Here is an 85,613-nt window from a genome sequence, read left to right as displayed (position 1 = left end):
GACCACGTGCTGAGGTGCTACCGGGCCGTCGGCTTCGACTACCGGGCGCTCGCGGGCTTCGGCCCTGCCGTGGGCAGCCTGCGCCCCGACTCGCTGGCCGCCGAGCTCGCGTTCATGGCGTTTTTGGCTCGCGCGGCCGCCGAAGCGGCGGGGGAGGACCCGGCGGCGTCCGAGCGCGCGTCGGAGCTGCTGCGCCAGTTCGCCCGCGAGCATGCGAACGCGTGGCTGCCGAGGGCCGCCCGCCTGCTGGCTGCCGGCGACGACGACCTCTACGCCCGCACGGCCGCTTTGGCCGCGGATGCGGTGGGGTCGATCGCCGAGTAGGCTGCCCCTCGCGAAAGGATCCCTGCCGGCGGCTCGCCGCGTGATGGCAGGTAGCCAAGAGGAAGGGAGCTCAGTCCTCGTTGGCGCTGCGGGCATTGCGCGCGAGCACCATGAGCTCCTGCTGGGAATGCACGCCGCACTTCGCGAAGATGCTGCGCACGTGCGTGCTCACCGTGTTGATGGATACCACGAGCTCGTCGCGGATGAACGGCCTGCTGCGGCCTTCCAGCAGCAGCACGGCTACGTCCGTCTCGCGATTCGTGAGTCCGTAGGCCGCCTGCAGCGTCCGGGCTTCTTGCAGGCAGGGCGGCGCGTCCGGCCTGCCTGCGCCGGATGTGCCCTCAAGGGGGTCTGAACCCTGCGTCGCATGCCCCTCGCTCGGGCGGCTGAACACCCAAGTGGGATTGAACCCAGTGACCATAGCAGCGAATATGACGGCGGCCATGAGCCCGATGGACACCTGCATCATGCCGTGCTCGTCCATCGATCCCATCACGTACAGCCCGATGATGCAGCCGGCAAAGATGCCGATCCCCTCGGCCAGCGCATAGGTGCCGAACAGCCGCAGCGCGCCGCCGTTCGAGCGGTGCAGGTGCTTGCAGATGCCTATCCAGCAGCCGAACTGCACGCCGAACATGCCCAGGAAGTTGATGGCGTAGGCCAGCATGCGCAGCTCGGGATTGCCGTAGTCGGCGAACAGGGGCAGATAGCTCAGCATGAACAACGGCAGACTCCAGCGGTAAGCCAGCGAGATGTTCAGGTAACGCGACATCCTCAGGCACAGCAGGAACATGACGAGCGAGAGCACGCAGGCGAACGAGAAGGGCAGCAGGTAGTGTGTGAAGCGGTCGCCGGTGAGCTCGGGCGTGGAGATGATGCGGAAGAAGGCCACCTGCACCCACGACACCACCACGAGCACTGCGAACGAGAGCAGCCCCTGCCGCCCGTCCGTCCACGGAGCATCCCGCCGCGCCGTGCAGGCCGGCGCGGCCGAGTCCGCGCGCCCGCGCACCGCGAAGAATGCCGAGGCGGCTATCATGACGGCAAGCGCTATGAAGAAGGGCTCGTGCCCCTGTTTCGTCAGCAGCAGCACGAAGTACAGCGCGAAGGCGAGCGTGAACGAAAGCGGCACGGCGAACTCCGTGTACGCCTCGTCGTAGGAACCGAGCCGTGCGCCCCACAGCGCCACGAACAGTGCGATGGCGAGGCCGGTGAGCGCACCTCCCACAGGGTAGAGCTGCCAGAATAGGCCGGGAAAGTCGGCCCAGGCCACCATGGTAACGTAGTTGCCCGCCACGGCGCACAGGAGCGCCAGCACCCCGACCGTGCGGCCGTGCAGCAGCCGGTCGGGCGCCGGGTGGAACCGAGCTGCCACGATCCCCGCCAGGCCTCCGAGCGCCTCGAACAGTCCGCTGACCATCCACACGTGCTCCAGATTGTACACGGTTGTCACGCCGACGGGCGAATTCTCGTAGCTCGCCAGGCCGCAGCCGAACAGGCTGCAGAACACCCAAGCGAGAAAGAGCGCGAAACCGAGGGTCTCACGCAAGTAGAGCGATTTGTAGCGGACGCAGTATTCTCTCATGTTTCCTCCCGGCGAAGATTATAGGGCACCGGTCCCGGTGCCCTGACGGGAACCATTGTCTGACAATGAAGGTAATGATTATGTGAACAGGCGCGATGCAAAATATCACTCGATCAGGTGAGGTGAAAAACACGGCTTGTTCGCAACAAAATCCCTCGACTAGGTGATGTGCCCGTCTTCCTGCTCTCCTAGACTCTGCGTTCGGAAGACCCCGAATGTCTTAGGAGGAAGAAGAATGGGGGAAACGAACATTGATCGACGCACGTTCGTCGGAGCGATGGGTGCGCTTGGCGCGCTCTCGCTCGCGGGCGCAGGCCTGGGAGTGCAGCCTCGGGTGGCAATTGCGGCAGACACGGCGTTCCCGGAGCCGACAACCGGCAAGCCTATCGAGGCGAAGGTGGATCCGAAGACCGGCGAGGTGAGCGTCAACGAGGACGTCATCGTGCGCTACTCGGGTTGCGTGGGCTGCTACAGCTCGTGCGGCAACCGCGTGAAGCTCGACCGTGCCACCGGGCGCGTGCTGGGCGTGGGCGGCAACCCGTACAACCCTGCGTGCGCGTATCCGTACCTGAATCACGAGGAGCCGCTCGAGGAAGCGTACCGCTCGATGAGCTACGCACACGGCAAGGGCAATCAACTCCATGGCACCGTGTGCGGCCGCGGCAACGGCACGCTCGACGCCGTGAGCCAGCCCGACCGCATCACCGTGCCGCTCAAGCGCGCCGGTGCCCGCGGCGAGGGCAAATGGAAGGCCATCGGCTGGGACCAGCTTATTAAGGAAGTTACGGAGGGCGGCAAGCTGTTCGCCGAGATCGGCGAGGATCGCGACATCGAGGGCTTCAAGGCGCTCTGCGATACCAAGACGCCCATGAACCCCGAACAGCCCGACCTCGGCCCCGTGTCGAACCAGCTTGTCATGCTCGGCGGTCGCGCCGACGGCCGCGGTGCGTTCAGCAGCCGCTTCGCCGCGACGTTCGGCACGCTCAACCAGTACGGCCACGTGTCGAGCTGCGCCGGCGCCAACGGGGCCGGATCGCTTCTGCAAGAAGCCGTGAACACTATGATGCCCGACCCGGAAGAGGCCGAGTACGCGCTGTGGTTCGGTGGCTTCCCTGGTGCGAGTGGCATCAACTTCCAGAGCTCGGCCAAGCGCACTACGAAAAACCTTGCTGCCGGCAAGCTCAAGATCGACGTTATCGATCCCACGCTTGCAAACGGTGCGGTCACGCCCACCATTCCCGGCATCAACTGGGTGCCCATCAAGCCGGCCACGAACGGCGCGTTCGCCTCGGCCCTCACGCGCAGCATTATCGACAACAAGCGCCACAACGCGCAGTTCCTCGCGTTCCCGAACCAGGAGGCGGCGGTGGCGGGTGGCTACGCGTCGCACACGAACGCCAGCTACTTGGTTATCGTGGACGAGTCCCATCCGAACTTCCGCAAGCTCATGCGCGCGGCGGACGCCGGCATTGAGGTGCCGGACGTCAAGGATAAGACCGGCAAGCCTGTCGAGCAGTACGTGGTCATCGACGCAGCCACGAACGCGCCCAGCGCGCATTCGCAGAGCGCCGCGGGCGTGCTCGAGTACGAGGGCGAGGTCAACGGCGTGAAGGTGCGCACGGGCTTCCTCATGCTCAAAGACACGGTGAGCGCCTACACCATGGACGAGTACGCCGAGATCACGGGCATCCCGGTAGATGAGCTTGAGCGCATCGCGTACGAGTACACCGACCATGGCGTGAAGACGAGCATCTGGGCCAACGGCGGCTCCTGCATCGCGGTCAACGGTTTGGACGCCTCCATGGGCACGGTGGCACTGCGCGCCCTCATCGGATCGAACCAGATGACCGGCGGCAACGTGCCGTACAGCATGACGCCCGTGGCCATGGGCAACGGCGCCCGCTACAAGCTGGGCGACATTGCGGGCAAGCCCGACGTGTCGGCCAAGAACGCCGCCGCCATCTCCCGTACCGGTAAGGCGTGGGAGACCACGGCCGAGTACAAGAATCGCGTGGCGGCCGGCGAGAAGGATCCCACCCCTGCGCTGCCTTGGTATCCCAACGCGCCGCTTTCCGACGCACAGACGCTCATGTCTATCGTCAACCGCTATCCCTATCAGGCGAAGATCCTCACCACGTGGATGAACAACGTGCTGCAGGCCACGCCGGGTGCCATGCGCGACGAAGTGATCGAGCGCTTCAAGGACCCGGAGTACGTGCCGCTGCACATCGCATGCGACCTGGTGGTGGGCGAGGGCACTCAGTACGCCGACTACATCGTGCCCGATGTGAGCCAGTACGAGAGCTTCGGCGTGCCTCAGGTGGGCACCGCCTTCACCGGGTACGGCTCCACGGTGCGCTGGCAGGTGAAGGTGCCCGAGAGCATCGAGCTGGCCGACGGACGCCATGCCAGCTGGGAGGCATTCCTCACAGATGTGGCCAAGGCATGCGAGCTGCCCGGTTGGGGAGAGGGCGCTATCAAGGATGTCGACGGCAACGCCTGGCCGCTCAACGACGCGTGTGACTACTACTTGAAAGCAGTGGCGAACCTTGCCTATGGCGAGACGCCGGTGGAGGACCTCTCCGCCGAGGAAGCGCACCTGCAGGGCCTCGATGAGCTGCCCGAGGCGTTTGCAGCCGCGGTGTCGGAGGCGGAGTGGCCGAAGGTGCAGAGCGTGCTCTCGCGCGGCGGGCGCTACTGGCCTATGTCCTACATCTACGGCGATGACGGCCGCAGCAAGTGGTACAAGGACAACTACCGTGCCTTCGTGTACAGCGAGAAGCGCGCGCTAACGAAGAACTGCTATTCTGGTGAGCGCCTGCCCGGCACGCTGCACTATCGTCCCCAAACGTTCAGCGATCTGTCGCGCATGACCGACCGGTTCTCGACCGAGGAATTCCCCTTCACAGCCTCCGAGCACAAGCCCCGCTTCCGCTCGGTGTCGATGCTGGCGAACAGTCCCATCATGCGCGATTTGTGCGATCACAACTACGTTGAGATCAACGAGGAGGACGCCGCCGCCCTCGGCATTGCCGACGGCGACACGGTGAAGATCACGAACCCCTTGGGAGATGTGAGCACGGGCGAGGCCATGGTGCGCGCTGGTCAGGTGAAGGGCGCGTTCAGCTCGTCGTTTGGCTACGGGCACCGAGCCTACGGCGCCCAGGATGTCGAGGTGGATGGCACGCTGGTGAAGGGCAATCCCGCCATCGCCACCGGCACCTTCGTCACCACGATGCTTGACCCCACCGTCACGGTGGACGGCGTGATGGGCATCATCGCCGACAACGACGCCTCGTGCCCCGGGCGCTCCGGCGGCATGTTCAAGATCGAGAAAGCGTAAGGAGGACCTACCATGAGCAAACAGAGATTGGGCATGGTCGTTGACCTCGCGCTCTGCATCGGCTGCAATGCGTGCGCGGTGGCCTGCAAGCAGGAGAACGACGTACCCCTCACCAAATTCAACACGTGGGTGGAGAGCTGGGATGTTGACGACGGCGGACGCATCAGCCGCGCCAATTTGCCCAAGCTGTGCAACCACTGCGAGAACCCGGCGTGCGTGAGCGTGTGCCCGACCGGCGCCAGCTACGTTGCCGACGACGGCACGGTGCAGATCGACGTGAGCAAGTGCATCGGCTGCAAATACTGCATGGCCGCCTGTCCCTTCGGCGTGCGCTACACCAACGACGAGACGGGCGATGTGCACAAGTGCACGTTCTGCCACCACCGCACGGCAAACGGCCTGCTGCCCGCTTGCGCAGGAACGTGCGTCACCCACGCGCGCCTGTTCGGCGACTTGAACGATCCGGAGAGCGACGTATCCAAACGGCTTGCCGAGGCGGACGACGCCCAGGTGCTCTTCGCCGATATGGGCATGAACCCGTCGGTACACTACCTGGGCTTGGACAAGATGATGGGCATGGAGCGCGTGAGCGCCGTGCATAAGGGCGGCAACGTGAAGACGCCCTACGAGGGGAGGCAGTAAATGGTTTGGGACGGCATAGTCGCCTGCGACTTGTTCTTCGCTGGCATGGGTGCGTGGACGTTCGTGTTCGCGGTGCTGGCTGCGGGCAGGGATGACGCGTCGAGGAAGGCAAAGCTAGCGGGCGTGGCGGTGGCGTTCGTCGCCGTGGCGCTCGGCGCGCTCATCTTGGCGGTCGACGCGCGCGGGGGTCTGTTGAACCCGCTGCGCTACTTCAACCTGCTGGGCAACTTCGGATCGGTCATGACCTGGGGTGTGGTGCTCATCAGCCTGTTTTTGGTGGGTGCGTTCGTCTGTGGCGTGTTGCTGGTGCTGAAGCGCAACGTGCCGCGCGCGTTGGAGGTGGTGACGGCCGTGTTGGGCGTGGGCGTGTCGTTGTACACGGGCGTGCTCCTGAGCACCGCGCCGGCGTTCCCGCTGTGGAATCTGGCTGTGCTGCCGGTGGCGTTCGTGGTATCGGCAGCCTACACGGGCTACGCCGCCTACGCGCTGGCAGCTCGCTTTACGCTGCCGAGCGGCACGGCGCTGCCTGCTTGGACGGGCAAGGTGGCGCTCGTGCTGCCCGTGCTCGAGGTAGTGGCGCTCGTGGCACTTCTGGTGGTGGTGTCCGCTACGACGGGCAGCGCGGCTCCGTTCGCAACCCAGTCGGTAGCGAACCTGCTCACCGGCAGCAACGCCGTTGTGTTCTGGGGCGGGGTTGTGGCTGTGGGCCTCGTGGCGCCGTTTGCCCTAGCCCTCGTGCGCACCCGCAAGGGTGAGGCGGCTCCCAGCTGGTTTGGCGTCGCCGAGGCCGCGTGCATCCTGGTGGGTGGCTTCGCGTTCCGCTACGCCGTCATCATGGCCGCCGTGCCGATGTTCGCCTAAGGCGACTGGAGTATGGCTGACCCGATGCCGAGCATGAAGGATGCGCTGAAGGCGTGCTCGCCCGAAGAGCTGCGAGGCTTCGCCGTCGTCGCCGAGGCCTGCGCCGAGGCGTTCCTGAACGAGCCCTCCGCGCAGATCGTGGACGACGTGGCCCGCGTGGCGCGGGCGCTCGGCGACGGCCGCCTCGACGGCGTCGTTGCCGACGAGGCGCTGCGGCAGCGCTACAGCGAGCGCTTCTTCGTGCCGACGGGCCCGCTCTACGTGCCGCTCTCCGAGTGCAGCGTGCGCGGCGCGGCCGAGGAGGAGGGCCGCGTGCGGTACGCGCCCGTCTCGGGCGCCCGGGCCGACCACGTGCTGAGGTGCTACCGGGCCGTCGGCTTCGACTACCGGGCGCTCGCGGGCTTCGGCCCTGCCGTGGGCAGCCTGCGCCCCGACTCGCTGGCCGCCGAGCTCGCGTTCATGGCGTCCCTCGCCCGCGCGGCCGCCGAAGCGGCCGGGGAGGACCCGGCGGCGTCCGAGCGCGCGGCGGGGCTGCTGCGCCAGTTCGCCCGCGAGCATGCGAACGCGTGGCTTCCGAGGGCCGCCCGCCTGCTGGCTGCCGGCGACGACGACCTCTACGCATCCGCGGCCGCTTTGGCCGCGGATGCGACAGGGGCACTCGCTCGATAATGCGAGCGCCCCTGCGGGCGCCGGCAAGCGCACTATCCAAGGGGCCGCCGTGGCGGTCGCTGCTGCTGGGGAGGGTGCTCGGATATCGGCATCGAGCGCCGACAGTTAAAAGGGCGTGCAGATACGCGGTTTCCAGGCGCTCTGCCGTATTGTTGCCGTCATCCCCCATTCGCGCACATCCCTGTTGCTCTTTTGTTGCATATGATTTCTTAGAATAACTGCATGGTATGCATATGGGCGAAGGAGTATAGATGAAGAGGTTTGGAAGAGCTGCGCTGGGAGCGCTGCTGGCATGTTCGCTTGTGCCGATATCGGCTGGTGCAGCAGTGGCTGACGAGGCTGCTGATTCCCCGAATGCGTCTTTCGCGCCGGGAACGTATGTCGAGCACGAGGCTATTGCCTATGTGATCGACAATGGGGTGCGGATGTTTTCTCTCGGCAACGATCTGATCGATAACGCTGAAGGCCTCATGGACATCGATGCGGATACGGCCACCGAGGCGCTGGGGGACGACCTAGGCGGAGACGGCGCTCGCGCGGCTAGATCGCGCTCGGCAGACAATGCACGGCAAACCGCCGCAGGACGGTTGGTGCTGGTTAGAGACGAGAGCAAGACCGCCGAGCAGCTCATCGCCGAGTTGGAAGCCGATGAGCGCGTGGTGTTTGCAGAGCCAAACGCAATCGTGGAATCCGGCGACGTCGATACTAAGGCAGCCGCAAGCGGCACCGCCGTCGAGTCGGCAGAAGAGGTCGAGTATAGCGCGCAACAAACTACACCCAATACTATTGCCGAGCCCACGGTAGAGGCTGCGGACGGCGAAGAGGGAAATGCAATCGATGGAAGCGACGCGCTTGCAGCCGAAGGCGGCGAAAGCGATAAGCAAAGCGCAGCTCCTTCCGGGATCGTTCTTGGTCAGGACAAAAGCGATCCCGCCACCGATATCAACAGCTTCGTTTGGGGTTTCGATAACGATGGCCGTATGGGCGGCATATCGCAGGACAAGGCTGTCGATATGTCCTACGGCAATTGGAATAACCGAAAGGCGGCCGAGCAGTTAAGAGAAGTCGTCGTGGCTGTTATTGACGGGGGCGTGGATGCGACGAACCCTGATTTAGGGCCGGTCATGTGGGACGAAGGGCTAACTTCTGGGATTGTGCAAACAGGCAAAGAAGACGAGCACGGCTTTGCCGTCGTCGCTGATGCGAGCACCTCCTCGACAAAAGGCCTTGATGGCTATCATGGCACGCATGTGGCGGGCACTATAGGAGCTGCATGGGATGGCGCAGGCATCTCGGGTCTTGCAGGGAACGTGAAGCTTATGGCAGTCCGCCATAACGATACTCTTTCGGGAATGTTGGAGTGTTTCGATTATGTAAGCCGTGCTTGCGATGCCGGTGTCGAGGTACGGGTGGCGAACAATTCATGGGGATTCGGCCAGGCTCAACTGCGCTCGATCAATCTTGCTGTGACGGAAATCGGGCAGCAGGGCGTGGTGAGCATATTCGCGTCGGGTAACTCGGCGTTCGATAATGACGCAGCGGCTAGTACGGCGGGGGTTTTGGCTGATAATCCGTATGCGGTGGTCGTCGATGCCATCGAGGCGACGGGAAAGCCAACTCAATTCACCCAGTTCGGCGAGACGACGACCGATGTGATGGCGCCTGGTGGAACCATTCTGTCCACCTATGCAACCGGCGGTCCGGATGCTACGGCGAGTCCGCAATATCTGGGCGAAGAGGATAACGAAGCGGCTCTATATGAAAGCTTCGATGAAGAAAGCCATTGTTCCAGTGGGGTTGATATGAGCGGTTTTTCTTCGTTCGCCACTGGTTCTGCTGCGGTCGGCACGTGCGAAATTGTCGGCGACAGCTATCGCTTCGATGGTGCAAGGGCCCTAGCTCTCTCCTACAGTCCCGAGTCTGCGGAAGCGGGCAATCTCGCCGTTGCCGAAAGCGGTGCGGTCGATCTTTCAGGACTTGCCGAAAAGCCTACGCATTTAAGCATTCGCTATGCGGGCACCGCTGAAGTCGATTCGGTTGCGACGCGGCTTGTGGTTGGCGTGAAAACGGTCGTTGACGGTGACGGTGATGACGGGTGGGCGGAATTACCCGTAACGGGAGATGCCTTCGGTATGGGAGGCGATGCGTGGGCAGGCTTATCGGGACAGCTTCCGGAAGATGTCGATTGGGAGCATTTTCAAATAAAGATAGGCTTCGCCATAGTCGAGTTCTCTATGGTCGGCGGCGTGACGAGCCTGGGATCGTATGTACCGGGCACTGTTCTCGTTGACAGCATAGGCCTAGGCAGCGACCTGGTTCCCTATACGTATATGCAGGGTACTTCCATGGCTTGCCCGGCGGTAGCGGGCGCTGCGGCAGTGATTGCCGGACAGGGCTTGGACGGCGTAGGCTCAGCCGATATGGCAAAATCTGCCGAGAAGCTGGCAGCGTTGGTGAAAGGCGCCGCCGAACCCGATGAGCGCTACGATGGCATGTGCTCGACGGGCGGGTATGCGACGGTTGACGGCGCGGCGAACCCCGGTCCGGCCATCACCGAAGTCGTGGACAACGGAAGCTCGGTGGTTGTGCGCGGGTACTTCATGCCGCAAGGAGGTACCGAGGTCTGGCTGGGCGATGCGGCAGCATCGGTGTCTGGGCGCATCGACTTGGGCGACGGTAAAGCCGAGCTGACCGTGCAAAAGCCCGAGGGGTTTGCGGGCGGTCAGACGGTCGTGCAGGTGAAAGCGAACGGCAAGCAAGCCAATCAACGGGCAGATCTGGGAAAACGTGCCGATACGGCGTATTACGACCAGACGAGCCTGCCTGTTCCCGACGAGTTGAGCACGTGGGGCTCCTGGCAGCTGGTAGGCTTCAACGGGGACGTGTACTGTCTGCCGCGCACGTCCTTGTTTGACTTTGATCAGACCCACGACCATCTGTTGCGCTACGATCCTGATGCGAAGACGTGGGAGAGGATTTCGCTTCCAGCCTCCACGGCTGACGGCGTTGCCGTACCGAGTGACGTTGTTGACATGTCGGGGGCAACGCTTGACGGTGCGCTTGTGCTGCAGTTGTCCAACGAGCAAAGCGCGGCGTTTGTTCGCTACACCGCCGATGGAGCATGGGAGTCCCTTGGCTTCAAATTCGAAAGCTTGGATGCTGCTCCACTCGCCCCCACTTTGGGAAGCGACGGCGAGCATCTGTATGTGTTCGGCGGTATGCATGGCGGCGACGACAGTGCAAAGGTGTTCCGCGCCGACCCCGCGTCGCGTATCTTTGAAGAAGCGGGAAAGCTTTCTATGGGACGTATTCGCCCCCAAGTGACGTACGGCAACGGTTCGTTCATGGTGTCGGGCGGCATTTCTGCAAGAATTCAGATGGGCGGCTTGCCTGGCGCGGAGCTGTTGAAGCCGCAGCAGGCCGATCTTGACTCCTCGGCAGAGAAGGGCGCTGCTGCAGGGTGGCTCGTGGGGACGCCGGTTGATTTTTCCTCGCTGGTAACCGAGACGGGTCAATTGGCCTATGCGTCAGGGGCTGTCGAGGACGGGTTCGCACTTGCTGGCCCGGTAAGCAAAGACGGCAAGGCCGACACGTATCTGCTTTCCGAAGGCGAGGCGCCTTCGGTGACGGCGTACGAAAAGAAGGCTTCCCAACAGGCGTTGCTCGCTCCGGCAGCCACGGCATATCGTGACCGTTTCTATGTGCTGGCGGGATCGCAGGACAATCCGTATCGCGTGTTCTGCGCAACGGCCATGAAGACGGTTTCCCAGCCGGGCGATGCGGCGGTTCCTCCGAAACCTGGTCCGGATCCAACGCCGACCCCTGATCCGATTCCTGTACCTGACGTTCCCGGCGATGCTTCGCACGGCGCCAAGCCCGAGCAGCTTGTGCGAACGGGCGATCAGCTCGAGACGGCTCCGCTCGCCCTTGCCGCGCTTGCCGCCGCGGTGGTGCTTGGCGGTTTGGCGGTTCGCCGTTGGGGCCGTAAGGAACAATAGAGTTCGTGGGGCGAAGCGGGTCGAAAGGTCGAGGGCCCGCTTCGCCCCTTTTCGGTGTGTCGCGAACGGCATTGGGGCGTTCCGGTCGATTGCTCCTTCGGGGGCTCGGAGGCTGGCATAACTGCATATTTCTTGCCGAAACACCGAAAATACTGCAAACTGCACTCCTAATCATCGAAAAAGTCGTATACTAGCTTTTAACCTTTAAGGCGGTACGGAGAGACCGACAAGGTGCGCAGCATAGCTTTCCCAGGATAACGTGCGCCTTTGTCCCCGACGAAGGCGTTTTTTCGTATATGCTGCCCGAGCGGAAGGATGATTTTGAGCGAGATAGCGAACAAGCTCTTGGAGGGAACGTCGAAGCCCGCGCCCCGGCCGGCGGCGCTCGTGCTGGAGGACGGCGCGGCGTTCCGCGGCACGGCGTGCGGCGCGCCCGGAGAGGTGTACGGCGAGATCTGCTTCAACACGTCGCTCGAGGGCTACCTCGAGGTGATAACAGACCCGTCCTACGCCGGACAGATAATCACCATGACGTATCCGCAGATCGGCAACTACGGCGTGAACCCCGATGACGCCCAGGCGGGAGAGCCCGCGCTGCGCGGCCTCGTGGTGCGCGACATGTGCGCGGCGCCGTCGAACTGGCGCAGCGCGCAGAGCCTGCCCGACTACCTGCGCGAGCACGACGTCGTGGCCGTGGAGGGCGTGGACACCCGCGCGCTCGTACGCCACGTGCGCGACTGCGGCGCGCAGCGCGCGGTGCTCTCCACCGTCGACGTGGACGAGGCGAGCCTCTTGGCGAAGGTGCGAGCGAGCGAGCCCCTCGTGGGGCAGAACCTCGCCGCCACGGTGTCGTGCGAGAAGCCGTACGCCGTGGGCGCAGGCGACCTGCCTGCGAGCCATGCATTCGCCGTCGCGCCGGCCGCGTCCGTGCGCCACCGCGTGGTCGCCTACGACTGCGGCGCGAAGCGCTCCATCCTCCAGAACCTCGTGCGCTCGGGCTGCGAGCTCGCGGTCGTGCCGTGGGACACGCCGGCGGAAGAGGTGCTGGCCATGGAACCCGACGGCGTGTTCCTGTCGAACGGCCCCGGCGACCCCGAGGCCGTGGAGGGCACGTACTCCCAGGTGGAGAAGTTGCTGGGACAGGTGCCCGTGTTCGGCATCTGCCTTGGGCACCAGATGATCGCGAAGGCCGCCGGCGCCGGGATCGAGAAGCTCAAGTTCGGCCACCGCGGCGGCAACCATCCCGTGATGAACCTGCTCACGGGCCGCGTGGAGATCACGGCGCAGAACCACGGCTTCGGCCTTCTGTTCCCCAGCCTGGGCGCGCTCGTGCCGGAGCTCTCGGGCGGCTTCAAGGGCCACGAGGACGACCTGCGCTTCTGGGCGCGCTCCGGCATCGCGCCGGTCGTGGACAACGAGCGCTTCGGCCGTATCCGCCTCACGCACGTGAACCTCAACGACGGCACGGCCGAGGGCATCGCCTTCCTCGACATCCCCGCGTTCAGCGTGCAGTACCATCCCGAGGCCTCGCCCGGGCCCACCGACGCACACTACCTGTTCACCGCCTTCGGCCGCCTGATGGACGGCCGCGAGGACTACCTGGACATCGATATCGCCGCCGACCGCCTGGCCGGCTGGACGTTCGGCGAGCAGGCTGCCACCGTGGCGGGGGCCTCAACAAAGGAGCAGGGTTTCTGTGGTGGAGCAGATTGCCTTGAAGGTTCTGCGGCTGACGAGCTAAGCGGCCTTCGCGCCGCGTGCGAGCAGCCGCAGGTTCTGAAAGACAAGATGCCCGCCACAGGAAGCCGTCAGGCAGGAGGGGAGGACTAATGCCTAAGCGCACCGACATCGACACTATCCTCGTTATCGGCAGCGGCCCCATCGTCATCGGGCAGGCGTGCGAGTTCGACTACTCGGGCGCGCAGGCCTGCAAGGTGCTGAAGGCCGACGGCTACCGCGTGGTGCTCGTGAACAGCAACCCCGCCACCATCATGACCGACCCGGGCCTGGCCGACCGCACCTACGTGGAGCCCATCACGCCCGAGTTCGTGGAGCAGGTCATCGCCAAGGAGCGGCCCGACGCGCTTTTGCCCACGCTCGGCGGCCAGACCGGCCTCAACACGGCCGTCGACCTCGCGCGCGCCGGCGTCCTCGACAAGTACGGCGTGGAGATGATCGGCTGCGACCTGGCCGCCATCGAGCGCGGCGAGGACCGCAAGCTCTTCAACGAGTGCATGGCGGAGCTCGGCATCGAGACGTCGCGAAGCGGCTACGCCTACTCCCTGGCCGACGCCGAGGCCATCGTGGCCGAGCTCGGCTATCCCGTGGTGCTGCGCCCCTCGTTCACGCTCGGCGGCGCGGGCGGCGGCATCGCGCACGACCCGGCCGAGCTGCACGAGATCGTGGGCCAGGGCCTGGAGCTGTCGCCGGCCGGCGAGGTGCTCGTGGAGGAGAGCATCGAGGGCTGGAAGGAATACGAGATGGAGGTCATGCGCGACCATGCCGGCAACGGCATCATCGTGTGCTCCATCGAGAACTTCGACGCCATGGGCGTGCACACGGGCGACTCCATCACGGTGGCCCCCGCGCAGACGCTCTCCGACGTGGAGTACCAGCGCATGCGCGCCGCGTCGCTCGCCATCCTGGAGAAGATCGGCGTGGAGACCGGCGGCTCCAACGTGCAGTTCGCCGTCAACCCCGACAACGGGCGCATGATCGTGATCGAGATGAATCCCCGCGTGTCGCGCTCCTCGGCGCTCGCGTCGAAGGCCACCGGGTTCCCCATCGCGAAGGCGGCGGCGAAGCTGGCCGTGGGCTACACGCTCGACGAGATCGTGAACGACATCACGAAGGCCACCCCGGCGTGCTTCGAGCCGTCAATCGACTACTGCGTGGTGAAGGTTCCGCGCTTCGCGTTCGAGAAGTTCCAGGGCACCGATGACACGCTGTCCACGCGCATGAAGGCCGTGGGCGAGGTCATGGCCATCGGCCGCACGTTCGAGGAGGCGCTCGGCAAGGCCATGCGCTCGCTCGAGAACGGCCGTGCGGGCCTGGGCGCGGACGGGAAGGACGCCGGCCTGCCGGACGGCGAGGCGTTCGACGACCTCGTGGCGCGCCCCACGGCCGACCGCGTGTTCTACCTGGCCGAGGCGCTGCGCCGCGGCTGGACGGTGGAGCGCGTGTGCGCGGCCACCGGCATCGACCCCTTCTTCATCGCGCGCATGGCCGACATCGTGCGCGTGCAGGAGAACCTGCGCGGCATGCACCTCGACGAGCTGGATGCCGACGCGTTCCGCCTGCTCAAGCGCATGGGCCTCTCTGACGCGCAGATCGCGCACCTCACGGGCTCCGACGAGCTCACCGTGCGCACGTGCCGGAAGCTTCTGGGCGTGAGGCCGGCGTTCAAGACCGTCGACACCTGCGCGGCCGAGTTCCCCAGCTCCACGGCCTACCACTACAAGACCTACGACGCCGACGAGACCGAGGTTGCGCCGAAGACGCGCAAGCGCGCGATGATCCTGGGAGCCGGCCCGAACCGCATCGGCCAGGGCATCGAGTTCGACTACTGCTGCGTGCATGCGAGCTACGCGCTTGCCGAGGCCGGCTTCGAGACCATCATGGTGAACTGCAACCCCGAGACCGTGTCCACCGACTACGACACGTCCGACAAGCTCTACTTCGAGCCGCTCACGTTCGAGGACGTCATGGACATCGTGGACGTCGAGCGCCCGGACGGCGTGGTGGTCACGCTCGGCGGCCAGACGCCGCTCAAGCTGGCGAACGCGCTCGCGGAGGCGGGGGTGCCCATCATGGGGACCTCGCCGGAGGCGATCGACCTTGCCGAGGACCGTGACCGCTTCAGCGCCATCCTCGACGAGATGGCCATCACCTACCCGGCCGCCGGCATGGCCTCCACCTACCAGGAGGCCTGCGTCGTGGCCGACCAGATAGGGTTCCCCCTGCTCGTGCGCCCCAGCTACGTGCTGGGCGGGCGCGGCATGGGCATCGTTTACGACGGCGCGCAGCTGGAGAAGTACATGGCCGAGGCCGCGAAGATATCGCCCGACCATCCGGTGTACCTCGACCGCTTCCTCGAGGGGGCGGTGGAGGTGGACCTCGACGCGCTCTGCGACGGCGAGGCGGTGTACGTGGGCGGCGTGCTCGAGCACATCGAGATGGCCGGCATCCACTCGGGCGACTCGGCCTGCTGCACGCCGCCGTTCGCGCTGTCCGAGGCGCTGGTGTCGCAGCTGCGAAGCGTCGCGCGCGACCTGGCGCTGCGCCTGGGCGTGGTGGGCCTCATCAACATCCAGTTCGCCATCAAGGACCAGGTCATCTACATCATCGAGGCCAACCCGCGCGCCAGCCGCACCGTGCCGTTCGTGTCCAAGGCCACCGGCGTGCCGCTGGCGAAGATGGCCGCGCGCATCATGGCGGGCGAGAGGATCGCCGACCTGGGCCTGCCTCCCGACGACCGGCGCCTCGAGCACTACAGCGTGAAGGAAGCCGTCATGCCCTTCGGCCGCTTCCCCGGCGCGGACACGGTGCTCGGCCCCGAGATGAAGTCCACCGGCGAGGTCATGGGCATCGCCGGCAACTTCCCGGCCGCGTTCGCGAAGACGCAGCTGGCCATCAGCTACGCGCTGCCCGAAGGCGGCACCGTGTTCATCAGCGTGTGCGACCGCGACAAGCGCGCCATCGTGTCCATCGCGCGCGACATCGTGCGCCTGGGCTTCAAGGTGGTGGCCACGGGAGGCACGGCCCGCGCCCTGCGCGCGGCGGGCGTGGACTGCGAGGAAGTGAAGAAGGTGCACGAGGGCGCCCCCAACGTGCTCGACCGCATCGCCGCCGGCGAGATAGCGCTCATGATCAACACGCCGTTCGGCCATGCCACGCGCGCCGACGGCTACGAGCTGCGCCTCGAGGCCGTGAAGCACGGCGTGACCCACGTCACGAACCTGGCCGGCGCCCAGGCCATGGTTGCCGGCATGGAGATGGCCCGCGCGAACGGCCTGTCCGTCGTGGCCCTGCAAGACCTGCCCCAGTGGGGGTAGGGAGACGCGGATGACCTATTGCCGGCAGCTTCGCTCGTCAGCAGCTGCCGGCACCACGCATGGAGCTTGCCATACGGCACGATCGGTGGCAAGATATCTATAAAGATATCTTTAGGGAGGTGCGTGGATGTCAAGGATCGCCGACAAGGTAACGCAGCTTTGCGCCTGGGGCACGTCGCGTGCCGTCCGCATTCCCAAGGACATGTGCGAGCGCATGGGGATCGATGTGGGCGCGCGCTTGACGATGAGCCTCGGGCATGACGAGCGCGGCTCGTTCATGCTCGTTCGTCCCGAGGAAGCCGAGCATCGCGCCTATCGAGATATCCCCTATGTTTCCATGGACGAGCTTTTTGCGGGATACACGGGGGACTACCAACCAGGGGAATGCGATTGGGGCAAGGACGTGGGCGCCGAGGTGATTCCGTGATCCTCGAGCAAGGCGATGTCATCATGGTCGATTTCAACCCGTCGATCGGCCATGAGCCGGCAAAGATCCGTCCAGCTGTTGTGGTGAGCGGTTACGGTTTCAATTCGCGTGCGAACCTGGTTGCCGTCGTGCCGACAACCACCAAGGACAACGGGTACCCGCTTCATTTGCCTGTGAAGTGCTCAGGGCGCTCAATAGGCTTCGCTTGCGTGGAGTTGTTGCGGACCATAGACGTGGGGCGACGTGGGTACGAGTACCTCGGATGTGCGGACGATGAAACCGTGCGCACTATCCTCGCTTCCATTCGGGGAATGCTGGAGCTGCGTTGATCCTTAGCCCTCCAGGAACTCCGCGAGCAGGCGGTCGGGGTCTTCCAGGAAGCGGTGGAGGGCGTCCCATTCCATGGTCTGCTCGAGGCTTACGCGGCGCACCTCGTCCTCGAACTGGTAGATGACCGCTCCCGGCGCCGAGAGCAGGATGGGGGAGTGCGTGGCCACGACCAGCTGCGACCCCGCGTTGGCCAGCCGCACGATCTCGGCCAAAAGCGCCACCTGCCCCAGTTGCGAGAGCCCCGTCTCGGGCTCATCGAGCATGTAGAATCCCTCGCCGCCGAAGCGGCGCGACACGAGCGCGAGGATGCCCTCGCCGTGCGAGCGGGCGTGCAGCGACCGTCCGCCGAAGTAGCGTTGGTCGTCCTCGAGCGCGTCCATCTCCGATATGAGGTTGAACAGCGTGTCGGAGCGCACGAGGAAGCTGTCGCGCGGCCGGCAGATGCCCTTGAGCAGGCGCACGTGGTCGCAGAGCTCCGAATGGCCGTCGTACACGGAGAACGTGTAGTTGCGTGAGCCGCCCTCGGGGTTGAGGCCGTAGGCGATGCCCATCGCCTCGAGCAGCGTCGACTTGCCCGTGCCGTTCTCGCCGCAGAAGAATGTGATGCGTTGGCACAGGTCGAGATCATGCAGGCCCGCGATGGCCGGCACGTCGAACGGGTACACGTCCCGGCGGGGAACGCCTGCCCAGTCGATGGCGAGCGAGGTGACGAAGACGTCGTCGCGCATGGCCCGCTCCTTTCGCTCGTTTTCTCCCTCCTGCATGCTACCATAGCTTGGAAACGCCGATTTCAGGCCATGTGTGTGGTAGGCAGGAGGAGCGGGGATGGATGGCGTCGCCCCGCCCGTGTCGGGGCGTTCGCCGGATGGGGCGAGATCGTGTCGCTTTACGTCCTGCCGGAGCGTGCTGGGCGCGGCATCGGCTCGAAACTGCTCGATGTGGCCCTCGACGCGCTCGCAGCCGAGGGCTTCGAGCGCGCCTACCTCTGGGTGCTCGCCGATAACGTGCCGGCTCCTGCCTTCTACGAGCGGCGGGGGCTCCAGCTGCTCGAGCGCGAGAACGTCGACGAGATCGCGGGCGAGCTGTTGCGCGAGGCCTGCTATGCGAAGTCGCTCGGCTGAGCCATTGCTCCCACTCAAAGGGAACACCTGTTAGTAAAACCTATGAACTCGGATGCTGAAATGCCTAGTGCGCGATGAGGTTTGCTACACTGAACCAGTCTCATCGTTTCGCATGATTCCCTGACGAGGGCAGCCGTACCAGGATCGCAAAGACGGCGCGTTGCTTCACGGAAGGGAGTCTTCTCATGGCATGGATCGTTCTGGTGACTTCGGGCGTCTTGGAGGCGGTGTGGGCCACCGCGCTCGGACGGGCGGAGGGGTTCACCAAGCTCGTCCCGTCCCTCGTGTTCCTCGTCGCGCTCGTCATGAGCATGGCGGGGCTGTCGTACGCGGTCAAGTCGCTGCCGACGGGCACGGCGTACGCCGTCTGGGTGGGCATCGGCGCCTCGCTTACGGTCATCTACGGCATGCTCTCGGGAACCGAGCCCGTCTCGGTGGCGAAGGTTCTGCTCGTCGCAGGTCTCATCGCGTGCATCGTCGGCTTGAAGCTCGTCCACGACGCGGGGTGACGTCGGGCGATCCCTCGCATTCCCATCCTCGCGAGCGCATCCTCCTTTATACTGAGGTCGCAGGGCGCGCCGCGCCACGACGAGCCGAGGAGGTTTGCCTTATGGAAAACGAGCTGGCGTTTTCAACCCGCGACGAGTTCAGGGCATGGCTGTGCGACAACGGCGAGGCGGGCGGCGGCGTGTGGCTCGTGTTCGGCAAGCCCGGCGGCCCGAAGACGCTCAAGGCGTCCGAGGCGCTGGAGGAGGCGCTCTGCTTCGGGTGGATCGACGGGCGCATGCAACGCATCGACGATGCGTCCTACCGCAAGTACTTCGCGCCGCGCCGCGCGAAGAGCGTCTGGTCCGACAAGAACAAGGCGCTTGCGGTCGAGCTCGAGGAGCGGGGCCTCATGACCGATGCGGGCCGGCGCGCCATGGAGGCCGCCAAGCGAAACGGCTGCTGGGATGCCAAGAAGGCCCCGGACGTCACCGAGGACGACACCGCCGCCCTCGAAGCGCTCATCGCCGGCCACGAGCCGGCGGCCTCGAACTTCCAGGCCATGTCGCCCTCGGTGCGGCGCACCTACACGCGCGCGTACTTCGACGCCAAGACCGACGCCGGCCGCGAGAAGCGCCTCGCCTGGATGCTCGATCGCCTCGACCGCAACCTCAAGCCCATGTAGCAGGGGCCGCGCTCGCCGTGTCTTCGGCGTGCTTGGGGGGGGGCTTCGGCGATCAATCCTTCTTCGCTCTCGGCGGGCGGACGGACCCGCGCTTGATCCCGATGTCGAGCGCGGCCAGCGCGTCCAGCGCCTCATGGGCGGCGGCGTCCGCCTGCGCAGCGTCGAGGCCCCGTTCGTCGACGACCTCGCGCACGGCCGCCGCATAGTCGCGCCTGTGCCGCTCGTTCAGTTCGGTCCAGTTCACGTGCGCGAATTCGTCGGCCATCGCACGGTCGAAGGGCAGCCGCCCCTGCGCCATGAGCACGGTGATCACGGGGTAGCCCGCGTAGCCCTGCCAGTACGTGGCGCTGTCGTTCGACGAGTACACGGTGCCGTCCTCGCTCCACGCAACCGTGTACGCCTTCGCACCGTTCGACGAGGCCACCGACGCGCGCCGCTCCTCGGCGTCGAGCGCCACACGTCCGTCCGCCAGCGCGCTCCACGCCTCGAACACCTTCGCCAAAGGCGGCAGCTTCTCCATCATCGCTCCTTTCCTCGCTCCTGCTCGACGTATCCTGCCGAGGCAGTATACCCCGGCTCCCGAGGTATAACGCCGAAACAGGGTCGGCATGTCGAAAACGGGTTGGTTTGGCAATGGTTAACTTTGGATAACTTCGAAGGAAAAGAAGATCACCAGGGGTTTTGCTGGAGCTTGGGCTGTGAAACAGGATTCGAACCATGCCGAATTTGCCAAACCGCGCGTTTCCTGACATCTGGGCAAGAATTCGCGTCTGCCATTCCGAGCGGAGTCGGGGAGGGGTGGGAAGCAAGGCTCGTCGTTCTTCGACGGGCGCTCTACAGCATCCTTCGACTCTATGCTTTACAGTTCCGCCTAGGTTGAGAAGCTCGAATGCGAAGCCGCCTGACCGCGCTCATGGTAGAATGGCGAACCGAACCGCGGGCGGTCGAGCGTAAAGGGCCTCATATCCCTTTACGATGCTCGTGTGACCCTTATAGTACTGTACGCGCTCTTCGCGGCGGTGGGAGTCGCATCGAAGCTGGAAGCGGCAGGCTATCCAGTAGGAGGGGCTCCTCGTCGATGTGACGAGAGCGCCCTTTGATGATACGGATTCCTGATGGATGTTGTGACGCGCAGGCTCTTCGACCTGCGAAGATGCTCGATGACACGGATCGTGTCTTGTTGTTGCGCGCCGTGTCGTCCAAGCTGGGCATGAAAGGAGGCGCACCCTCATGGAACTTGGGGAGAAGCTCAAGACGCTGCGCGCCGAGCGCGGCCTGACTCAGGAGCAGCTGGCGGCCAAGCTCTACGTATCGCGCACGGCAGTGTCGAAGTGGGAGACGGGCGGCGGCTCGCCCAACCTCGACTCGCTGCAGGCGATAGCGCGCCTGTTCGATGTGTCGGTGGATGACCTCCTGTCCACTGATGATCTCATTGTGCTCGCGCGCGACGAGCGCCGCTCTTCGGCGCGCAGTAACGGCATGCTGTCGTTCGGCCTGCTCGATGTACTGATCGTTGCGTTCGCATTCCTGCCTCTGTATGGCGTTGACGATGGCTCGTTCGTGCGTATGGCAAGTTTGGCCGAGTACGGCGCGCCCGTGGGTTTCGGCATCTCGTTCGCCATCATGGCGGCGGGAATCATCGCACTCGCGCTCGTGGGGGCGGCAGAGATCGCGCTGGCTCTCGTGGCCGCGTGTAGGGTCTCGCGCGCTGTCGCCCTCACCGGGTTTGCGGTGCAGGCGGTGGCCATCCTTGGCTTCACGGCCGCCATGCAGCCCTACGCCGTCACGCTCATGTTCGTGCTCTTCTTGGCGAAAGTCATCCTCGGCTACCGGATCTTACGCACGTAGCGCCTGGTCGGGCGGTTGTGACACGCACCGCGTCGCCTTTGCAACGCATCGTGGCTTGCTGGCGGGCACCAGCAGTCGTTTCATGGGCACCAGCGAGGCCTGAAACAGGTTTCGCGTACTCTTGAGACGAAAGGACCCCTATGGAACCAACCGCTTTGGTGATGTGGCTGAACGCCGCGTTCGCCCTGTTCGACGCGACCGTCCTCGGCGCGCTCCACGCGCTCGCGGAGGCGGCGGGCTTCGCGCTCACGCCGCTGTTCGGGCTCGTGAGCCTTCTCGGCGAGAAGGGCGCATGCTTCTTCGCGCTGGCCCTCGCGCTCATGGCGTTCAGGCGCACGCGGCGCGTCGGCACGGTCATGCTCGTCGCCATCTGCCTAGGCGCGATCGCCTCGAACGTCGTGCTGAAGGATCTGATCGCCCGCCCGCGCCCTTTCGAGTCGTCCGGCCTCTACCTCGAATGGTGGCGATTCGCCGGCGCCGCGCCCGAAGACGGCTTTTCGTTCCCATCGGGCCACATGACGGCGGCTGCGGCGGCCATGTTCGCTCTCATGTTGGCGCGTCCGAGCTGGAAGACGGCGCTCGCAGGCTCGCTCGTCATGCTGCTCATGGGAGCCGCGCGCTGCTATCTCGTGGCGCACTATCCCTCCGACGTGCTGGCTGCGCTCGTCGTGGGAGCGCTCGCCGCCCTCGTCGCCCAGATCGTCGTCACGCGCGCCTTCTCGGCGTTCGACGCACGGGCACGTCGTTCCGCATCGAACGCGAAGGCCTGATCGTCGCGCGCCTGGCATCGTGGCATGTCCCGACGAGCGCGGACGCGCCCTCTGCAGGTTGTGCACGATCTGGATGGTGCGCGTAGCCGGAAACCACGCACCTGCTCGACGCTCGCATCGTCCACGAAAGGTCGTTTCTCTGCCGAAGGGTTTCGCTCACAATTCTGCTTATTGCAGTATAATGCGCTTGGTTCGCAGGGTGCGGCAGGGGGAAGCGGGAAGGAGGCCGAGCACGTGAAGGTTGCCGTCATCGGATACGCCAGTTCGGGGAAATCAACCTTCGCGCGCAGGCTGGGCGATGCGCTCTGCATTCCGGTGCAGCATCTCGACCAGGTGTTCTACACCTCGAATTGGCAGGAGCGTGATAAGGGAGAGGCGCGGGACCTTGCGGAGGCGTTCCTCGACGTCAACGATGCTTGGGTTGTCGACGGGACTTACCATAGGCTCGCCCTCGCGCGCCGGCTGGAGGCGGCGGACGTCATCGTGATCTTCGCTTTCCCGCGTCGCACCTGCTTGGTTCAAGCGTGGCGCCGCTCCCGCCGCTATGCGCATCGCGTTCGCCCCGATATGGCTGACGGCTGCATTGAGCGGCTCGACGCGGAGTTCGTTCTTTGGCTGGTTTGGAAAGGTCGCACGCGATCGCGTCGAAAGCGTTTAGAGGAGATCTGCCGCGATTATGCGGAAAAAGCGGTCGTCGTGAGGAGCCGCGACGAGGTGGAACAGCTTTTCTGCCGCCTCGCCGCATCGCCGACTTCGAACTGAGGCTGCGAAACGGGCTGGGCTCCCGTGGTCTTTTCCTTGGCATTTCGGCCTGTCAGATGCGTGCCCGGCCGCGCAGATGCTACAATCGGCCATCGGGAGACGAAGAACGCGCCGTCGGGCACAACCGCGGCGGCGCACAACCGAAAGGACGAACGTGGCACTCGTCAACGAGCGGGCGCGCATCCTCGCCAACGGGGAAGTCGGCCCCAACCTCTACCTCATGGAGCTCGCCTCCCCGCACATCGCGGCCAGCATCGAGCCGGGGCAGTTCGTGCACATGAAGGTGCCGAACATGGAGGCGCATATCCTGCGCCGCCCGTTCTCGGTGTACGCGCGCGACGCGGCCGCGGGAACGCTCGAGATCCTCTACCAGGCCGTGGGCTTCGGCACCGACCACATGACCCGCATCGAGCCTGAGCGCGCCGAGCACCTCTCGGGCGCGGAGCTTATCGGCCCGGTCGGGCGCGCCTGGGAGCCGCCCGCTGGCGCGCGCCGGGCGCTCCTCGTGGGCGGAGGCGTGGGTGCGGCCCCGCTCTTCATGCTGTGCGAGCAGCTGGTCGGCGCGGGCGTTCGCACCGACGTCGTGCTGGGCGCGCAGACCGAGGCCGCGCTCACCTGCCGCGCGCGCTACGAGGCGCTGCTCGACGCGCCCCCGCGCTGCGCCACCGACGATGGCAGCTTCGGCCGGGAGGGCTTCTGCACCTCGCTCGTGGAGGAGGCGCTGGTGGAAGCCGCGGCCGCAGGGGAGCCCTACGGCTACCTGGCCGTGTGCGGCCCCGAGCCCCTCATGAAGATCGTGGCCGGCATGGCCGCGGAGGCCGGCGTGCCCTGCGAGGCGTCGATGGAGAAGCGCATGGCGTGCGGCGTCGGAGCCTGCCTGTCGTGCGTGGTGGACACGGTGGACGGCAAGAAGCGGGCCTGCGTCGACGGCCCGGTGTTCGATGCGCGGAAGGTGGTGTGGTAGATGGCGACGATGGGCGCGGGTCCGCGCACGACGGCCCCCACAAGCGTGCGCATGGCCGTGAACCTGGGCGGCCTAGAGATGAAGAACCCGGTCACGGTGGCGTCGGGCACGTTCGCCGCCGGGCGCGAGTACGGCGACTTCGTGGACGTGGCCAGCCTGGGCGCGGTCACCACGAAGGGCGTGTCCCTGAACGGCTGGGAGGGCAACGCGACGCCGCGCATCGCCGAGACGCCCTCGGGCATGCTCAACTCCATCGGCCTGCAGAACCCCGGCGTCGCGCACCTGAAAGCGCACGACCTGCCGTGGCTCGCCGAGCGCGGCGCGACGACGATCGTGAACGTGTCGGGCCACAGCTTCGACGAGTACGTGCAGGTGATAGAGGCGCTCGAGGACGTGCCGGTGGACGCCTACGAGGTGAACATCTCGTGCCCGAACGTGGACGCGGGCGGCATGACCATCGGCTGCCAGACGGGCAGCGTCGAGGCCGTCGTGTCCCGCTGCCGCGCCGCCACGAAGCGGCCTCTCATCGTGAAGCTCACGCCCAACGTCACCGACGTGACCGAGATCGCCCGCGCGGCCGTGTCCGCCGGGGCCGACGCGCTCTCGCTCATCAACACGCTGCTCGGCATGGCCGTCGACGCGGAGCGCCGCCGCCCGGTGCTCGCGCGCGGCGTGGGCGGGCTCTCCGGCCCGGCTGTCAAGCCCGTGGCGCTGCGCATGGTGTGGGAGGTGCACAAGGCCGTGGACGTGCCGCTGCTCGGCATGGGCGGCATCTCGTGCGCGACCGACGCCGTGGAGTTCATGCTGGCCGGGGCCACGGCGGTGGCCGTCGGCACCGCGAATTTCGTGAATCCGCACGCCACGGTTGAAATCATCGACGGAATGGCGCAGTATTGCGAGAGGCACGGAGTGGAAGACGTGCAGGAGCTGATAGGAGCGTTGGAATGGTGAATTCGTTCGAGGATATCCCCGCGCGCGACCGCGTGATCGTGGCGCTCGACTGCGGCATCGAGGAGGCCTTCGACCTCGCCGACCAGCTGCAGGGCAAGGCTACGTGGATGAAGGTGGGCATGACGCTGTTCTACGCGAACGGCCCGGCCATCGTCTATGCCCTCAAGGAGCGCGGCTTCAAAGTGTTCCTCGACCTCAAGTTCCACGACATCCCGCACCAGGTGGAGGGCGCCGCGTACGCTGCCGCCGGCAGCGGGGCCGACATGCTCACCATGCACACGGTGGGCGGCGTCGACATGATGGCGGCCGCCCAGAAGGGCGCCGAGCGCGCGGCCGCCGAGTACGGCCACGAGGTTCCGGCAACGCTCGGCATCACGGTGCTCACCAGCATGAACGACGCGGCGCTCGCCGAGACGGGCGTGAGCCGCGCCATGGCCGACCAGGTGGTGGTGCTGGCCGAGCAGGCCAAGCGCGCCGGCATCTCCGGCGTGGTGGCCTCGCCGCAGGAGGCTGCGCGCCTGCGCGAGATCCTGGGGCCGGACGCATACATCGTCACGCCGGGCGTGCGCCCCGCCGGTGCCGCCAAGGGCGACCAGAGCCGCGTGGCAACGCCTGCCGAGGCGTTCGCCAACGGCGCCTCGCACATCGTGGTGGGCCGTCCCATCACGCAGGCCGACGACCCTGCCGCCGCGTTCGAGGCCATCGCGGCGGAGCTGTAGAACCGTTCGCGCACGGTGGCGGGGGAGCGTTTCCCCCGTTCGACCTCGGCGAGCGACCGTTCGTAACGGTTGTGCGACGAAACGGGTCCGGCGCGCGGGCCTGCTCCTACAATGTGTGGCATCGCGCGGGAATTTTTTGGAATTACGGCGATTGACAAGGCAAGACGGACGAAGGCGTGATAGTATCACGGAATCGCTTTTGAACAAGAAGGAGAGATACACGATGGCTATTCCTCAACTCAGCCCGGAAGAACGTCAGGCGGCTCTGGAGAAGGCGAAGGCGGCCCGCATCAAGCGCGCCGAGGTTCGTGACGAGCTGAAAAGCGGCAAGCTCACCTTGGCGAAGGTTCTCGAGATGAAGAACGATCCCGTGGTCGGCCGCATGAAGGTTTCCACGCTCATCGAGACCATGCCGGGCTACGGCAAGGCCAAAGCCGAGAAGATCATGAAGGAGCTGCAGATCGCCGAGAGCCGCCGCCTGCGCGGTTTGGGCGAGCGCCAGCAGACCGCCTTGCTGGAGCGTTTGGGCTAAACGCTGCATGCGACACGGTAATCTGTTCGTTATCTCTGGGCCATCAGGTGCCGGCAAGGGCACGCTGGTGGCCCGTCTGTTGCGCGAGGTGCCCGACGCCTGGGTGTCGCGCTCCGTCACGACGCGCGCCCCGCGCGAGGGCGAGGTGGACGGCGTCCATTACCAGTTCGCGTCGGCCGAGGAGTTCCAAGACCTCGTGGACACCGACGGGCTCTTGGAGTGGGCGACCTATGCGGGCAACCGCTACGGCACGCCCCGCGCGACCGTCGAGGACCACATGGCCTGCGGCGAGCAGGTCATCCTCGAGATCGACGTCCAAGGCGCCTTCCAGGTGCGCGACAAGATGCCCGCCGCCCGCCTCGTGTTCATCGAGCCGCCGTCGCTCCAGGTGCTCGAGGAGCGCCTGCGCGGACGCGGCACCGAGGGCGACGAGGTGATCGAGGCGCGCATGAAAGCGGCCGAGGTGGAGCTTTCGCGCAAAATGGAGTATGATATGCGGCTGGTAAACGACAACCTTGACGAGGCGACCGATGCCCTGGTGCGCTACGTCAACGAGCAAGCCGAGAAAGCACGAGGTTAAACGCTCTATGAGTATCATCGAACCCAAGATCGACGTACTGCTGGACAGGACCGACAACGACCGCTTCCTGCTGTGCGCCCTCGCTTCGAAGCGCGCGCACGACATCAACGACATGATGCGCGGCCAGCGCGACCGCGCCATTCAGCTGCAGACGGCGGTCGAGATCGCCCGCGCGGCCGACAAGAAGCCGCTGTCGCTCGCCTTCAACGAGATCGCCCGCGGCGAAGTGTCGTACGACCCGAACTCCATCGACATCAAGAACCATTAAGGTTCCGCCGTTCTCCGAACGGCGGAACCTGTCGACGCTGCGAAGCCCCGAAGCGCCCGATCTTGCCGCTCCAAGCATTCCTCGCGTACCGCGAAGTACGCTTTGGAATGCTTTCGCGGCAATCTTGAGCGCTTCGGGGCTTCTCGCTGACTTACTACGCCAACCGGCACGCTTGTTTTCGCGCTTTGCGCGAATTGCGCGACCTGCTAGGTTGGCGACCGCGCCCGCGCGGACCGTTCGAACCTGCGAACCCGGGGGACTCCCATGACTGACTTCCAACGCATCATCCTCGTCCATTACCATGAGATCGGCCTCAAGGGCCACAACCGCGCCTCGTTCGAGACACGGCTTCTGAAGAACCTCGAGGCGCTGCTCGCGCCGTTCCCCGTGGTCACGATCCATCGCATCTCGGGGAGGCTGTGCGTGTTTTTGCGCGAGGGCACGGATTGGGACACGGCCGTCGAGGCGTCCGAGGTCGCAGGGCGCGTGCCGGGCGTGGCGCGCGTGTCGAGCGGCTTCAAGTGCGAGCGCGACCTGGACGAGATGGCCCGCGCGGCCGTGCTCGCGCTCTCGGAGGCGGGCGAGTTCTCCACGTTCAAGGTGGCGGCGCGGCGCAACCACACCGACTTCGCCACCGGGTCGATGGAGATGAACCAGATCATCGGCGGCGCGCTCTGCGAGGCATGCCCCGACAAGGGCGTGCGCATGAAGAACCCCGACGTCACGGTGGGGGTCGAGGTCGTGCAGAACGCGTCGTACGTCTACGCGCGCTCCGTGCCGGGCGTCGGGGGCTTGCCGGTGGGCAGCTCGGGCAAGGTGGTGTGCCTGCTGTCGAGCGGCATCGACTCGCCGGTGGCCACGTGGAAGCTGGCGCGCCGCGGCGCGGTGTGCATCGGCGTGCACTTCTCCGGTCGCCCGCAGACCTCGGACGCGAGCGAGTACCTGGTGGACGACATCGCGCGCGTGCTGGAGCGCACGGGCTGCATCGCGCGCGTGTACACGGTGCCGTTCGGCGACTACCAGCGCGAGATCGCGCTCACGGTGCCGCCCGAGCTGCGCGTCATCATGTACCGCCGCCTCATGTTCAAGGTGGCCGAGGCGCTGGCTGCGCGCGAGCGCGCCGGGGCGCTCGTGACGGGGGAGAGCCTGGGGCAGGTGGCCTCGCAGACGCTCGACAACATCCGCGCCACGGACGACGCGGTGGACCTGCCCGTGTTTCGGCCGCTCATCGGCACGGACAAGCTGGAGATCATCCGCGAGGCCGAGCGCCTGGGCTCCTACGAGATATCGTCGCAGGACGCGCCCGACTGCTGCACGCTGTTCATGCCCCGCAGCCCCGAGACCCATGCGAAGCTCCCGGTTGTGCGCGAGGCCGAGGCCGCGCTGCCCGTGGAGCGCTGGGTGGCCGAGCTGGTGGAAGCCGCCGAGGTGCGCGACTACGCCTGTCCCGCCTACAAGCCGAGGGCCCGTCGAGACGCGGCCGGCGCGAGGCAAGGGGGCACCGGGGATTCTGCGCGCGCCTGACGCAGAGGGCGGGTATCGAGGAGGAGGCTGTGGCTTTTCGGTGACGGCTTTCCGTCGGTTCCTTCCGGAATCCCCTTTCCGCGCATTCTGAACGGTCGGGCGCCGGGCGCCCCGCTTTGCCATGTCCGGACGACGCCCTAAGGCGATCGATTTCACCCCTTCCGAATTTATCCCTCCTTTTTGCTGCATCTGCGTTGGAAACGTGCAAGCTTCTGCCGGTTGCCGTGCTGGATCGGCATAAGATCCGCGTCAACTCCGCATGGTGCTTCCGACGGTTCCCGTGCAAGGTCGCGGCGCTATGATCGAAAGGCGGGCGAAGGGCGCCGCCGTCTAACTCGGGCGGCCCCTTCCTGCTCGCATCCGGTCGAGGAAGGGAGGGGCCATGTCGTTCCAGCGGAGCGCGCAGTCGTGGCGGGCGCGGCTGCACCTGTCAGGCGCGCGCCTGCCCGTGCTTGTGGGCGTGACGGCCGTGGCCATCGTCGTCATGGTTTGCGCGGGCAGGTTGCTGCTCGACGCCGCGTCGTCGGAGGGCTTCGCGGTCGTGCAGCCGGGCGATGCGGAGCAGGCGGCCGGCGACGGGGATGCCGATGCTGCGGCCGATGCGGGCGCTTCGCAGGCCGCCCCCGCGCCGCTGCGCGTGCACGTGGGAGGCGCGGTGGCCGCACCCGGCGTGTACGACCTGGCCGAGGGCGCGCGGGTGCTCGATGCCGTGGAGGCGGCGGGCGGCTTCGCCGAGGGGGCCGCGCGCGACGCGCTCAACCTGGCGCGGGCCGTGTCCGACGGCGAGCAGGTGGTCGTGCCGAGCGAGGCGGACATCGCCGCGCAGGAGGCGGTGTCGGCGGGCGCAGGCGGTGCTGCAGCGGGCGCAGGCGCCTCCGCTGCTGCGGGCGGGGCGGGCGGGAAGGTCAACATCAACACGGCCTCGGCCGCGCAGCTGGACACGCTCCCCGGCGTGGGCGCCTCCACGGCCGAGAAGATCGTCGCCGACCGCGAGGCCAACGGTCCCTTCAAGACGGTCGAGGACCTGAAACGCGTCTCCGGCATAGGCGACAAGAAGTTCGCGGCGCTCGCGGACGCGATCTGCGTCGGCTGACCCGTGTCGCCGCGCCCCGCGCCCCCGCTGCCCCCGCGCCCGGCCCTGCCGCCGGTGCTTGCGTGCGGCCTGGGCCTTTGGGCGTCCTGCGCCGCCGTGTGCGCCGCCGCGCAGTTCTGGGAGGCGGGGGCGTGCGTCGCCGTGGGCGCAGCGGCGCTCGCGGCTGCGGTGCTTGCCGCCGTCGCGCTGCTGCGCTGCGGGCGCGGCACGCTCGCACGATGCGCCCTGCTGGGCATCCTCGTCGGCGCCGCGTGCGGCTGCGGTGCCGGGGCGTCCCTGCATGTCGCCTGGCAGGAGGCTGCCGGCGAGGCGCCGGGGCGGCTGCGCTTCGAGGCGGTGGAGGATGCGGATGCGGGCCTCTACGGCGCCCAGTGCGTCGCGCGCACGCGCCTGGCATCGGGGCGCGCGGTGGACGTGCGGCTGCGCTTCGCCGACGGTGCAGACGTGCCGCGCTACGGCGACGTGTTCGAGGCGGAGGCGTCGCTGGCCGCCCCCGCCGAGCGCTCGGCGGCCTGGTGCTGGCAGCGGGGCGTCGCGGCCGTCGCAACCGTCCGGCAGGCGGCGCCGGTCGCGCGCCACGATGCGCTCGGGGTGCTGCTGGGCGTGCGCGCACGCGCCCTGGAGGTTCTCGGCCGCCTGGACGGCGACGGCGGCGCCGTGCTGCAGGCGCTCGTCTGCGGTGCGCGCGGCGCGCTGGACGAAGGGGACGTCTACGCCGCCTTCAAAGCCTCCGGGCTCGCGCACCTTGTGGCGGTGTCGGGCGCCCACCTCGTCATGGTGTGCGCGTTCGCCGGTGCCGCGCTCAGGGCGCTGCGAGCGCCGCGCGCCGTGGCCGTGGGCGTGCAGGCGGCGCTGCTCGCGTGCTACCTCGTGCTGTCGGCCATGCCGATATCGGCCGTTCGCGCGGCGCTCATGACGCTCGCGGGCACGACGTCGTTCCTCGCGCGGCGGCGCCCGTCCAGCCTGAACGCCGTGGGCCTGTGCATCGCCGGCGTCGTTGCCGCCTCTCCCGCGGCGGCGCTCTCGGCGTCGTTCGCGCTCTCGGTGCTCTCCACGCTGGGCATCGTGCTGTTCGCGGGCCTCGCCGCGGCCTGGATCGGCCGCCTGGCGCCGCGCCTGCCGCGCTTCGCCGCCGAGGCGCTTGCGCTCACGGCCGCCTCGAGCGTGCTCGCCCAGCCGCTGTCGGCCGCCCTGTTCTCGCAGGTGCCGCTCGTCTCCCCGTTGGCGAACGTGCTGGCGGCGCCCCTCTTCCCGCTCGCCTGCGCCGGAGGGCTCGTCGGCGCTGTCGCGGCCCTGGCCGTGCCGGCCGCCGGATCGCCCCTGCTGGCAGGCGCCGCGCTCGCGTCCGAGGCGCTTTGCGCCGCCGCCCGCGCCTGCGCGTCGCTGCCCTGCGCGGGCGTGCCCGTCGACCTGCCCGTCGTGCCCGCGCTTGCCGGCGCGGCCGTCCTGGCCGCTGCGCTCTGGGCGCTCTGGCCCCCGCCGAGCCCGCGCACGGCCGCGCTGGTCGCAGGGGCCTCGGCGGCGGCCGCCCTCGCGGTCGTGCTCGTCGCCCCGCGGCTCGCGGGCGACGAGATCGTCATGCTCGACGTGGGCCAGGGCGACGCGTTCGTCGTCCGCAGCGAGGGGGCGGCCGTGCTCGTGGACACCGGCAATCAGGAGCGCCTCCTGCGCGAGGGCCTCGCGCGCCACGCCGTGCTCCGCCTGGACGCCGTGGTGGTGACCCACGGCGACGACGACCACATGGGCGCGCTCGCCTCGCTCAAGGGCGTGGTGCAGGTCGACCGCGTGCTCGTGGCGGCCGATGCGCTCGCCTGCCCCTGCGAGGCCTGCGCGCGCCTGCGCGGCGACGCGGCGGCGCTCGTGGGGGAGGGGGCCGTCCAGGGGCTCGCGCAGGGCGACCGGCTGCACGTGGGCGCCTTCGACCTGGAAGCGGTGTGGCCCGCCCGCTTCGCCGACGGGGGCGGCAACGCCGACAGCCTGTGTCTGCTGGCGCGCGCCGACGCCGACGGCGACGGGGCGGCCGACTGGACGGCGCTCCTCGCCGGCGACGCGGAGCACGAGCAGCTGGCCGCCATGGAGGAGCAGGGCCTCGTGGGCCGCGTTGACGTGCTCAAGGTGGGCCATCACGGCTCGAAGAACGCGCTCACGCCGGAGCTCGCGGCCGCGCTCTCCCCGCGCATCGCGCTCGTGAGCGCGGGCGCGGGCAACCGCTACGGGCACCCGGCCGACAAGACGCTGCGGGAGCTGGCCGACGCGGGGGCGCAGATATGGCGTACCGACGAGGCGGGGGATGTTTCGTGCAAATCCACCGCGCAGGGCATCGCGGTCGCGTCGCTGCGGTAGAATGCGGGGCATGCCGACTAACAAGAAACAAGAAGCACCGCTCCTCCCCGTCTACCTCATCGTGGGGGAGGACGCGCTCAAGCGCGACGCCGTGATGAAGCGCCTGCGCGCCCGCCTTTCCGCGCTGGGCGACCTGTCGTTCAACGCCGACGAGTTCAACGGCGAGACCGCCCTCGGCGGCGACGTCGTGGCGGCCTGCAACACCGTGCCGTTCGCCAGCCCCGTGCGCCTCGTGGAGGTGCGCGCAGCCGACAAGCTCAAGAAGGCCGATGCCGAGGCACTCGTGTCGTACCTGTCCTCGCCGAGCGGGTCCACCGTGCTCGCGCTGGTGGCCGAGAAGCTGGCGAAGAACACGCGCCTGTACAAGGCCGTGGCCGCCCATGGCAAGACGGCCGTCATCGACTGCGCCCCGCTCAAGCGCAACGAGCTGCCGAAGACGGTGCGGGCCATGGCCGCGGGCCACGGCGTCACGCTCACGGAGGGGGCAGCGCGCGCACTGGTGGACCTGGTGGGCGAGAACACCGTCCACCTGGACAGCGAGCTCAAGAAGATCGCGCTGGCGCACCGCGGCACCGATGCCGTGAACGAGCACGAGATCATGGGGCTGGTGGCGCGTACGGCCGAGGTGAAGCCCTGGGAGTTCGTGGACGCCCTCGCCGCCCGCGACGCCCGCAAGTGCCTGCTTTTGCTGGGTCGCATGGAGTCCGTGTCGCCCCACGCCCTGCTGGCCATGTGCACGACGCGCCTGCGCGAGCTGGTGTGCGCCCGCGCCCTGGCCGACCGCGGCAACCCGCGCGGCGTGGCCGCCGCCCTCAAGATGCCCGACTGGCGCTGCAAGAGCCACGCCGCCTGGGCCCGCGGCTTCACCGCCGCCGAGCTGCGCCATGCCATCGTCTCGGCCCGCGACACCGAGCGCGCCATGAAGAGCGGCGCGGATGCGCAGGCCGCCTTCCTCGACTGGGTGCTGGAGGTAACGGCGGGGAGGTAGGGAAGGCGCGCGGCATCCCTCAAGAGCGCGGAAGGCGTGCGTGACTCGCGATGCGCGCCCGTGCCGGTTCGCGACGCATGCGGCGCGCGAATCGCGCCATCCGACGTCCAGCCCTCTGCTTCGCCGCGCCATGGAAAAGGCCGCCGTCCGTTCCGCCCCGCATCCGCGAACGCACCGGGGATTTCGATCCCCAAATACCGAGGAAGCCCCCGTTTCACCGGGAGCTTCCTCTTCCTTGATATGCGGACGGATCGCGGGCGATCCTGGTGCATCGAGCCTATTCGGCGGCCTCTTCGGCAGCGGCGGCCTCGGCCTCGGCCTTGGCGGCCTCCTCGGCTTCCTTGGCCTTGCGCTTCTGGGCGGCGGCCTCTTCCTTCAGCGTCTTCTCGCGGCGCTTCGCCTTCTCGTCGGAGGCGGCCTTCATGGCTGCCAGGCGCTCGGCCTTCGCTGCGGCCTTCTTGGAGCCGGTCTTCTGCTGCTCCTTCTTGGCCGGCTTCACGTAGGCGGCGCGGTCGGCGTCGGTCACGACATCCTTGATGAGCAGCATGATGCCGCTCTTGCGGTTCGCGGCCTGGTTCTTGTGGATGACGCCCTTCGAGGCGGCACGGTCCATGAGACGGCAGGCAGCGAGCGCGGCGGCGTAGGCCTCGGCGCCGTTGCCGGCGGCCACGGCGTCCTTCACGCGGCGGGTCGCGGTCTTGAGCTCGCTCTTCACCGCGCGGTTGCGCATGCGGGACTTCTCGTTGGTGATGATGCGCTTCTTCTGGCTTTTGATGTTCGCCATGTGGTTCGTTCCTCCAAAAAATCGTTTGCCTTGTCTTGCGATACGAATCGCGCTGCGCCTCCAGCGATACGGGCGGGCGATGCCCTCCGCGTGGCCGCAAGGTGGCCGATTGCCTCGCAACAAGGCCCCGGAGGAGCCTCCCGCGCCAGGCGCGGGCGTTGGCGATGCGATGGAAACAGGCGGGATTTCTCTGTTTCGCAGACCAATCGGTCACCAGCGAGGACGAATCCGTAATGCAGCCACGTCTGCAGATTTGGCGATAAGATCATCGCACGCACGTATCGCTGGATACACAATGCGATAGAATACCAAACGTTGACCCTGTTTTCATGGGGAAATTCCCGAAAACACGTTTTTCGCCCGTGCACCGCCCGAAGAAGAAAGCTACTATGACCACCGATCCGAACCTCATCCGCAACTTCTCCATCATCGCGCACATCGACCACGGCAAGTCCACGCTCTCGGACCGCATCCTGGAGCTCACGGGCACCGTGGCGCAGCGCGACATGCAGGAGCAGCTGCTCGACACCATGGACATCGAGCGCGAGCGCGGCATCACCATCAAGAGCCAGGCCGTGCGCGTGGACTACACGGCCGACGACGGCCAGACCTACCAGTTCAACCTCATCGACACGCCGGGCCACGTGGACTTCACCTACGAGGTGAGCCGCAGCCTGGCCGCATGCGAGGGCGCCGTGCTCGTGGTGGACGCCACGCAGGGCGTCGAGGCGCAGACGGTGGCCAACGCCATGATGGCCATGAATGCGAACCTGGAGATCATCCCGCTCATCAACAAGATCGACCTGCCGGCCGCCGAGCCCGACCGCGTGCGCGAGGAGATAGAGGAGGGCCTCGCCATCCCCGCCGACGACGCGGTGCTCGCCTCCGGCAAGACCGGCGCGGGCGTGCACGATCTGCTCGAGGCCGTGGTGTACAACATCCCCGCGCCCGAGGGCGACGCGGACGGCCCCCTGCGCGCGCTCATCTTCGACTCGTACTTCGACCCCTACCGCGGCGTGGTGGCGCTCATCCGCGTGGTGGACGGCTCGCTCAAGAAGGGCGATAAGGTGCTTATGATGGCCACCGGCACCGAGGTGCTCGTGGAGGAGGTGGGCGCGCGCCGCCCGGCGGAGACGGCCATGCCCGAGCTCTCGGTGGGCGAGGTGGGCTACCTGGTCACGGGCCTCAAGGACGTGCGCCAGGTGAAGGTGGGCGACACGATCACGGCCGTGCGCGGCGGCGTGGAGGAGCCTCTGCCCGGCTACCGCGACGCCAAGCCCATGGTGTTCACCGGCCTGTTCCCCATCGACGGCGACCAGTACGAGCCGCTCAAGGAGGCGCTGGAGAAGCTCTCGCTCAACGACCCGGCGCTCGCCTGGGAGCCGGAGAAGTCCCATGCGCTCGGCTTCGGCTTCCGCGTGGGCTTTCTGGGGCTGCTCCACATGGAGGTCATCAAGGAGCGCCTCGAGCGCGAGTTCGGCCTGGACCTGCTGGCCACCGCGCCCTCCGTGGAGTATCACGTGTACCGCGCCGGCGGCGAGATGATCAGCCTGCACTCGCCGCAGGAGATGCCCGACCCCGGCGAGATCGAGCGCATCGAGGAGCCCTACCTCAAGGCGAAGATCCTCATCCCGCCCGACTACGTGGGCGCGGTCATGGAGCTCACCACGGCGCGGCGCGGCACGTTCGTCACCATGAACTACCTGTCGCCCACCACGGTGGAGATGATCTGGGAGATCCCGCTGTCGGAGCTCATCATGGACTACTTCGACAAGCTGAAGTCCAACACGAAGGGCTACGCGAGCCTCGACTACGACTTCGACGGCTACAAGCCCTCCAAGCTGGTGAAGCTGGACATCCTGCTGTCGGGCAAGCCGGTGGACGCGCTGTCGTTCATCATCCACAAGGACAAGGCCTACGACCGCGGGCGCGTGCTCACGGAGAAGCTGCGCGGCATCATCCCGCGCCAGATGTTCGAGGTGCCCATCCAGGCCGCCATCGGCGGGCGCGTGCTGGCCCGCGAGACGGTGAAGGCGAAGCGCAAGGACGTGCTGGCGAAGTGCTACGGCGGCGACATCAGCCGCAAGCGCAAGCTGCTGGAGAAGCAGAAGGCCGGCAAGAAGCGCATGAAGAACATCGGCAACGTGGAAGTGCCGCAGGAGGCGTTCATGGCCATTTTGAAGGTGGACGATTAGCCTATGGACCGAGCTGTTCTCGCAATCTGCATTATCGCCATCGCAGTCCTTTCTGCGCTTGCGGTGCATCTGTTTTACAGGCAGCGGGGCAAGGCGCTCCCCAACGACCTGGGCAGTTTGGACGATGAGGGCTGGGGCTTGCTGAAGCGCCGTGTAGTCGGCTCGGTGGCTTTGGCGGCCGTTGCTGTGCTGGTAGGCTTCGTGTTGGCAAGGGTTCTCTGAGCAACGGCATTGGTGGTTCGGGGCGGCGTCCCCGCTTTGCGACTGATAGGTGCGAGAACATGGGCAAGAACGAAGAGTTCGACTGGTTGGACGATCCGTTCGACGAGAAGAAGGCCGCGCGCGAGCAGGTGCGGGCCTCCACGTCGGGCGGCACGAAAATGGCGCTCGGCTGCGGCTGCCTGCTGGCCGTGGCGGGCGTCGTGGTGCTGCTGGTATTCGCAGGCGTCAGCATGATCGACCTGCTGGCTGCCTAGCGCCGGGACGTGCATGCGCCCGGCCGTCCTCGAACCGACATGAGAAGGAGGAACCCGGTGAGAACGAACCCGGTTATAGAGAACATCCTGTCCCGCCGTTCCGTGCGCGCGTTTCGGGACGAGCCCGTCGCGCGCGAGGACCTGGAGGCCATCGTCGCGTGCGGGCAGTGGGCGCCCTCGGCGATGAACCGCCAGGAGTGGACGTTCGTGGTGGTTGACGACCGCGAACGCGTCGCGCGCCTGGCCGAGGTAATCCGCGTCGCGCTCGCTCGCGACGCCTACGACATGTACGGCCCCGCGGCCATCGTGATCGTGGCGCACGAGAAGGGCGCCCCGTTCGGCCGCGAGGATGACGGCTGCGCGATGCAGGGCATGATGCTGGCCGCCCACAGCCTGGGCCTGGGCAGCGTGTGGATCAACCAGCTGCAGGGCATCTGCGACGAGCCCGCCGTGCGCGCGGAGCTCGACGCGCTCGGCGTGCCGGCTACGGCCGAGGTGCACGGCGTGTGCGCCCTCGGCCACGCCGCCGCCGAGGGAACGGCGCACGACCGCAAGAGCCGCGTGGTGTGGGCGTAGCGCGCCGGCTGCCATCCCGGCCCGGGGCGGGCGCGACGGCGAAGCCGGAAGGCTGCACGCAGCGCTTTCTCGCGACGCCTGCGCGCGTCCAACGTGGGCGCTCGGGCCGCGGCGACGAAGCCGGGAGCATGCCGCGCCCGAACGCCCTTCCTGCCAAAAAACGCGCGGTTTGGCAATCGGAAAGCGCGTTTCGGAGCGTGCTCGCCACGGGTTGCCGCTATAATCCCAGGTCGGCGTTTTTCACCGCTCGACCGTAATTGCCAAACCGCGCGTTTTTTGACCTGTCGTGACGAAAACGCGTGCAAAGGAAGCAGGATATGCACGAGTTCTTCCAAAACCACCGCCTCCTCCTCGCGCCCATGGCGGGCGTGAGCGACGAGGCGTTCCGGGCGCTCTGCCGCGAGCAGGGGGCCGACCTCGCCTTCACCGAGATGGTCTCGGCGAAGGGGCTCTCCTACGCCAACGAGAAGACGCGCCATCTGCTTGCCCTCGCGCCCGGCGAGGACCAGGTGGCCGTCCAGCTGTTCGGCCACGAGCCCGACACCATGGCCGCGCAAGCCGCCTGGATCGAGCAGGAGATGGGTGAGTCGCTGGCGTACCTGGACGTCAACATGGGATGCCCCGCGCGCAAGATCGTGTCGAAGGGCGACGGCTCGGCGCTCATGAGGGAGCCGGGGCTCGCGGCCTCCATCGTGCGGGCGATCCGCGCGGCGGTCGCGCATCCCGTGACCGTGAAGTTCCGCCGCGGCTGGGCCCAGGGCGAGGAGACGGCGCCGGACTTCGCGCGCCGCATGGAGGATGCGGGCGCGTGCGCCGTCGCGGTGCACGGCCGCTTCGCCGAGCAGCTCTACCGCGGCAGCGCCGACTGGGGCGTCGTCGCGCGCGTGAAGGAGGCCGTGGACGTGCCCGTCATCGGCAACGGCGACGTGCGCACGGGCGCCGACGCCGTGGCGCTCACGGTGCGCACCGGCTGCGACGCGGTGATGATCGCCCGCGGCGCCGAGGGCAACCCCTGGGTGTTCGCCCAGGCCAAGGCCGCGCTTGAGGGCGTGCCCGAGCCGCCGGCCCCCGGCGCCCGCGAGCGCATCGCCATGGCCCGCCGCCACGCGCGGCTGCTCTCGCGGCGCGAGGGGAAGAACATCGTGCGCATGCGCAAGCACGCCATGTGGTACCTGGCCGGCCTGCCGGGCGCTGCCGCGGCGCGCGCGAAGATCAACGCCTGCGTGTCCGTGGAGGACTTCGACCGCGTGTTCGACGAGCTGCTCGCCTTGCTGGGCGAGCATGAACAGGAGGGCTAGACCATGCCGCACGACCCTTATCGCGCCCTGTACCTCCACCTGCCGTTCTGCGTGAGGCGGTGCGGGTACTGCGACTTCGCCACGTCTGCGGTGCCGGGCGACGCGCCGGAGATCGACGCGTACGTGGAGGACCTCTGCCTGCAGCTACGCCGCAAGGCGAAGGAGGGCGAGCTCGGCGCGCTCGAGACGGTGTACGTGGGCGGCGGGACGCCGAGCCACATCGGCCTGGCGCGGCTGTCCATGCTGCTGTACACGCTGTCGCTGTCGATGCACCTCACGCCCGAGGTGGAGTGCACGATGGAGGCGAACCCCGAGAGCCTGACGGAGCGCATGGTGCGCGACGTGTGGGCGCTCGGGGTGAACCGCCTGTCCATAGGCGTGCAGAGCTTCGACGACGAGGTGCTGGCCGTGCTCGGGCGCGCCCATTCGGCCGACGACGCGCGCCGCGCCATCGAGGCGGCGCATACGCGCTTCGAGAACGTGAGCGTGGACCTCATGTGCGGCATTCCCGGCCAGAGCGCCGGGAGCTTCGAGGCGAGCGTGCACGAGGCGGCGGCGCTCGGCGCGGCGCACGTGAGCGTGTACCCGCTGGCCATCGAGGCGCACACGCCCTTCGATGCCGCCGTCCTTGCCGGCGAGCTGGAAGAGCCCGACGACGACGTGGAGGCCGCGCACATGGAGATCGCCGCGCGCGTGCTGGCCGAGGCCGGCTACGAGCGCTACGAGGTGGCGAGCTACGCCCGCCCCGGCTTCGCGTGCCGCCACAACATCGCGTACTGGACGGGCGTGCCGTACCTGGGGCTCGGCCGCTCGGCGGCCACGATGACCCAGAACGCGGAGCGCCGCATGCGCGTGCAGGACGGGCAGGTGACCGACGACCTGGACGCGCGCGGCATGGCCGCCGAGGACCTCATGCTGGGCATGCGCATGACCTGCGGCGTGTCCGACGAGCAGGTGGAGGCCGCCGCCGTCCTGCTGCCCGACGCCCCCGCCGCGCTCGCGGAACTGGAAGGGGAGGGCCTCGTGGAGCATGCGGGCGGGCGCTGGCGCCCCACCGACCGCGGCTGGCTCTGCGGCAACGAGCTCTACGGGAGGCTGTTCGACTTGGCATAGGGAACCGGCGCACGCGCTTCTCCTATGCAGTAACCGTCAAGTTTCTCCATAATTTCTCGCTGTTGTTAGCACTCTCGGCTTTCGGCTGCTAATATGATGCGTTACTATGGTTCGGGTTCGGGGAATGCCGACGGGCGAGAGAGAGGAAGGTGGAAGGCGTGCTATCCGATCGCAGGCAGCGGGTGCTGGCCGCGCTCATCGAGGAATACGTCGCGCGCGCCCTGCCGGTGGGCTCGCGCACGCTCACGGAGCGCTACCAGCTGGGCGTGAGCCCGGCTACCGTGCGCAACGAGCTTTCGGTGCTCGAGGACGGCGGCTACATCACGCAGCCCCACACCTCGGCCGGACGCATCCCCACCGACCACGGCTACCGCGCGTTCGTGGACAACCTGCTGGCCGCCGACTTCACGGGCGAGGACGAGCGCTACCGCCCCGTCGTGGACGAGCTGCGCCGCAGCGCGAGCGAGCTCGACGCGCTCTTGGAGCAGACGTCGTCGGCCCTCACGCGCCTCACCGACTGCCTCTCCATCGTGCTGGCGCCGTCGGTGCTGAACCTGCACATCAAGCAGCTCTCGCTCATCTCGCTCAACGCGTACCGCGCGCTGGTGGTGCTCGTCACCGAGGACGGCCAGGTGTTCAACCGCCAGATGGAGTTCGCCGAGGAGGTGTCCTCGGACGACCTGGCGCGCGTGCAGGCGTTTCTGGGCGACGTGTTCACGGGCAAGTCGCTCCAGCAGATCGAGGACGGCCTGGGCCAGGGCATGGCCGAGGCGTTCCGCGACCCGCTCGTGCGCATGGCGCTCGACGAGGTGCTGTCGTGCCTGCAGGAGAGCGAGCTGTCGCGCGCGCACCGGCTGGGCGTGAGCTCGCTTCTGACGAAGCCCGAGTTCAGCCAGTCGCAGGCGCTGCTGCCCGTCATGCAGGTGCTCGAGGACGACACGGTCATGCTGCATATCCTGGACGACGCCGTGCGGCAGGGCGACGGCACGCCCAGCGTGCGCATCGGGCGCGAGAACGACGCGGCGGAGCTGGCGGGCGTGTCCGTGGTGGCCAGCCGCTACGGGCGCGGGGAGTCGGCCGGCGTCGTGGCCGTCATCGGGCCCACGCGCATGGACTATTCCAAGGTATTGCGGGCGGTGCGCATCGCGAGCGCGGCGCTTCAGGACGTATAGGGCTTGCACGGCGCCCGCACGAGGGGGCGCCGTCAAACGAGGAAGGTACTGCAAGAGCAATGGCCAAGGATCTGTACGAGGTTCTGGGCGTTTCCAAGAACGCCACGGAGAACGAGATCAAGAAGGCGTTCCGACGCCGCGCGCGCGAGCTTCACCCCGACGTGAACAAGGCGCCCGACGCCGAGGACCAGTTCAAGGAGCTGAACGAGGCGTACGACGTGCTGAGCGACCCCGGCAAGCGCGCCCAATACGACCGCTTCGGCACCATACCGGGCGCGGCCGGCGGCGGCAGCCCCTACGGGGGCGGCGGCTACGTGGACTTCGAGGACCTGTTCGGCGGCGGCTTCGGCATGGGCGACATCTTCAGCTCGTTCTTCGGCGGGGCCGCGGGCGGGCGCCAGCAGCAGCGACGCGAGGGCCGCGACATGGGCGTGGGCCTGCGCGTCACGCTGGAGGAGGTGGCCGCAGGCGCCAAGAAGGAGATCGTCTACGACCGCCTGGCGCCGTGCCCCGACTGCGACGGCACGGGCCTCGGACCCGACGGGCGCGAGGTCACCTGCCCGGACTGCGGCGGCCAGGGCCGCGTGGTCTCGGTTCAGCACACGTTCCTCGGCGACATGCAGACGGCCACCACGTGCAAGACCTGCAACGGCACGGGCCGCTCGGTGGAGAACCCGTGTCCGGAATGCGAGGGCCAGGGCCGCGTGCCCGACCGCCAGCGCGTGACCGTGGAGGTGCCGGTGGGCATCCGCGACTCGCAGCAGCTGCGCCTGTCCGGGTTCGGCGAGGCGGGCATGCAGGGCGCGGCGCCCGGCGACCTCATCGTCACGGTGCGCATCCAGCCGCACGAGTTCTTCGAGCGCGACGGCGATCACCTGCACGCGCGGGCGAACGTGTCCATCGTGCAGGCCTCCCTCGGAGCCGAGATCGAGATCGACGGCATCTTCGAGGGCGAGAAGGTGCAGGTGCGCATACCCGAGGGCTGCCAGAACGAGCAGGTGGTGCGCGTGAAGGGCTTCGGCATGCCGAAGTTCCGCAGCGACGCGCGCGGCGACATGTTCGTGCACGTGAACGTGGTGGTGCCCAAGAAGCTCACGAAGAGGCAGCGCGAGCTGTTGGAGCAGCTGGCCGAGGAGCTGGGCGAGGACGTCTCCGACGAGCGCACGCCCCTGCAGAAGCTGCGCGACGCCTTCAACTAGCGGGCGAGCGATGTCCCTTCAACATTTCTACCTCGACGAGCAGGTGCTCGCCGACGAGGTTGGCGAGTCGTTCCCGCTGCGCCTCGCGGCGGACGACGCGAAGCATGCGCGCGTGCTTCGGCTGGCTCCGGGCGAGCGCATCGCGGTGGTGGATGCCGCGCACGACTACTTCGCCTGCGAGATCGTGTCCTTCGACGGCGAGGTGCCCCTCGTGCGCATCGCACAGCGCTTCGAGCGCGCGGACGCGGGCCCGTCGGTGACGCTCGTGCAGGGCCTGGCCAAGGGCGACAAGATGGAGACGGTGATCCGCCACGCCACCGAGCTGGGCGTGGCGGCCTTCGCGCCCCTGGCATGCGAGCGCTCCATCGTGCGGCTCGACGCCCGCAAGGGCGCGGCGAAGGCCGAGCGCTGGCGCGCCATCGCGAAGAGCGCGGCCATGCAGTCGGGGCAGCCGGCCGTGCCCGAGGTGCGGGAGCCGGCGGGCCTGGGGGAGACGTGCGCGCTGCTGGAGAGGGCCGCGGCGGTGCTCGTGTGCTGGGAGGAGGCTCCCAGCGCGTCGCGGCTCGACGTCGCCCTCGACCGTGCGCTCGGCGGAGGCCCGGCGGCGCAGGGCGCACGCGTGGCCGTGGTGGTGGGGCCCGAGGGCGGCCTGACCGAGCGCGAGGTGGAGGCGCTTTCGGCCTGCAACCCCCGCGCCTCGCTCGTGTCGCTCGGCCCGTCCATCCTGCGCACGGAGACCGCCGGCATCGTGGCGCCCGCGCTCGTGCTGTACGAGCTGGAGCGTCGCGCGAGGGCGGGCGTGCGATGAACTTCGCCGTCGTCAACCTGGGGTGCAAGGTGAACCGCGTCGAGTCGGACGACGCAGCGGCGCGTCTCGCCGCGTGCGGCGTGGAGACGCCCGAAGCGGAAGCCGACCTCATCGTGGTCAACACGTGCACGGTCACCGGCGAGGCCGAGAAGAAGACCCGCAAGGCCGTGCGCCGCGCCCTGCGCGCGAACGATCGCGCCCGCGTCCTGGTCACCGGCTGCGCCGCCGCCATCGACGCGGCGTTCTACGAGGCTCTCGACCACCGCGTCACCGTGGTGGGGAAGGCCCAGCTCGCCGACGCGATACGGGACTGGTGCGAGGCCTGCTCCTCCCGCAGTGCGGCCGGCGAGCCTGCCGATCCCGCCAACGTCCCTGCCGTGCAAGCCGAGGGGCCCGCAGGCCCTTCCCGCGGCGCGGCGCGCGGGGCTTCCGAAACTGCGTGCGCTCCCATCGAGCAGGGGGACGTTGCCCCCCTGCTCCATATCGGATCCGGGTTCCGCACCCGGGTAGGGGTCAAGGTGCAGGACGGGTGCGACAACGCGTGCACGTACTGCATCGTGCACGTGGCGCGCGGCCGGGCGACGAGCCGCCCCGCCGACGAGGTCGTGCGCGAGTGCGCGGCGTACGCGCGGGCGGGCGCGGGCGAGATCGTGCTCACGGGCATCAACCTGGGCTCGTACTGCGACGGCGAGCGCCGCGACCCATCCGCGACGCGCCTGGCCGGCCTGCTGCGCCGCCTGCTCGACGAGACGGCGGACCTGCGCGGGCCCGGCGCGCTCCCCGTGCGCTTCCGCATCTCGAGCGTCGAGCCGCGCGACGTGGACGACGCGCTCATCGACCTCCTCGCCGCCGCCGACGGGCGCGTCTGCCGCCATCTGCACCTGCCGCTGCAGGCGGGAAGCTCGAAGGTGCTGCGCGAGATGGCGCGCCCCTACGACGCGGAGCGGTTCCGCGCGCTCGTGGAGCGGCTCTACGCCGCCGTGCCCGAGCTGGCGCTGTCCACCGACGTCATCGCGGGCTTCCCGGGCGAGACCGACGCCGAGTTCCAGGAGACGCTCGCCCTCGCGCGCGCCTGTCGCTTCGCGAAGATCCACGCCTTCCCGTACTCGCGCCGCGCCGGCACGCCCGCCGCCGCGCGCGCCGACCAGGTGCCCCCCGAGGTCAAGGCGGCCCGAGCCGCCGCGCTGCGCGCCCTCGGCGACGAGCTGCGCGCGTCCGAGCGCGTCCGCCGCGCGGGAACCGTCGAGCTCGCGCTGGTCGAGGAGGGCGGCGTCGCCATGTCGGAAAGCTACTTCGAGCTGCCCGCTCCCGCCGGGGCCCCGTTGGGCACGCTCGTGAAGGCGACGATGTAGCACGGCGTCTCCCGGCGCAGGCTCGTTCGGGCATCGGCTCGCTGCCTGTGCGCCCGGTGCCCGGATCGACCGGGCCTTTCGCCTCAGATGCGCGCTCGAACGGCATAAAATCACCGAATTCGGAAAACTACGCCCCGTCTCGGTGGCTTCGGGAAGCGCTTTCCGGCATAGTGCCTGGTCGCGATTCCTCCTTTCCGGCTCAACCTCCGTTTCGGCGGCTTCGGGTCGCCCTCAACTTCCGAATTCGGTGATTTCCTACCATTCGCGGTGCTTGCCCTCCCCGAAACGAACGCGGACGGGCCTCTGCGAACCGGCGTGGGCCGACGCCCCGATCCGCTCCATTGCCCGCGCATTCTGCCATATGGCGTGCGTGTGGGGAGCTTCCCCCATAGGATCAGGTGTGATATGGTTTCCCGGATGACCGGGAGAGGACGGGAGGCGCCGATGGCCGATGACGAGGCGCGCGAGCGGGCGCGGAGGAGGCTCGAGGAGCGCCAGGCCCGCATGCGCGGAGGGGCGCCCGCTTCACGCGACGAGAGCGTCGCGCCCGATGCGCCCGACGCGCATGGGCCGATAAGCTCGGGCCGCCTCCGTTCGAGCCGTCCCGGAACGGGCAATCGACGCTCGTCGGAGGCGCACGGCCCGGAGCCCCTCTTCGCCCTCTCCGAGGCTGCGACGAACCTCGTGCGCGCCGTCGGGCCCAAGCGCCTCGCGATCGCGGTCGTCGCGGTCGTGCTCGTCATCGCGCTCGTCGCGGGCGTCCGCGGCTGCATGGCCGCCGGCGAGGCGGCGCCGGTGCCGGACGAGGCCGACCAGGCCCCCGTCCAGCAGCAGGCGCCGCGCGATCCCATCGACGAGGGCGAGCTCAAGGCCGTGCTCGGCGACGAGCTGGCCGCCCGGCTCGTCCAGGCGGCCGAGACGAGCGACGACGCCGCATGGATCGCCGCCCATCCGGACGCCTACGCCGTCGACGGGGCGGCCGTGCAGTACAAGCTGCTCAAGCTGGCGGCCACGGAGCCCGAGGCCCTGCCCTTCGTGCGCACGTTCCCCGATGCCTACCCCGCCGAGAGCGCACTCGGCACGGACGACCCTGCCTCCGGCCAGGTGCCGCGCCTCTACCAGTGGGATGCCCGCTGGGGATCCACCGTCTACAGCTCCACGGCGTTCGCGCTGACAGGCTGCTGCCCCACGTCGCTCGCCATGGTCTACCAGGGCCTCACCGGCAAAGGCGACCTCTCGCCCTACGACATGGGCAGGCGCGCGAGCGAGGGCGGCTACGAGACGCAGTTCGACGGCACCGACGCGACGTTCCTCGTCAGCGAGGCGGCTTCGCTCGGCCTCTCCTGCAAGGAGGTCGCTGCCGACGCGGCCAGCGTGCGCGCCGCGCTTGAGGGCGGGGCCGTGCTCATCTGCAACGTCGGGCCCGGCGACTTCACCGACAACGGGCACTTCTTCGTCGTCACGGGCATCGACGACGCGGGAAACCTTACCGTCAACGACCCGTACTCGGCCGAGCGTTCGAACCGGAGCTGGAACGTGGACGCGGTGCTCGGCCAGACGAAGGCGCTGTGGGCCTACCGGCTCGCGTGACGCGCTCGCCGGCGAACGGCCTGCAAGCGTTTCTCCGCCTCTCCCGCCCGCCTTGCGCTCCGGGCCCTCTCGGCGACGTTTCCATGCCCGCCGCTGCTCATTTGGGCACCTGCACTATATTCCCTTGTCGGTTCGATGACATCGAGGCCGGTCGCAGCCGTACGTGGTACAATGCCCCCATGACAGACCAGACGCAAATCACCCTCACGGCCCCGCAGAGCGTGAACATGGCGCTCATCGTCGGGCCGGCCGACGAGATACTCCATGTCGTGCAGGATGCGTTCGCCTCGCGCATCACCGTGCGCGGCGACACCATCGTGCTCGAGGGCGACCCGCTCGAGGTGCAGTCGCTCACGGCGTTGTTCTCCGACCTCATCAAGCTCGTGGAAGGCGGCGGCGAGCCCACGCTGGAGTACGTGCGCCACGCCATCGACCTGCTGCGCACGGCCGAGTTCAGCCCCGCTGCGCTGCGGGAGGACATCCTGCTCACGTACCGCGGACGGGCCATCCGCCCGAAGACGGCAGGCCAGAAGCGCTACGTGGACGCCATCCGCGAGCACACCATCACCTTCGGCATCGGGCCGGCGGGCACCGGCAAGACCTACCTCGCCATGGCCATGGCCGTGGCAGCGCTCAAGCGCAAGGAGGTCGGCCGCATCATCCTCACGCGCCCCGTGGTGGAGGCGGGGGAGAGCCTGGGCTTTCTGCCCGGCACCCTCACGGAGAAGGTGGACCCCTACATCCGCCCGCTCTACGACGCGCTGTTCGACATGACCGACATGGAGCGCGCCACCCAGCTCATCGAGAGCGGCGTCATCGAGATCGCCCCGCTCGCGTTCATGCGCGGGCGCACCTTGAACGACAGCTTCATCATCCTCGACGAGGCGCAGAACACCACGCCCGAGCAGATGAAGATGTTCCTCACGCGCCTGGGCTTCGGCTCGAAGATGGTGGTGACGGGCGACGTGACCCAGCTCGACCTGCCGCGCGGCATCTCGGGCCTCAAGGGCGTGCGGGGCATCCTCTCGGGCATCGACGACATCGCATTCTGCGACTTTACGGGCAAGGACGTGGTGCGCCACTCGCTCGTGGCGGCTATCGTGTCCGCCTACGACGAGGCCACCAGGAAGGCATAGCAACATGGACATCCAGATCAACTACGACTACCGCAAAGACGAGCTGGAGAAGCTGCCGCTGCACGAGCTGGCGCAGTTCGTGCTCGCTCGCGAGGACAAGCCCTTCAACACGGAGGTGTCCGTGAGCTTCGTCACCGACGAGGCCATCGCCGCGCTCAACGAGAAGTACCGCCACAAGGAAGGCCCCACCGACGTGCTGTCCTTCGAATGCGACGGCGTGGACGACGACCTGTCGGCCATGACCCTGGCCGAGGACCCCGTCTACGAGCTGGGCGACGTGATCATCGCGCCCGACGTGGCCGCCCGCCAGACACGCGAGTTCGGCACGTCGTTCGAGGAGGAGATCAGCCTCTTGCTCGTGCACGGCCTGCTGCACCTCTGCGGCTACGACCACATCGCCGACGACGAGGCCGAGGTCATGGAGAAGCGCGAGGCCGAGATCCTCGAGGCGTGGTCGAAGCGCACGGTGTAGCGGAGAGGCGGGGAGGCGGCGTGGCTGCGGAAACGGCGGTGGAGGACGATCTCGTGGACGTTCCCGACAGGGGCGGGAGCGACGCGCGCGACGAGCCCCCCTGCTGCGGCGAGGGCTTCGTGCGCAACGACGCGGACAAGGGCGCCCGCTCGCGCTTCTCGCTCGTCTGCGCGTTCAAGTGCGCGTGGGACGGCATCGCCTATGCCGTGCGCACGCAGCGCAACATGAAGATACACTTGGGCATAGCCGTGCTGGCCGTGGCGCTGGGCTTCGCACTGCGCATCGACGGGGCCTCGTGGGCCGCGGTGATCCTCTGCATCGCCGCCGTGTTCGCGGCCGAGTGCGTGAACACGGCCATCGAGAGCGTGGTCGACCTCGTGTCGCCCGAGTACCACGAGCTGGCCCGCAGGGCGAAGGACTGCGGGGCGGGAGCCGTGCTCGTGTTCGCCGTCGTGGCCTTGGTCGTGGCCGCGGTGGTGTTCGGCCCGCGCGCGTGGGCTCTCTTCTTCGGCTAGCAAACGGCCGCTTCCCCTTGCTGGAACGGGCGACCGGGGGCGCCCCAAACATCGATCATAAGGATGCACGCTATGGATTTCCAACCGCACGCCGAGGGCTTCAAGTCAGGTTTCGTCACACTCGTGGGCAGGCCGAACGCCGGCAAGTCCACGCTCATCAACGCCATCATGGGCAAGAAGATCGCCATCACGTCCGACACGGCGCAGACGACGCGGCACCGCTTCCGCGCCGTGCTCACGCGCGAGGACTTCCAGCTCATCTTGGTGGACACGCCGGGCCTGCACAAGCCCCACGACGCCCTCGGCGAGGAGCTGAACACCTCGGCGCTCAAGGCGCTCGAGGACGTGGACGTGGTGGCCATGCTCATCGACGCCTCGCAGCCCATCGGCCGCGGCGACGAGTGGGTGGCTGCGCAGCTCTCCCGCGCTCGCTCGAAGAAGATCTGCGTGCTGTCGAAGGTCGACCTGGCGACGGAGAAGCAGATCGCCGCCCAGCGCGAGGCCGCCGAGGCCCTGGGTGCGTGGGACGCCATGGTGGGCCTGTCGTCGGCCACGGGCAAAAACGTGGAGGCCTTCGTGGAGGAGGTCGTGTACCTGCTGCCGGAGGGCCCCGCGTGGTTCCCCGCCGACATGGAGACCGACCAGCCCATCGAGGTGGTGGTGGCCGAGTTCGTCCGCGAGAAGATCCTGCGCTCGTTCCACGACGAGGTGCCCCACGCCATCGGCGTGCGCGTGGACGAGATGGAGTACGACAAGAAGAAGGACCTCCACCGCATCTTCGCCACGGTCTACGTGGAGCGCGACAGCCAGAAGGGCATCATCATCGGCAAGAAGGGCGCCGCCATCAAGCAGATCGGCACCGAGGCGCGCGCCGACCTGGAGCAGCTGCTGGGCACCCGCGTGTACCTGGACCTCTCCGTTAAAGTGAAGAAGAACTGGCGCCGCGACGCGAGCCAGATCCGCCGCTTCGGCTACGGCGAGGGCGCGTAGGGAGGCGAAGCCCGTGCGGGGGGCTGCCTGCAGCTTCGGCGCGGCGCCCTCTTGCAGGTATTGTCGCGAAACCGGCCATCGTCCGGATGCCCTGCCGCGCTCGCTGATTTTCCGTTACAATACGCAACGGAGTTGACTTCGCGAGGGAGACGCATGAGCATGATCTGTCCGAACTGCCGATCAGAGAACAAAGAGGGCGCGAAATTCTGCAACGAGTGCGGGTTTCCGCTGACCGGGCGCATGGCGGCCGTGGCCGCCGCATCGACGAGCGACGACACGCTGCGCTCGATAGCGGCCGAGGGCGGCGCCGCACCCGTTGACGATGCTGCCGCTGTCGACAAGGCGGCGGAGGGGTTGCCCGCGTGCGAGGCGGGCGCGCCCGAGGACGACGGGCCGGGGGCCGCGGAAGGCCCGGACGCCGGTGCCGGAGAAGCGGCCCCTGCGCGGCCGGCCGGCGACCCGGAGCCCCTCGCGTCCCCGGCCGTTCGCACGGCGCAGGGCTCGGGCCCGCTCGATCCCGCGAAGCTGCCGGTCATCGGCCTTGCGGGTGTCGACGTGGACGAGGACGGCAACGAGTTCGACTTCGGCGACATCGACGACGCTCCCGCCGCGGACGGCGGTCAGCAGGCAGCTGTGCCGAGCGCCGCGGTCACGGCGGACCTCTCGGGCTTGGACGAGTGCCTGGTGGATTCCAGCTATACGCCCCCCGCGGCCGCGTGGCGCTCGGGCGACACGATGGAGATGCCCCGCGTCGAGGGCAAGGCCGCGCCGAAGCAGAAGGAGTTCCGCGCACCCGACCCGCGCGAGAAGAAGCACGGCCGCGGCCGCGTGGTCGCCATCGTGATCGTGCTGCTGCTGGCCGCTGCGGCCGCTGCGGCGGGCATCACGTACCAGATGGAGCTCTGGGGCGGCAAGGTGGTCCCCGACGTGGCGGGCATGACGCAGGCCGACGCCACCTACCAGCTGGAGGGCAAGGGCTTCACCGTGCGCGCCACCCAGGTGAAGTCCGACGAGACCGAGGGCCTCGTGCTGCTCACCGACCCCGAGGCCGGCTGGCGCGCCGAGGAGGGCTCCGAGGTGGTCATCCACGTGGCGGTGCCGCGCATCGTCCCCGACGTGGTGGGCAAGACGCGCGACGAGGCGGCGAAGCTGCTCGAGGCCGAGGACTTCGCGCGCGTGACGTTCGCCGAGGAGAAGTCCGACACGGCCGAGGGCACGGTGCTGTCCGTGACCCCGGAGGCCGGCGAGAAGGCGAAGGCCTCCACGGACATCACCGTGACGGTGGCCGTGCCCTTCACGGTGCCCGACGTGGCCAACCAGCCGCTCGATGCCGCGAAGGCCGCCCTGGAGGAGGCCTCCTACGTGCCCGAGGTGGCGTACTACTACACCGAGGACGTGCCCGAGGGCACGGTGGTGGGCACGAACCCCGCCGCGGGCGAGAAGCTGGCATCGGGCTCCTCCGTGACGGTGAACGTGGCCATGTCGCGCGCGAGCGTGCTCGTGCCGGCCGCGAAGGACTACCTTTCCAGCATCGGCACGATCTCCCTGGGCGGCACGACCTACGAGATCGTCTCGGTCGACGACGTGAAGTACACCGGCTACAACCAGACGTCGTTCACCGTGACGGCAGCGGCCGTGACCACGCTCGACGGCGAGACGGTGCGCGGTTCGGCCAAGCAGAAGAGCGGCACCATCGTCTGGGACGACAGCGACAACGTCGTGAGCGTCTCCTAGGCACGATGGCCAGCGCGACGTACACGGCGCGCGCCATCGTGCTGCGCAAGACGAAGCTGGGGGAGAGCGACCTTATCGTCACCCTGCTCGTCCAAGACGGCTCGCAGGCGCGCGCCGTGGCGAAGGGCGCCCGCAAGCCCTCGAGCCCGTTCGCCGCGCGGCTGGAGCTGTACTCCTCGGTCGACCTGCTGTGCTCGGAGGGCCGCAACCTGGACATCGTGAAGGAGGCGCGCATCGCCTCCTCCCATGAGCGCCTGCGCCGCGACTTGGAGCATGCGGCCTGCGCCGCGCCCATGGCCGAGCTTTTGGACCGCGTGACCCAGGAGGGGCTCGCGAACCCCCGCCTGTTCGCGCTCACCGAGGCGGCGCTCGGCGCGCTCGACGCCTCCAAGGCACCGCAGGCCCCGGGCGTGTGCGCGGCGCACCTGCTGAAGGCGCTCGCGCTCTCGGGGCTGCGGCCGAGCCTGTCGTCGTGCGCCGTGTGCGGGGCCGAAGTCCGGGGCGGTGCGGAAGCGGGGACGGTGCCCCTGTCCTTCTGCGAGGGCGGCATCGTGTGTCCCGCCTGCCGTCCGTCAGTGGAAGCCCGGGACGTGCCGGCCGCGACCGTGGCCTGGTGCAGGGCGCTCATGGGCTCGACGTTCGCCGAGATCGCCGAGCTCGACGTCCCCCCGTCCACGTCGTTCGCCGTGCTGCGCTTCTGCCAGCAGTGGGCGCACGAGCACGTGGGCGCGAACCTGAAGTCGCTGAACTTCCTGTTCACCTGCGGCCTGTTCTGAACCGCGAAAGCGTCGTCCGGCAAGGGCCGCCGCCGGGGCGCGCAGCTGCAAGGCGGCGGCCCGCAAAGAAGGAGAAGGAACCATGCATACCTACACCCCGCGCGGCGTCTGCTCGCGCGCCATCAGCGTCGAGCTGGACGGCGACCGCGTGTCCCACGTGGAGTTCGCCGGCGGCTGCGACGGCAACCTCAAGGCCGTGTCGAAGCTCGTCCGCGGCATGGCGGTGGACGAGGTGGCGGCGCTGCTGGAGGGCAATACCTGCGGCCGCCGCACCACGTCGTGCGCCGACCAGCTCGTGCGCGCGCTGCGCTCCGCTCAGGCGGCCGAATAGGCCCAGAGGTTGCGGCACTGCCGTAGCACCGTATCGAAATCCCAGGTCTGCGCCGTGCGCTCGGGGCTGTTCGGGTCGCGGATCTCGAGGCGCCCGTGCTCGTCGATCCCCGCGAGCACGATGAAGTGGCCCGTGCTGGTGAAGTCGCCGGGCCCCATGCTGCATATCACGGGCCGGCCCGCCACGAGCGCGCGACGCACCGACGGCTCGTCGGCGGGCAGCTCTTCTGCGGTAAGCCCCAGCTGGGCGGCGCCCTCGGTCATGAAGTCCCAGGCCGTGCCGTCCGAGGAGGCGCACCCCATCCGCTCGGACAGCGCGCCGGCGTCGGCGGGGGAGAGGTCGCTCCTGCCCGTGAGCGCCACGTATGCCATGGCCAGGCACGTGGGGCCGCAGCCGGTCACCCCGAACGCGTCGCCGCCGTAGAGGGCCTGCGACCAGGCGGGGTCGCGTTGGTAGAGCGCGGGGACCTCGCCGGCGCGCCAGGCGCTGCGGGGCGTGCTCTGCGGGGCGTCCGGCGTGCCCGCGCCAGCGGCCGCCCCGCCGTGAGCGAGGGCCGAGAGCGTGCCGACGGCGTACCAGCCCGCCCCGGCGAGCGCGGCCACGAGCACGACGGCCAGCGCCGCGCGCACCGCGAGAGAGCGGCGCCTGCGCGCCGCGGAGGGGGCCGATGCGCGGTAGGAGGTGCGCGAGTACGCGGGCGCGCCGTTGCGTCCTATGGGCGGCATCGGCGCGGTGGCGGAGGCGCGCGCCGCGCGGCCCGCCGGCCGCCGATGCGCCGCGCGGTACGAGTTCGTGTACGTCATGGGTGCTTCCTTTCCTCGGTTCCTCCTCTCCAGTATCCCCATGCGGCGCCCCCGCGTCCCTTGAGAACCGTCTACGGATCCCTTATGTTTTCCTTAATAATGCCCCTCCTTGCACCGTGGGCGGGGGCGGGGCCGATACAATGGCCGCAAGGAGAAGCGAGGGCCGCGCAGCGGCCCGGCGCCCGGAGGGCGCGGAACGGCGAGGAGCGGGGCGTGGCGGAGACGAAGCTCATAGCGGTGTGCGACGACGAGGCGGCCATCGCCGACCTGTTGGCCCAGCTGCTTGCCCAGGGCGGCTTCGAGGTGCGCACGTTCTACGCGGGCGCCGACCTTTTGGCCGCGGCCGCGCACGAGGCGTTCGACCTCGTCGTCCTGGACGTCATGATGCCGGGCATGGACGGGTTCGCCTGCTGCCGCGAGCTTCGGCGCACGAGCTCGGTGCCCATCATCTTCCTCACCGCCAAGGACGAGGAGATCGACAAGGTGGTGGGCTTCGAGCTGGGGGCGGACGACTACGTGGTCAAGCCCTTCAAGCCGCGCGAGCTCGTGGCCCGCGTGCGCGCCCGCCTGCGCCGCAGCGCTCCGGGCGATGCGGCCGGCCGCGCGGGGACGCAGCTGCTCGAGGCGCGCGGCGTGGCGGTGGACGAGGAGGCGTACGCGGCCACGCTCCACGGAGAGCCGCTCGCGCTCACGCCCAAGGAGTTCGCCATCCTCGCGTGCCTCCTTCGCGCCGCCGGACGGCCGGTGGCGTCGCGCGATCTGTTCGAGGCCGTCTGGGGCGAGGTGGCGAACGCCCAGTCCAACAACACGGTCATGGTGCATATACGCCATCTGCGCAAGAAGCTGGCCGCCATCGACTCCTCCCAGGAGTTCGTCGAGACGGTGTGGGGCGTGGGCTACAAGCTGGGATAGCGGCATCGGCGTCGCACGGACGGCCGGCGGCGGGTGCGGCGGATGCGAGGGAAGGGACGCGCGATGGATGCGAGCGGATTCAGCCAGGCGAAGCAGGACCAGACGAGACGGCTCTCGAACAGCGTCCTGCGGCGCACGCTGGTGAACGTGGTCGTGTTCGCCGTCGTGTACCTGGCGCTGTTCCTCGGCTTCATGAACACGCTGGGATCGAGCCTGTCGAACCTCGCGTACAACCTCGTGGGCCAGAATTACCGGGTGCATACGGCCATCGCGAACCTGTTCCTCGTGTGCGTGGCCGTGGGCTTCATCGCAGGAATCGTGCTGGTGGTGCGCTCGGGCATCAACCGGGCCCTGCGCTACTTCGACCTGCTGCTCGACTCCGTGACCGACGTGCTGGCCAAGCGCGAGGGCCCCGTCGTGCTGCCGAGCGAGCTCGCGCCCACGGCCTTGTTCCTGAACGGCATCAAGGCCGAGGGCGAGCGCAGCGAGCGCGCGGCGAAAGCGGCCGAGGAGCGCAAGAACGAGCTCGTGGTGTACCTGGCCCACGACATCAAGACGCCGCTCACGTCCATCATCGGCTACCTGACTCTCCTGGAGGAGTCGCCCGACCTGCCGGTGGACGTGCGGGCGCGCTACACGGGCATAACGCTGGCGAAGGCGTACCGCCTGGAGGAGCTGCTCGACGAGTTCTTCGAGATCACGCGCTACAACCTGCAGACCATCCCCATCGAGCGCTCGCGCTTCGACGGCGCGCTGTTCGTGAGCCAGGTGATAGAGGAGTTCTACCCGCTGGCCGAGGGGCGCTCCCTCTCGCTCGTGTTCGACGGGCCGGACGAGCTGCCCGTGTTCGCCGACGCGGGGCGGGTGGCGCGCGTGCTGAACAACGTGCTGAAGAACGCCGTGGCCTACGCCGATGCGGGCACCGAGGTACGCGTGCGCACGGGGCTCGTGGTCGCGCCGGACGGCTTCGTGTGGTGGGAGCTCACCGTGACCGACCGCGGCCGCGAGCTGTCGCCCGAGCACCTCGAGCGCATCTTCGAGAAGTTCTTCCGCGCCGACGCCGCACGCGGCTCGGACGGGGGCGGCGCGGGGCTCGGGCTCGCCATCGCGCGCGAGATCGCGCGCGCCCACGGCGGGGACATCTACGCCACGAGCGACGCGGGCCTCACGTCGTTCACCGTATGGATCCCGCAGGGCCCGAGCGTGGGGAAGTGAGGAGGGCGGCCGCCGTATCCGCCGCACGCGGCATCCGGGCGCGGCCCGCAGCGGGCGTTCCCGAAATTCCAGCTTGAAATCGATCGGCAACAAAGGGCCGCTATCATGAAGGCGTTATGCACGTGCCCGCGCCGCCCGCACGGGACGCAACCGACCGAGAGGAGCCCCATGCCCGTCATCGAGCCCTACCGCCCCGACCTCGCCGCGCCCCTGCGCGCCTTCCTCGCGCGCTGCCTGCCCGAGTCGGGGCGCACGTTCGACCCGGAGGGGCGCCATGCTCACCTGCTCGACGTCGAGGCGGCCTACGAGGCCTTCTGGTGCCTTGTAGAGGACGGCGGCGACGTGGCCGGCTGCGTGGGCGTGCGGGCGCTTTCCAAGGACGTGTGCGAGCTCAAGACGCTGTTCGTTTACGAGCGCCTGCAAGGGCACGGCTGGGGTCGGCGCCTGGCCGAGCAGGCCATCGGCCTCGCGCGCTCCCGGGGCTTTCGGGCCATGCGCCTCGACACCATCTCCACTTCCGCGAACGCCATCGGCCTCTACCGCCGCTTAGGCTTCCGCGACATCGACCGCTACGACGACAACCCCCTGGCCGACGTGTTCATGGAGCTGGACCTGGTGCGGTAGCGGCCGAAGCCCTGCCGGCGGCCGCAATGTGGGCAACCTGTGGGTGAGGGCCACGGGCGCTTGCCCGCCCTTCCGGCATCGCCTACAATAGGCAGGCTGCGAAAACGCAGGCACTCTCCGCTTGGTCCGCATGTCTCACCGCATGCCCACCCAGAGGGGAGCGCAACGAGTGCAACCGCCCTGGCCGGGCGGGGGCGATGACGAGGCGGCGCGCGAGCGCGCCCAAGGAAAGGTGGAACCATGGCCGACAAGCTCAGCATCACGAAGGAGCGCACCGCGGAGCTCATCAAGGAGTTCGGCAAGGGCGAGGGCGACTCCGGCAGCCCCGAAGTGCAGATCGCCATCCTCACGGAGCGCATCCGCAACCTCACCGAGCACCTGAAGGTGCACAAGAAGGACAAGCACACGCAGCGTGGCCTCATGATGCTCATCGGCAAGCGCCGCGGCCTCTTGAAGTACGTCAAGAACCGCGACATCGAGGAATACCGTGCCCTTATCAAGAAGCTCGGCATCCGCGACAACATCTAGCACGAACCGGGAGCCCGCACATGCGGGCTCCCGCGCATAGGCGGCGGCGGGGACCTGCCGGACAAGCCGCCCGCCGCCCTCCGCGCGTCGGAGGGGCGCCGTCCTTCGGGGACGGCGGGGAAAGGACAGCCGGAAGCGCGCAGCTTCCTTCTGTATAGAGCGGTCGGAAGCGCAAGGGCGCTTCTGCTCGCGGCCCGCCCGCAGGGAGCGGACGGCGCCGAAGAAGCTTGGCCGCACTAGGGCGTCCAAGGCGAAGAGAAAGAAATGTGCATATGGAGAAAATCGTCGAATCCTTCGAGCTGTACGGCAAGCAGTACCGCTTGGAGACGGGCGAGCTGGCCAAGCAGGCGACCGGTTCCGTGGTCGTCACGCAGGGCGACACCACCGTGCTGGTCACGGCGGTCATCGGGCAGGAGAAGGACTACGACTTCTTCCCGCTCACGGTCGACTTCATCGAGAAGATGTACGCCGTCGGCCGCATCCCGGGCGGCTACCTGAAGCGCGAGGCGCGCCCCTCGGACAAGGGCACGCTCACGGCGCGCATGGTGGACCGTCCCATCCGCCCCGGCTTCGTGGACGGCTTCAAGCGCGAGGTGCACGTGGTGTGCACGACGCTCGTGGTGGACAGCGTGAACCCGCCCGACACCATCTGCGTCATGGGCGCGAGCGCCGCCCTCATGCTGGGCGCGGCCCCCTTCGACGGCCCTGCCGCCTGCGTGCGCATCGGCCGCGACATCGAGACGGGCGAGTTCATCGTGAACCCGACGTTCGAGGAGTCCGAGCACTCCGACCTGGAGCTCACCATCGCCGGCACGGCCGACTACATCTCCATGGTGGAGGCGGGCGCCGACGAGATCTCCGAGCAGGACATGCTGGCCGCCATGGCCTTCGGCCAGGAGGCCATCGCCGCGTTCTGCGAGGTGCAGCAGCGCTTCCTCGACCGTGCGAACATCCAGCCGGTCGAGTGGCCGGTGCACGTGGCCGACCCGGCCATCGCAAGCCGCGTGGCGCCGTTCATGGACGAGATGTCCGCCGCGCTGCACGACGCCGACAAGCTGTCGCGCATGGGCAAGGTCGAGGAGCTCAAGGAGCGCATCAAGGCCGAGCAGTTCTCCGACGAGGAGCGCGCCGCCTGGAAGGGCGACATCGCCGCCGAGCTGAAGAAGCTCGAGAAGAAGGCCATGCGCGCCATGGTCATCGCCACCGGCGAGCGCGCCGACGGCCGCACGCCCGAGGAGATCCGCCCGCTCTACATCGTGCCGGGCTACCTGCCCCGCGTGCACGGCTCGGGCCTGTTCCAGCGCGGCCAGACCCAGGTGCTGTCCGTGGTGACGCTCGGCATGCTGAACGAGTGGCAGCGCCTCGACACCATCGACCCCGCCGAGGGCAAGCGCTACATGCACCAGTACAACTTCCCGCCGTACTGCACGGGCGAGGCGGGCCGCATGGGCGCGCCGAAGCGCCGCGAGATCGGCCACGGGGCGCTGGCGGAGCGCGCGCTTCTGCCGGTGCTGCCGGACGAGGACGAGTTCCCCTACGCCATCCGCGTGGTGTCCGAGGTGCTGGAGTCCAACGGCTCCTCGTCCATGGCCTCCACCTGCGGGTCCACGCTGGCCCTCATGGACGCCGGCGTGCCCATCAAGGCGCCGGTCTCCGGCATCGCCATGGGCCTCATCAAGGAGGGCGACGACGTGGTCATCCTCTCCGACATCCAGGGCATCGAGGACTTCCTCGGCGACATGGACTTCAAGGTGTGCGGCACGGAGAAGGGCATCACGGCCCTGCAGATGGACAATAAGGCCCGCGGCCTGTCCGTCGAGATCCTCGCCCGCGCGCTCGCGCAGGCGAGCGAGGGCCGCGCCCACATCCTGGACGCCATGCTGGAGACCATCGAGGCGCCGCGCGAGGAGCTCTCGCAGTTCGCGCCCCGCATCGAGACGATCCACATCCCGGTGGACAAGATCCGCGACGTCATCGGCAGCGGCGGCAAGGTGGTCCGCGGCATCCAGGAGGAGACGGGCGCCCAGATCAACATCGAGGAGGACGGCACCATCCACATCGCCGCCATCGAGGGCCCGGCCGGCGAGGCCGCGAAGGCCATGATCCTGGGCATCGTGAAGGAGCCCGAGGTGGGCGAGCAGTTCGACGGCGAGGTCGTGGGCATCAAGGACTTCGGCGCGTTCGTCAAGCTGACGCCTGGCAAGGACGGCCTGCTGCACATCTCCCGCGTGGCCAACGGCCGCGTGGCCTCCGTGGAGGACGTGCTCGCGCTGGGCGACGTGGTGAAGGTGGAAGTGCTCGAGGTGGATCCGAAGACGGGCAAGATCTCGCTCGACCGCCTGGACAAGCCGGACGCCCCCGAGGGCGCGAACAACGGCGGGGAGCGCCGCGAGCGCAGCGACCGCCCGCGCCGCGAGGACCGCGGCGAGCGCAGCGAGCGGGACAACCGTCCCGGCCGCAGCAACCGCAGCGGCAACGGCAACGGCCGCACGCCGCGCCGCCGCCACGAGGGCTAGCAAACAACGGGGAGGCCGCGGGGACGCGGCCTCCTTCTTTATTCAGGGGCCGTATCAAAAGCCCCAGAACGCAGGGACAGGGGAGGGGAGACCGGGACAGGGGGACGGTTCTCTGACCGGGACAGGGGGACGGTTCTCTTGTCCCACAGATACTGTGGGACAAGAGAACCGTCCCCCTGTCCCGGTCCCCCTGTCCCGGTCCCCCTGTCCCGGTCCCCCTGTCCCGGTCCCCCTGTCCCGGTCCCCCTGTCCCGGTCCCCCTGTCCCGGTCCCCCTGTCCCGGTCCCCCTGTCCCGCCGCGAGCCCCACGCATCCCGCAGACGATGGCGATGGCTTGCGGCTCCGCCTCGACATCTCCCTCCCTCAAACCAGCCGGCCGGGACCGTGCGTGCAGAGGCGGCCGCCCCGGCGCTCCCTGCCAACCTGCGAGGTTGAATGGATGCGCCTGTCCGGCCGCTCCCGAACGTCCGACAACGGCCGGCTGACAAGACAAAGCCGACAGGAAAAAGCATCCCCTCCTGCCGTCCGCCAAACGGTGCCGCCGGGGTAACGATGCGCCTTTCGGTCGGCTTCGCGTGGTAGGATGTTCCAGACCGTGAACGAAAGGCAGGAATCGCATGATCAGAGTAGCAGTGTCGGGGTGTGCGGGCCGCATGGGCGCCACCGTCGTGGAGGCGGTGGGCGCGGCACCGGACATGGAGGTGGCCTGCGGCATCGACCCGCATGGGCAAAGCGCGGCGTTCCCCGTGTTCGCCAGCGTTGCCGAGGCGCTCGGTGGCGCGGAGTTCGACGTGCTCGTGGACTTCACGCAGCCCTCCGTCGTGGCGGGCAACCTGCGCGCGGCGCTGCCGGCGGGCGTCGATTGCGTCGTGGGCACCACGGGGCTCTCCAACGCCGCGCTCGAGGAGCTGGCCGCGCTCGCGCCTGCGGGCACGTGCCTCTTCTACGCACCGAACTTCACCACGGGGGCCGTGCTCATGATGGAGTTCGCGAAGGCTGCGGCGCCCTACTTCCCGGAGGCCGAGGTCATGGAGTTCCACCACTGCAACAAGAAGGACGCCCCCTCGGGCACCGCGGTGCGCACGGCCGAGATCATCTCCGCGGCGCGCGGCGGGCGCGCGAGCGAGGCGCCCGGGCGCGAGACGGAGATCGAGGGCGCCGAGGGCGCGCGCGGCGCGCTCGTGGCAGGCGTTCCCGTGCACTCCGTGCGCTCCATGGGCTACGTGGCCAGCCAGGAGGTCGTGTTCGGCTCGCTCGGCCAGACGCTCTCCATCCGCCACGACTCGTGGGACCGCGAGTCGTACATGCCGGGCGTGCTGCTGGGCATCCGCAGCGTGGGCGGTCGGTCGGGCCTGATTGTAGGTTTGGAGAACTTCATGGCGTGAGGGCGGTACCAAGCCTCCGCCCATGGCATAATAAACGTTTGTACGATAGGCAAGGTTCGGCGCGGCGGATGCCATCCGCCCGCCGCCGTGCAGTGAGATGAGGAGTCAGCATGTCGCAAGAGCCCCGTTTCGGCCGCATGATACCGGCCATGGTCACCCCGTTCGACGAGAACCGCGAGCTCGACGTGGACAAGGTCCAGGCTCTCGCCGCGCGCCTCGTGGACGGCGGCAGCGACTCGCTCATCATCAACGGCACGACGGGGGAGAGCCCGACCGTGTTCTATCCGCAGAAGATCGACCTGTTCCGCGCCGTGGTGGAGGCGGTGGGCGACCGCGTGCCCGTCATCGCGAACGTGGGCGACAACTGCACGGCCGACACGGTGGACTTCGCGCGCGAGGTGGCGGAGCTTGGCGTCGACGGCTTCATGTGCGTGGTGCCGTACTACAACAAGCCCCCGCAAGAAGGTATCTACCAGCACTTCCGCACCATCGCGAACGCGGTGGAGCTGCCCATCATCCTGTACAACATCCCGGGCCGCTGCGTGGTTAACATGGAGGCCGAGACCACGCTGCGCCTGGCGCACGAGTGCGCCAACGTCGTGGCCGTCAAGGAGGCTTCGGGGAAGCTGGACCAGGTGAAGGCCATCGTCGAAGACGCGCCGGAAGGCTTCGCCGTGTACTCGGGCGACGACGCCGCCACCTACGACATCATGAGGCTGGGAGGCGCCGGCGTCATCTCCACCATCGGCAACGTGGCGCCCGGGCGCATGAAGGAGATCGTGGACTTGTGCGCGGCAGGCGACTGGGAGGCGGCTGCGGCCGCGAACGAGGCGCTCATGCCGCTCATGAAGGGCCTGTTCGAAACGTCGAACCCCATCCTCGTGAAGGAGGCGCTCAAGCTCTTGGGCTTCCCGGTGGGAGGCGTGCGCCTTCCTCTGGTGGACGCCACCCCCGAGCAGTCCGAGCGCCTGGCCGCCATCATGAGGGAAGTCGGCGTGCTGGACGCGTAAGGCGCGTCCGAAACTGACAACGCAAGGTTGCGTCGCCCCGGGGCGACGCTGCAAGACAAACCGCGACGAGCGGGCGCGCCTCCTATCGGAGCGCCCTGCCCGCAGGATCGCCCGAACGGGCGGCTGCGGCGGTAGCGGAGCCGAGGCGAAGCCGGGAATCCCGGCTCTTCGTCTATGCGCACCCGATCGCGCAAGACCGGAAAGACAAGGTACTTATGGAACAGCAGAACAACCAGCGCTCCGAGCGCCGTTCGCAGGAGCAGTCCCGCAACGGCCGCGGCGGGGGCAACGGCAACGGCGCCAAGGGAGCCGCGCGCGGCGCCGAGAAGAAGACGCGCTCCTACAAGCACGTGCAGCTCGAGCATCGCCGTCCCCAGCTTTCTAAGGCGGGGCAGGGCCAGCAGAAGCAGGGCGGCCAGCAGAATGCGCGCCGCGCCAACTTCAACTCGCCGAAGAAGGACCCGAACGCCACGCTCAAGATCATCCCGCTCGGCGGCCTCGACGCCATCGGCAAGAACATGACCGTGTTCGAGTGCAAGGGCGACATGATCCTGGACGACGCGGGCCTCATGTTCCCCGACGACGATCATCCGGGCATCGACCTCATCCTGCCCGACTACACCTACGTGCTGGAGAACGCCGACAAGCTGCGCGGCATCATCATCACGCACGGCCACGAGGACCACACCGGCACGCTGCCGTACCTCATGAAGGACCTCGACCGCCAAGTGCCCATCTACGGCACGAAGATGACGCTCGGCCTCATCGAGGGCAAGTTCGCCGAGCACAAGATCAAGAACGCCAAGCTCATCGAGATCAAGCCGGGCGACCAGGTGAAGCTCGGCTGCTTCACGGCCGAGTTCTTCGCCGTGAACCACTCCATCCCGGGCGCCGTGGGCGTGTTCTTCCAGAGCCCGGCCGGGAACGTGCTGCATACGGGCGACTTCAAGCTGGACCAGACGCCCATCGACGGCGTGACCACCGACTTCGGCGCGCTTGCGAAGTTCTCCAAGGCGGGCGTCGACCTTATGATGAGCGACTCCACGAACGCCCAGAACCCCAGCTTCACGCCCTCGGAGGCCGAGGTGGGCAAGGAGCTGCGCAAGATCATCTCCCAAGCGCGCGGCCGCGTCATCATCGCCTCGTTCGCCAGCCACATCCACCGCATGCAGCAGATCTGCGACGCCGCGCGCGACAACGGCCGCAAGGTCGTGGTCACGGGCCGCTCCATGATCCAGAACACCGATATCGCGCGCCGCCTGGGCTACCTGAACATCCCCGACGAGGACATCGTGGACGCCTACGACCTCAAGGGCATCCCGCCCGAGCAGGTGGTCATCATGTGCACGGGCAGCCAGGGCGAGCCGCTCTCGGCGCTGGCCCGCATCGCGAACGGCGAGCACAAGACCATCGACCTGGAGCAGGGCGACACCGTCATCATCTCGGCCACGCCGGTGCCCGGCAACGAGAAGGCCGTCACCCGCGTCATCAACTCGCTGGCGAAGATAGGCGCCGACGTCTACGACAAGAAGCGCGCCATGGTGCACGTGTCCGGCCACGCCGGCGCCGAGGAGCTGAAGCTGGTGCTGTCCATCGTGCAGCCGAACGCGTTCATGCCCGTGCACGGCGAGGCCACGCACCTGCGCGCCCATGCCAAGCTGGCCGAGGCGACAGGAGTGCCCGCCGAGAACGTGTTCATCTGCGAGAACGGCGAGGGCCTGGAGCTTTCGAGCAGGGGCGTGAAGCGCGGCGAGACCGTGCAAAGCGGCATCGTGTTCGTGGACGGCCTGTCGGTGGGCGACACGTCGCAGGACGTGCTCGACGAGCGCAACGCGCTCGGCTCGCAGGGCTTCGCCTCGGTGGCGGCCGCCATCTCGTCCAAGCGCAAGGACGTGGTGGGCGAGGTGCAGGTGGAGATGCACGGCATCACGGGAGGCGACGACGACTACCTCGTGCGCGAGGCGCGCACCACGGTGAAGAACGCCCTCAAGCGCCAGCTGGGCAAGGGAGGCGGCCAGAAGGAGCTCAAGAAGGCCGCCCGCGACGCGCTGCTCTCGCTTCTGTGGGAGCGCACGAAGCAGCGCCCCATGGCCATCGTGAACTTGCTGGAAGTTTAGGCTATAATGGCCGCATGCGCCCGCGCGCATGCGGCTCTCCGGCCGCGCAACCGAACCAGAAACGCACTCTAAACGCAGCAAAAGGAGCTGGGCCGTGGCCCGTCAGTCAGCACCCGCATCGAACAAGTCGAAACCGTCCCCCGGCGCCAAGCCGAAGGGCAAGGCGGCCTCGCCCGCCGAGAAGAGCGCCCGCAAGGGCGGCGGCAAGGCCGCGAAGGCCGCCCCTGCCCCAGACGGGCATCTCATCGACGATCGCACGCGCCGCGACATCACGGGCGTCGCGTTCGCCGTGGCGGCCGTCGTGCTGTTCGTGGCAGCCGTCATGCCCACGAATGCCGTGGTCACGTCGTTCGTCTCGACGGCACTGCACCTGACGCTCGGCCTGGGCGCCTACCTGCTGCCGTTCTTCCTGCTCGTCATCGGCGCGAGCTTCCTCATTCGCTTCGACCGCGAGCGCGTTCCGGCGCGCGTGTCGGTGGGCCTCGTTATGATACTGGCCGCCGTGCTCGTGCTGCTGGCGCTGTTCACGCCGCTGGTTCCCGGCGAGGAGGGGGCGCCGGCGGCGCTCTTCGACCCCGTGCAGCTCTCCGCACGCGGCGGTTACGTGGGCGCCGGCGTCGCCTGGGTGGGCTTTACGCTGTTCGGGCAGGTCATTTCGTGCATCATCATGTTCGGCGTCATGGCGGCCGGATTCGTGGTCATCGGTTTCTCGCTCTCGAAGCTCATCGAGCGCGTGCAGGACAGGCGCGCCGAGGCCGAGGGGGATGGGGACGTGCTGGGAGCACCGGCCTACGCCCGCGTGAAGAAGGCCGGGGAGGCGGGCGGCTTCGTGCCGCTCACGGCAGGAGAGGGCGCCGCGCCCACGAGCGTGCTGCCACGTGCCAGGAAGGGGCGCCGGGGCGAAGGCGCCGCGGCCGGCGAGGAGGCGAAGGGCAAGCCGAAGCATCCCTCGTCCTCGCTCGACACGCAGGTCATCGGCGGGCGGCGCGCGCCCTTCGACGCGCCCGACGCCGTGGAGCAGCCCCTGACGCGCAAGCTCGGCCGCGCGCGGGCCGCAGCCGACGCCGAGAAGAAGGCCTCCTCTCCCAAGGCGCCGTCCTCCTCGGCCACGCCGCTTGCCACCCCCCGCCCGGCGGACGGCTTCGAGCTGCCCCCCTTCGACATCCTGGCCACCAGCACGTCTGCCAAGAAGGACAAGGCCACCGACGCCGAGCTGACCGAGACGGCGGCCTGCCTCCAGGAGACGCTCGAGAGCTTCGCCATCATGGCCGAGGTCGTGGGCTGGGTGGCCGGCCCCACGGTGACGCTCTTCAAGGTGGACCTGCCCGCCGGCGTGCGCGTGAGCCGCATCACGGCACTCGAGCAGGACATCGCGCTCGCGCTCGCCGCGCCCGGCGTGCGCATCTTCGCGCCCATCCCCGGTACGAATTACGTGGGCATCGAGGTGCCCAACCGCACGCGCCAGACCGTGCTCTTGGGCGACGTGCTGAAGGACGCCCCGGCCGGCCCCTTGCAGGTGGCCATCGGCAAGGACGTGGAGGGGCGCTCCATCGTGTCGGACCTGGCCAAGATGCCCCACCTGCTCATCGGCGGCACCACGGGCTCCGGCAAGTCGGTGTCCGTGAACGCCATGATCATGTCCATCCTCATGCGCGCCACGCCCGCCGAGGTGCGCTTCATCATGATCGACCCGAAGCGCGTGGAGTTCACGCCCTACAACGGCATCCCGCACCTCTACGTGCCGGTGGTCACCGAGGCCCGCGAGGCGGCGAGCGCCCTGTCGTGGGGCGTGGCGGAGATGGAGCGGCGCCTGAAGGTGTTCTCGAAGGTGGGCGCCCGCAACATCGGCCAGTACAACGCCAAGGTGCAGGCCGAGCAGGCCGCCATCGAGAAGGCCGTGGAGGAGGGCAAGGAGCCGCCGTCCGCGGAGCTGGGCGACGAGCTGCCCTACATCGTCATCATCATCGACGAGCTGGCCGACCTCATGATGAACGTGGGCAAGGAGGTTGAGTTCTCCATCAGCCGCATCGCGCAGCTCGCGCGCGCGGCCGGCATCCACCTCATCGTGGCCACCCAGCGCCCGTCCACGAACGTGGTCACGGGCCTTATCAAGGCGAACATCACGAACCGCATCGCGTTCAACGTGGCCAGCGGCATCGACAGCCGCGTCGTGCTCGACACGCCGGGCGCCGAGCGCCTCATCGGCCTGGGCGATCTCCTGCTGTCGAAGCCCGAATACGCCAAGCCCCAGCGCATCCAGGGCTGCTACGTGTCCGAAGACGAGATCAACGCCGTGGTGGAGCTGCTCAAGGCGCAGGGCGAGCCCGAGTACCACTCGGAGATCCTCCAGACGAACCTCATCACGCTGGGCGCGTCGCAGCCGGACGGCAGCGGCGGCTCGTGCACCTCGGACGACCCCCTTGTGTGGGAGGCGGCCGAGATCGTGGTGTCGAGCGGCCTCGGCTCGACGTCGAACATACAGCGGCGCCTGAAAGTTGGCTATTCGCGCGCCGGGCGTATAATGGACATGCTCGAGGAAAAGGGCGTCGTGGGGCCGCCGAACGGCAGCAAGCCCCGTGAGGTCCTGGTGGACGCCATGGAGTTGGAAACGTTGAAGGCGTTCGAGGCGCAGGACTCATGCGAGGAGTAGCGACGTGGCACAGGTGACATTCGGAACGGTTTTGCAGGAAGCCCGCGAACGGAAGGGCATGGATCTGTCCACGGCGGCCCGGCGCCTGCGCATCAGGCCCGATATCCTGCGATCCATCGAGGAAGACGACTTCGCGCGCATGCCCCCACGCGGCTACACGCGCAACATGGTGAACGCCTACGCGCGCCTTCTAGGGCTTAACCCCACCGAGATCACCCGCATGTACCTGGACGAGGCCTACGCCTACCAGGTGGGCCGCGCGCGATCGGATGTACGGCCGAGCGGCTTCGACATGGGCGGCACGTCGCGCACGAAGCGCTCCGGCGCCGCGCGTCCGGTCCCGCCCGAGGAGCCCGAGGAGCGGGTGCCGCGCCAGAACGCGTTCGGGCGCACGCTCTACGACGATCGCACCGCCTACACGCGCTCCGACTACGGCCGCAGTGCGGCTCCGGCAGCCGGGGGGCGCGTCTACTCCGAGGGCCGCACGCACACGAGCCGCCATTCGGCGCTGCCGAACGGCCAGTACACGAACTTCTACGCGGGGCCCAAGGCCCCGAGCGGGGTGCAGTCGAAGCTCCCGTTCCTCATTGCGGGAGCGGTTATCCTCGTGGTGCTGGTCGTCGTGCTCGTGTTCGCGTTCGGGGGCAAGGGCGGCGGCGAGGAGGACCTGCCGACCGTGCCCGTGACGGGCATCGACGACACCACCCAGGGCGAGGGGGACGAGGGCTCCCAGGAACCCGTCGCGCCGCCTGCGCCGGTGGCGCCCACGAGCGCCAAGGTCGTGTACGAGGTGGCGTCGGGGGAGTCGGTGTACATGGACATCTACGAGGACGGAAACATCACCTCGGGCGGCACCGTCGACGGACCTGCCAAGAAGGAGTTCGACGTCACCGGCACGTTCAAGATCGTCACTTCGAACCCTGGCGGCGTGACCGTCACCGTAGACGGGACGAAGCTCGAGTCGACGGGCGACGAGAGCACCGGCATCTATTCCTTCAGCGTGGACTTCCCGGCCATCCTCGAGCAGTGGAAGGCCGACCATCCGACCGCCGGCACGGCGGGAACAGCCGGCACAGCGGGAACGGGCTCGTCCGGCTCTGGCACGACGGACGGCGCGAGCACGCCGGCCGCCTAGCCCTTCGTCGGCTGATCGCCTACGTGCATGTTCGGGCTGCCTCCCTGACTCGGCTGGCCGAGGACGCGCGTTCGATGCCGGCCGCCCCGGCGCATCCGGCCAGCCTCCGAGGTTGCCGCGCGCCCGGGACGGCCATTTTTGCGCGCATGCTCTCGGCCGCTGTTGGAGAAGAACGCCTCGGCCCCTCCCTTCGCACCTTGCGAAACTCGCCGGCTGGTAAAGAAAAAGCCGCTCGCCGTCCCTTTTCCTTCGCACCCTTAGGCTCGCTGACGAAGAAGAGCCGTCTCGTCCCGTTCCCTTCGAGCTCTGTGTAACTCGCCTGCAATCACGGCGCGGGCGGGACGAAATGCGGTATGCTGGTCGGAAACGAAAAAACGAGACGGCCCGCGCGCTTGGCGGGCCGATGAGGAAGGGAGCACCCATGGCGAAAGAGTGCAGCTTCGACGTCGTGTCCACGGTGGACATGCAGGAGGTCGACAACGCGTTCCAGCAGGCGAAGAAGGAGCTCGCGCAGCGCTACGACCTGAAGGATTCCGGCGCGGAGATCACGCTCGACAAGGCGAACAAGGCCATCACGGTGGCCGCCCCGGCGGAGTTCGTGGCCAAGCAGGTCATCGACGTCATCGCCTCGAAGCTCGTGAAGCGCGGCATCGATTTGGGCGCCGTGAAGTGGGGCGAGGTGCAGCCGGCGGCCGGGCAGAGCGTGCGCCAGACGGCCAACGTCGTCGAGGGCATCGACAAGGACACGGCCGGCAAGATCAACAAGGACATCAAGGCCACGAAGCTCAAGGTGAAGGTGCAGATCGAGGGCGACAAGCTGCGCGTGTCGAGCACCTCCCGCGACACGCTCCAGGAGGTCATCGCCTTCCTGAAGGGCCAGGACTACGGCCAGCCGCTCCAGTACGTCAACTACCGCTAGGCCGCGCGGTGGGCAACGAGAGGGCGCGCGGGGGCGAGGGCCGGAAGTCCGTGGCGTTCGTCACGCTGGGATGCGCCAAGAACGAGGTGGACACCGAGCACATGCGCGCCCGGGCGACCGGGGCAGGCTACGCGCTGACGGACGACCCCGAGACGGCCGACGCCATCGTGGTGAACACGTGCTCGTTCATACAGGCGGCCACCGAGGAGAGCCTCGAGGCGATCTTCGAGGCGGCCGACCTGCCGAACGTGCGCGACGGCGGGGCCGCGCTCGTCGTGGCCGGCTGCATGCCGGCGCGCTACGGCGAGGATCTCAAGGCCGAGCTGACCGAGGCGGGCGCCTTCGTGCCCTGCTCGCGCGAGGACGACATCGCGCTCGTGCTGGCCGGCGTCATCGGCGAGGCGTCGCCCGGGGCGGAGAGCCTGGAGGACGCGAGCGCCGGGGCGGAGGAGCGCGGCCCCGTGTCGGCCTACGTGAAGATATCGGACGGCTGCGACCGTTTCTGCTCGTACTGCACCATCCCGTACATCCGCGGACGCTATCGCAGCTTCCCGCTCGACGACGTGCGTTCCGAGGTGGCGGCCAAGGTGGCGGCCGGCGTGCGCGAGATCGTGCTCATCGCCCAGGACACGGGCCGCTGGGGCGCGGACTTCGAGGAGCCCTCGACGCTGGCCGCGCTCGTGGGCACGCTGGCCGAGGAGCATCCCGGCACGTGGTTCCGCGTCATGTACCTGCAACCCGAGGGGCTGACCGACGAGTACCTCGAGGCCGTGGCGGCACATGCCAACGTGTGCGACTACTTCGACATCCCATTGCAGCACGTTGACGCGGGGATCCTGCGCGCCATGAACCGCACAGGGTCGCGCGACGAGTTCGAGGCGCTGCTCGCGCGCGTGCGTCGCCGCATCCCGGACGCCACGCTGCGCACGACGCTCATCGCGGGGTTCCCCGGCGAGACGGACGACCAGTTCGAGGATCTCTGCGCTTTCGCGGAGGATGCCGGCTTCGACTACGTGGGCGTGTTCCCCTACTCGCGCGAGGAGGGCACGCGCGCGTTCGACCTGCCAGGCCAGGTGGACGATGACGAGAAAGCCGACCGGGCCCAGCGCCTGCGCGACGTGGCGGACGCCGTGTGCGCGCCGCGCGTTGCCGAGCGTATCGGCCGCGAGCTCGATGTGCTCGTGGAGGGCCGCGAGGAGGACGGGCAGCTGTTCGGCCGCGCCATGTGCCAGGCTCCCGAGGTCGACGGCGTCACCTACCTCGAGGCCGGCGAGGTGGGGCAGGTCGTGCGCGTGACGATAGGGGACACGCTGCTCTACGAGATGGAAGGGGCGTGATCCAGGCCCATGGCCCCAACCGACCAGGCGAGGCCGGCTTCGACCGACAAGCTGTGGACGCCCGCCAACATCGTCACGCTCGCGCGCATCTGCCTCGTGCCGGTGTTCGTGGTCGTGCTCATCAGCCCGTGGCCGCAGTGGCTGGGGCTGCCGCAGGTGGCCGACGATGCGAAGAGCCTCATCGCGGCCGGCATCTTCATCCTCATATCGTGCACCGACTGGCTCGACGGCTACCTGGCCCGCAGCCGCGGCGAGGTCACGGACTTCGGCAAGTTCATGGACCCGCTGGCCGACAAGATACTCGTGGCCGCGGCGCTGCTCGCGCTCATCGAGCTGGGGTCGCTGCCCAGCTGGGTCGCGCTCGTCATCCTGGCGCGCGAGTTCATCGTGTCGGGCGTGCGCATGGTGGCCGCCAGCGAGGGCGTGGTCATCGCGGCCAGCTGGTACGGCAAGTTCAAGACCGTGTTCCAGATGGTCGCCATCGTGCTGTTCTGCGTGAAGGACTCCTACATGGTGGGCAGCCTGAATGCGGCTTTCAACGACTGGCTGTGGGTGCTGAGCTGGGGCGTGATGATCGTCGCGCTCGTGCTGACCGTGGTGTCCATGCTCGACTACATCGCGAAGGCGCGCCATCTCATAGGGTTCGGGCGCAAGCCCAAGGACGCGCCTGCGGGCGACTCCGGGAACGGCGCGCCGGCCGACGGGCCAGTTCCCTTGGAGGGCGCGGCCGTTGCGGGCGCGGCAGGGAAGTCCCGGCCGATCACGGATGCCGAGGCGGCCTCCATCGAGCCCGAGGCGCTCGACGCCCTGGCGCGCAGGGTGCTCGGGTCCGCACGGCGGGCCGGGGTGCGGCTCGGCACGGCCGAGAGCCTCACCGGGGGCCTGATAGCCGCCGTGCTCACCGGCGTGCCGGGCAGCTCGGAGACGGTGCGCGGCGGCGTGGTGAGCTACGTGGACGACGTGAAGCACGAGGTTCTGGGCGTGCCGCGCGAGACGCTCGAGCGGCACGGCGCGGTGAGCGCGGAAACGGCGCGCGCCATGGCCCAGGGCGCGCGGCGCGATCTGGATGCCGACGTGGCGGTATCCGTCACGGGCATAGCCGGGCCGGGCGGGGCCGAGCCGGGGAAGCCGGTGGGCACGGTGTGGATCGGGCTGGCCGATGCGGAGGGCGCCGAGGCGCGCCTGCACGAGTTCCCGGGTGATCGCGGCCAGGTGCGCCTGCTGACCGTGCGCTCCGCGCTGGAGCGGCTGGAAGAGGCCTTGGAGGGCGCTGGCAAATGATGCTCCGCGCCGCTGCGGGCCTCGTTGCATTTCCGCTGGACTCGCACTGGAAACGGGCAAGGTCCGCACGGTGAGCGGGCAAGGTTCCTGCAAGGTCTGCACGGTCGCCGCGCGTGGTCCGCGCAAGGTTTCGGCGGCTCCCCGACGGCTTTTCTCCGGTTGCCGTGCAAGGTTGCGGCAGTATGCTTTTCCAGCAGCGAATCAGGCTGCACGTCTTGACAGACAAACAGATGTACGCATAATAGAGGAATGACGAAAAGCCGCTACGCCGGGGGAAGAAGGACCATGAACGACGAAAAAGCGAAGATGCTCAAGCTCACGACCGACCAGATCGAGTCGAAGTTCGGGCAAGGATCCATCATGAAGCTCGGCGAGGACGGCAAGGAGCTCAACATCGGCGTGATCCCCACGGGCGCGCTGCCGCTCGATGCCGCGCTCGGTATCGGCGGCGTGCCGCGGGGCCGCATCATCGAGGTGTACGGCCCCGAGTCGAGCGGCAAGACCACGCTCGCGCTGCAGATCCTCGCGGAGGCGCAGGCCATGGGCGGCATTGTGGCGTTCATCGATGCCGAGCACGCGCTCGACCCGGTGTACGCGGCGCGCCTGGGCGTGGATATCGACGAGGTGCTCATCTCTCAGCCCGACACCGGCGAGCAGGCCCTCGAGATCTGCGACATGCTCGTGCGCTCCGGCGCCATCGACGCGGTGGTCGTGGACTCCGTGGCCGCGCTCGTGCCCCGTGCCGAGATCGAGGGGGAGATCGGCGACACCACGGTAGGCCTGCAGGCGCGCCTCATGTCGCAGGCCCTGCGCAAGCTGGCGGGCTCGCTCTCCAAGTCGAACACCACCTGCATCTTCATCAACCAGCTGCGCGAGAAGATCGGCGTCATGTTCGGCAACCCCGAGACCACCACGGGCGGCCGCGCCCTCAAGTTCTTCTCCAGCGTGCGCATCGACATCCGCCGTATCGACTCCATCAAGAAGGACGGCGAGATCACGGGCAACCGCGTGCGCGCCAAGGTTGTGAAGAACAAGGTGGCGCCGCCGTTCAAGCAGGCCGAGTTCGACCTCATGTACGGAGAGGGCATCTCGCGAGAAGGCTGCATCGTCGACATGGCGGTGGAGGCCGGCGTGGCCAAGAAGAGCGGCGCGTGGTACACCTACGGCGAGGAGCGCCTGGGCCAGGGCCGCGAGGCGGCGAAGCAGACGCTCAAGGAGAATCCCGACCTGCGCGAGGAGATTGAGCTCAAGGTACGCGAGGCCTTCGAGATCCCCGTTATCACCCGCACCGCCGACGAGGCCGACGCGCTGTCTCCCGTGGCGAAGCCTGCCAAAAAGAAGTAGCATGTCCGACGCCGAGGTGAAGGCGCGCCTGCGTGCCCAGATAGCCGCCATCGAGGGATCGTCGCCCGCCTGCAAGGACAGCGCCTCCCGCGGAGCCGTCGGCCCCTATCGGGAGGCGGAGGTCTCCGAGGGGTCCTGCACCCCCGATGAGGGCGCCGGGGCTTTCCGCAGGGCTTCCCGCTCTTCCTGCGCGGGCATCCGAGCCCCTCGCAACGCAGTCGACCGCTTTGGCCGCGAGGTGCCCGGGTTCTCGCAGGAGGGTGACGGCCTGGGCGCCGCAGCCGGCAGCCCCGCAGACTCGAGCGGGGGTCGTGTCCCGCTGACGGCGCGAACCGGAGCCTCCGCTGCCGACGAAGCCGAGCGCGCCTTCCGCAAGATCGAGCGCCTCGCCCTCGCGCGCGAGCAAGCCTCGGCCGCGCTGCGGGCGCGCCTCGCGCGCGAGGGCTTCGCGCCCGAGGCGGCGGACGCCGCGGTGGACCGTGCGCTCTCCTGCGGGCTCGTTGACGACGCCCGCTATGCCGAGGTGCTGGTGCGCAGCCGCCTGTCCCAGGGCCGCGGGGCCCAGGGGATCGCGGCCGAGCTCGACGCCCTGGGCATCGACGCGTCCGTCGTGCCCGGTTGGCCCGAAGAGTTCGCCGTCGACCACGAGAGCGAGGTGGAGCGCGCGCTCGCCCTGCTCGACCGCAAGCCTCCCCGCGCGAAGAACAGGCGCGACGCCGCGTTCCGCCGCCTTGTCCAGAAGGGCTTCGGGGCGTCGGTGGCTTCCACCGCCGCCCGTGTTTGGAGCGAGGGGGAGGAGTGCCAGTAGCGGCGGCATCGCTTGCGCTTTCACACTTGACATCATAAGGAATACCTTATAATATTAAGTCTAATCTTATACGGAGGATCGATGGGCTGGCATGTTGATATCGACTTGATCAAGCCTTGGCTCGATACCCAAGATCTCGTCACGGTTTCCTGCATAGAAGCTGCGATCGAGGAGCTTGAACGGAAGGGCCCGAGTCTCGGCAGGCCGCTGGTTGATCACATCAAGGACTCCGAGTTTTGCAATATGAAGGAGCTCCGTCCCGCATCGCCCGGGAGATCGAAGTCCGCATTTTGTTTGCCTTCGATCCGAAAAGACATGCGATCATGCTTTTCGCCGGCGACAAGTCGTCCGGAGGGAGAAGCCGCGAGAAATGGAACGGATGGTACCGATCGGCCATCCCCTTGGCGGAAAAACGCTATCGCGAGCATCTAGGACGATTGGAGTGAACGATGGACATTCACGAGTATGCTATCAAGCGCGGTGTCACCCAGGAAATGCGCGATCAAGCTCGCCGTGCTACGCAGGCTAAGGTCGATGCGTACGACCTTAGCCAGGCGCGCAAGGAGCGCGATCTGACTCAAAGTGAGGTAGCAGCCAAGATGGGCGTCTCCCAATGCCGCGTATCGGAGCTCGAGGCCGGTCGGCTCGCCACGATGCGTGTCGATACACTGTCGCGCTACATTTCGAGCCTTGGTGGTAAGCTCGTTATCAGCGCTGAATGGCCCGACAAGACCATCCCTTTGACCATCTAAAATCCCAAAATCCGACACTGCATTGCTGATTGCCTGCATTGTGCGCATGCAGCGCGGCCCGCAGAGCTCAAAACCGCCCACCGACCTCGTTTTCCGCTATTTTTCTGACAGGACTTCACCAAATGGGGAACAAGCCTTATCATGTGGTATAGCTTGAGTGAGACGTACCCGATAGGGTATTTCATATAGATACAATTCCATATGATCGCCCCCGTATTGCGTGCTCTTCGCTCATGCCCGGTTCGTGGAACCGGCCTTTTTATGTAAACCGAGCAATGTGAACAACGCATATCAGAAACCAAAACGAAAGGGGGAGGCATGCCCGAGATCATCTGGCTGCTCATCGGTGCCGTGATAGGCATCGCCCTCGGCTTCGTCGGTGCCCGCTTCCTGGCCAGCTCGTCCGCGAAACGTGCGGCGCAAGAGGCCGAGACCGTGGTGGCCGACGCGAAACGTCAAGCCGAAACACTGCGTCGCGAGGCCATCGTCGAAGCCAAGGACGAGGTCCTGAAGCTGAAGCAGGAGGCCCAGGCCGAGAACAAGGAGCGCATGCGCGAGGTGCGCGCCGCGGAGAACCGCGTGTCGCAGCGCGAGGAGTCGCTCGATCGCCGCGTGGAGTCGCTCGACGCCCGCGAGCATCAGATATCGTCCCAGCAGGGCCAGCTCGACCGTCGCGAGCGCGACCTCGAGGAAGCTGCCCGGGAGATCGACCGCCGCCTGGAGCGCGTGGCCGGCATGACGCCGGAGGAGGCGAAAGCCGAGCTGCTCGACACCCTCAAGGACGAGGTCGTGCACGAGTCCGCCGCCATCATCCGCGACTCCGAGGCCCGCACGAAGGCCGAGGCCGACAAGAAGGCCCGCTCCATCCTGAGCCTGGCCATCCAGCGCGTGGCGGCCGACCACTCCGCCGAGAACACGGTGAGCGCCATCCATATCCCGTCGGATGACCTCAAGGGCCGCATCATCGGGCGCGAGGGCCGCAACATCCGCTCGTTCGAGCAGCTCACCGGCACGAACCTCATCATCGACGACACCCCGGAGTGCGTGACCATCTCGTGCTTCGACCCGGTGCGCCGCGAGATAGGCCGCGTGACCATGGAGAACCTCGTGGCCGACGGGCGCATCCACCCGGCGCGCATCGAGGAGATGTTCGGCAAGGCCGAGGCGTTCGTGAACCAGCGCGTGCAGGAGGCGGGCGAGCAGGCCGCCTTCGACACCGGCATCCACGACCTGCATCCCGAGCTCGTGCGCACGCTCGGCCGCCTGCGCTACCGTACCTCCTACGGCCAGAACGTGCTGAACCACTCGCTCGAGGTGGCCTACCTCTCGGGCGTCATGGCCGCGGAGCTGGGGCTCGACCCCATCCCGGCCAAGCGCGCAGGGCTCTTGCACGACCTGGGCAAGGCCGTCGACCACGAGGTCGAGGGCAGCCATGCCGTCATCGGCGCCGACCTGGCGCGCCGCTTCGGCGAGAAGCAGGACATCGTCCATGCCATCGAGGCGCACCACAACGACGTGGAGCCCTCGAGCGTGCTCGCCGTGCTCGTGCAGGCCGCCGACGCCGTGTCGGCCGCCCGCCCCGGCGCCCGCAAGGAGACGCTCGACGCCTACATCAAGCGCCTCGAGAAGCTCGAGGAGATCGCGAACTCCTACAAGGGCGTGGAGCGCACCTACGCTATCCAGGCCGGTCGCGAAGTGCGCGTGATGGTGGAGCCCGAGGTGGTGGACGAGGCCGCCACGACCGTGCTCGCCCACGACATCGCGCACCGCATAGAGAACGAGATGCAGTACCCCGGCCAGGTGAAGGTCGTGGTCATCCGCGAGAGCCGCGCGGTCGGCGTCGCGAAGTAAGGCGACCCCGGCATGGCCGACGGCTCGCTGGAAGCCTTCATAGAGAACGTCAGCGGCGACAGCCATCTCCGGGTCGAGGCAGACCTCGGGGATGGTTTCGTCCGTTTGAGGAGCGCGGAGGCCGAGCGGCGGCAAGCCGCCCACGACATCCGCTCCACGGAGGACATCGTCATCGAGATGCTGCGCAACGCGCGCGACGCCCATGCCAAGAGCGTGTTCGCGGCCGTGTCCCGCGAGGGCGGCCGCCGGCGCATCGTCATGGTGGACGACGGCGACGGCGTTCCGCCCGCTCTGCACGAGCGGGTGTTCGAGCCGCGCGTCACCTCCAAGCTCGATACCATGCACTTGGACAAGTGGGGCGTGCACGGCCGCGGCATGGCCCTGTACTCCATCGCCGTGAACGCCGAGACGGCGCGCATAGCCGCCTCGGATGCAGGTCTGGGTTCCTCGTTCGTCGTGGAGACAGACCTGGCACGCGTGGGGGAGAAGGCCGACCAGTCCAGCTTTCCCGTCTTCGAGCGCACCGACGCGGGGACCGTGGCCGTGCGGGGGCCGAAGAACATTCTGCGCACCGTGTGCGAGTTCGCTCTCGAGTGCCGCCGCGACTGCACCGTCTACCTGGGCTCCGTGACCGACGTCGTGGCCACGCTCTACGCGTTCGGCCTCTCGTCGCTCACGGCGGCATCGCGCGCGTTCGGGCATGCCGACGAGCTGCCCGTGTGCAAGCGCCTGGCCCTCGCCGCAGACCCGGCGGAGCTCGCGGGCATAGCCGGGTCGCTGGGGCTCGCCCTGTCCGAGCGTTCGGCGCGCCGCGTGCTGGACGGCGAGATAGCGCCGCTGTCCCCTCTGCTCGACCGCGTGCGCATCGACAACGACGCTCCCGAGCCTGCAGCCCCGCGCACCGTCGCACCGTCCGCCTCCGAAGACGCGCGGGGTCTCAAGCTGGCCCGCGAGGATCTGGACGACTTCGCGGGCCAGGTGGCCGCCGCCTACCGCGACGTCGCGCAACGCTACTACTTGGAGCCCGACGTGCAGCCCGAGGTGCGCGTGGGCAAGGACGGCATCCGCATCCATATCCCCGTGAGCATGCTCCGCTAAGTTCCGCATAAGCTGCGCCGCCTGGTCGGCGAACGGCCATATCCGCAGGTTGCACGCCATACCATTAATAGCTAGAATAACGGTACCGTGAAAAAGCGGCGCGCGGGCGCCGCACGCATATTGAACGCACGCCAAACGCACGAGCAACGTACTCAAACGACGAAGGATATGCATGACCGCACCCGAGCACAAGCCGGACATCGGCTGCCTGAAGGTTTCATCGAAATCGTCGCCCGCTTCCGTGGCCGGAGCCATCGCCGGCATGGTGAAGGACGGCGTCGGCGTGGAGATACAGGCCGTCGGGGCCGGAGCGGTGAACCAAGCCGTGAAGGCCATCGCCATCTCGCGCGGTTTCCTGTCGCCCGTGGGCATCGAGATCGCCTGCGTGCCCTCCTTTGCGGACATCGTTATCGACGGCGAGTACCGCACGGCCATTCGCTTCGCAGTCGAACCGCGCTACACGCGCGGCGTCTCCATGCCCGCTGCCGGCGGGGAAGCGGAAGCCGCCCCGTCCGCCCCTGCGCACTGAGGATCGCCATGCACACGCATACCCCGTTCACGAACCTCGCGTTCTGTATCCGCACGTTCGGCTGCCAGATGAACAAACACGATTCCGAGCGCGTCGCCGGCATGCTCGAAGGCCTGGGCGCGCTGCCCGTCGATGCCATCGAGGATGCCGACCTCGTTGTGTTCATGACGTGCTGCGTGCGCGAAGCCGCCGACACGCGCCTCTACGGTCAGGTGGCCTCGCTCAAGAATACTCCGCTGCGCGCCGGCACCCCGCTGTCCAAGCGCGTCGTGGCCGTGGGCGGCTGCATCGGGCAGCGCGACGGGCAGAAGCTCGTCGATGAGCTGCCGCACCTGGACGTGGTGTTCGGCACACACAACCTGGGCTCGCTTCCGCGACTGCTGGAAGAGGCGCTCGACGAGGGGGGCCATCACGTGGAGGTGCTCGACGCCGGTTCGTCGTTTGCCTCGGAGCTGCCGACGGCGCGCGAGCACGCGTGGGCCGCTTGGCTTCCCATCGCGCAGGGTTGCAACAACTTCTGCTCGTACTGCATCGTGCCCTACGTGCGCGGCCGAGAGAAGTCGCGCCCGCTCGAGGATATCGTAGCCGAGGCGGAGGGCTACGTGGCCGCCGGCGTGAAGGAGATCACCCTTCTGGGCCAGAACGTGAACTCCTACGGCCGCGACCTGTACGGCTCGCCCCGCTTCGCGGCCGTGCTCGATGCGCTCGACGCCACGGGCATCGAGCGCCTGCGCTTCGCGACGAGCCATCCGAAGGACCTCACCGACGAGGTCATCGGCAGGTTCGGCACGCTGCGCTCGCTCATGCCGGCGCTGCACCTGCCCGTGCAGTCCGGCTCCGATGCCGTGCTCGCCGCCATGAACCGCCGCTACACGCGCGCCCATTACCTGGAGCTCGTGCGCAAGCTGCGCGAGGCACTGCCGGAGATCGCGCTCTCCACCGACATCATCGTGGGGTTCCCCGGCGAGACGGCGAAGGACTTCGAGGACACGTACCGCCTTGTGGACGAGGTGGGCTACCACCAGGTGTTCACGTTCATCTACTCCAAGCGCGAGGGCACGCCTGCCGCCTCGGTCGACGATCCCACGCCACGCGACGTGATCCAGGGGCGGTTCGACCGTCTGGTCGATCTCGTGCAGAAGCGGGCCTTCGAGGCGAACCAGGTCGACCTGGGGAGCACGGTTGACGTGCTGGTGGAGGGCGCTTCCAAGCGCGATGCGGGCCTGCTCGCGGGCAAGAGCCCGAAGAACCAGACCGTGCATGCGCCGCTGCCCGAAGGCGCCTCGATCGAGGAGCTGGCCGGTACCACGGTGCGCGTGCGCATCGACGAGGCGAAGACGTGGTACCTGGCAGGCGAGGTGGCGGGCGTTGCCGTGCCGCCCGCGGAGGCGGCGGATGGGCGCTGACCCCGTCGTCTGCATCGTCGGCCCCACAGCCTCGGGCAAGTCCGCCCTTGCGCAGGCCGTCGCCCTCGCGCTCGATGGCGAGGTGGTGAGCGCCGATTCCATGCAGGTGTACCGCGGCATGGACATCGGCACGGGCAAGCTCGCCCCCGACGAGCGGCTTGTGCCCCACCACGGCCTCGACCTCGCCGACCCCGGCGAGCCGTACTCGGCGGCCCTCTTCCAGGAATACGCCCGCGCCTGCTTCGAGGACATCGCCGCGCGCGGGAGGCGCGCCGTGCTGTGCGGCGGCACCGGCCTGTACGTGCGCGCGGCCATCGACGCCTACGAGTTCCCGAAGGGGGAGCAAACGGGCAATCCTGTGCGCGAGCATTACAACCGCCTTGCCGGCGAGCAAGGCGCCGACGCCCTGTGGGAGCTGCTGCGCGAGCGCGATCCCGCGAGCGCCGCCATCGTGCCCGCCGCCGACGTCAAGCGCGTCGTGCGCGCCTTCGAGCTGTTGGAGGACGGCACAAGCCTGGCCGAGCAGCGCGCGAAGCTGGCGAGCATCCCACAGCTGGTACCGGCATGCTTCATAGGGCTGTCCGTGGATCCGGCGGCGCTCAACGCGCGCATCGACGCGCGCGTCGACGCCATGTTCGACGCCGGGCTCGTGGACGAGGTGGCGCATTTGCTGCAAAGCGGATTCCGGGACGGCATCACGGCTCCCCAGGCTATCGGGTACAAGGAGGTCGTCGCCGCCCTCGACGGGGAGACGACGATGGAGGAAGCTGCGACGCGCATCAAGACGGCCACGCACCGCTACGCGAAGCGGCAGCGCACTTGGTTCCGCAAGGACCGGCGCATCCGCTGGATAGATGCAACCGACCCTGACCCCGCGGCCCAGGCAGCCGAGGCGCTGTCCTTGGTGGGAGGCGTCGTTGCCTGAGCGTTTCCGCAGCAGGGCGAGCTTGTGGTATGATACGGTTCTGCAGGTCGACCCTGCCGAGCCTTCAAGATCGGAGCACCTATCATGCAGACAGCACACGCGTTTCTCTAGCGGTTGCGACCGCTCCCGACTGTCTCCGCACGCCGCCATCCGCACCGGCGTGTCCCTTCTTGCTTCGAAAGGTTGACTCCATGTCTGAATTTGAATCCGTAATCACGCGGGGCGCGACCCCCGTTTCCGAAGAGCGCCGCGAGAAGGCCGTGCTGGTGGGCGTCGACCGCCCCGGCGCCTCCTGGCCGCTGGCCTCGTCGCTTGCCGAGCTCGAGCGTCTCGTGGACACGGCGGGCGCCGACGTTGCGGCCGTCACCACGCAAAAGCTCGACGCGCCGAACCCGCGCACGTTCGTCGGCTCGGGCAAGGCCGAGGAGGTTGCCGAGCTGGCACGCGCCCACGCGGCCGATCTCGTGGTGTTCGACGACGAGCTCACGCCCTCGCAGCAGTCGAACCTCGAGAAGGTAGTCGGCAAGGAAGTGAAGGTCATCGACCGCACGGCGCTCATCCTCGACATCTTCGCGCTGCATGCCACCAGCAAGGAGGGCCGCCTGCAGGTGCGGCTCGCCCAGAACGAGTACCTGCTGCCGCGTTTGCGCGGCATGTGGGCCCACTTGGCCTCGAACCGCATGGGCGGCGGCGTGGGCTCGCGCTTCGGCGAGGGCGAGAGCCAGCTCGAGGTCGACCGTCGCATGGTGCGCAAGCGCATCACGTCCATCAAGCGCGAGCTCAAGCACCTGGCCGAGGTACGCGCCATCCAGCGCGAGAGCCGCTACGAGAGCGGCATGTTCAAAGTGGCGCTGGCCGGTTACACGAACGCCGGAAAGTCGAGCCTGCTCAACCGCTTGACGAACGCGGACGTGCTGGCCTACGACAAGCTGTTCGCCACGCTGGACTCCACTACGCGCAAGTTCGAGCTGCCCGAAGGGCGCGAGATCACCGTCACCGACACGGTCGGGTTCATCCAGAAGCTGCCGACCACGCTCATCGAGGCGTTCAAGTCCACGCTCGACGAGATCACGGGAGCCGATCTCGTGCTGCATGTGGTGGATGCGTCGTCGGACGAGTACGAGGCGCAGATCGCTGCGGTGGAGGACGTGCTCGGGCAGATCGAAGCTCAAGACTTGCTTCGCGTGCTCGTATTCAACAAATGCGACCTGCTCGACAAGGAACATTTCGATGCTCTCAAGGCGCGTCATCCACAGGCCCAATTCGTATCGGCGGCAACAGGGGAGGGCATAAGCGAGCTTGTCGGGCATATCGCCCGTGTCGCCTCGGCGCAGGACGAGCATCTCGCCATAGTGATTCCCTACAACCGGGGAGATCTCGTCTCCCTCGCGCACGAGCGTTGCCATATCCTGTCGGAAAAGCACGAGGAGGACGGTACGCACCTCGTCATGTTGGCTGCTCCGTCCTTTGCCGGCCTGTTTCGCCCCTACGTGGCGGAGAAGGACCGTTAGGCACGTCCCTTTCAGAAAGCTGCAAACTACTTGATTAGAGTAACTCTAACCAAGTAGTTTGCGACCGGATGACGCGATCTCGGATCACCGGTCGGTCTCGGGACGAACGAGCGCCCCACATCCCAAGGCCGGCGTTTCTCCTGCAGGGGCCGTAATCCAACAGGGCGTCTCGCTCCTTCGGCAGGGCCCCGCAAGGCGTCGCCTACAGGCGACGGAACACCGCCACTACCTTGCCCGCGATGGAACAGTCGGTGGTGATGATGGGCTCCATCGCGGAGTTCTCCGGCTGCAGGCGGATATGGTCGGATTCCTTGTAGAAGCGCTTGACCGTCGCGCCGTCGTCGATGATGGCCACGACGATGTCGCCGTTGTTGGCGACGGGTTGTTCTTTCACCACCACGTAGTCGCCGTCGTTGATGCCCGCCTCGATCATCGATTCGCCCCGTACCGACAGCAGGAACGACGGTGCATCGCCCACGATGTCGGTGGGAAGCGAGATGGTGTCGGTGATGTTCTCCTCGGCGAGGATGGGGGAGCCGGCCGCCACATTGCCCACGAGCGGCACGTTCACCACCTTGTTGAAGCTGGGCTTGATGACGTTGGAAGTGCTCTCTGCATCGCCAAGCGGATAGGTGAGCGCGATGGAACGCGACTTGAGGGGATCGCGCTTGATGAGCCCCTTGTCCTCGAGTGCTTTGAGGTGCACGTGGACTGTCGAGGGGGAGGAAAGGCCCAAGCTTTGGCAGACCTCGCGCACCGTGGGACCGTAGCCCTTCTCGCGGATGCACTCCTCGATGCAGTCGAGCACCGCCTTCTGGCGTTTCGTCACTTTGTCGGACATGCCCCGTTCCTTTCCCTTGAACGAACAAATGTTTTAATTACGTATTGACATGAACTTTTGTTCGTTCTATTATATATGCGAACAAAGGTTCTACGCAAGGCCTAGGAGGCAGAAAGATGAAGAATTTCGAGATGCGGTGCCCCTTCGATGGCACGTCGGCCCTGCAGCCGGAGTTCAACCGTGTATCCGCAGCCGGGGCTATCATCGAGTTTCCAGGGAGCGGTTCCCAAGGTGCTTGCGCGCCGCTGCAGCATTCGCACGCGCGTCAGGTACCGTCTGCTGCGTGCCGTGCTCGCAGACTTGGCGCTACGGAGATGGCGCGGGTTCTTCGTCATGGCAGTGCGGCAGGTCGCGCTTACGGCCGTGTGAGGCCGTGGCAAGGCGCTCTTGCCGGATGCGTCTTCTCCGTTTTCGCCTTCCTCAGCATTTTCATCAGCTTCTAGCGACCTCGGAACGCCCTTGGATGCTGCATTTCTGTGACTGCGCGGCATCCTCGCCACCATGGCGCTGCCGTTCCATCGCCTTTTCACCCCGCAGGACCCTTCCTCCTTGCAGATCCGTGTGGTAGACTGCCTTTGAACCGAAATCCCAGACAGGCTGCTGTGAATGCGGCCTTCGAGAAGGAGACAAGGAACATGAAGTTCTAACGAAAGCCTTCGGGCACCCGCCAGGTCATGCAAGCTCCGCACCGGGTGCGCTTTCGTTGCTGTTCCTTGATGTTCCTATCCCTAGCCTCGCCGTCTCGTCGGCGCCAGGTTGCCAGCGCGAAAAGCATTGAATCCGGTGCCTCTCGAAGGGAGGCCCTTCCATGTTCGTTTCAGCCCGCCATCTTACCTATACCTACGACGGCGCCGATGCCTTGGCGCTCGATGACGCATCCGCCGTGTTCGCGCCCGGCTGGACCGGCGTGGTCGGCCCGAACGGAGCCGGCAAGAGCACGTTGCTCAAGATCGTATGCGGGATGCTCGAGCCCCAGAAAGGAAGCGTTTCTCCGCAGGTCGCAGGATCGTTCTGCGCCCAGTCGACCGATGTCGCGCCAACGGGGCTCGAGGAGTTCTCCTACGACTACCGCCCCGAGGCCGTGCGCCTGCGTTACCTGCTCGGCATCGACGACGCATGGCTATGGCGCTACGACACCCTGTCGCATGGCGAGCGCAAGCGTATCCAGATAGCATGCGCCCTCGCAGCCGATCCTGTGCTGCTTGCGCTCGACGAGCCCACAAACCACCTCGACGCCGAAACCCGCGAATTGGTGGCGCGTGCGCTTGTCGAGTATCGCGGGACGGGCCTTCTCGTCTCGCACGACCGCGCGTTGCTCGACGGGCTGGTGAGCTCGTGCGTGTTCGTGGATCGAGGGCGTGCTGTCACCGTGCCCGGCACGTACTCTCAGGCGAAGGAGCAGCAAGACCTACGCCGCCAGACTGCCGTAGAGGAGCGGTCCCATGCCCGTCGCGAACTGGCGCGCCTCAAGACGGAGAGCAATCGTCGAGACGGGGTGGCGGCGCGTTCGGCTGCACGGCGTTCGGCTCGGCATCTCGACCGGCACGACCATGACGGGCGCGCGAAGATCAAGCTGGCCATCTATTCCGGCCAGGATGGCAAGACCGGACGGCTCTCGTCGCAGATGGGGAAGAAGGTCGAGCGTGCAGAGAAGCGCATGGCCGAGGTTCGCGTCGCCAAGGTGTACGAGGGTGCGCTCGACCTGGAAGCCGAGCCCGCTGCGCGCACGGTGCTCGTCCGATGCGAGGCCGGGTCCCTGACGCTGGGCGAGGGGCGCATGCTGCACCATCCGCAGCTGTACGTGGGCAACACCGACCGCATCGGCCTGGTGGGCAGGAACGGTGCAGGCAAATCGACGCTGCTTGCCGAAGTGCTGCGGCAAATGCCGGAAGAGGGCATGGTGTACGTCCCGCAAGAGATAGGAAGTGACCGGGCGCGCGCCCTTCTCGCCTCGGTGAAGGCTCTCGCGCCGGCAGAGCGCGGGCGCCTGCTCTCCATTGTCGCCCGGCTCGATTCGCCGCCGGCACGCATCTTGGAGGGAGACGACTTGAGCCCCGGCGAGGTGCGCAAGCTCCTGTTGGCGCAGGGCCTGACAGGACGACCGCATCTCATCGTCATGGACGAGCCGACGAACCACCTGGATATACGCTCTGTCGAAGCCTTGCAGGACGTGCTGGCCGATTGTCCCTGCGCCCTGATGCTCGTGTCCCACGACGAGCGCTTCCTCGACGCGCTCACCGCAACACGATGGGTGTTCGACGTTGGCCGTGCCGAAGGGGGAGGGCTCGGCGACACCCATGTAAGGGTGGAGCTTTGACCTTTTCCCCGTGGTCGAACACCGGTGAAGCCGAGATCCATACCCACTTCGGACCACCTCCTTTCCGCAGGGGGCGGTTTTTTTGCAGGGATCGACAATGCGGATTGAAGCACAATATCTTGTATGCTAGGCTGATCCAAAATCGAGCAAAGGAGCCTTTCATGCGCTGTCCTTCCTGCGGAAACCCTGAATCAAAAGTGGTGGACTCGCGCCCTTCCGAGGATGGCACGGCTATCCGGCGCCGACGCGAATGCCTTGATTGCGGCCGTCGATTCACCACCTACGAGCGCTTGGGCGAGAACCCGCTCATCGTTATCAAGGCGGATGGGTCCTCCGAAGCCTATGACCGCCAGAAGCTCATGCGCGGCCTGCTCATTGCCTGCGGGAAGCGGCCTATCTCACCCGAGCAGATAGCGTCGCTCGTCGATAGTATTGAAACCGAGCTTCGCAACGCCTCCTGCAACGAGATCAGGTCAAAGGAACTTGGCGATATGGTTCTCGTGCGTCTGGCGAAGCTCGACGATGTTGCCTACGTGCGGTTCGCGAGCGTCTACAAGGACTTCCAAAACGTAGAGGAATTCGCAGCCGCCCTCGAGGGGCTGCGCTGATGGATCGCCTCGCGATTCCCCTCAAGGCGCTCGATGCCGAACTTCCGGTGCCTGCCTGCGCCTACGCAGGCGATGCTGCCGTCGACTTGCGCTCGACGATCGACGAGACGCTGCAGCCGTTCGAGCGCAAGCTCGTGCCCTGCGGCATTGCCGTCGCCATTCCGGCCGGCTACGCTGGCTTCGTCCTGCCGCGCAGCGGGTTGGCGGCGAGGAACGGCGTATCGCTCGTGAATGCACCGGGGCTCATCGACAGCAACTACCGTGGCGAGATCAAGGCCATCCTCGTCAACCTAGACCCGCGCGAGCCTTTCGAGATCAAACGGGGAGACCGTATCGCGCAGCTGGCCATTATGCGCGTGGCCGAGGCCGTGTTTGAACCGTGTGGGGATCTTCCTGCTACCGATCGGGGCGCCGGCGGGTTCGGCAGCAGCGGCATCGGCGCATAGCGGTTCCGAATAGGTCGAGGCTTTCATATTGCACTTAGAGTTACTCTAAGTTAAAATCGTTATTGGTTAGAGTAACTCTAAGCCCGTACTCAAGTCGAATTCCGAGGAGGCCTATGGGCGACGAGGGACATAATAGCCGGATCGCTGACGTCCCGGCTACGCAAGCCGATCCGATCTACGGCATCGGCGACGTTGTCGCCTTGACGGGAATCTCGGCTTTCACCATCCGCTATTACGACAAGTGCGGGTTCTTCCCGAACCTTCATCGCGACAAGCGCGGCGTGCGGACGTTCTCCGAGGCCGACGTTGCCCAACTGCACCTGGTCGAGGCGCTTCGCAAAAGCGGCCTGTCCATCGAGGGCATCCAGTACTTCGTGCGCCTCTGCAAGCGTGGCGGCACCACCCGGGCCGAGCGCCTGTCGATCTTGCGGGCGCAAGAGACCGTGCTCGAGTACCAGCGCGAGGAGCTGGACGAGAGCCTGAAACGCCTCCATGCCGCTACGGTGGATTTGGAAGCTGCGGAACGCTCCCAAGGACACGGCATGCTATAGTGCGTGGGCGAAGCGCTAGAAAACGCCCTGTTTCCATGACCTAGGACTCGTCGAAGGGCAAGATAGGGCCTTAGAACGGCTCTCAGAGCCTCGTTTATAAAACCGCAGGTCAGAGACGCGATATTTTGACAGATTGGACGAAATCGACTATGGATGACCAAAATCAGCCACCTAAGCCACCCGGATACTCCGAACCTCCGAACCAAGGCCCGAGGCTGCGGCCCAACGAACGCGACGTTCGCGACCTGAAGGTGGCCCAGAACCTCGTCATGGTGGCAAGCATCGCCGGGCCGGTATCTTTGTTCATTGGAGGCGTGTTCCTTGCAACCGCTGGACTGGTGTGCGCCATCATCGCGCTCAAGAAGCTGAACGCGCTGTCTACCAGGTTGACCGATGTCGCCGCGCCAGCGAAGCGACTTAAACGGTCTTGCATAATCGGTATCGCCGTATGCAGTATCGCGCTGGTGCTGAACGCGGTTTCCGCGTACCTCATGTACCCGGCCGTGCTCGAGGCCCTCGAATCCGGCGATTACGGAAACCTCGCACCCGGCACCGACCTGGGCACAACCCCAAAAGGCAACTCAACTTGGGGCTAGCACTGTCGTGCACTTCCCTACAGGTACAACGAAATTATTGATAACATATGTTATGTAAAGTTAACGATGGAGAGCCCGTTGGTCGGTGATGGGGGTTGATTGAATTCTCGTAAGTTAACGTTTATGCAGATCAGATGGCTGTTTACCTCTACCTTTTCAATTTCGAGGTCGCGGCGTTCCGTCTATTACCTGCACTTTTTCAATCGACCGCCTT

General features: G+C 67.7%; 78 protein-coding genes and 1 riboswitch. Of the genes, 72 read left to right on the top strand and 6 right to left on the bottom strand.

The genetic code is table 11. From position 1 onward, the window contains the following. A partial coding sequence (locus LB310_RS14950) for a molecular chaperone TorD family protein (protein ID WP_301155321.1) occupies positions 1–324 on the top strand: 324 nt, incomplete at its 5' end. Between the two features lie 70 nt (positions 325–394). Here the strand turns inward: LB310_RS14950 and LB310_RS14945 are convergent. Then, positions 395–1,909: a response regulator transcription factor gene (locus tag LB310_RS14945; protein ID WP_301155320.1), complete on the bottom strand. Its 1,515-nt coding sequence runs from the start codon at positions 1,907–1,909 to the stop codon at positions 395–397. Between the two features lie 235 nt (positions 1,910–2,144). Between LB310_RS14945 and LB310_RS14940 the strand changes: the two genes are divergently transcribed. The 9 genes from LB310_RS14940 (at position 2,145) to LB310_RS14900 (ending at position 17,232) form a co-directional block, all read left to right on the top strand. Further along, positions 2,145–5,252: a molybdopterin dinucleotide binding domain-containing protein gene (locus tag LB310_RS14940; protein WP_301155319.1), complete on the top strand. Its 3,108-nt coding sequence runs from the start codon at positions 2,145–2,147 to the stop codon at positions 5,250–5,252. 12 nt (positions 5,253–5,264) lie between these two features. After that, positions 5,265–5,894 (top strand): 4Fe-4S dicluster domain-containing protein, encoded by a 630-nt coding sequence (locus LB310_RS14935; RefSeq protein WP_301155318.1) that lies wholly within the window; start codon positions 5,265–5,267, stop codon positions 5,892–5,894. After that, on the top strand, positions 5,895–6,755 hold the full coding sequence (nrfD, locus tag LB310_RS14930; RefSeq protein ID WP_301155317.1) for an NrfD/PsrC family molybdoenzyme membrane anchor subunit: 861 nt from the start codon (positions 5,895–5,897) through the stop codon (positions 6,753–6,755). Positions 6,756–6,767: 12 nt separating this feature from the next. Beyond that, a complete protein-coding gene (locus LB310_RS14925) occupies positions 6,768–7,424 on the top strand; it encodes a molecular chaperone TorD family protein (RefSeq protein ID WP_301155316.1) in 657 nt (218 codons plus the stop codon). A gap of 251 nt (positions 7,425–7,675) precedes the next feature. Then, the gene (locus LB310_RS14920; protein WP_301155315.1) at positions 7,676–11,422 is read left to right on the top strand and encodes a S8 family serine peptidase; all 3,747 of its coding nucleotides are present in this window, start codon (positions 7,676–7,678) and stop codon (positions 11,420–11,422) included. Positions 11,423–11,743: 321 nt separating this feature from the next. Further along, on the top strand, positions 11,744–13,252 hold the full coding sequence (gene carA / locus LB310_RS14915) for a glutamine-hydrolyzing carbamoyl-phosphate synthase small subunit (RefSeq protein WP_301155314.1): 1,509 nt from the start codon (positions 11,744–11,746) through the stop codon (positions 13,250–13,252). Then, a complete protein-coding gene (gene carB / locus LB310_RS14910) occupies positions 13,252–16,476 on the top strand; it encodes a carbamoyl-phosphate synthase large subunit (protein WP_301155313.1) in 3,225 nt (1,074 codons plus the stop codon). The genes carA and carB overlap by 1 nt, the downstream gene beginning before the upstream one ends. Before the next feature lie 127 nt (positions 16,477–16,603). Then, positions 16,604–16,903, top strand: coding sequence for a hypothetical protein (locus tag LB310_RS14905; protein ID WP_123674619.1), 300 nt, complete (start codon positions 16,604–16,606; stop codon positions 16,901–16,903). Next, complete coding sequence (locus LB310_RS14900) at positions 16,900–17,232, top strand: type II toxin-antitoxin system PemK/MazF family toxin (RefSeq protein ID WP_301155312.1); 333 nt, start codon at positions 16,900–16,902, stop codon at positions 17,230–17,232. Before LB310_RS14905 ends, LB310_RS14900 begins: the two co-directional genes overlap by 4 nt. A 3-nt stretch (positions 17,233–17,235) precedes the next feature. Here the strand turns inward: LB310_RS14900 and LB310_RS14895 are convergent, their stop codons facing one another. Next, positions 17,236–17,961, bottom strand: a complete 726-nt coding sequence (locus LB310_RS14895; protein WP_301155311.1) for an AAA family ATPase — start codon at positions 17,959–17,961, stop codon at positions 17,236–17,238. On the opposite strand from LB310_RS14895, the gene LB310_RS14890 reads away from it, so the two are divergent. The 3 genes from LB310_RS14890 to LB310_RS14880 all read left to right on the top strand — a co-directional run bounded on the left by LB310_RS14890 (position 17,860) and on the right by LB310_RS14880 (position 19,525). After that, positions 17,860–18,354: an N-acetyltransferase gene (locus LB310_RS14890; RefSeq protein WP_087189716.1), complete on the top strand. Its 495-nt coding sequence runs from the start codon at positions 17,860–17,862 to the stop codon at positions 18,352–18,354. The genes LB310_RS14895 and LB310_RS14890 overlap by 102 nt on opposite strands. A gap of 97 nt (positions 18,355–18,451) precedes the next feature. Further along, positions 18,452–18,516, top strand: a riboswitch (guanidine-III (ykkC-III) riboswitch). 23 nt (positions 18,517–18,539) lie between these two features. Further along, a complete protein-coding gene (locus LB310_RS14885) occupies positions 18,540–18,863 on the top strand; it encodes a multidrug efflux SMR transporter (RefSeq protein ID WP_301155310.1) in 324 nt (107 codons plus the stop codon). A 101-nt stretch (positions 18,864–18,964) separates the two neighbouring features. Next, entirely contained in the window at positions 18,965–19,525 is a 561-nt protein-coding gene (locus LB310_RS14880; protein ID WP_087189718.1) for a YdeI family protein, read from the top strand. Between the two features lie 52 nt (positions 19,526–19,577). Here LB310_RS14880 and LB310_RS14875 read toward each other — a convergent pair whose 3' ends face one another. Beyond that, entirely contained in the window at positions 19,578–20,048 is a 471-nt protein-coding gene (locus LB310_RS14875) for a hypothetical protein (protein ID WP_301155309.1), read from the bottom strand. Between the two features lie 707 nt (positions 20,049–20,755). On the opposite strand from LB310_RS14875, the gene LB310_RS14870 reads away from it, so the two are divergent. The 13 genes from LB310_RS14870 to holA all read left to right on the top strand — a co-directional run bounded on the left by LB310_RS14870 (position 20,756) and on the right by holA (position 32,867). Beyond that, positions 20,756–21,373 carry a helix-turn-helix transcriptional regulator gene (locus LB310_RS14870; RefSeq protein WP_301155308.1) on the top strand — a complete coding sequence of 206 codons (618 nt, stop codon included), beginning with the start codon at positions 20,756–20,758 and terminating at the stop codon, positions 21,371–21,373. A 140-nt stretch (positions 21,374–21,513) separates the two neighbouring features. Further along, a complete protein-coding gene (locus LB310_RS14865) occupies positions 21,514–22,143 on the top strand; it encodes a phosphatase PAP2 family protein (RefSeq protein ID WP_087189721.1) in 630 nt (209 codons plus the stop codon). Positions 22,144–22,377: 234 nt separating this feature from the next. After that, positions 22,378–22,905, top strand: a complete 528-nt coding sequence (locus LB310_RS14860) for a hypothetical protein (protein WP_301155307.1) — start codon at positions 22,378–22,380, stop codon at positions 22,903–22,905. Positions 22,906–23,059: 154 nt separating this feature from the next. Continuing rightward, complete coding sequence (locus LB310_RS14855; protein ID WP_301155306.1) at positions 23,060–23,869, top strand: dihydroorotate dehydrogenase electron transfer subunit; 810 nt, start codon at positions 23,060–23,062, stop codon at positions 23,867–23,869. Continuing rightward, positions 23,870–24,820, top strand: coding sequence for a dihydroorotate dehydrogenase (locus tag LB310_RS14850; RefSeq protein WP_301155305.1), 951 nt, complete (start codon positions 23,870–23,872; stop codon positions 24,818–24,820). Further along, complete coding sequence (gene pyrF, locus LB310_RS14845) at positions 24,814–25,539, top strand: orotidine-5'-phosphate decarboxylase (RefSeq protein ID WP_114568758.1); 726 nt, start codon at positions 24,814–24,816, stop codon at positions 25,537–25,539. The genes LB310_RS14850 and pyrF overlap by 7 nt, the downstream gene beginning before the upstream one ends. Before the next feature lie 223 nt (positions 25,540–25,762). Next, positions 25,763–26,071, top strand: coding sequence for an integration host factor, actinobacterial type (gene mihF / locus LB310_RS14840; protein ID WP_041239777.1), 309 nt, complete (start codon positions 25,763–25,765; stop codon positions 26,069–26,071). Between the two features lie 7 nt (positions 26,072–26,078). Beyond that, positions 26,079–26,651 carry a guanylate kinase gene (gene gmk / locus LB310_RS14835; RefSeq protein ID WP_301155304.1) on the top strand — a complete coding sequence of 191 codons (573 nt, stop codon included), beginning with the start codon at positions 26,079–26,081 and terminating at the stop codon, positions 26,649–26,651. Positions 26,652–26,658: 7 nt separating this feature from the next. After that, positions 26,659–26,919 (top strand): DNA-directed RNA polymerase subunit omega, encoded by a 261-nt coding sequence (locus LB310_RS14830; protein WP_015540438.1) that lies wholly within the window; start codon positions 26,659–26,661, stop codon positions 26,917–26,919. A gap of 264 nt (positions 26,920–27,183) precedes the next feature. Next, positions 27,184–28,443: a tRNA uracil 4-sulfurtransferase ThiI gene (gene thiI / locus LB310_RS14825; RefSeq protein WP_301155303.1), complete on the top strand. Its 1,260-nt coding sequence runs from the start codon at positions 27,184–27,186 to the stop codon at positions 28,441–28,443. 382 nt (positions 28,444–28,825) lie between these two features. Further along, positions 28,826–29,536 carry a ComEA family DNA-binding protein gene (locus LB310_RS14820; protein WP_301155302.1) on the top strand — a complete coding sequence of 237 codons (711 nt, stop codon included), beginning with the start codon at positions 28,826–28,828 and terminating at the stop codon, positions 29,534–29,536. Between the two features lie 3 nt (positions 29,537–29,539). Next, positions 29,540–31,879, top strand: coding sequence for a ComEC/Rec2 family competence protein (locus tag LB310_RS14815; RefSeq protein WP_244909809.1), 2,340 nt, complete (start codon positions 29,540–29,542; stop codon positions 31,877–31,879). Positions 31,880–31,889: 10 nt separating this feature from the next. Then, on the top strand, positions 31,890–32,867 hold the full coding sequence (gene holA / locus LB310_RS14810; protein WP_301155301.1) for a DNA polymerase III subunit delta: 978 nt from the start codon (positions 31,890–31,892) through the stop codon (positions 32,865–32,867). A 277-nt stretch (positions 32,868–33,144) separates the two neighbouring features. Here the strand turns inward: holA and rpsT are convergent, their stop codons facing one another. Further along, complete coding sequence (gene rpsT, locus LB310_RS14805) at positions 33,145–33,651, bottom strand: 30S ribosomal protein S20 (RefSeq protein WP_087189730.1); 507 nt, start codon at positions 33,649–33,651, stop codon at positions 33,145–33,147. Positions 33,652–34,040: 389 nt separating this feature from the next. Here rpsT and lepA point away from each other — a divergent pair, with 389 nt between their 5' ends. From lepA to LB310_RS14715, 18 genes are all read left to right on the top strand, one after another. After that, positions 34,041–35,846, top strand: coding sequence for a translation elongation factor 4 (gene lepA / locus LB310_RS14800; protein WP_087189731.1), 1,806 nt, complete (start codon positions 34,041–34,043; stop codon positions 35,844–35,846). Between the two features lie 3 nt (positions 35,847–35,849). Further along, on the top strand, positions 35,850–36,068 hold the full coding sequence (locus tag LB310_RS14795; protein ID WP_096226552.1) for a hypothetical protein: 219 nt from the start codon (positions 35,850–35,852) through the stop codon (positions 36,066–36,068). A 59-nt stretch (positions 36,069–36,127) separates the two neighbouring features. Further along, positions 36,128–36,322 (top strand): hypothetical protein, encoded by a 195-nt coding sequence (locus LB310_RS14790; protein WP_096226551.1) that lies wholly within the window; start codon positions 36,128–36,130, stop codon positions 36,320–36,322. A gap of 57 nt (positions 36,323–36,379) precedes the next feature. Then, positions 36,380–36,898, top strand: a complete 519-nt coding sequence (locus LB310_RS14785; RefSeq protein WP_301155300.1) for a nitroreductase family protein — start codon at positions 36,380–36,382, stop codon at positions 36,896–36,898. 317 nt (positions 36,899–37,215) lie between these two features. Next, positions 37,216–38,196, top strand: a complete 981-nt coding sequence (gene dusB, locus LB310_RS14780; protein ID WP_157007274.1) for a tRNA dihydrouridine synthase DusB — start codon at positions 37,216–37,218, stop codon at positions 38,194–38,196. A gap of 3 nt (positions 38,197–38,199) precedes the next feature. Beyond that, entirely contained in the window at positions 38,200–39,309 is a 1,110-nt protein-coding gene (hemW, locus tag LB310_RS14775) for a radical SAM family heme chaperone HemW (RefSeq protein WP_301155299.1), read from the top strand. 158 nt (positions 39,310–39,467) lie between these two features. Then, complete coding sequence (gene hrcA / locus LB310_RS14770; protein ID WP_224768045.1) at positions 39,468–40,481, top strand: heat-inducible transcriptional repressor HrcA; 1,014 nt, start codon at positions 39,468–39,470, stop codon at positions 40,479–40,481. Positions 40,482–40,540: 59 nt separating this feature from the next. Then, the gene (gene dnaJ / locus LB310_RS14765; RefSeq protein WP_301155298.1) at positions 40,541–41,680 is read left to right on the top strand and encodes a molecular chaperone DnaJ; all 1,140 of its coding nucleotides are present in this window, start codon (positions 40,541–40,543) and stop codon (positions 41,678–41,680) included. A 10-nt stretch (positions 41,681–41,690) separates the two neighbouring features. After that, the gene (locus tag LB310_RS14760) at positions 41,691–42,488 is read left to right on the top strand and encodes a 16S rRNA (uracil(1498)-N(3))-methyltransferase (protein ID WP_301155297.1); all 798 of its coding nucleotides are present in this window, start codon (positions 41,691–41,693) and stop codon (positions 42,486–42,488) included. Then, positions 42,485–43,840 (top strand): MiaB/RimO family radical SAM methylthiotransferase, encoded by a 1,356-nt coding sequence (locus LB310_RS14755; RefSeq protein ID WP_301155296.1) that lies wholly within the window; start codon positions 42,485–42,487, stop codon positions 43,838–43,840. Before LB310_RS14760 ends, LB310_RS14755 begins: the two co-directional genes overlap by 4 nt. Before the next feature lie 444 nt (positions 43,841–44,284). Beyond that, positions 44,285–45,430: a C39 family peptidase gene (locus LB310_RS14750; protein ID WP_301155295.1), complete on the top strand. Its 1,146-nt coding sequence runs from the start codon at positions 44,285–44,287 to the stop codon at positions 45,428–45,430. Positions 45,431–45,609: 179 nt separating this feature from the next. Further along, complete coding sequence (locus LB310_RS14745) at positions 45,610–46,566, top strand: PhoH family protein (RefSeq protein ID WP_096226543.1); 957 nt, start codon at positions 45,610–45,612, stop codon at positions 46,564–46,566. A gap of 4 nt (positions 46,567–46,570) precedes the next feature. Next, positions 46,571–47,038: an rRNA maturation RNase YbeY gene (gene ybeY, locus LB310_RS14740; RefSeq protein ID WP_096226542.1), complete on the top strand. Its 468-nt coding sequence runs from the start codon at positions 46,571–46,573 to the stop codon at positions 47,036–47,038. 20 nt (positions 47,039–47,058) lie between these two features. Further along, on the top strand, positions 47,059–47,553 hold the full coding sequence (locus LB310_RS14735; RefSeq protein WP_224768046.1) for a diacylglycerol kinase family protein: 495 nt from the start codon (positions 47,059–47,061) through the stop codon (positions 47,551–47,553). 72 nt (positions 47,554–47,625) lie between these two features. Further along, a complete protein-coding gene (era, locus tag LB310_RS14730) occupies positions 47,626–48,543 on the top strand; it encodes a GTPase Era (protein WP_096226541.1) in 918 nt (305 codons plus the stop codon). Positions 48,544–48,696: 153 nt separating this feature from the next. After that, complete coding sequence (locus LB310_RS14725; RefSeq protein ID WP_301155294.1) at positions 48,697–50,277, top strand: PASTA domain-containing protein; 1,581 nt, start codon at positions 48,697–48,699, stop codon at positions 50,275–50,277. Between the two features lie 5 nt (positions 50,278–50,282). After that, positions 50,283–51,053, top strand: a complete 771-nt coding sequence (gene recO, locus LB310_RS14720) for a DNA repair protein RecO (RefSeq protein WP_301155293.1) — start codon at positions 50,283–50,285, stop codon at positions 51,051–51,053. Positions 51,054–51,135: 82 nt separating this feature from the next. After that, positions 51,136–51,384 (top strand): TIGR03905 family TSCPD domain-containing protein, encoded by a 249-nt coding sequence (locus LB310_RS14715; protein ID WP_087189745.1) that lies wholly within the window; start codon positions 51,136–51,138, stop codon positions 51,382–51,384. On the opposite strand, the gene LB310_RS14710 is transcribed toward LB310_RS14715, so the two are convergent. Next, complete coding sequence (locus tag LB310_RS14710) at positions 51,369–52,187, bottom strand: C39 family peptidase (protein ID WP_301155292.1); 819 nt, start codon at positions 52,185–52,187, stop codon at positions 51,369–51,371. The genes LB310_RS14715 and LB310_RS14710 overlap by 16 nt on opposite strands. A 213-nt stretch (positions 52,188–52,400) precedes the next feature. Between LB310_RS14710 and LB310_RS14705 the strand changes: the two genes are divergently transcribed. The 23 genes from LB310_RS14705 (at position 52,401) to hflX (ending at position 80,040) form a co-directional block, all read left to right on the top strand. After that, on the top strand, positions 52,401–53,099 hold the full coding sequence (locus LB310_RS14705; protein ID WP_278806586.1) for a response regulator transcription factor: 699 nt from the start codon (positions 52,401–52,403) through the stop codon (positions 53,097–53,099). A 63-nt stretch (positions 53,100–53,162) separates the two neighbouring features. After that, positions 53,163–54,314 (top strand): sensor histidine kinase KdpD, encoded by a 1,152-nt coding sequence (locus LB310_RS14700; RefSeq protein WP_301155291.1) that lies wholly within the window; start codon positions 53,163–53,165, stop codon positions 54,312–54,314. Between the two features lie 168 nt (positions 54,315–54,482). Continuing rightward, positions 54,483–54,938 (top strand): GNAT family N-acetyltransferase, encoded by a 456-nt coding sequence (locus tag LB310_RS14695; RefSeq protein WP_161959767.1) that lies wholly within the window; start codon positions 54,483–54,485, stop codon positions 54,936–54,938. A gap of 240 nt (positions 54,939–55,178) precedes the next feature. Further along, positions 55,179–55,466, top strand: a complete 288-nt coding sequence (rpsO, locus tag LB310_RS14690) for a 30S ribosomal protein S15 (protein ID WP_015538750.1) — start codon at positions 55,179–55,181, stop codon at positions 55,464–55,466. 272 nt (positions 55,467–55,738) lie between these two features. Next, positions 55,739–57,982 (top strand): polyribonucleotide nucleotidyltransferase, encoded by a 2,244-nt coding sequence (pnp, locus tag LB310_RS14685; RefSeq protein WP_278806590.1) that lies wholly within the window; start codon positions 55,739–55,741, stop codon positions 57,980–57,982. A 617-nt stretch (positions 57,983–58,599) separates the two neighbouring features. Then, the gene (dapB, locus tag LB310_RS14680) at positions 58,600–59,367 is read left to right on the top strand and encodes a 4-hydroxy-tetrahydrodipicolinate reductase (RefSeq protein WP_096226536.1); all 768 of its coding nucleotides are present in this window, start codon (positions 58,600–58,602) and stop codon (positions 59,365–59,367) included. 110 nt (positions 59,368–59,477) lie between these two features. Continuing rightward, positions 59,478–60,377, top strand: a complete 900-nt coding sequence (dapA, locus tag LB310_RS14675) for a 4-hydroxy-tetrahydrodipicolinate synthase (protein WP_087189751.1) — start codon at positions 59,478–59,480, stop codon at positions 60,375–60,377. Between the two features lie 215 nt (positions 60,378–60,592). Further along, positions 60,593–62,494: a ribonuclease J gene (locus LB310_RS14670; RefSeq protein ID WP_096226535.1), complete on the top strand. Its 1,902-nt coding sequence runs from the start codon at positions 60,593–60,595 to the stop codon at positions 62,492–62,494. Positions 62,495–62,588: 94 nt separating this feature from the next. Beyond that, on the top strand, positions 62,589–65,144 hold the full coding sequence (locus tag LB310_RS14665) for a DNA translocase FtsK 4TM domain-containing protein (RefSeq protein ID WP_096226534.1): 2,556 nt from the start codon (positions 62,589–62,591) through the stop codon (positions 65,142–65,144). A 4-nt stretch (positions 65,145–65,148) separates the two neighbouring features. Next, positions 65,149–66,279: a helix-turn-helix transcriptional regulator gene (locus tag LB310_RS14660; RefSeq protein WP_231897318.1), complete on the top strand. Its 1,131-nt coding sequence runs from the start codon at positions 65,149–65,151 to the stop codon at positions 66,277–66,279. Between the two features lie 421 nt (positions 66,280–66,700). Beyond that, entirely contained in the window at positions 66,701–67,198 is a 498-nt protein-coding gene (locus LB310_RS14655; protein WP_096226533.1) for a YajQ family cyclic di-GMP-binding protein, read from the top strand. An 8-nt stretch (positions 67,199–67,206) separates the two neighbouring features. Then, positions 67,207–68,535: a 30S ribosomal protein S12 methylthiotransferase RimO gene (gene rimO, locus LB310_RS14650; protein WP_301155290.1), complete on the top strand. Its 1,329-nt coding sequence runs from the start codon at positions 67,207–67,209 to the stop codon at positions 68,533–68,535. Between the two features lie 9 nt (positions 68,536–68,544). Further along, positions 68,545–69,816: a CDP-diacylglycerol--glycerol-3-phosphate 3-phosphatidyltransferase gene (gene pgsA / locus LB310_RS14645; protein WP_278805511.1), complete on the top strand. Its 1,272-nt coding sequence runs from the start codon at positions 68,545–68,547 to the stop codon at positions 69,814–69,816. A gap of 285 nt (positions 69,817–70,101) precedes the next feature. Further along, the gene (recA, locus tag LB310_RS14640; protein WP_087189757.1) at positions 70,102–71,160 is read left to right on the top strand and encodes a recombinase RecA; all 1,059 of its coding nucleotides are present in this window, start codon (positions 70,102–70,104) and stop codon (positions 71,158–71,160) included. Between the two features lies 1 nt (position 71,161). Then, entirely contained in the window at positions 71,162–71,968 is an 807-nt protein-coding gene (locus LB310_RS14635) for a regulatory protein RecX (protein ID WP_278805512.1), read from the top strand. Positions 71,969–72,204: 236 nt separating this feature from the next. Next, positions 72,205–72,414, top strand: a complete 210-nt coding sequence (locus tag LB310_RS14630) for a type II toxin-antitoxin system RelE/ParE family toxin (protein ID WP_278805513.1) — start codon at positions 72,205–72,207, stop codon at positions 72,412–72,414. A 3-nt stretch (positions 72,415–72,417) separates the two neighbouring features. Beyond that, positions 72,418–72,720 (top strand): XRE family transcriptional regulator, encoded by a 303-nt coding sequence (locus LB310_RS14625; RefSeq protein ID WP_096226528.1) that lies wholly within the window; start codon positions 72,418–72,420, stop codon positions 72,718–72,720. Positions 72,721–73,038: 318 nt separating this feature from the next. Continuing rightward, entirely contained in the window at positions 73,039–74,571 is a 1,533-nt protein-coding gene (rny, locus tag LB310_RS14620; RefSeq protein WP_096226527.1) for a ribonuclease Y, read from the top strand. Positions 74,572–74,583: 12 nt separating this feature from the next. Then, a complete protein-coding gene (locus LB310_RS14615; RefSeq protein ID WP_278805514.1) occupies positions 74,584–75,669 on the top strand; it encodes an ATP-binding protein in 1,086 nt (361 codons plus the stop codon). Between the two features lie 199 nt (positions 75,670–75,868). After that, positions 75,869–76,198, top strand: coding sequence for a stage V sporulation protein S (locus LB310_RS14610; protein ID WP_224767847.1), 330 nt, complete (start codon positions 75,869–75,871; stop codon positions 76,196–76,198). Between the two features lie 8 nt (positions 76,199–76,206). Then, positions 76,207–77,604 (top strand): tRNA (N6-isopentenyl adenosine(37)-C2)-methylthiotransferase MiaB, encoded by a 1,398-nt coding sequence (miaB, locus tag LB310_RS14605; protein WP_301155289.1) that lies wholly within the window; start codon positions 76,207–76,209, stop codon positions 77,602–77,604. Continuing rightward, complete coding sequence (gene miaA / locus LB310_RS14600; RefSeq protein ID WP_301155288.1) at positions 77,594–78,529, top strand: tRNA (adenosine(37)-N6)-dimethylallyltransferase MiaA; 936 nt, start codon at positions 77,594–77,596, stop codon at positions 78,527–78,529. Before miaB ends, miaA begins: the two co-directional genes overlap by 11 nt. A 191-nt stretch (positions 78,530–78,720) precedes the next feature. Next, positions 78,721–80,040, top strand: coding sequence for a GTPase HflX (gene hflX / locus LB310_RS14595; protein WP_227156025.1), 1,320 nt, complete (start codon positions 78,721–78,723; stop codon positions 80,038–80,040). A 202-nt stretch (positions 80,041–80,242) separates the two neighbouring features. Here hflX and lexA read toward each other — a convergent pair whose 3' ends face one another. Beyond that, positions 80,243–80,881 carry a transcriptional repressor LexA gene (lexA, locus tag LB310_RS14590; RefSeq protein ID WP_278805515.1) on the bottom strand — a complete coding sequence of 213 codons (639 nt, stop codon included), beginning with the start codon at positions 80,879–80,881 and terminating at the stop codon, positions 80,243–80,245. An 808-nt stretch (positions 80,882–81,689) separates the two neighbouring features. Between lexA and LB310_RS14585 the strand changes: the two genes are divergently transcribed. The 5 genes from LB310_RS14585 (at position 81,690) to LB310_RS14565 (ending at position 85,399) form a co-directional block, all read left to right on the top strand. Continuing rightward, positions 81,690–83,198: an ATP-binding cassette domain-containing protein gene (locus LB310_RS14585; RefSeq protein WP_301155287.1), complete on the top strand. Its 1,509-nt coding sequence runs from the start codon at positions 81,690–81,692 to the stop codon at positions 83,196–83,198. 161 nt (positions 83,199–83,359) lie between these two features. Then, complete coding sequence (nrdR, locus tag LB310_RS14580) at positions 83,360–83,806, top strand: transcriptional regulator NrdR (protein WP_087189768.1); 447 nt, start codon at positions 83,360–83,362, stop codon at positions 83,804–83,806. Further along, positions 83,806–84,252 carry a dUTP diphosphatase gene (gene dut, locus LB310_RS14575; RefSeq protein ID WP_301155286.1) on the top strand — a complete coding sequence of 149 codons (447 nt, stop codon included), beginning with the start codon at positions 83,806–83,808 and terminating at the stop codon, positions 84,250–84,252. The genes nrdR and dut overlap by 1 nt, the downstream gene beginning before the upstream one ends. A 113-nt stretch (positions 84,253–84,365) precedes the next feature. Next, a complete protein-coding gene (locus LB310_RS14570) occupies positions 84,366–84,803 on the top strand; it encodes a MerR family transcriptional regulator (protein WP_301155285.1) in 438 nt (145 codons plus the stop codon). 149 nt (positions 84,804–84,952) lie between these two features. Beyond that, positions 84,953–85,399, top strand: a complete 447-nt coding sequence (locus tag LB310_RS14565; RefSeq protein ID WP_087189771.1) for a hypothetical protein — start codon at positions 84,953–84,955, stop codon at positions 85,397–85,399. Positions 85,400–85,613: the final 214 nt, after the last annotated feature.

The sequence above is a fragment of the Gordonibacter sp. RACS_AR49 genome (genome assembly GCF_030418435.1).
Lineage (GTDB): Bacteria > Actinomycetota > Coriobacteriia > Coriobacteriales > Eggerthellaceae > Gordonibacter > Gordonibacter urolithinfaciens.
Note: the sequence above shows the minus strand (reverse complement) of the source record. Positions and strands in the feature narration are given on the sequence as shown.

What these genes read in the sequence shown, in the direction of transcription:
- LB310_RS14715 (WP_087189745.1), top strand. Translation starts at nt 51,136, where the DNA reads ATGCATACCTACACCCCGCGCGGCGTCTGCTCGCGCGCCATCAGCGTC.
- nrfD (WP_301155317.1), top strand. Translation starts at nt 5,895, where the DNA reads ATGGTTTGGGACGGCATAGTCGCCTGCGACTTGTTCTTCGCTGGCATG.
- LB310_RS14625 (WP_096226528.1), top strand. Translation starts at nt 72,418, where the DNA reads ATGGACATTCACGAGTATGCTATCAAGCGCGGTGTCACCCAGGAAATG.
- holA (WP_301155301.1), top strand. Translation starts at nt 31,890, where the DNA reads ATGCCGACTAACAAGAAACAAGAAGCACCGCTCCTCCCCGTCTACCTC.
- LB310_RS14755 (WP_301155296.1), top strand. Translation starts at nt 42,485, where the DNA reads ATGAACTTCGCCGTCGTCAACCTGGGGTGCAAGGTGAACCGCGTCGAG.
- LB310_RS14890 (WP_087189716.1), top strand. Translation starts at nt 17,860, where the DNA reads ATGCAGGCCCGCGATGGCCGGCACGTCGAACGGGTACACGTCCCGGCG.
- LB310_RS14875 (WP_301155309.1), bottom strand. Translation starts at nt 20,048, where the DNA reads ATGATGGAGAAGCTGCCGCCTTTGGCGAAGGTGTTCGAGGCGTGGAGC.
- miaB (WP_301155289.1), top strand. Translation starts at nt 76,207, where the DNA reads ATGCACACGCATACCCCGTTCACGAACCTCGCGTTCTGTATCCGCACG.
- LB310_RS14585 (WP_301155287.1), top strand. Translation starts at nt 81,690, where the DNA reads ATGTTCGTTTCAGCCCGCCATCTTACCTATACCTACGACGGCGCCGAT.
- LB310_RS14655 (WP_096226533.1), top strand. Translation starts at nt 66,701, where the DNA reads ATGGCGAAAGAGTGCAGCTTCGACGTCGTGTCCACGGTGGACATGCAG.
- LB310_RS14935 (WP_301155318.1), top strand. Translation starts at nt 5,265, where the DNA reads ATGAGCAAACAGAGATTGGGCATGGTCGTTGACCTCGCGCTCTGCATC.
- LB310_RS14700 (WP_301155291.1), top strand. Translation starts at nt 53,163, where the DNA reads ATGGATGCGAGCGGATTCAGCCAGGCGAAGCAGGACCAGACGAGACGG.
- LB310_RS14830 (WP_015540438.1), top strand. Translation starts at nt 26,659, where the DNA reads ATGAGTATCATCGAACCCAAGATCGACGTACTGCTGGACAGGACCGAC.
- era (WP_096226541.1), top strand. Translation starts at nt 47,626, where the DNA reads ATGGATTTCCAACCGCACGCCGAGGGCTTCAAGTCAGGTTTCGTCACA.
- LB310_RS14670 (WP_096226535.1), top strand. Translation starts at nt 60,593, where the DNA reads ATGGAACAGCAGAACAACCAGCGCTCCGAGCGCCGTTCGCAGGAGCAG.
- LB310_RS14895 (WP_301155311.1), bottom strand. Translation starts at nt 17,961, where the DNA reads ATGCGCGACGACGTCTTCGTCACCTCGCTCGCCATCGACTGGGCAGGC.
- dapB (WP_096226536.1), top strand. Translation starts at nt 58,600, where the DNA reads ATGATCAGAGTAGCAGTGTCGGGGTGTGCGGGCCGCATGGGCGCCACC.
- lepA (WP_087189731.1), top strand. Translation starts at nt 34,041, where the DNA reads ATGACCACCGATCCGAACCTCATCCGCAACTTCTCCATCATCGCGCAC.
- ybeY (WP_096226542.1), top strand. Translation starts at nt 46,571, where the DNA reads ATGGACATCCAGATCAACTACGACTACCGCAAAGACGAGCTGGAGAAG.
- LB310_RS14760 (WP_301155297.1), top strand. Translation starts at nt 41,691, where the DNA reads ATGTCCCTTCAACATTTCTACCTCGACGAGCAGGTGCTCGCCGACGAG.
- LB310_RS14850 (WP_301155305.1), top strand. Translation starts at nt 23,870, where the DNA reads ATGGCGACGATGGGCGCGGGTCCGCGCACGACGGCCCCCACAAGCGTG.
- pyrF (WP_114568758.1), top strand. Translation starts at nt 24,814, where the DNA reads ATGGTGAATTCGTTCGAGGATATCCCCGCGCGCGACCGCGTGATCGTG.
- LB310_RS14865 (WP_087189721.1), top strand. Translation starts at nt 21,514, where the DNA reads ATGGAACCAACCGCTTTGGTGATGTGGCTGAACGCCGCGTTCGCCCTG.
- dapA (WP_087189751.1), top strand. Translation starts at nt 59,478, where the DNA reads ATGTCGCAAGAGCCCCGTTTCGGCCGCATGATACCGGCCATGGTCACC.
- LB310_RS14870 (WP_301155308.1), top strand. Translation starts at nt 20,756, where the DNA reads ATGGAACTTGGGGAGAAGCTCAAGACGCTGCGCGCCGAGCGCGGCCTG.
- LB310_RS14570 (WP_301155285.1), top strand. Translation starts at nt 84,366, where the DNA reads ATGGGCGACGAGGGACATAATAGCCGGATCGCTGACGTCCCGGCTACG.
- LB310_RS14695 (WP_161959767.1), top strand. Translation starts at nt 54,483, where the DNA reads ATGCCCGTCATCGAGCCCTACCGCCCCGACCTCGCCGCGCCCCTGCGC.
- dnaJ (WP_301155298.1), top strand. Translation starts at nt 40,541, where the DNA reads ATGGCCAAGGATCTGTACGAGGTTCTGGGCGTTTCCAAGAACGCCACG.
- LB310_RS14925 (WP_301155316.1), top strand. Translation starts at nt 6,768, where the DNA reads ATGGCTGACCCGATGCCGAGCATGAAGGATGCGCTGAAGGCGTGCTCG.
- LB310_RS14565 (WP_087189771.1), top strand. Translation starts at nt 84,953, where the DNA reads ATGGATGACCAAAATCAGCCACCTAAGCCACCCGGATACTCCGAACCT.
- LB310_RS14905 (WP_123674619.1), top strand. Translation starts at nt 16,604, where the DNA reads ATGTCAAGGATCGCCGACAAGGTAACGCAGCTTTGCGCCTGGGGCACG.
- rpsO (WP_015538750.1), top strand. Translation starts at nt 55,179, where the DNA reads ATGGCCGACAAGCTCAGCATCACGAAGGAGCGCACCGCGGAGCTCATC.
- LB310_RS14750 (WP_301155295.1), top strand. Translation starts at nt 44,285, where the DNA reads ATGGCCGATGACGAGGCGCGCGAGCGGGCGCGGAGGAGGCTCGAGGAG.
- LB310_RS14745 (WP_096226543.1), top strand. Translation starts at nt 45,610, where the DNA reads ATGACAGACCAGACGCAAATCACCCTCACGGCCCCGCAGAGCGTGAAC.
- dut (WP_301155286.1), top strand. Translation starts at nt 83,806, where the DNA reads ATGGATCGCCTCGCGATTCCCCTCAAGGCGCTCGATGCCGAACTTCCG.
- rpsT (WP_087189730.1), bottom strand. Translation starts at nt 33,651, where the DNA reads ATGGCGAACATCAAAAGCCAGAAGAAGCGCATCATCACCAACGAGAAG.
- LB310_RS14615 (WP_278805514.1), top strand. Translation starts at nt 74,584, where the DNA reads ATGGCCGACGGCTCGCTGGAAGCCTTCATAGAGAACGTCAGCGGCGAC.
- nrdR (WP_087189768.1), top strand. Translation starts at nt 83,360, where the DNA reads ATGCGCTGTCCTTCCTGCGGAAACCCTGAATCAAAAGTGGTGGACTCG.
- pgsA (WP_278805511.1), top strand. Translation starts at nt 68,545, where the DNA reads ATGGCCCCAACCGACCAGGCGAGGCCGGCTTCGACCGACAAGCTGTGG.
- LB310_RS14920 (WP_301155315.1), top strand. Translation starts at nt 7,676, where the DNA reads ATGAAGAGGTTTGGAAGAGCTGCGCTGGGAGCGCTGCTGGCATGTTCG.
- LB310_RS14725 (WP_301155294.1), top strand. Translation starts at nt 48,697, where the DNA reads ATGAGCATGATCTGTCCGAACTGCCGATCAGAGAACAAAGAGGGCGCG.
- dusB (WP_157007274.1), top strand. Translation starts at nt 37,216, where the DNA reads ATGCACGAGTTCTTCCAAAACCACCGCCTCCTCCTCGCGCCCATGGCG.
- LB310_RS14710 (WP_301155292.1), bottom strand. Translation starts at nt 52,187, where the DNA reads ATGACGTACACGAACTCGTACCGCGCGGCGCATCGGCGGCCGGCGGGC.
- carB (WP_301155313.1), top strand. Translation starts at nt 13,252, where the DNA reads ATGCCTAAGCGCACCGACATCGACACTATCCTCGTTATCGGCAGCGGC.
- thiI (WP_301155303.1), top strand. Translation starts at nt 27,184, where the DNA reads ATGACTGACTTCCAACGCATCATCCTCGTCCATTACCATGAGATCGGC.
- pnp (WP_278806590.1), top strand. Translation starts at nt 55,739, where the DNA reads ATGGAGAAAATCGTCGAATCCTTCGAGCTGTACGGCAAGCAGTACCGC.
- recA (WP_087189757.1), top strand. Translation starts at nt 70,102, where the DNA reads ATGAACGACGAAAAAGCGAAGATGCTCAAGCTCACGACCGACCAGATC.
- LB310_RS14945 (WP_301155320.1), bottom strand. Translation starts at nt 1,909, where the DNA reads ATGAGAGAATACTGCGTCCGCTACAAATCGCTCTACTTGCGTGAGACC.
- gmk (WP_301155304.1), top strand. Translation starts at nt 26,079, where the DNA reads ATGCGACACGGTAATCTGTTCGTTATCTCTGGGCCATCAGGTGCCGGC.
- LB310_RS14790 (WP_096226551.1), top strand. Translation starts at nt 36,128, where the DNA reads ATGGGCAAGAACGAAGAGTTCGACTGGTTGGACGATCCGTTCGACGAG.
- LB310_RS14635 (WP_278805512.1), top strand. Translation starts at nt 71,162, where the DNA reads ATGTCCGACGCCGAGGTGAAGGCGCGCCTGCGTGCCCAGATAGCCGCC.
- LB310_RS14820 (WP_301155302.1), top strand. Translation starts at nt 28,826, where the DNA reads ATGTCGTTCCAGCGGAGCGCGCAGTCGTGGCGGGCGCGGCTGCACCTG.
- miaA (WP_301155288.1), top strand. Translation starts at nt 77,594, where the DNA reads ATGGGCGCTGACCCCGTCGTCTGCATCGTCGGCCCCACAGCCTCGGGC.
- hemW (WP_301155299.1), top strand. Translation starts at nt 38,200, where the DNA reads ATGCCGCACGACCCTTATCGCGCCCTGTACCTCCACCTGCCGTTCTGC.
- mihF (WP_041239777.1), top strand. Translation starts at nt 25,763, where the DNA reads ATGGCTATTCCTCAACTCAGCCCGGAAGAACGTCAGGCGGCTCTGGAG.
- LB310_RS14885 (WP_301155310.1), top strand. Translation starts at nt 18,540, where the DNA reads ATGGCATGGATCGTTCTGGTGACTTCGGGCGTCTTGGAGGCGGTGTGG.
- LB310_RS14940 (WP_301155319.1), top strand. Translation starts at nt 2,145, where the DNA reads ATGGGGGAAACGAACATTGATCGACGCACGTTCGTCGGAGCGATGGGT.
- hflX (WP_227156025.1), top strand. Translation starts at nt 78,721, where the DNA reads ATGTCTGAATTTGAATCCGTAATCACGCGGGGCGCGACCCCCGTTTCC.
- LB310_RS14795 (WP_096226552.1), top strand. Translation starts at nt 35,850, where the DNA reads ATGGACCGAGCTGTTCTCGCAATCTGCATTATCGCCATCGCAGTCCTT.
- LB310_RS14880 (WP_087189718.1), top strand. Translation starts at nt 18,965, where the DNA reads ATGGAAAACGAGCTGGCGTTTTCAACCCGCGACGAGTTCAGGGCATGG.
- recO (WP_301155293.1), top strand. Translation starts at nt 50,283, where the DNA reads ATGGCCAGCGCGACGTACACGGCGCGCGCCATCGTGCTGCGCAAGACG.
- rny (WP_096226527.1), top strand. Translation starts at nt 73,039, where the DNA reads ATGCCCGAGATCATCTGGCTGCTCATCGGTGCCGTGATAGGCATCGCC.
- lexA (WP_278805515.1), bottom strand. Translation starts at nt 80,881, where the DNA reads ATGTCCGACAAAGTGACGAAACGCCAGAAGGCGGTGCTCGACTGCATC.